At 58.2% G+C, this 115,343-nt stretch carries 93 protein-coding genes and 2 tRNA genes (1 of these 95 only partly in view); 48 read left to right on the top strand and 47 right to left on the bottom strand.

Annotated features, from left to right (window positions below):
- From AZH53_RS09960 to AZH53_RS09880, 17 genes are all read left to right on the top strand, one after another.
- On the top strand, positions 1 to 1,873 hold the 3' portion of the coding sequence (locus tag AZH53_RS09960) for an AAA family ATPase (protein WP_319643368.1). Its footprint begins 116 nt before the window's first position; the window shows 1,873 of its 1,989 coding nt (coding positions 117-1,989); its start codon lies off the left edge, out of view; it ends in the stop codon at positions 1,871 to 1,873.
- Positions 1,863 to 2,303: a hypothetical protein gene (locus AZH53_RS09955; RefSeq protein ID WP_319643367.1), complete on the top strand. Its 441-nt coding sequence runs from the start codon at positions 1,863 to 1,865 to the stop codon at positions 2,301 to 2,303. The genes AZH53_RS09960 and AZH53_RS09955 overlap by 11 nt, the downstream gene beginning before the upstream one ends.
- Positions 2,304 to 2,403: 100 nt before the next feature.
- Positions 2,404 to 4,206 (top strand): DUF262 domain-containing protein, encoded by a 1,803-nt coding sequence (locus AZH53_RS09950; protein WP_319643366.1) that lies wholly within the window; start codon positions 2,404 to 2,406, stop codon positions 4,204 to 4,206.
- Between the two features lie 141 nt (positions 4,207 to 4,347).
- Positions 4,348 to 5,745 carry a DNA phosphorothioation system sulfurtransferase DndC gene (gene dndC / locus AZH53_RS09945; RefSeq protein ID WP_319643365.1) on the top strand — a complete coding sequence of 466 codons (1,398 nt, stop codon included), beginning with the start codon at positions 4,348 to 4,350 and terminating at the stop codon, positions 5,743 to 5,745.
- A complete protein-coding gene (gene dndD / locus AZH53_RS09940; protein WP_319643364.1) occupies positions 5,742 to 7,736 on the top strand; it encodes a DNA sulfur modification protein DndD in 1,995 nt (664 codons plus the stop codon). The genes dndC and dndD overlap by 4 nt, the downstream gene beginning before the upstream one ends.
- Positions 7,737 to 8,156 (top strand): DndE family protein, encoded by a 420-nt coding sequence (locus tag AZH53_RS09935; protein ID WP_319643363.1) that lies wholly within the window; start codon positions 7,737 to 7,739, stop codon positions 8,154 to 8,156.
- Between the two features lie 211 nt (positions 8,157 to 8,367).
- Positions 8,368 to 9,006 carry a hypothetical protein gene (locus AZH53_RS09930; protein ID WP_319643362.1) on the top strand — a complete coding sequence of 213 codons (639 nt, stop codon included), beginning with the start codon at positions 8,368 to 8,370 and terminating at the stop codon, positions 9,004 to 9,006.
- A 45-nt stretch (positions 9,007 to 9,051) separates the two neighbouring features.
- Positions 9,052 to 11,019, top strand: a complete 1,968-nt coding sequence (locus AZH53_RS09925; protein WP_319643361.1) for a tetratricopeptide repeat protein — start codon at positions 9,052 to 9,054, stop codon at positions 11,017 to 11,019.
- 33 nt (positions 11,020 to 11,052) lie between these two features.
- A complete protein-coding gene (locus AZH53_RS09920; protein ID WP_319643360.1) occupies positions 11,053 to 12,189 on the top strand; it encodes a hypothetical protein in 1,137 nt (378 codons plus the stop codon).
- Positions 12,190 to 12,202: 13 nt separating this feature from the next.
- Positions 12,203 to 13,204: a DUF1848 domain-containing protein gene (locus tag AZH53_RS09915; RefSeq protein WP_319643359.1), complete on the top strand. Its 1,002-nt coding sequence runs from the start codon at positions 12,203 to 12,205 to the stop codon at positions 13,202 to 13,204.
- A gap of 88 nt (positions 13,205 to 13,292) precedes the next feature.
- Positions 13,293 to 13,859 carry a hypothetical protein gene (locus AZH53_RS09910; protein WP_319643358.1) on the top strand — a complete coding sequence of 189 codons (567 nt, stop codon included), beginning with the start codon at positions 13,293 to 13,295 and terminating at the stop codon, positions 13,857 to 13,859.
- 215 nt (positions 13,860 to 14,074) lie between these two features.
- Positions 14,075 to 14,503 carry a DUF6979 family protein gene (locus tag AZH53_RS09905; RefSeq protein ID WP_319643357.1) on the top strand — a complete coding sequence of 143 codons (429 nt, stop codon included), beginning with the start codon at positions 14,075 to 14,077 and terminating at the stop codon, positions 14,501 to 14,503.
- Positions 14,504 to 14,756: 253 nt separating this feature from the next.
- Positions 14,757 to 14,978 carry a type II toxin-antitoxin system HicB family antitoxin gene (locus AZH53_RS09900; RefSeq protein ID WP_319643356.1) on the top strand — a complete coding sequence of 74 codons (222 nt, stop codon included), beginning with the start codon at positions 14,757 to 14,759 and terminating at the stop codon, positions 14,976 to 14,978.
- Positions 14,975 to 15,199, top strand: a complete 225-nt coding sequence (locus AZH53_RS09895; RefSeq protein ID WP_319643355.1) for a type II toxin-antitoxin system HicA family toxin — start codon at positions 14,975 to 14,977, stop codon at positions 15,197 to 15,199. Before AZH53_RS09900 ends, AZH53_RS09895 begins: the two co-directional genes overlap by 4 nt.
- Before the next feature lie 311 nt (positions 15,200 to 15,510).
- A complete protein-coding gene (locus AZH53_RS09890; RefSeq protein WP_319643354.1) occupies positions 15,511 to 15,831 on the top strand; it encodes a nucleotidyltransferase family protein in 321 nt (106 codons plus the stop codon).
- Positions 15,821 to 15,994: a hypothetical protein gene (locus tag AZH53_RS09885; protein WP_319643353.1), complete on the top strand. Its 174-nt coding sequence runs from the start codon at positions 15,821 to 15,823 to the stop codon at positions 15,992 to 15,994. Before AZH53_RS09890 ends, AZH53_RS09885 begins: the two co-directional genes overlap by 11 nt.
- Positions 15,995 to 16,106: 112 nt before the next feature.
- The gene (locus tag AZH53_RS09880; protein ID WP_319643352.1) at positions 16,107 to 16,310 is read left to right on the top strand and encodes a type II toxin-antitoxin system HicB family antitoxin; all 204 of its coding nucleotides are present in this window, start codon (positions 16,107 to 16,109) and stop codon (positions 16,308 to 16,310) included.
- A gap of 105 nt (positions 16,311 to 16,415) precedes the next feature.
- Here AZH53_RS09880 and AZH53_RS09875 read toward each other — a convergent pair whose 3' ends face one another.
- The 7 genes from AZH53_RS09875 to AZH53_RS09845 form a co-directional block, all read right to left on the bottom strand.
- Positions 16,416 to 17,912, bottom strand: a complete 1,497-nt coding sequence (locus AZH53_RS09875; RefSeq protein WP_319643351.1) for an RNB domain-containing ribonuclease — start codon at positions 17,910 to 17,912, stop codon at positions 16,416 to 16,418.
- A 156-nt stretch (positions 17,913 to 18,068) separates the two neighbouring features.
- Positions 18,069 to 18,392: a hypothetical protein gene (locus AZH53_RS09870; RefSeq protein ID WP_319643350.1), complete on the bottom strand. Its 324-nt coding sequence runs from the start codon at positions 18,390 to 18,392 to the stop codon at positions 18,069 to 18,071.
- 43 nt (positions 18,393 to 18,435) lie between these two features.
- Positions 18,436 to 18,849 (bottom strand): hypothetical protein, encoded by a 414-nt coding sequence (locus tag AZH53_RS09865; RefSeq protein ID WP_319643349.1) that lies wholly within the window; start codon positions 18,847 to 18,849, stop codon positions 18,436 to 18,438.
- A gap of 214 nt (positions 18,850 to 19,063) precedes the next feature.
- Positions 19,064 to 19,792 carry an MBL fold metallo-hydrolase gene (locus AZH53_RS09860; RefSeq protein ID WP_319643348.1) on the bottom strand — a complete coding sequence of 243 codons (729 nt, stop codon included), beginning with the start codon at positions 19,790 to 19,792 and terminating at the stop codon, positions 19,064 to 19,066.
- A 28-nt stretch (positions 19,793 to 19,820) separates the two neighbouring features.
- Positions 19,821 to 21,101, bottom strand: coding sequence for an ATP-binding protein (locus AZH53_RS09855; RefSeq protein ID WP_319643347.1), 1,281 nt, complete (start codon positions 21,099 to 21,101; stop codon positions 19,821 to 19,823).
- Between the two features lie 49 nt (positions 21,102 to 21,150).
- Positions 21,151 to 22,032, bottom strand: coding sequence for a type II methionyl aminopeptidase (gene map / locus AZH53_RS09850; protein WP_319643346.1), 882 nt, complete (start codon positions 22,030 to 22,032; stop codon positions 21,151 to 21,153).
- Between the two features lie 10 nt (positions 22,033 to 22,042).
- The gene (locus AZH53_RS09845; protein ID WP_319643345.1) at positions 22,043 to 23,176 is read right to left on the bottom strand and encodes a Xaa-Pro peptidase family protein; all 1,134 of its coding nucleotides are present in this window, start codon (positions 23,174 to 23,176) and stop codon (positions 22,043 to 22,045) included.
- 59 nt (positions 23,177 to 23,235) lie between these two features.
- Here AZH53_RS09845 and AZH53_RS09840 point away from each other — a divergent pair, with 59 nt between their 5' ends.
- The 4 genes from AZH53_RS09840 (at position 23,236) to AZH53_RS09825 (ending at position 24,235) form a co-directional block, all read left to right on the top strand.
- Positions 23,236 to 23,562 carry a hypothetical protein gene (locus AZH53_RS09840; protein ID WP_319643344.1) on the top strand — a complete coding sequence of 109 codons (327 nt, stop codon included), beginning with the start codon at positions 23,236 to 23,238 and terminating at the stop codon, positions 23,560 to 23,562.
- A 9-nt stretch (positions 23,563 to 23,571) separates the two neighbouring features.
- Positions 23,572 to 23,865: a hypothetical protein gene (locus AZH53_RS09835; protein WP_319643343.1), complete on the top strand. Its 294-nt coding sequence runs from the start codon at positions 23,572 to 23,574 to the stop codon at positions 23,863 to 23,865.
- A 74-nt stretch (positions 23,866 to 23,939) separates the two neighbouring features.
- Positions 23,940 to 24,012 (top strand) — tRNA-Asn (locus tag AZH53_RS09830).
- Between the two features lie 61 nt (positions 24,013 to 24,073).
- On the top strand, positions 24,074 to 24,235 hold the full coding sequence (locus tag AZH53_RS09825) for a hypothetical protein (protein ID WP_319643342.1): 162 nt from the start codon (positions 24,074 to 24,076) through the stop codon (positions 24,233 to 24,235).
- Between the two features lie 17 nt (positions 24,236 to 24,252).
- On the opposite strand, the gene AZH53_RS09820 is transcribed toward AZH53_RS09825, so the two are convergent.
- Entirely contained in the window at positions 24,253 to 26,775 is a 2,523-nt protein-coding gene (locus AZH53_RS09820) for a cation-translocating P-type ATPase (protein ID WP_319643341.1), read from the bottom strand.
- A gap of 345 nt (positions 26,776 to 27,120) precedes the next feature.
- Between AZH53_RS09820 and AZH53_RS09815 the strand changes: the two genes are divergently transcribed.
- A complete protein-coding gene (locus AZH53_RS09815) occupies positions 27,121 to 27,801 on the top strand; it encodes a hypothetical protein (protein WP_319643340.1) in 681 nt (226 codons plus the stop codon).
- Here the strand turns inward: AZH53_RS09815 and AZH53_RS09810 are convergent.
- The 12 genes from AZH53_RS09810 to AZH53_RS09755 form a co-directional block, all read right to left on the bottom strand.
- Entirely contained in the window at positions 27,798 to 28,763 is a 966-nt protein-coding gene (locus tag AZH53_RS09810; protein ID WP_319643339.1) for a phosphotransferase family protein, read from the bottom strand. The genes AZH53_RS09815 and AZH53_RS09810 overlap by 4 nt on opposite strands.
- Before the next feature lie 158 nt (positions 28,764 to 28,921).
- Positions 28,922 to 29,149 (bottom strand): dodecin family protein, encoded by a 228-nt coding sequence (locus AZH53_RS09805; RefSeq protein WP_319643338.1) that lies wholly within the window; start codon positions 29,147 to 29,149, stop codon positions 28,922 to 28,924.
- A 135-nt stretch (positions 29,150 to 29,284) separates the two neighbouring features.
- The gene (locus tag AZH53_RS09800) at positions 29,285 to 35,119 is read right to left on the bottom strand and encodes a PKD domain-containing protein (protein ID WP_319643337.1); all 5,835 of its coding nucleotides are present in this window, start codon (positions 35,117 to 35,119) and stop codon (positions 29,285 to 29,287) included.
- A gap of 537 nt (positions 35,120 to 35,656) precedes the next feature.
- Positions 35,657 to 40,513, bottom strand: coding sequence for a molybdopterin-binding protein (locus tag AZH53_RS09795; protein ID WP_319643336.1), 4,857 nt, complete (start codon positions 40,511 to 40,513; stop codon positions 35,657 to 35,659).
- Positions 40,514 to 41,012: 499 nt separating this feature from the next.
- Positions 41,013 to 42,374, bottom strand: a complete 1,362-nt coding sequence (locus tag AZH53_RS09790; protein WP_319643335.1) for a hypothetical protein — start codon at positions 42,372 to 42,374, stop codon at positions 41,013 to 41,015.
- A 102-nt stretch (positions 42,375 to 42,476) separates the two neighbouring features.
- The gene (locus AZH53_RS09785) at positions 42,477 to 42,947 is read right to left on the bottom strand and encodes a hypothetical protein (RefSeq protein ID WP_319643334.1); all 471 of its coding nucleotides are present in this window, start codon (positions 42,945 to 42,947) and stop codon (positions 42,477 to 42,479) included.
- An 85-nt stretch (positions 42,948 to 43,032) separates the two neighbouring features.
- The gene (locus AZH53_RS09780; protein ID WP_319643333.1) at positions 43,033 to 43,227 is read right to left on the bottom strand and encodes a hypothetical protein; all 195 of its coding nucleotides are present in this window, start codon (positions 43,225 to 43,227) and stop codon (positions 43,033 to 43,035) included.
- 181 nt (positions 43,228 to 43,408) lie between these two features.
- Positions 43,409 to 44,050: a PKD domain-containing protein gene (locus AZH53_RS09775; RefSeq protein WP_319643332.1), complete on the bottom strand. Its 642-nt coding sequence runs from the start codon at positions 44,048 to 44,050 to the stop codon at positions 43,409 to 43,411.
- A gap of 4 nt (positions 44,051 to 44,054) precedes the next feature.
- The gene (locus tag AZH53_RS09770; RefSeq protein WP_319643331.1) at positions 44,055 to 46,913 is read right to left on the bottom strand and encodes a PKD domain-containing protein; all 2,859 of its coding nucleotides are present in this window, start codon (positions 46,911 to 46,913) and stop codon (positions 44,055 to 44,057) included.
- Positions 46,914 to 47,259: 346 nt separating this feature from the next.
- A complete protein-coding gene (locus AZH53_RS09765) occupies positions 47,260 to 48,867 on the bottom strand; it encodes a PKD domain-containing protein (RefSeq protein WP_319643330.1) in 1,608 nt (535 codons plus the stop codon).
- A 63-nt stretch (positions 48,868 to 48,930) separates the two neighbouring features.
- Positions 48,931 to 53,952 carry a PKD domain-containing protein gene (locus tag AZH53_RS09760; RefSeq protein ID WP_319643329.1) on the bottom strand — a complete coding sequence of 1,674 codons (5,022 nt, stop codon included), beginning with the start codon at positions 53,950 to 53,952 and terminating at the stop codon, positions 48,931 to 48,933.
- A gap of 309 nt (positions 53,953 to 54,261) precedes the next feature.
- The gene (locus tag AZH53_RS09755; RefSeq protein WP_319643328.1) at positions 54,262 to 60,009 is read right to left on the bottom strand and encodes an Ig-like domain-containing protein; all 5,748 of its coding nucleotides are present in this window, start codon (positions 60,007 to 60,009) and stop codon (positions 54,262 to 54,264) included.
- A gap of 361 nt (positions 60,010 to 60,370) precedes the next feature.
- Here AZH53_RS09755 and AZH53_RS09750 point away from each other — a divergent pair, with 361 nt between their 5' ends.
- Entirely contained in the window at positions 60,371 to 61,513 is a 1,143-nt protein-coding gene (locus AZH53_RS09750) for a TIM barrel protein (protein WP_319643327.1), read from the top strand.
- Between the two features lie 45 nt (positions 61,514 to 61,558).
- On the opposite strand, the gene AZH53_RS09745 is transcribed toward AZH53_RS09750, so the two are convergent.
- The 5 genes from AZH53_RS09745 to AZH53_RS09725 all read right to left on the bottom strand — a co-directional run bounded on the left by AZH53_RS09745 (position 61,559) and on the right by AZH53_RS09725 (position 67,619).
- Positions 61,559 to 62,596: an AAA family ATPase gene (locus AZH53_RS09745; protein ID WP_319643326.1), complete on the bottom strand. Its 1,038-nt coding sequence runs from the start codon at positions 62,594 to 62,596 to the stop codon at positions 61,559 to 61,561.
- Entirely contained in the window at positions 62,596 to 64,584 is a 1,989-nt protein-coding gene (locus AZH53_RS09740) for a hypothetical protein (protein ID WP_319643325.1), read from the bottom strand. The genes AZH53_RS09745 and AZH53_RS09740 overlap by 1 nt, the downstream gene beginning before the upstream one ends.
- 18 nt (positions 64,585 to 64,602) lie before the next feature.
- Positions 64,603 to 65,763: a hypothetical protein gene (locus tag AZH53_RS09735; protein WP_319643324.1), complete on the bottom strand. Its 1,161-nt coding sequence runs from the start codon at positions 65,761 to 65,763 to the stop codon at positions 64,603 to 64,605.
- Between the two features lie 4 nt (positions 65,764 to 65,767).
- Positions 65,768 to 65,902, bottom strand: a complete 135-nt coding sequence (locus AZH53_RS09730) for a hypothetical protein (RefSeq protein ID WP_319643323.1) — start codon at positions 65,900 to 65,902, stop codon at positions 65,768 to 65,770.
- Between the two features lie 199 nt (positions 65,903 to 66,101).
- Positions 66,102 to 67,619: a HEAT repeat domain-containing protein gene (locus AZH53_RS09725; RefSeq protein ID WP_319643322.1), complete on the bottom strand. Its 1,518-nt coding sequence runs from the start codon at positions 67,617 to 67,619 to the stop codon at positions 66,102 to 66,104.
- A 351-nt stretch (positions 67,620 to 67,970) separates the two neighbouring features.
- On the opposite strand from AZH53_RS09725, the gene AZH53_RS09720 reads away from it, so the two are divergent.
- A complete protein-coding gene (locus AZH53_RS09720; protein ID WP_319643321.1) occupies positions 67,971 to 70,241 on the top strand; it encodes an N-6 DNA methylase in 2,271 nt (756 codons plus the stop codon).
- 121 nt (positions 70,242 to 70,362) lie between these two features.
- Here the strand turns inward: AZH53_RS09720 and AZH53_RS09715 are convergent, their stop codons facing one another.
- Positions 70,363 to 70,722, bottom strand: a complete 360-nt coding sequence (locus AZH53_RS09715) for a winged helix-turn-helix transcriptional regulator (RefSeq protein WP_319643320.1) — start codon at positions 70,720 to 70,722, stop codon at positions 70,363 to 70,365.
- An 85-nt stretch (positions 70,723 to 70,807) separates the two neighbouring features.
- On the opposite strand from AZH53_RS09715, the gene hcp reads away from it, so the two are divergent.
- Positions 70,808 to 72,427, top strand: coding sequence for a hydroxylamine reductase (gene hcp, locus AZH53_RS09710; protein ID WP_319643319.1), 1,620 nt, complete (start codon positions 70,808 to 70,810; stop codon positions 72,425 to 72,427).
- A 97-nt stretch (positions 72,428 to 72,524) separates the two neighbouring features.
- Here the strand turns inward: hcp and AZH53_RS09705 are convergent, their stop codons facing one another.
- Positions 72,525 to 73,304, bottom strand: coding sequence for a winged helix-turn-helix transcriptional regulator (locus AZH53_RS09705; RefSeq protein ID WP_319643318.1), 780 nt, complete (start codon positions 73,302 to 73,304; stop codon positions 72,525 to 72,527).
- Between the two features lie 199 nt (positions 73,305 to 73,503).
- Between AZH53_RS09705 and AZH53_RS09700 the strand changes: the two genes are divergently transcribed.
- From AZH53_RS09700 to AZH53_RS09685, 4 genes are all read left to right on the top strand, one after another.
- Positions 73,504 to 75,537 carry a TolB-like translocation protein gene (locus tag AZH53_RS09700; protein ID WP_319643317.1) on the top strand — a complete coding sequence of 678 codons (2,034 nt, stop codon included), beginning with the start codon at positions 73,504 to 73,506 and terminating at the stop codon, positions 75,535 to 75,537.
- Positions 75,534 to 76,868, top strand: coding sequence for a TolB family protein (locus AZH53_RS09695; RefSeq protein ID WP_319643316.1), 1,335 nt, complete (start codon positions 75,534 to 75,536; stop codon positions 76,866 to 76,868). The genes AZH53_RS09700 and AZH53_RS09695 overlap by 4 nt, the downstream gene beginning before the upstream one ends.
- A 164-nt stretch (positions 76,869 to 77,032) precedes the next feature.
- On the top strand, positions 77,033 to 78,238 hold the full coding sequence (locus AZH53_RS09690; RefSeq protein WP_319643315.1) for a PQQ-binding-like beta-propeller repeat protein: 1,206 nt from the start codon (positions 77,033 to 77,035) through the stop codon (positions 78,236 to 78,238).
- Between the two features lie 157 nt (positions 78,239 to 78,395).
- Positions 78,396 to 79,268 (top strand): Mrp/NBP35 family ATP-binding protein, encoded by an 873-nt coding sequence (locus AZH53_RS09685; protein WP_319643314.1) that lies wholly within the window; start codon positions 78,396 to 78,398, stop codon positions 79,266 to 79,268.
- Positions 79,269 to 79,325: 57 nt separating this feature from the next.
- Here the strand turns inward: AZH53_RS09685 and AZH53_RS09680 are convergent, their stop codons facing one another.
- The 3 genes from AZH53_RS09680 to AZH53_RS09670 all read right to left on the bottom strand — a co-directional run bounded on the left by AZH53_RS09680 (position 79,326) and on the right by AZH53_RS09670 (position 81,165).
- Positions 79,326 to 79,997: a CAP domain-containing protein gene (locus AZH53_RS09680; protein WP_319643313.1), complete on the bottom strand. Its 672-nt coding sequence runs from the start codon at positions 79,995 to 79,997 to the stop codon at positions 79,326 to 79,328.
- A 155-nt stretch (positions 79,998 to 80,152) separates the two neighbouring features.
- The gene (locus AZH53_RS09675) at positions 80,153 to 80,956 is read right to left on the bottom strand and encodes a hypothetical protein (protein WP_319643312.1); all 804 of its coding nucleotides are present in this window, start codon (positions 80,954 to 80,956) and stop codon (positions 80,153 to 80,155) included.
- A 5-nt stretch (positions 80,957 to 80,961) separates the two neighbouring features.
- Positions 80,962 to 81,165 (bottom strand): hypothetical protein, encoded by a 204-nt coding sequence (locus tag AZH53_RS09670; protein WP_319643311.1) that lies wholly within the window; start codon positions 81,163 to 81,165, stop codon positions 80,962 to 80,964.
- Between AZH53_RS09670 and AZH53_RS09665 the strand changes: the two genes are divergently transcribed.
- Both AZH53_RS09665 and AZH53_RS09660 read left to right on the top strand, forming a co-directional pair.
- Positions 81,146 to 81,967: a pyrroline-5-carboxylate reductase family protein gene (locus AZH53_RS09665; RefSeq protein ID WP_319643310.1), complete on the top strand. Its 822-nt coding sequence runs from the start codon at positions 81,146 to 81,148 to the stop codon at positions 81,965 to 81,967. The genes AZH53_RS09670 and AZH53_RS09665 overlap by 20 nt on opposite strands.
- 58 nt (positions 81,968 to 82,025) lie before the next feature.
- Positions 82,026 to 82,649, top strand: coding sequence for a trimeric intracellular cation channel family protein (locus AZH53_RS09660; protein WP_319643309.1), 624 nt, complete (start codon positions 82,026 to 82,028; stop codon positions 82,647 to 82,649).
- A gap of 160 nt (positions 82,650 to 82,809) precedes the next feature.
- Here the strand turns inward: AZH53_RS09660 and AZH53_RS09655 are convergent, their stop codons facing one another.
- Both AZH53_RS09655 and AZH53_RS09650 read right to left on the bottom strand, forming a co-directional pair.
- Positions 82,810 to 83,175 carry a putative zinc-binding protein gene (locus AZH53_RS09655; protein ID WP_319643308.1) on the bottom strand — a complete coding sequence of 122 codons (366 nt, stop codon included), beginning with the start codon at positions 83,173 to 83,175 and terminating at the stop codon, positions 82,810 to 82,812.
- The gene (locus tag AZH53_RS09650; protein WP_319643307.1) at positions 83,172 to 83,552 is read right to left on the bottom strand and encodes an ArsR/SmtB family transcription factor; all 381 of its coding nucleotides are present in this window, start codon (positions 83,550 to 83,552) and stop codon (positions 83,172 to 83,174) included. The genes AZH53_RS09655 and AZH53_RS09650 overlap by 4 nt, the downstream gene beginning before the upstream one ends.
- Before the next feature lie 206 nt (positions 83,553 to 83,758).
- Here AZH53_RS09650 and AZH53_RS09645 point away from each other — a divergent pair, with 206 nt between their 5' ends.
- The 10 genes from AZH53_RS09645 to AZH53_RS09600 all read left to right on the top strand — a co-directional run bounded on the left by AZH53_RS09645 (position 83,759) and on the right by AZH53_RS09600 (position 89,048).
- Positions 83,759 to 84,832 carry a permease gene (locus AZH53_RS09645; RefSeq protein ID WP_319643306.1) on the top strand — a complete coding sequence of 358 codons (1,074 nt, stop codon included), beginning with the start codon at positions 83,759 to 83,761 and terminating at the stop codon, positions 84,830 to 84,832.
- An 8-nt stretch (positions 84,833 to 84,840) separates the two neighbouring features.
- A complete protein-coding gene (locus AZH53_RS09640; RefSeq protein ID WP_319643305.1) occupies positions 84,841 to 85,101 on the top strand; it encodes a hypothetical protein in 261 nt (86 codons plus the stop codon).
- Positions 85,098 to 85,337 (top strand): thioredoxin family protein, encoded by a 240-nt coding sequence (locus tag AZH53_RS09635; RefSeq protein WP_319643304.1) that lies wholly within the window; start codon positions 85,098 to 85,100, stop codon positions 85,335 to 85,337. Before AZH53_RS09640 ends, AZH53_RS09635 begins: the two co-directional genes overlap by 4 nt.
- A 2-nt stretch (positions 85,338 to 85,339) precedes the next feature.
- Positions 85,340 to 85,813, top strand: a complete 474-nt coding sequence (locus tag AZH53_RS09630) for a putative zinc-binding protein (RefSeq protein WP_319643303.1) — start codon at positions 85,340 to 85,342, stop codon at positions 85,811 to 85,813.
- A gap of 24 nt (positions 85,814 to 85,837) precedes the next feature.
- The gene (locus AZH53_RS09625; RefSeq protein ID WP_319643302.1) at positions 85,838 to 86,224 is read left to right on the top strand and encodes a DUF2703 domain-containing protein; all 387 of its coding nucleotides are present in this window, start codon (positions 85,838 to 85,840) and stop codon (positions 86,222 to 86,224) included.
- Positions 86,221 to 87,300 (top strand): ACR3 family arsenite efflux transporter, encoded by a 1,080-nt coding sequence (gene arsB / locus AZH53_RS09620; protein ID WP_319643301.1) that lies wholly within the window; start codon positions 86,221 to 86,223, stop codon positions 87,298 to 87,300. Before AZH53_RS09625 ends, arsB begins: the two co-directional genes overlap by 4 nt.
- Positions 87,297 to 87,470, top strand: a complete 174-nt coding sequence (locus AZH53_RS09615) for a hypothetical protein (protein WP_319643300.1) — start codon at positions 87,297 to 87,299, stop codon at positions 87,468 to 87,470. The genes arsB and AZH53_RS09615 overlap by 4 nt, the downstream gene beginning before the upstream one ends.
- Before the next feature lie 5 nt (positions 87,471 to 87,475).
- A complete protein-coding gene (locus tag AZH53_RS09610) occupies positions 87,476 to 87,637 on the top strand; it encodes a hypothetical protein (RefSeq protein WP_319643299.1) in 162 nt (53 codons plus the stop codon).
- 167 nt (positions 87,638 to 87,804) lie between these two features.
- A complete protein-coding gene (locus tag AZH53_RS09605) occupies positions 87,805 to 88,335 on the top strand; it encodes a nitrophenyl compound nitroreductase subunit ArsF family protein (protein ID WP_319643298.1) in 531 nt (176 codons plus the stop codon).
- Complete coding sequence (locus tag AZH53_RS09600; protein ID WP_319643297.1) at positions 88,332 to 89,048, top strand: aromatic aminobenezylarsenical efflux permease ArsG family transporter; 717 nt, start codon at positions 88,332 to 88,334, stop codon at positions 89,046 to 89,048. The genes AZH53_RS09605 and AZH53_RS09600 overlap by 4 nt, the downstream gene beginning before the upstream one ends.
- 75 nt (positions 89,049 to 89,123) lie before the next feature.
- Here the strand turns inward: AZH53_RS09600 and AZH53_RS09595 are convergent, their stop codons facing one another.
- Entirely contained in the window at positions 89,124 to 89,492 is a 369-nt protein-coding gene (locus AZH53_RS09595) for an ArsR/SmtB family transcription factor (RefSeq protein WP_319643296.1), read from the bottom strand.
- Positions 89,493 to 89,723: 231 nt separating this feature from the next.
- Between AZH53_RS09595 and AZH53_RS09590 the strand changes: the two genes are divergently transcribed.
- From AZH53_RS09590 to AZH53_RS09580, 3 genes are all read left to right on the top strand, one after another.
- On the top strand, positions 89,724 to 89,876 hold the full coding sequence (locus AZH53_RS09590; protein WP_319643673.1) for a hypothetical protein: 153 nt from the start codon (positions 89,724 to 89,726) through the stop codon (positions 89,874 to 89,876).
- Between the two features lie 173 nt (positions 89,877 to 90,049).
- The gene (locus AZH53_RS09585; protein ID WP_319643670.1) at positions 90,050 to 90,970 is read left to right on the top strand and encodes a permease; all 921 of its coding nucleotides are present in this window, start codon (positions 90,050 to 90,052) and stop codon (positions 90,968 to 90,970) included.
- 221 nt (positions 90,971 to 91,191) lie between these two features.
- Complete coding sequence (locus AZH53_RS09580) at positions 91,192 to 91,461, top strand: hypothetical protein (protein ID WP_319643295.1); 270 nt, start codon at positions 91,192 to 91,194, stop codon at positions 91,459 to 91,461.
- A gap of 69 nt (positions 91,462 to 91,530) precedes the next feature.
- Here the strand turns inward: AZH53_RS09580 and AZH53_RS09575 are convergent, their stop codons facing one another.
- From AZH53_RS09575 to AZH53_RS09540, 8 genes are all read right to left on the bottom strand, one after another.
- Positions 91,531 to 92,346, bottom strand: a complete 816-nt coding sequence (locus AZH53_RS09575; protein ID WP_319643294.1) for a PAS domain-containing protein — start codon at positions 92,344 to 92,346, stop codon at positions 91,531 to 91,533.
- A gap of 184 nt (positions 92,347 to 92,530) precedes the next feature.
- Positions 92,531 to 93,406: a CPBP family intramembrane glutamic endopeptidase gene (locus AZH53_RS09570; RefSeq protein ID WP_319643293.1), complete on the bottom strand. Its 876-nt coding sequence runs from the start codon at positions 93,404 to 93,406 to the stop codon at positions 92,531 to 92,533.
- A complete protein-coding gene (locus tag AZH53_RS09565) occupies positions 93,396 to 93,905 on the bottom strand; it encodes a MarR family transcriptional regulator (RefSeq protein ID WP_319643292.1) in 510 nt (169 codons plus the stop codon). The genes AZH53_RS09570 and AZH53_RS09565 overlap by 11 nt, the downstream gene beginning before the upstream one ends.
- A 257-nt stretch (positions 93,906 to 94,162) precedes the next feature.
- Complete coding sequence (locus AZH53_RS09560; protein ID WP_319643291.1) at positions 94,163 to 96,187, bottom strand: PGF-pre-PGF domain-containing protein; 2,025 nt, start codon at positions 96,185 to 96,187, stop codon at positions 94,163 to 94,165.
- Between the two features lie 232 nt (positions 96,188 to 96,419).
- Positions 96,420 to 96,824: a pyridoxamine 5'-phosphate oxidase family protein gene (locus tag AZH53_RS09555; RefSeq protein WP_319643290.1), complete on the bottom strand. Its 405-nt coding sequence runs from the start codon at positions 96,822 to 96,824 to the stop codon at positions 96,420 to 96,422.
- A 66-nt stretch (positions 96,825 to 96,890) separates the two neighbouring features.
- On the bottom strand, positions 96,891 to 101,384 hold the full coding sequence (locus AZH53_RS09550) for a PAS domain-containing protein (RefSeq protein ID WP_319643289.1): 4,494 nt from the start codon (positions 101,382 to 101,384) through the stop codon (positions 96,891 to 96,893).
- Positions 101,385 to 101,499: 115 nt separating this feature from the next.
- Entirely contained in the window at positions 101,500 to 101,880 is a 381-nt protein-coding gene (locus AZH53_RS09545; RefSeq protein WP_319643288.1) for a rubredoxin, read from the bottom strand.
- 256 nt (positions 101,881 to 102,136) lie between these two features.
- Positions 102,137 to 102,880, bottom strand: a complete 744-nt coding sequence (locus AZH53_RS09540; protein WP_319643287.1) for a hypothetical protein — start codon at positions 102,878 to 102,880, stop codon at positions 102,137 to 102,139.
- Here AZH53_RS09540 and AZH53_RS09535 point away from each other — a divergent pair.
- Together AZH53_RS09535 and AZH53_RS09530 are read left to right on the top strand one after the other, a co-directional pair.
- On the top strand, positions 102,879 to 103,010 hold the full coding sequence (locus tag AZH53_RS09535) for a hypothetical protein (protein WP_319643286.1): 132 nt from the start codon (positions 102,879 to 102,881) through the stop codon (positions 103,008 to 103,010). The genes AZH53_RS09540 and AZH53_RS09535 overlap by 2 nt on opposite strands.
- 113 nt (positions 103,011 to 103,123) lie before the next feature.
- A complete protein-coding gene (locus AZH53_RS09530; RefSeq protein WP_319643285.1) occupies positions 103,124 to 104,887 on the top strand; it encodes a histidine kinase N-terminal 7TM domain-containing protein in 1,764 nt (587 codons plus the stop codon).
- Between the two features lie 84 nt (positions 104,888 to 104,971).
- Here the strand turns inward: AZH53_RS09530 and AZH53_RS09525 are convergent, their stop codons facing one another.
- The 5 genes from AZH53_RS09525 to AZH53_RS09505 form a co-directional block, all read right to left on the bottom strand.
- Positions 104,972 to 107,863 carry a PAS domain S-box protein gene (locus tag AZH53_RS09525; RefSeq protein WP_319643284.1) on the bottom strand — a complete coding sequence of 964 codons (2,892 nt, stop codon included), beginning with the start codon at positions 107,861 to 107,863 and terminating at the stop codon, positions 104,972 to 104,974.
- Positions 107,864 to 108,070: 207 nt separating this feature from the next.
- Positions 108,071 to 108,736: a phosphate signaling complex protein PhoU gene (gene phoU, locus AZH53_RS09520; protein WP_319643283.1), complete on the bottom strand. Its 666-nt coding sequence runs from the start codon at positions 108,734 to 108,736 to the stop codon at positions 108,071 to 108,073.
- A 7-nt stretch (positions 108,737 to 108,743) separates the two neighbouring features.
- Positions 108,744 to 109,508, bottom strand: a complete 765-nt coding sequence (gene pstB, locus AZH53_RS09515; RefSeq protein ID WP_319643282.1) for a phosphate ABC transporter ATP-binding protein PstB — start codon at positions 109,506 to 109,508, stop codon at positions 108,744 to 108,746.
- 5 nt (positions 109,509 to 109,513) lie between these two features.
- Entirely contained in the window at positions 109,514 to 111,445 is a 1,932-nt protein-coding gene (pstA, locus tag AZH53_RS09510; protein WP_319643669.1) for a phosphate ABC transporter permease PstA, read from the bottom strand.
- A 214-nt stretch (positions 111,446 to 111,659) separates the two neighbouring features.
- On the bottom strand, positions 111,660 to 112,523 hold the full coding sequence (locus tag AZH53_RS09505; RefSeq protein ID WP_319643281.1) for a phosphate ABC transporter substrate-binding protein: 864 nt from the start codon (positions 112,521 to 112,523) through the stop codon (positions 111,660 to 111,662).
- 162 nt (positions 112,524 to 112,685) lie between these two features.
- On the opposite strand from AZH53_RS09505, the gene AZH53_RS09500 reads away from it, so the two are divergent.
- Together AZH53_RS09500 and AZH53_RS09495 are read left to right on the top strand one after the other, a co-directional pair.
- Positions 112,686 to 113,723, top strand: coding sequence for a phosphate uptake regulator PhoU (locus AZH53_RS09500; RefSeq protein ID WP_319643280.1), 1,038 nt, complete (start codon positions 112,686 to 112,688; stop codon positions 113,721 to 113,723).
- A 135-nt stretch (positions 113,724 to 113,858) separates the two neighbouring features.
- Positions 113,859 to 113,930, top strand: a tRNA-Ile gene (locus AZH53_RS09495).
- Between the two features lie 150 nt (positions 113,931 to 114,080).
- On the opposite strand, the gene AZH53_RS09490 is transcribed toward AZH53_RS09495, so the two are convergent.
- Positions 114,081 to 114,983, bottom strand: a complete 903-nt coding sequence (locus AZH53_RS09490) for a DMT family transporter (RefSeq protein WP_319643279.1) — start codon at positions 114,981 to 114,983, stop codon at positions 114,081 to 114,083.
- Positions 114,984 to 115,343 lie beyond the last annotated feature (360 nt).

Raw genomic sequence — 115,343 nt, 5'->3', positions numbered from 1 at the left:
TGGTGCAGGTAAGTCGAATTTTTTGAATGCAATTACCTGGTGTCTCTATGGCATAGAAGCTCACAAGCAAAATGACAAAGCCACACCCGACAGTATGCCATTAATCAATACTCGGGCACTTGAAGAATTAAGACCTGGACAGACTGTCGCAGCCGAAGTTACCATCCTCTTGTCAGCAGATGGAAGACCATGGAGTATCACACGCTCTCGTGAAATCGGAAAATCTGCCCTTGGTTTTATGGAAAAATCATATACCGATAAAATTCGGGTAATCTATGAGGAAAATGGACAGAATAAGGTGATTGATACACCCGATGCACAGGTATTAATCAATAATATTCTCCCAGAAGCGCTTCGGAGTTTCTTTTTTATTGATGGGGAGCAATTGAGAGAATTTTTTAAGGTGAGTTCTCCTCGAAAAATCGCAGCAGCGATAGACCAGGTATCTCAACTGGATATTCTGTACCGTGTTGCAGCAAGCCTGGATTTATCCGAAAAGAAACTGCGGAAAAGTGCAAGGAGTAACAATCCAAAAGTTCAGGAGTTAGAGAAGAGGCTTGAACTCATAGAAAATAATATTACAAAAAGTCAGACGGGGATTATTGACTTCGAACAAAAAAAGGACGATTTAGAGGGAGAAAAAATCCTTGTTGATGATTATCTTCAAAATTATAGCCATAAAAATATTTCACGTCTCGCACAGGAAAGAGACCTTGTAAAAAAAGATATATCTGCTTTGGATAATGACATCGCAGTAGATGTTGCCGATCGAAATGCGTTTCTCGTAGATAAAGCTCCATTCATTTATCTAAAAGATACAATCGAAGCAAGTTACGACATTATTCAATCCAAGGTTGAAAGGGGAGTACTCCCTCCACCCATCCGTGAAAATCTCATTGGTGAGTTACTTGAGAAGGGCGAGTGCATATGCGGGACTCAATTGAACGAAGAAACGCGACAAAATTTAACTGAATACGCAAAATCACTCCAATATTCTGAATATGCGGAAAAGGGAGTCGAAGGGAAATATGCCTTAACTACGATTCTTAACGATATTAAAAAATTCCCGGAAATGATTGATGAAAAAAATGCGAAAATTGATAAGTTGATGGAAAGACGGGAGGAAAAAATACGAAGAGAAATCCAGATAGGAGAAGAGATAGAAGGATATAATATTGATGAAATAAAATTAAAAGAACAAAGATTGAAGGAGTTAAACTCATCAATTTCGCATTATGGACTAAAGGTTCTCGGATTACAGGAAGAACTCAAACGACTTTTTGAAATGAAAGAAAAATTAAAGGAAGAATGGGAATCCGAAACCAGAAAAGAAAAGGAATTTGAGAAAATAAAAATCAAACTCAAATTTGTTCAGGATGCCAAAAAAATCCTATCCAACACGGAATCCATCATCAAGGGAAAAATCCGTACTCAGGTCGAAACGAATACGAAGAAGAATTTCATGACTCTGATTCGGAAGAAAAATGCTTTTTCAGATATTGATATCGACGATAGTTATCAGGTTCGAATCTCACATGTGAACGGCTATAATGCAATAAACGATCTATCCGCAGGAGAATACATGATCCTTGGTCTTTCATTCATGAGTTCGCTGATGACCATTTCCGGATTTCAGGCACCGGTAATTATTGACACCCCACTCGGCAAAATTGACGATGAGCACAGAGATTACATAACGAATGAACTTCCGAAATTCCTTCGTGGAACGCAACTTATGCTCCTCGTAACGCCCACTGAATACGACCAGCATGTTGAGCATAATCTTAACGCATTTCTCTTACCTTCAAACAATTACAAAATTGTTGAGGATGGAGAGAATACCCAATCGGAGTTGATATCCTATGGCAACTAAGACATTTGAGGTCCCCCGTAATGCATCGTATAGCAAAGACCATGCTGATTATTATCAGAATAAGGAGAATGGATGGTTGGGTAAAAATTCATCGACAATTTTCCAAGGAAAAAGGCAAAAAGACCTCTTTTTATTTGCGTATGCAATTGGAAAAAACAGAGGCTCGAAAAGCATTTTTAAACCGAATGAACGACGGTCCAATGTCTCTGTAGAAGCTATGACGAATGAAGAAAAATGGTGTATCGTTGCTTCGGGAATCGAGGAAACGGGAGATATCCTCTGTCTTGATGATCAAAAAAGCGTGTATGAAGATGCAGAAGAGTATGCCAAGGAAGGCATTGAGATCATTAAGTCACATATGGAAAGATATGGGCCGAATTACCCTAAACAGCTTGAATTAGAGTTAAAAGAAATTTTGGGCGCCCTGTAATAGAGACCACAAATAATAATAATTCCATTTTTTTAATTTTACATAACTTAAATATAAATAAATTCGGAATATTTTTACACATAAAATCAAACTTTAATATATGGCTGTCACTCCAAAAGATAAAACAATCAACCAGCTATTGGTGGAGGATAATTTCAAATTTTCAGTCCCAAAATATCAAAGGAACTATGTTTGGAAAAAAGAAAAATGGGAAGCCCTTTTTGAGGACTTAAAAAATAATCAGGGACATTTTTTAGGGACAATTGTCCTTCTGAAAAAAGGGAATGATTCAGAAGTTGTAAAGGAAAAATATGAAATTATCGATGGTCAACAGCGATTAACATCAATAACCATTCTATTACTAGCAATTCATAAAAAAATGCAAGAATTATATGTTACATATAAAGATGAAACTGATGAAGAAGATGAACTTGGAAATTATTTTGCTGCAAAAAAACAGATAAAAAAAGCCTTAATTATCGAATATGGCAAGAATTATGATACAAAAATCGATCTATCATTAATAAAAAATAATTATTCCGAATATCGATACTTGCTATTCAATTCCATGGTTAAGGATTATTCCCAAGAAGAACCCAAAAATATGCAGAGAAGACAGATATACAAATGTTTTGATTATTATTATTCTAGAATAAATGATAATAAAATGCAAGACTTGATCAATCTTACAGATAATATTTTTTCTTCAATCTCGGTCGCAATTATTCCAGATAATGATTCAAATGCATATCTAATATTTGAAACATTAAATAACCGAGGTCAAGCATTATCAGTGGTTGACATAATAAAAAATAAGTTATTCTCTAAATTGGACGAAAATAACGGGGATATCGATAAAATTGAAGAAGAATGGAGACAACATATTGAAACCCTTGGAACGAATACAGATAAAGAAAATTATTTCAGACATTTCTATTATGCTAACAAACATACTTATGAAACCAAAATATTCAAAGATAGCAAAAAACCAAAAATAGCCACAAAATCAAATATTATTGGGATTTATGAAGATATTATTAATTTTAATGTGGAAAAATTATGGAATGGTTTAAAAGAACAAGCTGATATTTATTCAACTTTAATTAACCCACAAATTTCTGTTGAACAATTCCCTGAAAATATTGATATATGTACCAAAAAATTACATGATTTGTCACATATTAGTGCAATACCTTCTTATTCACTCTTATTATTCCTTAAAATTAAGGAAATAAATGATGATGAATTAATAGAAGTAATTGATTTCTTAAAAATCTATTTTATACGTAGGCATATTTGCGATAAACCAAAGGTTAGAGATTTGGATAGCATCTTTACGGATGTTATTGAGAAGTGCTTAAATGCAACACTCATATCCAAAAATATCAAAGAAGAGATTCAAAAGGCTTCAGAAAATAAACTCGCTTCAGAAGACGAATTTAAAACTGCAATAGAAGGAGATATTTACTTAACCAATCCTAAAGCTACAAAATATTTACTTATACAAATAGAAGAAAATCAAAATGAAAATTTAAGAGAATTGAAACCTTTTTGGGATAAAAACGATAAAGGAAAGCCATACTGGACAGTTGAGCATATACTACCACAAGGCGGGACAGAATTGGACCAATGTTGGATTTCTGATTTAGATGCCAAAGAAAATAAAGAGGCGGTAGAAATTCGTAATAACATTACGCACAAATTTGGAAATTTGACATTGACAGCTTACAATTCGAATTTAGGACGAAAATGTTTTGCTGGAGAAAAAGGGAAAAAGACAAAATTAACATCTGCTCTTTCGATCAATAAAGAAATTCTATCAAAAGAAAAGTGGGGCCAAGATGAAATAAATGAAAGAACACAAAGTATTGTAGCCACCCTTTTAGAAATTAATAAAATATAAAGAAATATTTTATTTTCACTCTTCTTGGTTAATAGAGATATAAATCTACAATAAATTGAAAAATCAACCCAAACATACACTTCCGAACGCTTCTATATGATGAAAACCACAAATAATACACAACAAACTTTGAGTGACTAAATGAGAGAGAAAAAACAATCAGCCCTTGAAGAGATGGAAGAAATCTATCTTCAGGATGATCGTCCCTGGATCATCGGGCTATCCGGAGGAAAGGACTCCACAGCTATCACCCAGCTTGCATATGAGATGCTAAGGGATCTTCCCAAACACAAAAGGTTCAAAAAAATCTGGGTCATCTCATCGGACACTCTTGTTGACACCCCTATTGCAGATAAACGTCGCAAGGATATCTGCACAATGATCAATGAACAGGCAGAAATTGACGATCTGCCAATTCAGGCAGTCATAATCCGCCCTCAACTCGGGGACTCATTCTGGGTCAACCTCATTGGTCGCGGCTACCCCTCACCAAACAGATGGTTCAGATGGTGTACGGATCGTCTCAAAATTCGCCCAATGAACAAATTCGTGACCGAGAAAATTAAGGAAAGCGGAGAAGTCATCATTCTTCTCGGTATCCGGACAGCTGAAAGTCAAAACAGGGACAGGACGATTCAGAAATACAATATTGCCGGAACAAAACTCTCTCAACATAATGACATCAAAGGTGGCCTCATCTATGCCCCCATCACCGACTGGGCAGACGGAGAAGTATGGGATTATCTTATCAATACCCCGTCTCCGTGGGGCGATGACAAGGAATTCCTGATGAAATGCTACAGTAAGGATGAGGATGATGTACAATTCATTATTGATGCTAAGCAGGATGCAAGCGGCGCCTCAAGAATGGGATGCTGGGTTTGTACGGTTGTCCCAAAGGACCGCTCAATCATGGCCTATATTGAGGATGGAGAAACATGGCTGTTGCCACTCAAGGAATTGAGGGACTGGCTGTTTGTCATCCGGGACGATAAACAATACCGGGAAAAATGGAGAAAGGACGAGAAAAAGCATAAAGTCTACGCCGATATCCTTGGCCACGAATATGAAGGACTCGTCCGATTTGGCCACAAAGTCTATGGTCCGTTCACCCTTGATACCCGCCATGAAATATTCCGTCGGGTCATTGCTCTCCAAACACAGTCCGGGAACCTGAAGGAGAAGTTTGAGGAATTTGGGGTAAGCCTCATCTCTCCCGAAGAAGTCGAGGCGATTATTCGTCTCTGGATATATGAGGGAGATGATATTGAAGAGATTCACACGCTTCTCACAGAATGCGGAGCAGGCGAACGCTATATCGAACATCTCCTAAAAATGGAGGCAGGGGTCCATGCTGAAACCTTCCAAACGATATGTACGTCCCATGAGGTCCCCCCCGACCTCATCGATAAACTACTCATCATCGAAGATGACCTCTCCGGTTTATCAAGAAGACATGGGATATACAACCGACTTGAAGATGTCATTGAGACAGAGATTCTCAAGGAAATGAAGGAATCCACGGAGAGGATAACATGAAAATCCTCGAACTTCAGCTTTGTAATTTCAAGAATTACCGTGGACTTCATTCAATGGATTTCTCGACCAGGTCACCTTCCCACCCGATTATTCTGATTGGGGGAATGAACGGAGCCGGAAAAACAACCATCTTTGAAGCAGTCAAGCTTTGCCTGTTCGGCATCCAGTATCAGGGACAGGCACTTCCAAAAAAGCGGTATGACTCCTTTATTCGAGATGCAAGGAATAAATATTCAGTGTTAGAGAAGGATTCGAGATATTTTGTACAAGTCTCGCTTCTCTTGGAAGACGTATTTCCGACTTATTCAATAACTCTCAAGAGATCCTGGAGCCTTGATGAGCACGGAAGGGTCAATGAGTCATTTTCCATTATGCGGGATAATATCCCCCTCGAGATTGTCTCCCAGGAATACTGGCAGGACTATATTTCCTCGCTTGTTCCTCCCTATATTACCGATTACTTCTTCTTTGATGGGGAACGGCTTGCAGAATTAACCTCTGGAGATAATGCCGAAGAAATTCTCAGAGATGCTGCACGGGACCTCATTGGTCTCAAGCAATACGAGACACTGAAGGGCGACTTGGATACCCTCGAGAAAAAAATTAAGCGAAAATCAATAAAAAACAAGGCCACGGTCGAAAGGATCCAGGAACTTGACTCCAAAGTAAAACTGAACAATTCACTCATTCAGGAAAATATTAGAATCATAGCCGACCTCAGTGGAGAAATCAAGGATAAAGAACATAATATTGAAAATATTGAGGACGAACTTCAGAGAAAGGCAGGATCAATTGCAAAAGAACGACAGACTATCGGAGAGGAACTCGCTCTTGCAAAAGAACGGGTCAATAGTCTCACCGACGAGATTGCAGAAGTCTGTAATTACACTTCTTTTGTCCTTGCAAAACCTCTTGTCGAACGAACCATTGAGGCACTGAAAGCGGAGAAAGAAATTAAAGAGAATACCAATAGCAACCGCATTGTTGAACAGGCGGAAAGTAGAGTGTTCCAGCGTCTCGAATCCTTCAAACCAATTCTCAAAGATGATATGTATAACCGGGTTATCGAAGAGGTCCGTGCTGAATTTTCATCTCTGAAAGACGAACGGTTGAATTGTTCTAATGCCACTCTCATCCACGATGTTACAAATGAAACATTTCTAAAAATTGAAGAGATCTTTTCTCAGGTTGAAGAGAAGGGCAGAATTCAATTGAAAGACAAACTCATCGAACGTCAGAATCTCGACCTGGCAATGAAAAGATATCAGTCACAACTCAAGACAATACCTGACGACTCGATAGTAAAAGATGAATTACAGAAAATTCTGCAAATAAAAGACGACATCAGCAATAATAAGGTCGCCCTCTCGACACTTGAAAACGAGCAGTTCAGTCTTACCTCCGAGACAAAAATCATCAGGGAAGAGCTGGAAAAAATTGAGATCAGCGGCCTTAAAGCCGAAGAAGATTTCAGAAAAATTAGCCTTTGTGAGCGGATGCAGGAGACTCTGGACGAGTATATGGAGTACATGCTTGCATCACGGGTCCAGGAATTGGAACAGCTCGTCATGGAGATGCATTCACGGCTTGAAAACAAGAACGATTTGATTGCATCGTTGAAGATCAATCCAATAACGCTCGAAATTTTCCTTTTCGATAGGGATAGAAAAGAAGTAAAAAAAGAGCTCCTCTCAGCAGGGGAAAAGGAAATTCTCTCCTTGTCGATACTCTGGGCTCTTTCGCGAATAGGGAAAACGACGATGCCCATTATCGTAGATTCACTTCTTGCCCGCCTCGATGCCGACCATGTCGATAAGGTCGCAACGAGATTCCTGCCACAGGCCGGGTCACAGGTCATCATCCTCTCGCACGACAGAGAGGTCGATGAAGAACTGTACAGGAAACTTCTCCCCTGCATTTCACAGAGTTATCTGCTTTCATATTCCGAATCGAACAAAATTTCAAAAGGATACTTCTTTGGAGGTGCGTAAATGGGTTCTCATAAAATCCACATCTCAAAAACACGCTCCGATAAACTTGATTTATTAAAATCAAGATTAGGATTGCGCCCATATGTTATTTGCCGCCTTGCAATCGGCAAGTCGCTTTCAATTCCGGAATCCGTGTATTCATATCCGATTGAAGATTCAGCAGGAAGAGAATTCAACCGTTATACCCTCTCAGGAGATTTCGATTCACACTATCGGGCTCTCATCCTTCAGCATGAATTTGAGGCATCTCAAAAGAAGATCTCCGAACAATATTATTTCTCGGTATACTTCAGAAAGCATGTCGAACGAGGAATCGATCTGCTCTATGATGAATTTATTGTGATTAATTCTCCTGTCCGTTTTCTCCTTTCCCTTATTAGCGGAGATAATGGACGTCAGACAACTCTCGACATCGAATAATTCACACCCAATCACTTGAAATCCCAAAGGAACAATCCATCAATCTACTCACAGAATATCTCATCAATATGCAAATAGACAACATTATCACGAAAAAAACCCTAAATTTCGACACATTCAAAAATAACAAACAAATCGGCACCTTTTTCCAATTGAATTTATACTACTCATTAAGTAATTCCTTTCTTCTCAACGAAACGGCGATGAAACAATGAAAGAACCCACCGCACCAGAATTTTCAGAGATCAAACACCTCTTCCCCGACATCGACGACACCAAAACTGCGAGAACTCAAAATAGAATGAACTTTGAGGACTATCGTAGATCGTCAGTGATAACAGCAAATTTGGAAGAGCATCCAGAAGAAGCTCAAACTGACGAACCTGCCGAGGTACGTATCCTGAACATTCCCCAGAAAAGCACCAACATTCTGGAGCATATCTACCTTCTCAACACTGAACGGGAACAGCTGCAAGAACAGATCAGAAAAATAGATGAAGATGTCAAATACCTTTATCGGGCTGCATATGACCAGGGTGCCCGTAAAATAGGCAGCTACGAACTGAAGAGGAAAGAACGGTCCACAAGATCACTCAACGTAGATAAATTTAGGACCACATATCCAGAAATTTTTGAACAGCACAAGAAGGTCTCAGCATCTGCAATAGAGAAGGCCATCGGTAAGGAGGAATTTCAGAGACAAATGAAGGAGAGCCATCCTGAGGAATACGATGCTGTGGCAAAAGTGACAATAACAGATATACAAAAAGAACTGCCCAAAATGCTAATCGATGAGGTCTGCGATTGGAAAAAATCCGTCTCATTTGATATTACTCGAAACGGTCGTTGATTTAAAAAACAGTGACTTGCGACGCTCATATCCGAGGGATGTACAGTGAATACCGGCCCTTTCAACACTGCAAAATATTGGAACCTCGCAGGCAGGGACCTACTGGGGAAAAAGGAATACCCTGGGGCAATCGAGGCATTCAACAAGGCAATTGCAATCAACCCTGCCCACAAATTTGTCTGGAATAACCTCGGCACGGCCTTCGGAAAATGTGGCCGATACGAAGACGCAATATCCGCATACCAGACATCAATAGAATATTACCCTGATTATGTAACAAGCTGGTGCAATCTTGGAAAGGCCCATCTCCAGTGCAATAATTACCACGAGGCAATCGTGTGTTTCGACCAGGTCCTGGAAAGTGGTAACAGGTCCCTACTCAAAGCTGCAATGGCGCTTAGGGAAGAGGCCGAACAAAAAATACATCTACAGGGGCCTGTCCCTCCCATCAATTCACCACCAGGGCTCTCATATCCCCAAGCGCTCGACCAGATCAGCGAGTGTCTCTCGCAGATCGACGCCATGAGCGATGAGAACTGGATCATCCAAAATATCCCGAACGGCCCGCAATTGATCCGCGGGATCGCAGGATCGGGCAAAACCCTGACCCTTTGCCAGAAGGCGGCCTACATCCATGCCCAGCACCCGGACTGTAAAATTGCGGTTGTGTTCTTCTCCCAGTCACTGTACCGATACATCACCCGCCTGGTCCAGAAATATTGCCGGCTCAACGGCGTCCGGTGGAGCCCTGAAGACCAGGGAACCCTTGAGGTTCTCCATTCCTGGGGGGGACAGCGGAAAAAAGGGTTCTACTCGGAACTCTGCAATGCCCACGGCCTAACACCAAAAAAGGTGAATGATCTATCACCGGCGTCGCCGCCAGAAATGTTTGCAATGGCATGCCGGGACATGCTGAAGACGGTGACCATCCAACCGTCCTATGATGTCATTCTTCTGGATGAGGCACAGGACTTCGTGGTCGATGACCCGTCACTCCTTTATGAAAACCGACAGCCGGTCTTCTGGCTCTGCTATATGGCACTCCGGCCCTTTGACCCGGTAAGGCTTGAACTCCGTAGGCTCATTTGGGCCTTTGATGAATATCAGACCATCAACAGCCTGAAGGTTCCCACGGCGGCCGAGATATTTGGCAACAGCGAAAAATTCAGAAATATCATGAAGGGGAAGGGCCGCAGCTACATCATGGACCAGTGCTACCGCACCCCAAAAGAGATCCTGATGGCTGCCCATGCCCTCGGAATGGGCCTCTACTTCCGGGAAGGTATGCTCTCTGGGCCGACCACAAAAGATACATGGGAAGGCCTTGGATATGAGGTGACTGGTGCTTTTAAGTTCGGCAATACCATTGAACTCAGCCGAAACCGCCATACATCTCCGAACCCCATATCCTGGACCTGGAATGGCCCCCTCATGAATGTGCGGCTCTTTTCAAACAGAGAAGAGGAATATGCACGTCTTGCACAGTCCATACGGGAAAATATTGACCATAACGGCCTCTCCCCCGACGATATTCTGGTGGTCAGTCTTGTAAAAAACAACCAGTCCCTGATAGATTTGAGCAGTAAGTTGTGGGAATACGGCATCACAAATTATATCAGTGCTACAGCAGGTCTTGGAAAAAACAACATCTCAACTCAGTATTCTGACACATTCTCTCTTCCCAATGCCGTCACGGTAAGCGGCATTAATCGTGCAAAGGGAAACGAGGGGAACATGGTGTATATCGTTGGTCTGGATGCTGTCGGAGAGAAGGAAGGAAACATTCACGAAAGAAACCGTCTCTTCATCGCCATGACCCGTTCACGGGCATGGATACACCTGAGCGGTATCGGAGATTATGGCCTGTACCATGAGTTACGAGCGGTCATGGAAGATCTGGATGCGACGGGGAAACTGAAATTTGTCTACAAAAAACCACCCCAATGGTGCCTGGACAATCTCTACGACCCGGAGAGCACAGTTTCGTACCAGAGCACGTTAACAGCCTTTTGACGCGAGCATCGTGAAATAGGAGCTAATAGATAAATGGAGATTGCGGAGAATACAGAGACCCTTCAGGGGTGGATGAATGACGGGGCCTCATATCTTAGACTCGACAACTACGAGAAGGCGCTCAACGCATTCGATTCTGCCATTGAGATAGACCAGTTCTATCCCCTCGCCTATATCGAGAAAGAGAAATGCCTCAGGAAAATGGGTCGATTCAGTGAGGCCGATGAAGTCTGCGCCATTATTGCTGACCTCCAGAGTGAGACAGTTCTTGGATCTGATTTCCCTCCCCACGACCCTTACCACCACATAACACATCTCCTCTGTGAGAACGGCAATTTTTCGGACGTGAGCGAACTCATGGAGGCATACACCGCTCCCCTCAAAGACCTCATCTCGGGGTTCAATCAGAGTAGTCTCCAGATTAGCGGCCAATACAACGATGCACACCTACAACATGCATATTTGCTGTACTACTACCCCTATTACATCGAGACCATCTACCGTGAGATGCTCCTAATTTCCCCCAATTATCTCTCAAATTCATCTTCACATCACCTAGGCATCTGTTTTTATTGCTGTGGCCCAGCCCCTGAGTACATGGGGACGTTGAAATTCATATCAGAAAAACAGAAAAATTATCGTCACATCTCGGTATCCTTCTTCGAAAAGAGCCAATGGGACGAGACACGGGATGAATGTATCCGGTCTATAAGCCCGCACTACTATGGGAATGAAAGTCTCAATATTACCACCAATTCAAGACACCTGAATATTCTCACTCTCAGAAATGCAGGAATCATCGCAAAATATCCAGAGATCCGGACCTCAAACCTTCATATCTTTCAGAACTGCATGCGTGACCTCATCCAGTTCTCGGAGAAGACAGAGGATGTACTGGAGCTCTTAAAAAGCATATTTATGGCACTTCGCCCGGGCGGAATCCTCATTATCGTCGAGATGTATTACCCTCAAACAAAATTATTTCTCAACAAGTTCGAAGAATTTATCAGAGAATCAGGCACCGGTACAATTCTTCAACAGATATCCGAGAAGAAGACGTACCAGCCAAATTTTAAAAAACCAGATGAAATTCGTTTGTTCTTCACTGGAAAAATCAACAGGGACCGCCGGTATACCAACTATTTTTCGTTCATCGCAATGAGGACATAAGGACGGGTGACCAATGGTTTCATGGGAAAAAGTAAAAATCCAGACAGATGCTGGTGAGATCGTCGACGCCCTGGCCCCGGTGATCATCTCTGCAAGCAGGTCCACTGACATCCCTGCCTGCTACGCGGAATGGTTCGTCGAGCGGATGAAGAGTGGATACCTCGTATGGGTGAACCCCTTCAACCGACGTCCATCGTATATCTCATTTGATAAATGCCGTGCCATCGTCTTTTGGACGAAGAATGCCGGACCGCTCATACCATACCTGGGAGAGATCGATGAACGGGCGATCCACTACTATGTCCAATATACGATAAACGATTACGAAAACGAAGGTCTAGAACCGAACCTTCCTACATTAGATGAGAGGACCAATAATTTTGTGGCGTTGTCCAAAAAAATCGGAAAGGAACGGGTCATCTGGAGGTTTGACCCCATAATCCTTTCAGATAAACTCTCAATCGATGATATCCTGACCCGAATTGAGTGGATCGGGAACAGGGTCCATCCCTACACACAAAAACTCGTCTTTAGTTTCATCGACATTGCCGGGTATAAAAAAGTCCAAAAAAACCTTGGGATGACGAGCGTGCGTGAACCCTCAACCAGTGAAATGGAACTCTTCGCAGAGAAGATCGCCGAGATGAATTCGAAATGGGGCCTCGAATGTGCGACCTGCGGCGAAGAGGTCGACCTCGAACGGTTCGGGATCCGTCATAATAGTTGTATCGACGGAGACTTGTTACACCGGCTCTTTCCCAATGACGCACGCCTGGTCGGATTTCTGGGCAAGCATAACAAAAAGGACAAGGGTCAGCGTAAGGCCTGCAACTGCATATGGAGCAAGGATATTGGCCAATACAGTACCTGCACCAATATGTGCCTCTACTGTTACGCGAACAGGTCTCCTAAGGAAGCGCAGGACAATTACCAGCACCACCTGCAAAACCCGTTTTCAGAAACAATCACCGGCAAAAATATTTTTCAAGAAACAAATTCGGACAAATCCGAGTAATTCACAACCCATTTTTCCCTCACACCCAGCGGACATCCACACCCTTATTTTATTCAACACAATATTCTCATCATCAAAGGTGATCCCCATGCCAACCCCACGTCTCCCTCCGGACCATAAAATCCCAAATCTAGATGGTCACACCCTCGGCGACTTCTGGTCGTGGGCCTACTCCGAGGTCCTCACGAACACCACCCGCTCCATCTTTGCTGAATACCTCGTGGGGGCCGCCCTCGGGGTCGTGGACACCCCGCGGGTCGAGTGGGACCGGCAGGACTTCGAATACCGGGGAAGGGGTATCGAGGTGAAGTCCTCCGCGTATCTGCAGAGCTGGCACCAGAAACAGAACTCGAATATCAAATTTGATATTGCCTTGAAGAATCGCTGGGACCCTGCCACCAATTCGTTTAACCCCGACTACCCCTGCCGCTGCGCCGACTGCTACGTCTTCTGCCTCTTCGCCGCAACGGACGCGGAGGCGGCCGACGTCCTCGACATCTCCCAATGGGAGTTCTACGTCCTTTCGACCCCGACCATCGAGGAGCGGTTCGGCGAGCAGAAATCCGTCGCCCTCTCCCGCATCAAGGATATCTGCAAGCCGGTGCACCACACCAAGCTGAAACAGAGCATCGACGCGGCTCTTGGAATTGAATAACCAAATACAACCCTCAACTCGCGATGCTCAATCGGCTCAACAGATCACCCCCCTAACACACTGCCTCGATACCAGCGTTCCTCCTTGCATTCACAACAAGATTCAGCTGATGTTCACAATCCGGAAACAATTTGTTTCCAATCCGGAAACCCCTTTTTTCCCTATCCGGAACCACCCCCCAAACCTTTATCCCTCCCCCCGCCCACTCCCACCGCATGGGAGTCTATGGAGAGTCGGCCGTCAGGGCCGTGGAGCTCATCCGAACCGGCGAGTGTCCCGACCCTCCGGCTGCCTGGGACCGGGCGGCGGGGGAGACCTGCTGCTCGAAGAGTACAGCGGCAAAGACCGGGCCCCGGTGTGCGTTTCTGGGGCTCTGCGAGGAGGGCCTCGTGGAGGGCGTGCCTGCGGGGAACTACTGCATGTCCATTTTGAACAAGCAGTACGCCCTCGACGGGCTGATGTACCTGCGTGAGGCGGAGGAGAAGCGGCGGACGAGGGAGAAGGGGCGGGCGCCGGCGTCCTCGCCGGGCCACCGGTACGTCCCGACACCGATGGTCCTCTGGCGCCACGTGAACGCGGGCGTCGCCCACAGCGGCCAGATGGACGTCGTCGTCACCCTCTGGAAGGAAGGGTACATCGAGTAGAGAAAAAGCGGGATGACCATCGCAGACCACCCCCCGTCGTACCGCTTCGAACAACGAGGGGCCGGTTCATCATACCTGTGGTCGTTCCCCATCATCCACCTCTTTTCCTGCTGGACGGATGACCGCATCGGTCGCACTGGTGACTCACCAATACACCCGTTCATCACCCCGATGCATCATTTTCCTTTCAGCATACAATGAAATAGCATTACTCGATAAGAGATGAGTAATCAAACGGGGACCAAAAACGATCATGATCCGGTTTAAAATATTCCTTGAAAAAGACGAGGACGGATGGTTTACGGCAACCGTCCCCTCCCTTCCTGGATGTATCTCACAAGGGAGGACGGAAGAAGAAGCAAAGAAGAACATTGCCGAGGCGATCGAACTTCATCTCAAATCCCTTGCCGAAGAAGGGATCCCGTTACGGCCTGAAAATGGCATGACGGAGACCTTCGTGGCCGTGGATGTATGAGCCCGAAGCTTCCAGTCGTATCCGGAAATCAGCTGATAAAGACGCTGGCAAAAGACGGATACTACGTGCACGACCAGAAGGGAAGTCATATCCATCTTCGCCACCCGACAAAACGACCGTTAACGGTCCCCAATCACCACGAGATCTCACGTGGAACCCTGAAAGCAATACTCCGGGAAGCCGAACTGACCCCGGATGAATATGTGGAACTGCTGAAATAGCCAGGTCAACGCCAACCGGTGCCCCAATTCCTGTGCGAAAGACTCTCCTGATGAAATCCTACCGATGGAATCGGGACACTTCCTTTCGCATATATGACGGCAAATATTCCTCACCCGCCGACGGAGGACATGACTGTCCATTACTATTGGACACTTTTATCCAATACTAATGAAAGGATTTGTCCATTACTATTGGATAATCTCACCCCACGAAGGCCGACGATAATCGAACAACGAGGCAATATCCCGCATCCCCCACGGCACCGAGGGACATTTTTTATGCCGCCATCTCACAGATTGTATCGATAGCAGTGAGCACCATCATCCGTTCTGGCCGGGGAGGAGAGGCCCTCAGGCGCCTGGAGGATCATCTTAGCGTGATCAGGGAATCCTTCGGAGTCAAACGGATCGGCATCTTCGGCTCCGTCGCCCGCGGCGAGGAGACCCCTGCAAGCGATATCGATATCCTCGTCGAGTTTGACCGGGGACAGTCTACCTTCCGGAACTTCATGGACCTCACCCTCTACCTCGAAGACCTCTTCGGACGCAAGATGGACGTGGTCACCACCGGCGGCATCGACCCGTACGTTCGCCCGTACACCCTCAGAGAGGTGATCTGGTGTGAAGCGTGAAGGAGAAGAAGCAAAGAGGAATATCGCAGAAGCCATCAGCCTCCATCTCGAACCCTTAGATGCCAAGGAGTCTTCGGAAGACCGATCACGGACGAAGGGCCGCTTCCTGGAAGAGATGACCGCCATCGAGGCGGAGCGCGACTTCGTGGAATTTATCCCTTGATCTTTCGCTACTCTTTGTTTCCATGAGAACGGATGAGACGGCAATATCCCGACTCATCACTTTGATGTGTTCACCGCAACGAATCTAACCAATCAAACAGGAAAATAAGAGCATGAAACTACGTGTCGTTCTCGAACCCAGTGATGAGGGAGGATTTACCGTGTCTGTGCCGGGACTTCCCGGTTGCATCAGTGAAGGGGAGAGCCGGGATGCGGCACTCCACAATATCAGGGAGGCAATCACCCTCTACCTCGAACCAATCGAAGACGATGCAATGTACGGTGAACATGCCGAGCAGGTCGAAATTATCGTCTGAATTCCATCCTGCCCTGACCGATGACAATGAAAGAGTGAGAGTGAGCTCCTAGAGAAAAGAAATGCATCCCGCAGCGCAGTTCTGCGCCCGAATACTTCGGGATGCCTACCTTTCCCCCTCCTCCTTCACCCGCTCCACAAACGCAAAATCGATCCACGCCTTCTCGGGGTCCGTCGCGATGAGCCTAACTTTCACCCTCTGGCCGACGTGCAGCCCCTCGCCGCCCTCCATCACCCGTCCTTCGGCGGGCATCCCGGTGAGCCGCACGTACGTCCCCTTCTCCGAGGCGCCGGTCACGAGCCCCGTAAACTCCTCGCCGATTCTATCCTGCAGGAGCACCGCGGCCGCCGCCTTGTGGACGAAGCGCTCCACCTTCTTTGCCGTAAGATCCCGGTCGGTGAGCCACTCGGCGTGCTCGTCGAGCTCCCAGAGGGCATAGGGGACCTCCTCCCCCGCAAGCACCGCCTTGATGATCCTCTGGATGATCAAATCCACGTACCGCCGGTTCGGGGCGGTGGAGTGGGTGTAGTCGGTCACGGCAAGCGCAAAATGCCCCACCGGCGCCCGCCCGGGCCGAAGCGTCACGTACTCCCCGTACCCCATCATCTTCACCACCGCGAGCGACAAATCCGGGAAGCGCTCCGGGTCCGCCTCCCGCCGCCGCAACAGAAAGATCGCAAGGGCCTTTGCGTCCGGACGGGGCGGGAGATACTCCCCGTACTCCGCCGCCTTCGCGACGATCTCGTCCCAGTACTTCGGCACCCGGACGATGCGCTGGATCATCGGGACCTGCGCCTTCGTCAGGTAGTCGACCATCGTCTCGTTCGCCGCGACCATGAACTCCTCAATCAGGCAGTGGGCGGCGGTCTGCTCCTGCACCACGAGGTCGCGCACGATGCCCGCGTCCACCACCGGGCGGGCCTCCAGCGTCTGCAGCGCAAGCGCCCCCTGCCGTGCCCGCCGCTCCTTGAGCCGCTGCGTCGCCTCATACGAGAGGCGCAGCTGCGCCTCGAGCCCGTCGACCGCCGCCACCGACTCGGGCACCCCCGTCTCCCCCTCGAGCCAGGCGCCGATCACCTCGTAGACGAGCTTCGCCTTGTTGCGCACGAGCGCCCGGTACACCCCGCCCGGTTGTGTGCTCCCGTCGGGGAGCACCGTGTAGTCGAGCACAATCGCGAGCCGGTCGCCGCCGGGGAGAAGCGACGAGATGTCCTTCGAGAGGTGGTCGGGGAGCATCGGAAAGGTGAGGATGCCGGTGTAGACCGAGGTGCCGTTGTGGGCGGCGTAGCGGTCGGCGGCGGAGCCCTTCGGGACATAATAATCCACGTCCGCGATCGCGACGCGGATGCGGATCGCCCCGTCCTCCTTCCCCGCCTCGCAGACCTCGATCTGATCGAGGTCCTCCGAGTCAAAATTGTCGATGGAGGACCAGAGAAGCCCCCGCAGGTCGACGATGCCGGTCTTTCCGCCGTGGGGAAGGCCCCCGCCGGCAAGCGCCTCCACCTCACGGATGACGGAGCGGGGAAAGTGCGGGGCGAAGCCGTAGGTACGCATCGCCTCGTAGGCGATCGATTCCATGTTGACGGGGTGACGGGATGGCATGGGTTCTCTGATGAGAATCGGCAGGGGGCCACTAATAGGTTGCGGGAAAAAAGAGCGGCAGGGAACCCGCCCGCCAAAAGAGCCCACGCCGGCAGGGACGAAAAATGGATAAAAAAAAACGATGGTGATGGGGCCGCGGACGACCGCCAGACCCCTTCACTCGATCAGGCGGTCGTTTCGCTTCTTATACGTGTACCACTTGCCCGGCTTTCGCCCCTTCGGGGTGATCGTCGGTTCGTCCTTGATCGGCCCCGGCTGGTTCGTATGCCACCCCAGCTCGTCCCCGTGGATGTGGCTGTGGGGGTCGTGGTCCTCGGGAAACGGCGGTTTGGGCCACGCCGTGTGCGGGATACGGGGGTAACGCCGGTGGAAGGGGTGGTGTTTGTCGGTCTCCAGGTGGCGCTTCTCCGCCGGGCTCATGTTGGGCCTCCCCTGGGAGAGGTTCGGGTATTTGATCAGTTGCAGTCGTCGGCCTTTCATAATGGTCACTACTCCTCCTCACTCCTCATAATACCTTTCCTCGTCAGTACTCGTCCTGCGGCTTGGTGACGACCGCCTCCTCCACCTCGGGTTCGAGGAGCCAGAGCGCCTTTCGCACCGTCTCGCGGACCAGCGGGTCGTCGTGGTCCCGCATCGCGTCGAGGCAGGCGATCGCCCCCCCCGAAAGGACCGCCTCGTCCTCCCCCGCCGCTGCCGTCGCCATCAGGACCTGCACCGCCGATGCGACGATGTGCGGGTTCTCCTCCCCCAGAAGGTCCATGACGATCGCGACCCCGTTCTGGCGGACCAGTTCGTTCGGCCGCCAGTCCTCATCCTCCGTTACGACGGCGAGCGCCTCGATGGCGGCCTCCCGCACCTCCTCCTCGGGATTCATGGTCCGCCGGAGAAGGTCGGCCATCAGTTCCCGCTTGATTGTCAGTTCTCCAACCATCTTCATACCTCCACCCCCCCTCGGGGATACGGCGCCCCGGTTCCGGACCGGGCCGCAGAAGAGCACCTGCTCCCGACTGTTAGGTGACCATCATCGATTATCAATCTTTGTCCCAAATCGGGGGGGGTGTGAAAAAAATACCGTTCCCGGACGGGCCGGCAGGCACGGCCCCGTACCACAGGCAGCCCCGCCGCCCGCGGACAGAGAAAAAGCCTCCCTCTCACTCGCCGAGGACGAAGGTCTCGCCGTCGAGGCCGATGTGGGCCCAGTCCCAGCCGATGCGGTGCGACATGTGCACCACCCGGAAGTCCTTTGCCGCAAGCTCCCCTGCCATCGCGACGGCCTCGTCATAGTTCATGTGCTTGTGGTGGGAGACGTCCGGCGGGAAGAGACCGTCCAGAAAGAGGAGGTCGCACCCCGAGAGGAGCTCCTTCGTCCTCTCGGGGAGGTATTTGTTCGTATCCGCGGTGTAGCCGACCTTCACCCCGTCCGCCTCCCAGACGACCCCGCAGGTGTAGTCGTCCGGGTGCGTCACCACCCCGAGCGTAAACGTGATCCCCGCAAGCTCGAACGGCTCGTAGGGCGACTGCGGGTGGGCGTCGAGGCGGATGTAGTCATAGACCCCGCCGAGGTAGTCCAACACCGGCGGGGCGCCGTAGACGGGCGGAAACTTCTGGACGCGGTAGAAGTCGTTGAATCCTGAAAAATGGTCGTAGTGGCCGTGGGTCCAGATGACGGCGTCGATGTGCGGGGCCCCCGCCGCGATGAGCTGGGCCCTAAGATCCGGGGAGGTGTCGATGAGAATGTTCTCCTCCCCGCGGGTGATGAGAATCGAGGTGCGCAGGCGCTCCATGCCAACCTGTGCCGCTCGGGTGCAGACCGGGCAGGTGCACCCCACCTTCGGCGTTCCCGCCGTATCCCCGGTCCCCAACAGCCGCACCCGCATCATGGCCCCCCCACCGCCGCCCGCGGACGGCTCAAACGTTCTCCCGGATGAAGTGGCGGCCCTTGATGATCCGCATCCCGGTCTCGATGTCGTCGCTGTCGATGTGGTACTCGCCCTTCATGAGGGCGGAGATGATCGCCTCTTTCACCATCATCCGCAGGTCCGCCCCGGAAAAGCCCTCCGTCTGGGCCGCGATCGCATCAAAGTCGCAGTCGCACTCGATGAGGGAGGTGACCGCCTTTAAAATGTCGCGGCGCATCCCATGGTCGGGGAGCGGGAACTCCACCACGTCGTCGAACCGCCGCCATGCCGCCTCGTCGAGAAGCGCCGGGTGGTTCGTCGCACCGATGAGGAGCACGCCGTTTCGAACAAAGCTGACCATGTCGATGTTTTTGAGGAGCATGTTCACCGCCCGCTTCATCGCGGAGTTGTCCTCGGTCAGCCGTGATTTCGCGACGAAGTCGAACTCGTCGATGAAGAGGATGCAGGGCGCAAGACGCCGGGCAAGCTCGAAGATGCGGTCGATGTTCTTCGAGGTCTCGCCCAGGTACTGCGAGGTGATCATCGCAAGGCGGACCTCGAGAAGCGGCATGTGGAGCTTTCTGGACATCGCAAGCGCAAGGGAGGTCTTGCCGGTACCCGGCGGCCCGACGAAGAGGAGCTTGCCGAACTCGTAGACCTTCCGGTCCTTTAAAAAGTCCCGGTTCTTGAGCGCCACGTCGATCTTTCGTATCGTGTCCACCTGCGACTCGGTGCAGACGAGGTCGCCCAAAGAGAACTCGATCTCCTCGGGGGCATAGATGATGAGGAGGTCGCGGGCGTTTCTCATCTCCTCGTTCTCCTCAATGACGGGGGCGATGCGTGCCTCCATGTACGCAAGCGTGTCCTCGTACCGGGGGTTTGCCTCCCGTGCCGCCGCGTAGGAGAGGGTGTCTTTGCCCAGCACCTTCTCGGAGTAGTAGGCAAGAACGGGGTTTTTGGCTGCGCGCTCCTCCCCGCCCTTCTTCAGGAACCACGCAAAGGCCGCATCGACGGCCGTAATCGAGAGACGCTGCCCGAAATCATCGTATTCGACGAAGGGATTCTTCCGGAGGTGCGAGTAGGCATGCTCGATGCCCGCCACCCGGGCAAGGAGACCCTCGCTGATCGCAACCGGCCGTTTAAATTCCCCCTCCGACCCGGAGGCCCCTGCAATCGGGCGGAATGCCGGGGTCAGATCATTTATATCGAGATCCGGGTGCTCGTTGACCACCGTGGCGGTCAACAGGAGCTCCATGAGATCAAGAACCATTCCTTCGGTATCGCCTGACATGCGTAACATATACTGTCGCACTCAGGCACGAATAAGGTATTCGTGCCGGTTAAACGCTGCGGGTTGTCACGATACAGCCGTCATCTGTTACGATCACGGTGTGTTCCGCCTGCGAGACGAGCGAGCCGTCGACGTCCCGCAGGACGGGGTAGTCGCGGACAACCCCGTTCTTCTTCAGGGTCGCAAGGGCGAGATCCACCTTGTCACCGGTGATCCAGCGCCGGGAGAAGGGGAGGCTCCGGCGGTCGCGGATCTGGTTGAGGACGCGCTTGGCGGACGCAAGGCGCACGCCTTTCGCCGCTATCTGGCTGTAGATCACCGCCCGTGCCCGGTCGTGGACGAACCCGGTGCCGGTCGAGGCGAAGGGCTCAATCGCAAAGGCCATCCCCTCCTCGATGAGCGCTCCCCCGGCAATGCCGATGTTCGGGATGGTCGGGACGCCGTGGAGGTGGTACTGCGACAGCCCGTGGCCGGTAAGGTTTGCGACCGGCCGAAAGCCCCTCGACTCGATCTCGTGCTGGATGGCGGCCCCGAGGTCGCCCGCGGTGACGCCGGGCCGAACGAGGGCGATCGCCGCCTCGAGGGCCGCACGGGACGCCTCCACAAGGAGGGCGTTGTCGCCGAGGTCGACCGTCGTCGCCGTATCGGCGACATAGCCGTCGACGTGCACCCCGAGGTCCACCTTGACGACGTCGCCCTCGGCGAAGAGCAGGTCGTCCTCCGGCCCTGCGGTGTCATGGGCCGCGTCTTCATTGAGCGAGATGTTGAGCGGGAATGCAATCTCCGCTCCCGCATCAAGGATGCCCTGTTCGATCGTCTCCACAAGCTCGAGGCGGGATGCACCCACCACCACCATCGCTGCCGCGTCGTCGCGGAGGCGTGCGGCAATCCTGCCCGCCTCCATGTATTTCTCCAGTATGTCGTCGTTCATGGTATCACATTCACAGTATCAGTATTCGTTCGTAGTCGGTGAAGACCTCAAAGCCGTCTTTTGTCACAACACCCATATCCTCGAGCCGCACCCCGCCGATACCCGTGTAGTAGAGGCCCGGTTCGACCGTGACCACGTGGCCGGGGAGGAGCTCCGTATCCCCGCGGGGGGAGAGGTAGGGGTCTTCGTGTATCGCAAGGCCGACGCCGTGGCCGAGGCTGTGGATGAACCCCTCGGTCCCGGTCGCAAAGCCCCGCTCCGTGAAGAGGTCGACGACCGCCCCGTGCACCGCGGCGCCGGTGATGCCGGGGCGAATCATCCCCTCGGCGAGGGTCTGGCCGTCGCGGACCGCCTCGTAGAGACTGACGACCTCCTCGGTCGGTTCGCCCCGCACGAAGGTCCGGCTCATGTCCGCATAGTACCCCGTCGCCTCGTTTCGCGGGAAGACGTCGATGACGATGGGCTCGTGTTCACGGAGCGTCCCCGACCCGGTATTGTGCGGCTGGGCCGTCTCGGGCCCGCAGGAGATAATCGTATCATGCGCCGCATACCCCTGCCGAAGGAGCCGGCAGTGCATCTCCCGGCGCAGGGCCTCGGAGGTGAGGGGATCGCCGTCCCACATGAGTTCACCGCCGGGGGCGATGGCGGCATCCCTGATGATGCCCGCCGCAAATCCCATCACCTCGTTTGTGACCGCCTGCGCCGCCCGGATGGCGTCCAGCTCCCGCGGGGTCTTGACCGCCCGCATCGTATCGAGGATGCCGGACTCCGGCGTCACCGCCGCAAAGGCTTCGTACGCACGGGCGATGGCGAGCGGAAACGTCCCCGGGACGAGGATGCCCCCGCCCGCAAGCTCGTACACCATCCGGGCCGCGGCCCGCCGTGCGTCCTGCTCCTCCTCGAGGAACTCGAAGTAGCGGGCCTCGCCGCGGGTGATAATCTGGCAGTTCGCCTCACCCTTCGCCCGGCCCGCCTCCATCTGTGGGACGACGAGCGTCCCTGCCTCCCCCCGCTTTTTGATATAGAACATGGGGTCGCCGGTGACAAACCCCGTCAGGTACCTGAAATTCGGATCAGCGGAGTTGGCGTACATGACGAAGGCGGCCGCTCCTGCCGCCTCCATCGCCTCGTCAAGGGAAGGCATGCCTAAACATTGCCCATGAAACCACAAGTACTTTTATCCTGCCCACGCATGTATGGATAATGGACGACGCATCCCGGCAGACGCTGAAATTCAAGTTCGCAAAACTCACGATGGTCCTCAACGGGGTCTTCCTCTTCGCGGCCATCGCCATTCTCGCGATTGCGGGCATCATCCCCGTCTACCGCATCCCCGTCGCCGTCATCTTCGGCCTCGCCGCCATCGGCCTTGCGGTCTATTTTGTCTTCGCCTACCGCCGCGACAAGGCGTGGCTCGCCTCCGTTCCCGACGACAAACCGGCGGAGAACGCGGGAGCGGCGGCCGCAGGAGACGTTTCCAAGGCAGCGGATGCGAATGCGGATGCGGATGCCACAGAACCGGAGGAGTGAGGATACCCGATGCTCGAAAAACTCAGGTCAGAGGTCGAACTCGTCGCCCGCCATCTCGAGGTGGTGCGGGTGGTCGCCGAAAACCAGCCCATCGGCATCATGAAGCTCGCCGAGATGACCGGCGAGCCCTCCCACCGCATCCGCTATTCGCTCAAGGTCCTCGAGTCGCAGGGCTACATCCGGGCATCCCCCTCGGGGGCGGTGGTGACCGAGGCGGCCGATGAGATGCTTGCGCACTTCAACGAGGAGATCGATACCCTGATTGCGCTTCTCGAGGAGATGCGGGACGGAAAGGGCACATAATCCCGGCCGCCATCGGCCCAATCCATAATCTTTAATTATCACTCACGCCGACATTGTAAGGCACACAGGTGCATGCCTCCATAACTCAGTTGGTAGAGTGTCTGGCTGTTAACCAGAATGTCACAGGTTCGAGTCCTGTTGGGGGCGCTTTTTGCTTCAGAGACGATATCTCCGAACGATGTAACCCCACACATTTTTCGCAATTTTTATGAAGAGCGAACGCCGCATCCCATCCATGACCGGCGGGTCCGTGGACGCGTTGGTCCCCGACGGGGCGACGGAGGAACGCAGCGGGCCTTTTTTTTCCGTTTCCTCATCCGCTGAGCCGTCCCGCCTGCGCTTTGCGCCCCATCCGGCACTGTTCCCCTGAAGACCAGAGAACGCGGGTTAATCCGCGGGCTCTGCCGCCCGTTCGGTCAGATACTCCGCCCACTTGATCGTCTCCACCACGGCGAATGCCACAACGCAGAGGAGGGCGACGTAGGCCCAGTGCTCCGCTGCGAGGGGTACGGCATTGAACCAGGAGGGCACCGCATAGATCGCGGCCAGCTGCAATGCGAGCCCGATGAGAACGCTGAGGTAGATGAGCGGGTTGATCGTCAGGCTGCGCCGGATGTTCATGAAGAACGGTTCGTGCTCTTTCTGCGCCTGGATGCCGTTGCACCACTGGAACACCACGAACGCAGTGAAGATGATCGCATTGGCACTCTCGTAGGGGAGCCGGTCGACGAGGTGTTCGAATACCAGAAAACTTGCCACGCCCATCACGAGCCCGAAGATCAAAATCCGCGTGATCTGGCGGCGTTCGAAGAACTGCAGGGCGGGCGGTTTGGGCGGACGGTTCATGACGTCTCCCTCCTCCTTAATGAAGGGAAACGTCTTGTCCTGGACGCCGTCCGTGACCAGGTTGATCCAGAGGATCTGGATGGGGAGGAGCGGGAGGGGGAGCCCGGCAAAGATCGCGGTGCTGATGAGCACGATCTCGGAGATGGCGGTGGAGAGGAGGTAGTAGATCACCTTGCGCACGTTGTCGACGATCACCCGGCCGTTCCTGATGGCGTGGACGATCACCCGCAGGTTGTTGTCGAGGATCACCATCCTCGCGGCGCTCTTTGCCGCTTCGGTCCCCGACCCCATCGCAATCCCCAAGTCCGCCGCCTTCAGGGCAGGGACGTCGTTTACGCCATCCCCGCTCACCGCGACGATCTCGCCGCGGTCCTGCAGGACCCGCACCACCCGGTACTTATGCTCGGGGAGCACGCGGGCAAGAACCGTCGCCCTCTCCAATGCTGCCGCAAGCTCCTCGTCGTCCATGGACGCGATATCGCTCCCGGTCAGGACCGAATCCCCCTTCCTCCAGATAGCCACCTCCCCGGCGACCGACCGTGCCGTCAGGGGGTAATCGCCAGTGATCATCATCACGTGGATGCCCGCCCTGCGGGCGGTGAGCACCGATTCCCGGACGCCGTCCTTGGGGGGGTCCATGAAGCCGACGAGCCCGACGATGTCGTACCGCCACGCATCGGGATCTTCGCCCCGCCAGTCCCCCGCGCCGAACGCCAGCACCCGCAGCCCGCCGCCGGCCATGGCGTCAAGGCGGACCTTGAGGTCCTCAAGGTCGTCCCGGTTCCCGGCGTGCCGTGCCAGCTCCTCAAACGCCCCCTTGATGAAGAACCGGGTCGCCCCGTCCACCTCGTTCGCGGTCGCCATCAGCTTCATCGCGGTGTCGAAGGGGAACGTCCACGTGCGGGGATGCCGCTTGCGGACCCCGGCATACCCGTCCACCCACCGCGAGAGCGCGACGTCGATCGGGTCGCCCGACCCCTCGCCGGCATCGTTGCAGAGGGCGGCGGCGAGGGTGAGGGCCCGTTGGTCGACGGCATAGGAATCCTGCACGGCAAGCCGCCCTTCGGTGATCGTCCCGGTCTTGTCCGATGCAATCACCGTGGCGCTGCCGAGCGTCTCCACCGAGGGGAGGTGCCGGGTCAGGGTCTGTTTCCTGCTCAATGCCAGCGCACCGACCACCATCACCATCGTGACCACCAGCGGCAGCCCTTCCGGTACCGCGGAGACCAGCTCGGCCACCATGAGGTACGCGATCCCGATGAGATCCCTCCCCTGCAGGAAGGCGACCATGCCCACGAGCACGAGGAGGACGATGATCAGGACGGCGTAGCGCACCGAAAAGTGGCCGATTGCCCGGGTGAACGGGCTTTCCGAGGAGGTTTCCTGTGCCCTCTGCGCGATCTTGGCGAGATAGGTGTCGTGCCCCGTGCGCACGACAAATCCTTTCCCGGAGCCCCGGACGACGGTCGTCCCGGAGAGGAGGCTGTTGACGAGCTCGTAGGCCCGGGCATCGGGGTCGAGGACGGCCCCGTGGTCCTTGGAGACCGGGATGGACTCCCCGGTCATCGCAGACTCATCGGCAGCGAGGCCGACGCTCTCGAAGAGCCGGATATCCGCGGTGACGAGATCCCCTTCGGCGAGAAGCACGACGTCGCCGACCGCGATCTCAGAGGACGGAATTTCGACCGTCCGCCCGTCCCGGACCACCGATGCGGTGCTCTCGGTGAGCTTTTTTAAGGCGCGGATCGAGGTCTCCGCCTTCAGTTCCTGCCAGTAGCCGATGATGCCGTTGACCAGAATCAACGCGATGATGACGGCGAAATCCTTGACGTCCCCGGCGAAGAGCGAGATGACGGCAGCGGCGAAGAGGATGTAGATGAGAAAGTTGCGGAACTGCTGAAGAAAGATGCGAAACCGGCTGATCTCCTCCTCTTCGAGGACGTTTTTGCCATAGAGGTCCAGCCTCCGGCGTGCCTCCCCGTCGGAAAGCCCCTCATACGACGTGGCGAGGGATGCCTGTACCGACTCGATGTCCTGTGCATGCGGGGGGAGTTCACCGTCCATTGCCGTGATTACTCCTCTCATCGGTAACTGTACTTAAGTATTTGCGGAATGCCGGACGAGGGGTGCGGCATACGAAAGGATCGGACGTATATACCGAAGTCCACGGTTCACATACCGTTCATCTCCCTCCTCAATAGTATCCGCCGCGTTCCCACACGGCCGGTAGTGGTCGCAGATGAGATGTCCCGTCGTACCGTAATTTCAGAGAATATTTTTTTAAATCAACTCTCTTCTCACACTCCTTCCAGTAGACGCCCCCCACACATTCTGAAATTGGGGGGGCCGATTCTACCCGGGGAAACCGTTATCACCGCACAAACAGATCCCTCACAAGAAGCCATACCCATGCACTCCCGCACCATCTCTTCGCTTGCATCCGCCCTCCTCATCGTCACCTGCGCCGTCACCTGCGGCTGTGTCGCGCCGGAAGACGAGCCTGTGGCCGTCAATACCACCGTCCCCGTAGAACGCGGATGGAACCAGGCAGCGGTGGCACTCCTCGAAACCTACGTGCTGGGGGGAGCCGGACAGGAACCATACGAGAGGTTCAACGGGTCGGTGGTCTCCCCGGACCCCCTCATCCTGCCTGACTCCGACGGACATCCCCTCTATTACCGTTATTTTGTCCAAAAGGACGGTGAAATCTTTTATGCGGTGCAGGTGAGCGCGAACAAACTGCTGGGGAAAACGGTCACCCAAATCGGAGATTTTGGCTATCTCGGGAGAAATGCATCGACAAATCTCGTGAATGGGAGCGATCCCTCCGGCGGGAAATCCCCAACTGCCTACGGCACTCCGGTCCCCTCGTATGACGAGGAATATACGCACCTCATGCTGGACTGCTGGGACGTGGAAGATACCTATGCACAGAATGTGGTGAGGAATGCAGAGAATGCCGGCATTAATCTCTCGCGACCGCTTTCAGGTGACGATCAGGAACTCATCCGGGAAATCCTGTGGGAGAATATCAGGCTACGAGAAGAGCGAATGCGGGAAGTCGAGGACAAACACCACGTGGAACTTTAACGCGATGCAGTCGGCCGGTATTCCCTGTACCACCGCGGGATATCCTCCGTGAAGCCGTCATGGTCACGCCAGACCTGCTCCACCCGCTCCCACATGTAGTCGATCTGCTCGGGCGCATCCGCCGTCTCCGCGTACCAGTGTGACCAGACGATGTCCGGGATGACAGTCATGGCTGCGTAGAGGGCATATTTTTTCCAGAATACTTCGGGGACCTTCACGCCCGCATACCCGTCGATCTGCCCGGCGGCAAAGGGGATGCTCACCGCACGGGAGAAGTAGGCAAGCTTCACGAAGTCATGCACCGGGTCGCCCCAGTCATGCCGGTTGAAGTCGATGATGCCCGTAAGCCTGCCGTCTGCGACGATGAGATTTGCCGGGTGGTAGTCGTCGTGCAGGAACGACTGTTTCGGGCAGGTCAGGAACCGCTCATTGTCGGCGATCGAGGCGGCGAGGCGGTCCTTATCGACAGGTCCGCACGGGAGCTGCATCGCCTCGAAGACGGCGCACTTCCGGGCATACTTTGCAGCGAACCGTTCCCGCCAGGGACCGATGGTGGCGGGGGCCGCCATCCGGTGCACGTTTAAAAGCTCGCGGCCCGCATCGAGGCCCAGCCGGTACTGCTCGTCAGGGCTCATGGCGGGCAGCGCCTCCTCCCCGTCCACCCCCTCCATGTAATCAAGGAGCATATAGCAGAGGCGCTCGTCGCCGGATACCCCGAACTGGTACGCCCGTGGCACGAATGCGGAGTACCTGCCGACCTCTTCGATCAGGTGATACTCGTCTTCCTTGGCGGCCCGGTCCTCCCCCTCTGCGAGCGGCGTGATTCGAAGGAGATAGTCCCTCCCGTCTCCTCCATGGAGCCGGTACTTGTGATCGAACGAATAGCCCCGCTCGATCTTCGTCACCTGCGTGCACCCGGTCGACGCACACACCTGCTCTAAAATGGCCTCAAAGCGTTCCATCGTGCCCCCACTGTCACAGGTACATGAGGGCTACAGAATAGTAAAGATCTGCGACGGCCCACGAACCCCTCGCCGGGCCGGACCCTCCGGTGGAAGGGTCCCTGCCGTCAGGCGGCATGATTGACGGCACGAATGTTTCGGGTGCCGCAGAACCGCTTTTAGCTCCCCCGTTCCACGACGAAGGTCACCTTCACCACGGCACGGTACTCGACAATTGTGTCGCCGTCCACCTTCGCGGTGCACTCCTTCAGGTAGACGCCCTTGATGTCGTGGACGGATTTCGCCGCCTCCCGGACGGCATTGGCGGCGGCATCGTCCCATCCCTTCGGGGAGCTGCCGATCAGTTCCAGCACTTTGGCCACGTGGACCTCGCCTGCTTCATACATTTCTTCATTCCTCCAGGCACCCATAAGGCGCACCTCCTTCATGATGGTTTCGCCGGGAGAAGGAAACAGGGGAGGGACGAAGAACGGCCGGGCACCGTCCCGAACCGCGAATTTTAAAAAAAAAGGATGCCGGGATTATTTCTTCCCGTTTCCGTTGTTGCTCTTCTCTTTCGTCTGTCCTGAATGGTTGCCATTGTTCCCGGCATTGCCATTGTCGTTGTCGTTGTCGTTGTCGTCGTTCTCGCCCGCGTTGTCGTTGTTCGTGTCTGCATTCGAGTCGTTCGCCCCGGCGGTATCGTCGTTCCTGCCCGCATTTCCATTGTCGCTCTTGCCCTTGTCGTTGTTCGTCTCTGCATTCTCGTCGTTGGTTGCGGCGGTGTCGTCATTCGTTCCCGAACCGCTCTGGACGGCGGTGCCGGATGCAACGGTGTTCTGCTGCATGACGGTGAAGCCCATCGGGGCAGTTCCGTCCTCCATGAGCATCGCGATGATCTCGTTCGCCTCGCCGATCATGTACATCGCCGCATCATGCGGGATCTTCTTGCCGTCCTGCGCCTCCACATTGTTCACGAAGGCGCCGAGGATGTTCGCCGCGGTCTTCGGGTTCTTCTCCATCTGTTTCAGGGCTGCGTCGAGCTTTGCAAGGAGGGAGGTCTCCGTTCCCTGGTGGAGCTCCAGTGCGATGACGTACTCGCGAAGCGCCATCGTCCGGTCATAGGGGCTGGGTTCGGCAACCTCGATGGTATGGGACATCATGTCCTCCGCTCCCATGCTGTCGGTCACGGTGACATTGATCGTATAGACGCCGGCCGCCGCGTAGGCATGCGACCCGGTGACGGTGCCCGCCACATCACTGACGGTGTCGTTCATCCCGTCACCCCAGTCGATGACCGCCGCGTCCGTGTCATACGGGTCGGTGAAGAATGCGGTGAGCATCACGTCGTCGCCCGTCATCGCCGCTGTGGGCGCGTCGATGGCGGTGACGTTCGGCGCGTAATTCAGGACGATGGCGGCGACCGCCTTCACGTTGTCCCTCTTCGAGACGTTCTCACCGAGGAGCCGGAGCGGCCAGCTCGCATCATCCTCCGGGATGGCGTAGCCGTTCATCGTGTTGGCCACGAGGTAGCCGGTGCTCCGGATGGTGTCGCGGCTGTCGAAGGTCTTGGCGTAGCCATCGGACGCCGCGACGATGATGTCGTAGCCGGCCGCGGCAAGGGTCTCGTTGTACGCATGGTCGGAGTGCTGGTCCGCATCATCGACGAAGCCCTGCAGGAAGAAGAGCGGCATGCCGGCCCAGACGTTCTCGTCCGCGTCCGTGTACTCCGCATCATGGTTCGCACCGAACTGGCAGGCGAGCGCCGCCTCGAAGTAGGCCTTGTCGACGGTCGTGGTCATCCCGCCGATCCGGGTGCCGTCAAGTTCGAGGTCCCAGCCGGCCGCGGCGGTCGAATAGACGGCAATCTCGGTTACGTACTTCGCCGAGGTGCCCGCACAGGAGGGGTAGAAGATACCGGGGGCGTACTGCCCGTAGACCGGGTCGCTTGCGCTGTAGGACTGGAAATAGTAGTGCCAGTACCCCTCGGGCAGGCTCTCGTGCATGTCCCACTGGCCGTAGATGGTGTCCTCGGGCATGAAGAAGAGGCGCATGCCGTCCTTGTAGCCGGGCACGAACGCACCGTCGGCATACCACGCGATGATCGCATCGCCCTGGTGCTCGTAGATCTCCGCCGTCGGGTAGATGGAGGTGTAGGGCAGGACGGTTTCGTAGCCGTCACTCGCGATGAAGACGATATCGGTGCCTACACCCATGCCGCCCACGAGGCCGACGAGGTCGGCGACCCTTGTTCCCTTCACGGCATTGGAGATCTTGACGCCGCCCTTCGTGTCGTTGTCAACACCCCAGATATCCTCCGGGTCACCGGTGATGGCCTGGTAGGAGTGCAGGGTCTCACCGTCGCCGATGACATCGAACTGCACCATCATCTCCGTGTAGTCGATCCAGACCTCGTCCGCGACCGTCTGCCCGTCCGCACCGTACTTCACGATGTGGAGCTGCGGAATTTCGGTCGGTTCGCCAAACTCGGTCAGCTCGATCTCGGCGATATTGCCGACGGCCTTGCCGCCCAGGGCCCCGTCGGTGGCGACGCCGTCGCCCACGAGGCGCAGCGGCCACGACTCATCGAGCGGTGCGCCGTTCACCTTGTCCGCGACGATATACCCGTCATTCCATGCGACGTCGGCGCTCGCAAAGGCCTTGGAATAGCCGTCGCCGGCCTTCACGGTGATCGTGTACCCGGCCCCCGCGGCGGTCGCGTCGAACGCGTGCGGGATGCGGTCGTCGACCCATCCGCAGAGGAACCAGAGCGGCATCCCCGACCAGACGTTGCCGTCGATATCAGTCCAGGAAACGTTGTGCCCTGAACCGGGGCAGGCGAGACCCTCCTCGAACTCCGCCTGCGGGATCACATCGGTGATCTTCCCCGAGAGGTTCAGGTTCCAGCTGCCCGGCGCTGCGGCAGGCGTCTGGAGCTCGAGAATCTCGATTGCGGCGATGCTCCCCACCTTGTCCTTGCCGGAGGTGACGGCAGGCCCGATGAGCTTGAGCGGGTAGCCGCCCTCTGCGTCGAGTTCGGTGCCGTTCAGCATGTTCGCGACGATGTAGCCGTCGTTACGGGCAACGTCATCCGCGTAGAACGTCCGCGTGTACCCGTCCTCTGCGATCACGTTGATCGTGTAGTTGCCGGCGGCGACACCATCATTGAAGGTCCAGTGGTCATAAAGTTCGTAGTCATCGATGGCGCCAAGAAGCACCCAGAGGGGCACGCCAGACCAGGTGTCGTCCCCGTCGATATAGGTGACGAGGTGGCCGGAGCCGGGGCACGCGAGGCCCTCCTCGAACTCGGACTGGGTGATCGTATCGCCGACCTCCCCTGCCATCGCGAGTGTCCAGCCTTCGGCGGGTGCCGGCAGGCCGGTAAGCTCGATGCGGGCGATGTTGCCCACCTGCTGGCCGCCGAAGACCGCAGCGCCCTTCAGCTGAAGCGGCCAGAACGGCTTGCCGCCGTCGGTCAGGAGCGGGAGTTCGGTGCCGTTGAGGGTGTTTGCAACGATGTAGCCGTCATTGCGGGCGATGTCAACGCTGGAGAGCGTCGTCGACCACCCGTCGCCCGCGATCACTTCGACTTCGTAGTCCGTTGCGGCGATCGCGTCGTTGAAGTTGTAGTGCTCGGGACCGACATCGGGGTCGTCGTCGACCATCGAAACGAGCACCCAGAGCGGGATGCCGCCCCAGACGTTCATGTCGTCGTCGGTCCACTCGACATAGTGGCCGGAGGACGGGCAGGCAAGGCCCTCTTCAAAGAATGCCTTCGAGACGGTCTCGTCCATCGCGCCGGAGAGCTCGAGCGTCCAGTCGTCCGGCGTGACACCGGTCGATACGACGGTCAGGACCGCCGCGGTCGCCTTCGCCTGCACCTCGGCAAGGTCGGTTTTGTCCACGACATCTGCCGCGTAATAGAACTCGACGGTCTCGCCGCCGACAAGTTCGATCACGTTGAGGCCCGCGGGGTTGTTCTTGTAGCCGTCCTTAAAGACGCCGTCGACATAGGCATACCACTTGCCGGGGTCATTGTACAGGTACACATCCACGTTGTCGAGGAGGAGCACCTCATCAAATGTCCACCGGCTGTCGGTCACGTCATAGGTGAACCCGCCGGCCGATGCAGCCTTATCGAGCGCCCCGAGGGGCGTCGTCTCGTTTACGATGTAGGTCGCAGCGGAGTTGTAGGCGACGACATCAAAGGTCGCCTCCGGGTCGAGGACGACCGTGCCGTCGAAGAGGACATCATACGGCAGCGGCAGTTCGACATCGGTGAGTACCGCCGCGGTCGCCTTCGCCTTCACCTCGGCAAGGTCGGTTTTGTCCACGACATCTGCCGCGTAATAGAACTCGACGGTCTCGCCGCCGACAAGTTCGATCACGTTGAGGCCCGCGGGGGTGTTCTTGTAGCCGTCCTTAAAGACGCCGTCGACATAGGCATACCACTTGCCGGGGTCATTGTACAGGTACGTATCCACGTTGTCGAGGAGGAGCACCTCATCAAATGTCCACCGGCTGTCGGTCACGTCATAGGTGAACCCGCCGGCCGATGCAGCCTTATCGAGCGCCCCGAGGGGCGTCGTCTCGTTCACGATGTAGGACATCGCAAGGTTGTTGTACGGGACGACCTCGAAGGTCGCACCGGGCGCAAGCGTCACCGCACCGTCATAGAGGACGTCCATCGTCGGCGGCGCAGACGCGATCTCCGCGATTGTGAGCACCGCCGCCGTCGCCTTCCCCTGCACTTCGGCAAGGTCAGCCGGGTCGAGGACGGCGGCCGCGTAGTAGAACTCGACGGTGTCGCCCTCCACAAGTTCAAGGACGTTCAGGCCCGCGGGCGTGTTCATGTAGCCGTCCTTGTAGACGTCATTGACATAGGCATACCAGTACCCGGGGCTCTTCCGGAGATAGGTCTCCACGTTGTCGAGGAGGAGCACCGAATCATACGCGTAGCGCTTGTCGGTCACATCGTAGGCGAGGCCGGTCGCATCGAGCGCCCCGAGGGGCGTCGTCTCGTTCACCGTATACGTCTCGGAGGAGTCGTAGGCGACGACATCGAACGTCGCACCGGCGGCGAGCGTCACCGCACCGTCGTAGAGGACGTCCATCGCAGGCGGCGCCGTCACCGTGATGTAGTCCGTCTTGACCTCGTCATCGCTGCCGACGGCATTTGTCACGGTGAGGGTGACCGTGTATGTTCCGGGGGTGGCGTATTCAAAGACCGTATCCTGCAGGGTGGAATCCACCGTGCCGTCACTCTCGAAGTCCCATGCCCATGCGGTCGGGACACCCGTGGACTCGTCGGTGAACCGGACGGTCAGGGGAGCGACACCGCTCGTCACATCCGCCGTGAAGGCGGCAACGGGTGCCACCGGGGCCGCTGTCACCGTGATGTAGTCCGCCCGGACCTCGTCGTCACTCCCCCCGTCGTTCGTGACGGTGAGGGTGACGGTGTACGTGCCGGCGGCGGCATAGACATGGCCCGGGTTCTGCTGGGTGGAATCCACCGTCCCGTCGCTCTCGAAGTCCCACGCCCATGCCGCCGGGTCACCGATGGACAGGTCGGTGAACTGGACGGTCAGGGGGGCGACACCGCCCGTCACATCCGCCGTGAATGCGGCGGTCGGCAGTGCGGGGTCGTCGGAAAGGATCGTGATCTCGGCGACCCACTTCACCGAGAGCCCCGTGGTGGTGGGATACTTCTCGGTGGGTGAGGCATAGTAGTAGTACCAGTAGTCGTCATCCGCTGCAAGGTACCAGTCATAGTTCCCGAAGGCGTGGACGCCGAAGGGGTTTGTTGCGTTGTCAGCGAACCAGACGAGCCGCATGCCCTCCCAGTACCCCGTCTCGGAGGGATACGGGTCGGGATAGGTGGCAAGCCCGTCGCAGTACCACGTGACAACCATCGGGCCTTCGCGGGACGTGTAGTTGTACACGTTCTCCCACTCAAACGCCTTGGATAAGCCGTCTTCGGCCACGACGAGGACTTCCTCACCGTCGTTCATTCCGCCGACAAGGTCACAGAGGTCTTTCAGGTTCGTCCCCTTGACGGCCCCCATGTCCTTATCGAGGACGTTTGCATCCTCTTCCGGGTTCCACCGGAGCGCCTGTTCGATTGCATCATCAGAGTCGTCCTTGAAGACCGGCCCCTGGTGGTAGTAGTGCGTTATCCCATCGCCGTAGACGGGGAGGTTCGCCTCCATCCACGGGATGTCCACGGTCTGCTGCGCAAGGACGGTCGACCCGTCGCTCGCGAGCTTTGTGATGGTCAGTTCGGTGGTCGCGTTCGCCGCACTTGCGGGTGCAGCCACGAGCAGAGCCATCAAAATAATCAGTATCGTCAATACAGTTGTTCGTCGGAATTGTTTCATTCATTCACCTCTTCAATCACCTTCGGTATGGCAAGGGGTTCCGGCACCCCATATGCCGGAACCAGCACCCCCCGGATCAAATGCAGATGCCCGTCGGTACACCAACAGGACATGGCATTGGAATGGGCACCGCGGCATATAATGCCTCTGTTCACTCGTGTTGGTTAACCCGGTTTACCAAACTAGCATACTATAAAAAACATGTAGGATTTTGACTATCAGTTTTGATAACCATTAAATAGGAAAACGTGTCTGAAAACGAGTTTTCGGTGAACATTTTCCCCCCCATGCGGCAGTAGAAACGGAGGGAACGGGAGTGCACCACCGGCCCATCGCCCCACGGATGAGGAACAGCGGACTTCCGGGCGGACCATGGGGACAGACTATCTGATCGTGACCGACCGGATTACACGGAGAAACGGGAATCGGTAATTTGTTTGCAGGCGGTATCGTCGCTCTCCAACAACCGCTGCAATATCTCTCCAACCCGAACGAGGGGTGGATGGTATTCCACGTCCCCGGGTGAATTAAAAAAAGTTATCTGGGTGAGGGGAAGGTGTACCGCTGCGCATACATACGCAGGTTCTCGTATCCCTTCATCGGTCCGATGGTAAGACCCACATCAATGCCGTCATCATACGTGAACGCACTGAAGTCAGCCTTTTCCATGAACACATCCAGGGTGCCGTCAACCAGACTGATTTTCACCTGCACGAACGGGTCGGTGCCGGAGGGACTCTGATAGGTGTACACACCCTTCTTCTCGGTCCATTCGCCGACAGGTATCTCCACGAGGTATCCGTCGAGGTCGATTACGACGGCATCCGTTGTCAGATCTGCGGTCTTGCCCACAGGAAGAACGAATGCGGCATCCAGTGACAGGGCATCGCTGCCGGCGCTGCGGCCGTATTCGATCCATCCGTCGCTTACATCAAAGCTCTGGAAGATGTTGCTGATCAGCTCGATCTTCACGATCTCGCCGACCGACTGCCTCCTTGAGACATTCGCACCGACAAGCTTGAGCGGCCAGTCACCCTCCGGCAGCGTCAGGCCGCCCACCGAATTCGCGACGATGTAATCGGTGCTCCGGATGACGTCCTGGCTGTTGAGTGTGACCGAATAGCCGTCGGCTGCGGTAATCACGACATCATAGCCTTCGAGCGCCAGATCTTCGTTAAACGCCTGATCCGAGTGCATATCCGCATCATCGACGAATCCCATCAGGAACCAGAGCGGCATGCCTTCCCAGACATTGCCGTCGGCATCGGTGAAGGTTGCGTCGTGGTTTGCGCCGAACTGGCAGGCGAGCGCCGCCTCGAAGTACGCCTTGTTGATCGTGTACTCTATGCCGCCGACAGCGGTACCGTCAAGCTCGAGGTTCCAGTCGGGTTCGGGGACGGTATAGACATAGATCTCAGCCACAAACTTCGCCGAGGTGCCGGCGCAGGACGGGTAGAGGACGCCCGGAGCGTACTCCGCGTAGACCGGGTCGTTTTCACTGTACGGCTGGTAGTAGTAGTGCCAGTGTCCTGCAGGCATCGTCTCGTGCATATCCCACTGTCCGTAGAGGTGGTCTTCCGGCGTGAAGAAGAGACGCATGCCGTCACGGTAGCCGGGGACGTAGGAGCCGTCGGCATACCATGCGAGGATCGCATCGCCCTGGCGTTCCTGGATTTCAGGTGTCGTGTAGATGGAGGTGTACGGCAGGATGGTCTTGTAGCCGTCGTCTGCCATGAAGACGATGTCGGTGCCCTCGCCCATGCCGCCGACGAGGCCGACGAGGTCAATGACCTTCGTACCCTTCACGGCGTTGGCGATCTTGGTGCCGCCCTTCGTCTCGTCTGCAACACCCCACGGGTCTGCGGGGTCCATCGTGACGCCCTGGTAGTAATAGACGGTCTCGCCGTCACCGACGACCTCGAACTGCTGCATCATCTCGGTGTAGTCGATCCATACCTCGTCAACGATGGTCTGCCCGTCTTCACCGAACTTCACGATGTGGAGCTGCGGGATCTCGGTCGGTTCGTTAAATTCGGTCAGTTCGATCTCGGCGATCCCGCCGACGGCCATGCCGCCGAGGCTGCCGTCGTCATTGGCGACACTCTCGCCCACGAGGCGCAGCGGCCAGGAGTCCTCAAGCGGTACGCCATTGCACTGGTTTGCGATGATGAAGCCGTCGCTCCATGCGACGTCGGCGCTTGCAAAGGCCTTGGAGTAGCCGTCACCGGCCTTCACGGTGATCGTGTAGCCTGCCATGGCGGCGGTGGAGCTGAATTCGTGCGGGAGGCGGTCGTCGACCCATCCGCAGAGGAACCAGAGCGGGATGCCGGACCAGACGTTGCCTTCGCCATCGGTCCACTCGACACAGTGGCCGGAGTAGGGACAGGCAAGGGCCGCTTCAATCTCCGCCTGCGTGAGGACATCGGAGATGAGACCCTTCATGGCGAGGTTGTAGCTGCCGGGTTCGGCCGCGGCGGTCTGGAGGGACGGAAGCGTGATCGCGTCGATGCCGCCGACACTCATGCCGCCGAGGGAGCCGTCATCCTTCTCGACACCCGTTCCTACGAGGCGGAGCGGGTACTCGTCTGCGGGGAGCTCCTCCCCGTTCTTCAGGTTGGCAACAATGTAGGCGTCGCTGTAGGCGATACCTTCGCTGCTGAGGGTCTTTGCGTAGTCGGTGTCGACGTCGGCGATGACGATGTCATAGCCGGTTGCCATGAGGGCCTCGTCGATGGTCCAGTGGGATTCCACTTCATAGTCGTCGACAGCACCGACGACGTACCAGAGCGGCATGCCGGTCCAGGTGTCGCCGTTGATGTCGGTGTAGGTTGCGGGGTGGCCGCTGACGCCCCACTCGAACTCTGCCTGGGTGATGACGTCGTCGACTTCACCGTTGAGGGCAAGCGTCCATCCCGCAGGCGGCTCCGGAAGCCCGGAAAGCTCGATGCGGGCGATGTTGCCGACCTGCTGGCCGCCGAAGATCGCAGCTCCCTTGAGCTGGAGCGGCCAGAACGGCTTGCCGTCGGCGGTCAGGAGCGGGAGTTCCTCGCCGTTGAGGGTGTTTGCAATGATGTAGCCGTCATTGCGTGCGATGGCGGCACTGGAGAGCGTGGTCGACCAGCCGTCGCCGGCGATGACTTCGATCTCGTAGTCCTGTGCGGCAAGGTCGTCGTTAAAGTTGATGTGGTCGTCTCCCACGTCGGGGTTGTCGTCCACCATGGCGACGAGCACCCAGAGCGGGATGCCGCCCCAGACATTGCCGTCCTCGTCGGTCCACTCAGCAGAGTGGACGCAGGCGATGCCGGACTCAAAGTCGGCCTTGGTGACGGTTGCGTCCATCGCGCCGGCGAGGGCGAGCGTCCAGGTGTCTGGCGTGACACCGGTGGAGGCTGTCGTCAGCACGGCTGCGATCGTCTTGCTCTTGACTTCGGCAAGGTCGGCCGGAGCGGAGACATTTTCCGCGTAGTAGAACTCGACACGGTCGCCGTCGGCGAGCTCGATCAGGTTCAGGGCACCGGCTGCGTTGTTGTAGCCGTCCTTGTACTCGTCATTGACGTAGGCATACCAGTAGCCGGGGGTCTTGCGGAGATAGCTGTCCACGTTGTCCACCAGCAGTGCGCCGGAGGTGGCGTAGTTCTTGTCCGTGACATCGTAGGTGAGGCCAGTTGCCTTGAGGGCCCCGAGGGGCGTCGTCTCGCTCACGGTGTAGGTCGCACCGGAGTTGTAGGCGACGACGTCAAAGGTTGCGTCGGGGTCGAGGGACACCGTGCCGTCGTAGATCACGTCATACGCAAGCGGCAGGGCAACGACGGTCTTCACCGCGGCGGTGGCTGCGGCCTGCATGCCGGCGAGGTCGGCCGGGTCCGCGATGTCTGCTGCGTAGTAGTACTCGACGGTGTCGCCGTCGGCGAGCTCGATCACGTTCAGGCCCGCGGGCGTGTTCATGTACCCGTCCTTGTAGACGCCGTTCACGTAGGCATACCAGTAGCCGGGGGCCTTGCGGAGGTAGGTCTCCACGTTGTCGAGGAGGAGCACGTCATCATACGCATAGCGCTTGTCGCTCACATCGTAGGTGAGGCCGGTCGCCTGGAGAGCTCCGAGCGGCGTCGTCTCGCTTACGGTGTAGGTGATCCCTGTCGGATCGTTGACATACGAGGTCACATCGAAGGTCGCACCGGGCGTCAGCGTCACTTCACCGTCGTAGAGGACGTCCATGACAGGGCCCGTCTGGATGACCGCGACGGTCTTCACCGCGGCGGTGGCTGCGGCCTGCATGCCGGCGAGGTCGGTCGGGTCGGCGATGTCTGCTGCGTAGTAGTACTCAACGGTGTCACCGGTCACAAGCTCGATCACGTTGACGGCGTCGGGCTTGTTCATGTACCCGTCCTTGTAAACGTCGTTCACGTAGGCATACCAGTAGCCGGGCGTCTTGCGGAGGTAGGTGTCGATGTTGTCGACGAGGAGCACGCCGTCGTCATATACGTAGCGCTTGTCGCTCACATCGTAGGTGAGGCCCGTTGCCTGGAGAGCGCCCAAGGGCGTCGTCTCGCTCACGGTGTAGGTGATCCCGTTCGGGTCGTTGACATAGGAGGTCACATCGAAGGTCGCACCGGGCGTCAGCGTCACCGGGCCGTCGTAGAGGACGTCCATTCCCGGAGCGGGGTCGTCACTGAGGATCTGGATCTCCGCGACGACCTTCACCGAGAGACCGGTGGTCGTGGGGTACCTCTCGGTTGCCGAGCCATAGTAGTAGTAATAATACGCCTCATCGGCGGCGAGGTACCAGTCGTAGTTCCCGAAGGCGTGAATGCCCCAGGGATTCGTGGAGTCGTCAGCGAGCCAGACGAGCCGCATGCCCTCCCAGTAGCCGGTATCGGATGGATACGGAGCAGGATAGGCGTCAAGCCCGTCGCAGTACCAGGAGATGATCATCGGGCCTTCGCGAGACGAGTAATTGTACACGTTCTCGTAGGCAAAGGGCTTCGAGAAGCCGTCTTCGGCAACGACGAGCAGTTCTTCACCCTCGTTCATGCCGCCGACAAGATCACAGAGGTCCCTGACATTCGTGCCCTTCACGGCACCCATGTCCTTTTCTTTAACATTGAGATCCTCATCCGGATTCCAGCGGAGCATTTCCTCTATTGCCGGATCGTCAGGATAGTCGCTGAAGACCGGTCCCTGGTGGTAGTAGTGCGTTACCCCATCGCCGTAGACGGGCATGTTTGCCTCCATATACGCGATGTCCACCGTCTGCTGGTCAAGGACGGTGACACCGTCGTTTGCCAGTTTGGTGACGGTCAGCTCGGTGGTGTACGCACTTGCGGGTGCGGCCACGAGCATGACCAGCATGAGTAGTAGAAAAGTCGATACCGAAATTCTTGACAGATTGTTCATAGTTTCACCTTTTGCAATCACCTTGTCAGACCGCCCGACCTTTTGGGGATGAGGCCGGACGGCACCGTGGTCGAAATCAGATGCCCGTCAATACACACAAACAGACATGAAAATGAGGTCATCCGGGCCGGATATAAGAACTGTGTTTAAATAAAACGATTTATCAATTGAACACGGTTGACTGGGATATATATAACCCGCCGCCATTCGACTATCAAATCTGCCAACCATTAAGTAGGAGTTTTGGTTCGATTGCGACGTTGAAATTCGGTCAATTCTTTCATTTAATCTAAAATTATCCAATTAAAGAACTAAATAATAAAATATCAGAGTTATTTGAAAATTCGGATAATATTTTGCAAACCATGTTTCCTTTAAAAGGACAAGGCATGCGCTCTCTGAAATAAGCCACAAATGTTTATTAAACCAGATAAATTACGGCAAAATGCTCATATATCAGAAGGCAATTTGGAGAAAAAATGGGACGAGGAGATCCCCCTTACTCCCGCCGCACCTGTGTACCGCCAGCGGCACAGGCGAGGGCTGCCGCAATGGTGAGGACGACCACGAGGATGCCGGGGCCCGACTCGCCGGTCGGGGCGGCGGGGGCGGCGTCCGTTGCAACGACCGCCCAGGTGGAGAAGCGGTTCGTGGTTGCAGTGAGCGTTCCCCTGCCGGTGTCAACCTTGGTGGGCATGAGCGTCCATGCCCCTTCGCCGCGGTCCCAGCGGGCAAGGGCGAGGTGGGAGGCGCTGCCGCCCGCCGCCGCGAGGTCGCCTGCGGCGTAGGTGACGGTGACGGTCGCGTCCTTTGCAAGAAGGCCCGTCAGGCCGTCGACGGTGAACGCGGTCGTGCCGGCCGCGGCCCCGGCGGGCAGGGCCGGGAGGGCGCCTGCGTACGGGGCGACGGTGACGTCGGTCTCGGCGAATACCGCACCCTTCGGGAAGGAGATCGTAACCGTGCCCTCAGGGACGGCGAGGATGCCGCCCGCCTCGGGGGTGATGGTCAGGGTCGCCGCGGTGAAGGGCGGGATGTATTCCTCGGCGACGGTGAAGGTCGCGGTCGCCTCGTCGAGGACGGTGCCGTCCTCGAGCGTCATCGCCGAGGTGACCGTGTAGGTGCCGACGGGCAGGCCGGTGGCAAGCGGTGTTTCGAAGGCGACGGTCTGGCCGGGGATCACCGCCCGCGAGAAGGGATCGGACGTGGCGGTCGCAACGGTCGTGCCCGCAGCGTCGGTGACGGAAAGCGTGTTGACGGCGCCGTAGTAGTGATGGTTGCCGGTGTTCGTAAGGGCCGTGGTTACGACGATGGGCTTTCCGGCGACGACCTCGCCCACCGAGACGGTGCCGACGTCACCGGTCTCGATTGCACTCGTCCCGGCGATGGTGAGCATCACGGGCACCGCGACAGCGGTCGCAAAGGAGGCCTGCGCCCCGCCGGTCGTGGCAGGGTGGATGAGGATGATCGCGTAGCGCCCGCCGCTCCCGACGTTTGCGGGCACGTCGACGACCGCGTTGAAGGCGACCCGGTCGCCGGGTTCAAGATGGACGAGGGTCTCTTCGGTCGTAACAAACGACCGGGCGGAGTAGGGACTGTTGTCATCCGCGGCGGCGAGACCGGTGTACGACCCGCCGTCGAGCGACTGGCCGAAGCCGAGGACGTCGACGGCATAGTCGGCGGCGCCGTCGGTTTCCTTGATGGAGACGGCCATGGGGAAGAGGTACGTCGTGCCGGGCTCGACGTCGTACATGATCTTTGCCCCCTCCACCTTGACGGCGGTGCCGGGCGAGACAACGAGCGCCGCGAGGAGGAGCACCGCGGCGGCGGCACAGAGGATGCGGATGCGGTAACTATTGTTCATTGATTATTCTCCGATGTATGTAGGTTGGAGTTACAAGGAAAAAGAGTTGTGATACGCCCCGACAGGCATGGGGCGTATCGGTGTCATGGTTTAGGGAGATGTCTAGACTGCAGTTCCAATGAAAGTGACCGTAATATCATAATCACCATTCACATCTGCTGCGTCAACGATCTGCTCAAAATAAACAGTAGTCTCTGAGTTAACACAGGGTGCAGCGCCTTCGATAAGCGTCGGGCCAGTTGCCAGCGAGATGTACGAACCCTGAGTAAGGCTTATTCCGATTGGGTTGCTGAGCGTAACCAGATCGACATCGTTGTACATGAATCCACCATTACTACCCGATGCCACAATATCCCAATCGTCCGAGGATGTCGTTACTTTCACAGTTGTGCTACCAGTTCCGGCAGTTGTACGAGACATGGCAGAAAGATCAAAATCAGCACCTGCCGTTACTTCAATGTCAAGTCCAATATTACCTGAAACAACAACCGAATCTTCGGCCGCCATTGCCGCTCCCGGCAGGGCCAGGAGCACGATAAGGGCGAGTGCGCCCATGATAAACATTCTCTTCATTCGTTCATTCCTCCAGTAGGAATAATAAACGATGAACCCGGCCTTTTAATAATTATTTGTAATTTATAGATTTGAGTAAATTTAATTAAATTGACGGGGTGACCACTGCGGCAACCCCCGGCAGGAGGGTGCAGACGGGGGAGGGAGACGCCGCGGGCGGGGCCTTTTGTTCGCATCCGGCACCTCTGCAGCGGCGGTCGGGACATTTCGGGACGGAGGATGCTTCGATGGGCCTGAGGCACCGGGGGACGAGTTCCCGTCGGCCAGGAATGAATGCCATTATTGCATATCGCACCGCGCAGACAAGGATGTGGCCGGAGCCACAATATCCGTTAAGGTGCCCCGCCCACCGCATCATCGACCAATTTGATAGAAGAAATAAAAACGGATATCCAAACAAAAACACGTGCGAAGAACGAGCGGAAAAAGGAAATGAATTTTGGGTCGGAAACCGCCGATGATCAGGCGAGCAGGGCGATGATGTCCTGTGCCTCATGGATCAGCTCGACCCCGTCCTTCGAGGGAATGATCTTGCCGTTCAGGACGGCGACGGTGTTCTTGAAGAGCCGGACATACGTCGCACACTGCTCCATGTCGCCCGCCTCGTAGGCAGAGGAGGCCGCCTCGAGTTCGCCCACGAGGATCGTCTTCACCCATGACGGGATGGTATCGAGCCCCTCCACGTGCAGGATGAGGGCATCGATGCGGGCCCCTGCGGTGTCGCCCGTCACCACGATGTAGTTCTCCCGGATGAGCGTATCGCCGCCCGCCCCGTTGGCGACCGTGAGCGTCACCGTGTAGATGCCCGGCGACTCGTAGACGTGGACGGGATTCTGTTCCATGCTGTCGCAGATGCCGTCGCTCTCGAAGTCCCACGCGTAGGTCGTCTGGACGTTCTCCGAGCAGTCGGTGAACTGCACGGGAAGCGGCGCCGCTCCCGCCGTCGGATCGGCGGTGAAGTTTGCGACCGGCAGGGGGGCCGCGACCACCGTGCCGGTGACGGTCAGGGTATTGCCCGCAAGACCCGCCGGTACGAGAAGGGCCGCACAGAAGAAAATCGCCAGAACCGCCTGCCATCGCCGCATCGTCGTCATCGTCGTCATCGCCTCAGGTCACCGCCCCGGTGAAGGTGATCTCCGCACGGTAGACGCCCGACGCAAGCTGCTCATCGCCCGCCACCGTGGTCTGCTTCAGCCAGATGTCGTAGGTACCGGTACCGTCGCCGTTGTCGAGGATAACGCTGTTGCTGTTTGCTCCGACATAGGCATCGCTCTCCTTCGCCTTCACCTGCAACGGGTTATAGAGATAGGCGCCGTCCGTGACATACCCCGTGCCTTCAAGCCACGCCGCCATGTGGCCGGGGTGGGGGTTGGCTGAGGTGTCGCTCACCCGCACCTCCCACGTGGACGCTGTTGTGGAGACACTGAGGTCAATGGAGGTGCTGTCCACGGTGTCGGTCTCGGTACCAAGGTTCCAGCCCGTCAGGTCGCCCGTCGCCTCGACGGTGATAGAGGGAGTGGTGCTGCCGACGGTGATGTACCCGGTCTTCGTCATCGTGTCGCTGCCGGCGCTGTTCGTTGCCGTCAATGTGACCGTGTACGTCCCTTCGTTCTCGTACTCATGGACCGGGTGCTGGAGGGTGGACGACTCCCCATCCCCGAATGTCCAGCTCCAGCTCGTGGGATTGTTCGTCGAGGTATCGGTGAAGGAGACCGGAAGCGGTGCACTCCCGGTCGTCGGGTTGGCGGTGAAATCAGCGACCGGTGTCGTCACCGTACCGGAAACATTGACGAACGCCGTCTTTGTTACGGTCGTACTCCCACCCAAATTGGTTGCGGTGAGGCTCACCGTGTAGAGGCCGGGATAATTGTAGGTATAGACGGGATTTTGCAGGGTGCTGTCGACAACCCCGTTCGTATCGAAATCCCATGCCCATGAGGTAGGGTCGCCCGTCGAAGTGTCGGTGAACGAAACCTCGAAGGGCGGGCTGCCGGTAACGCCTGTGGAGGAGACAACGAGGGCGCTCACATCGTCCACATTCGCCGTGATTGTGTCCTTCTTGTTGGTGCCGGTGATCGCCTCGAACCGGAGGGTGTGCACTCCCGTATATGACGAAACGTCAAGGGTCTCCTGCGACCAGGGGAAGGTACTTGAAGAATAGGTGGCCTCCACGGTACTGTCGATGGAGACATCCAGACGCGAGACACCTCCCTCAGCGCTAACTTCATAGAAATAGGAGAGCTGATCAATACCCGTAAGGTTGAGGTCCTGTTCGAGATACGAGGGCGGCGTGCCCTTGGTGGACTGCAATTGTGCACTCTTGATGCCGGAGTGTTGGGAGGAGGTATCTGCAGTAACTCCTGCCGATGTCCATCCCGTCAGATCGTCCTCAAACCCGCCGTTCACCACCACATCGGCACTCGCCGAAAAGTCCGCCACCGGTGCCGGGGGAAGCACCTCGATGTAGCCGGTCTTCGTCTCCGTATCACTCCCGGCGGCGTTCGTCGCGGTGAGCGTCACCGTGTAGGTGCCGACGTCGGTGTAGGTGTGGAGCGGATGCTGCTCGGTCGAGGTGTTCCCGTCCCCGAAGTCCCAGGACCAGGACGCATAGGCGGAATCCTCCATCTTCGCAGAGAGGTCGGTGAAGAGAAGGTCCAGTGGCGCAGGTCCGGACGTGCAGAGGGCGAGATCTTCGATATCATCCAGATACACGGTATAGCCAGAATCATCCAGGTCGCTCACGGCCCTGAATGTCAGGGTATGAGTCCCGCTGAACCCTAAGGACGAGATGTCAATCATCTCTGTCTCGTAGTACTCTCCATCGCCTGATGAAAAGGTGCCAACGACGGTATCATCGACAAGAACCTGCATGTACACCTCCGGTTCCCCATAGTAGTACGTATAGAACCTGATGCTCTCCACATCCGTGAGATCCACCTCCTGCTCCAGGGAGGCACTTCCCAATGAAGGTGCCGAAAGTTTGGCACTGTATGTGCCGTGCGTTTTTGTCGAGGGGAGATAGGCCGTATAAATGCTCACTCCCGTCCCTGTCCAGGGCGAAACGATACCGGTCTCGAAATCACCGTTGGTTATCCGTCCGGTCTTCACGTTCGCGGCGAATGCGGCCTCGGGAGCAGGCACCGGGTCGTTGGAGGAGACATAGATCCGGTCGACATACTTCAATGTCCAGCCGCCGAGCGAAGGGTACTGGATACCGCCACTGTAATAATAATACCAGTACTCCTCGGACATGCCATCGAACATGTCCGCGAGTCCCGCTACATGGAACCCATCCACGTTCCGGGAGGTGTCGGCAAAGAAGGTGGCTCGCATGCCGTTGGTGTAATCCGGGCCGGTGTAGCCGCTTGTCATTCCCGATTCCCCGGCATCCATGGAATACCACGTCAGGACATACGGGCCGAGCTCCGACGTGTTCTCGTAGAGGACGCTATACGGGACGACCTTGTTCACGTTGTCGGCCGCGATCACCTTTGCGTCCTTTCCCTCGGGAAGACCCCCGACGAGGTCGCAGAGGTCCGCGATATTCGTGCCCTTCAGTTTCCCGAGGTTCTTCCCTTCCCAGTTCGTCCGCTCATTCTGTTCGTACGACTGGGTGGAGGCGTTCCAGATGCGGTCCCATTTCTCTTCGCTGTCATCCCATGACGGGGCCACACCGCCCGGCCAGTCGTCCCGGTAGTCCGGGAAGGAGACCCCGTACTCATTCTCCCATTCTCCCTCGAAGATCGGCCCCTGGAAGTAGTAGTACGTGTTTCCGTCGCCCCACACCTCGAGGTTCTCCTCCATCCATTCGTACGACACCGTCGTTTCATTGATGGGAGTCAGCCCGTCGATTGCGTATCTTCGAACCGTGACCTCGGTCGAGTAGGCGCTGCAGGAGAACGCGAGAACAGAGAGAAGACAGAGTATCAGTAGAATCCGGTACATGGCGCGTTGGTTCCTTTCCATAATCAATGCTTCTCCTCGGAATGCAGGCCTTCCCGACGCTGCTGCCCGACAGCGAGCGCCATGACTATGCCTGTAACCATTGTTGATGCCCGGCGATGGATATAATTTTTGATTTATTAAGTCCATTGAGTAAAGCTAATATAATTGATTCACTATCCTTCACGTACTCCTATGAAAGAGAGAGCTGCGGGGAGAATACCCCTGCCAGACCCAACGGATCCCGGCACAATGTATGGAATCGCCGGCGTTGCACAATGGGGGCCTGCCACGGATGGCGGGATGAGAGTCCCTCCTCCGGGCGGTTCCCGGTCGCCCGCGTCGCCATCGCACCAGCTCTTTCCCTTCATCATGAAACCGTCACGAAACCGACTTTCGTCTCCGTATCGCTTCCGCCGGCATTCGTCGCCGTGAGGGTGACATTGTAGACCCCTTCGGCGGTGTACAGGTGAGTCGGATTCTGTTCGTTCGACGTCCCGCCGTCCCCGAATGTCCATGCCCACATTGTCGGGGTATCGGTTGAAGCGTCCGTGAAGTGCACGGTCAGCGGAGCAGCGCCGCCGGCACCGTCGTCTGCATCGTACGGTGCGGTCGCGTCGTCGATGTATGCGGCAATCATGTTGTTATTCTTCGTGTTGGTCCACGCCAGGAAACGGACCGTCTGGATTCCCGAGTATCCGCTGATCGTATCGGTCGCCCACCCCGTCGTACTTTCATAGGTACGGACAGGCGAGCCGTTGAGGTACACAAACAGCTTCCCCTTGTTCAGCGAGGGAATGGCATAGGCAAATGTCAGTGAGCCCGCATCGGTGAAGTTCACCTGCTGCTCGATGTACGAATCGCTCCCCTCCAACGAATACAGGGAAGCACCGTATGAACCCACATACGCTGCTCCGGCAGCCACGGAGACGCCCGTTCCCGTCCAGCCGGTGAGGCTGCCCGTCTCGAATCCTCCGTTCGCCACCGCGTCCGCGGCTGCACTGAAGTCCGCCTCGAGCGCCTTCACGGTGATGAATCCTGCCTTCGTCTCCGTGCCATTCCCGAAGGCATTCGTCGCCGTCAGGTTCACCGTATACGTCCCGGCGGCCGTGAAGGTGTGGGAGGGATTTTGCAGCGTCGAGGCGTTCCCGTCACCGAAGTCCCATTCCCAGGAGGTCGGGGCGTACGTCGAGAGGTCGGTGAACTGCACGGTTACCGGCATGACCCCTGAGGACACGTTCGCCGAGAAGTCGGCGCCTGGGGGGAGGGGTACCGGGTCGGTGCTGAAGATCTGTATCCTGTTGATGTACTTGCCGGAAAGGCCGGTCGTTGTCGGGTAGAGCTCGGTCGGCCCCCCGTAATAGTAGTACCAGTACTGCTCATCGGCAGCCTCGTGCCAGTCCCAGTTTCCGAATGCATGAACGCCCCAGGGATTCGTCGAGTTGTCCGCAAACCAGACCATTCGCATCCCGTCATAGTAGCCATCCGAGACATTGCCCTGACCAGAGCGCCACCATGTCAGCACGACCGGCCCTTCGCGGTCGGAATATCCGTAGATATTCTCGTAGGCAAGGTACCTGTTCCAGTTGTCCGAAGAGATGAACTTCGCCTCCTCCCCTGCCTTCATCCCGCCGACAAGATCGCAGAGGTCCTTTGCGTTCGTCCCCTTCACCGCGCCCATATCCTTCGTAAGGACATTCGTATCCTCCGCGATATTCCAGCGCAGCAACATCTCTTCATCGGGATCCTCATCATCGACAAAAACCGGGCCCTGGTGATAGTAGTGCGTCACCCCGTCGCCGTAGACAGGGAGGTTCGCCTCCATCCAGGTATAGGTGACAGTCGTCTGGTTCAGGACATAGATCCCGTCGTTCGCGTAGCGTGTCACCTGGATCTCCGTCGTCGCCGCCGAGACCGAGCCCGGCAGCGCCAAAACCAGGATGAGGAAAATAGTAGCCAGAATCAACATTTTTTTCATTCTACATCCCTCCATTGGGATTATCGATCCATTTTCTTGAAAAAATGAGGTTTGGTCCGGACCTCACGCCAGCACAGTGATGTACTTGCTCATGCTCAGCGTGTCGGTGCCGAACTCGTTTGTTACGGTGAGGGTCACCGTGTACGAGCCCTTCTTCGTGTAGGTATACACGGGGTTCTGCTCCGTCGAGGTGCCCTTGTCGCCGAAGTTCCATTCCCACGACGTCGGTTCGCCCGACGACAGGTCGGTGAACGAGACCGCGAGCGGGATCGTACCGGTGAGCGGGTCGGCACTGAATGCCGCCGTCGGCGGCTCCGGCTGCACCGGCACTTCCGCCACCGTGACAAAGCCGCTCTTCGTGACCGTGGCGGTTCCTTCCGCATTCGAAGCGGTCAGGGTCACGGAGTACGTACCGGGCTGGTCATAGGTGTGGACCGGGTTTTTCACGGTGGCATCGATCGCACCGTTGCCGTCGAGGTCCCATGCCCACGACGTCGGTGCGCCGCTCGACAGATCCCTGAACGAGACCGTCAGCGGCGCGTACCCGAGGGCGCCCTCCGTCGAGGAGGCATAGGCAGAGACGTCATCGACATACGCCGTCAGGATATCCTTCCCCGTCGGTCCGCTCGTCACCTCGAAGGTGACGGTGTGTTCACCCGAATACCCTGCGACACTGATCGTGGGGCGGTACCAGGCGATGACGGAGGAATACTCGTCAACCTTCGTCCCGTCGATGAGAACCGCAAGCGACCCGGATGTCGCCTGATTGATCCTGAAACTGTACGTCAGCGTGTTCACTCCAGTCAGATCGATCACCTGCGACGCCGACGAGACGACGCCCTTCGTCGAGGCGAGCGAAACACTGTACGTGCCGGTGTTGGCAACGCCGCCGACGACCTCCGCGGAGGTCAGCGTCCAGCCCGTGGCATCCCCGCTCTCGAACCCGCCGTTTGCCACGATCTCCACTGCGCCTGCAAAGTCGGCGGTCAGGGCGGAAACGCTCACGACATCCGTCTCCGTTGCGGTGTCGGTGCCGTAGGCGTTTGTGACCGTCAGCGCCACGGTGTAGGTACCGGGGGCGGTGTAGGTCCATGCGGGATGCTGTTCTGTGCTGTCCACCGTACCGTCACCGTCGAAGTCCCACGCCCATCCGGTCGGCTCGTTGGACGAGAGATCGGTAAACTGCACTGTCAGCGGGGCTTCGCCGGAGAGGGGATCGGCTGCGAATGCCGCACCCGGCGGCCCGAGCACGAAGGTGTCATACACACTCCCTTCCGGATAGAGATAGGCGACCTCGCTGCCGTCGGGGGAGATCTCCGCGACCGGGACGACGTCCACGGTGGCGGTGCCCGCCTGCGGGTCGATGGTCACGCGGGCGTAGCCGAGGGTCAGCTCGAGGCTGTTCCGGTAGCCCTCGATCTTCTCCTCGTCGAGCAGCAGGTAGGACGGCCCGCCACCGGTGCCCATCACGGTGTACATGATGCCCGATTCGAAGTAGCGCTCATAGGCATGGACATCGCCGTTCATGACCATATCCACACCGCCCGCAGTCAGGATGTCCTCCCACTGTTCCCTGACATTGAGATAGCCGCCATAGTGCTTCAGGCTCGAGCTGTAGGGCGGCTGGTGGAACGCAACGAAGTTCCAGTCGGCCGGCCCGGCGAGATCGGCAGTGAGCCATGTCGTCTGTTCGCTCATCGCCGGCCAGGCCCATTCGTTGCTGTCCAGCACCGTGAAATGCGCCCCGCCGCAATCGAACGAATACCACTCCGGCATGCCGAAGATGTCGTAGTAGAGGGTGGCATTCTGCTCGTGGTTGCCGAGCGCAGGGAAGATGGTCAGATTGCCAAGCATCGGCCCGCCGGCCGCAAAGAAGCGGTCCCAGTCGGTAGTGAGCGTTGCATCGTTCACGAGGTCACCACTGTGGATCACGAAGGCGACGTCCTCCTCGTCTGCAATCCGGTCGGCGACAAGTTTGTGACGCTCCTCCTGCGAGAAGGTCGGGAGCTGGTCCTGTGAATCGCCATAGAAGATGAAGGTGAACGGGCCGCTCTCGGGCAGGGTCGAAAAGTGCAGGTCCGCAGTCGTCCCGCCGTCCCTGACGACGCGGTAGTGGTAGAGGGTGCCGGGGGAGAGATCCGCAAGGGCGACGTGGTGCAGCAGGGCACCGGTCTCGTCGGTTGCGCTCCGGTCGTAGCCGCCGGTTGCCGAGAAGTATGCGTCATCGGCGTACTCGACGCTCACGATCGCGGCTTCCGGGGTCTTCACGTTCACGGTGGTCCCGGTCGTGGTCGTTCCGGTGAGGTACGGTCCCCAGGCAAAGAGGACGGTCTCGGCGTATTCGGAGGGGAGGCCTGCGAGCGGGTAGCTGTCGGTGTAGACTCCCGACGTGAATACCGTCTCGCCCACGCCGTCGCCGTCGGCGTCGCTCCCGGCATAGGCGCTGTAGTAGTTGCCGAGGTAGCCGGTGTGGATGCCGCCGTCGTAGGTGTAGGTGAGCGGCTCGGGCGAGCGGGCGACATTTGCGGTCAGGATCTCCAGATCATCGCCAATCACGGCGTTGAGCCAGAGGACGTTGTCATGCGGCGTATCCTTGATGCAGATACCGGCATCAACGTTGTTTGAGACGGTGTTCCCGATGAGGTAATTCTCGTACGCGGTGTCCCGGATGCTGATCCCACGCTGGGTGTTGTCGTGGCAGTAGTTCTCCGCAACGGTGTTGTTCGTCCCCTCACCGCCGATGTGGATACCGTTGTAACAGCCGGCGCAGTCGTTTGCGATAATCAGGCAGTCGTCGAATCCGACGATCTCGATACCGGCGACGTGTTCATTCGTCGGCCCGCGGACAGAAAAGCCCTCGATGGTGACGCCGTCGGCATCGATGTCGAAGACCGGCAGCGCCGGCGATGCGGCGGTCACCGTCACGGCAGAGGCGCCGTTTCCGCTCCTGATGGTCAGCGCCTTGTCGACGAGCACATTTTCGGTGTACTCGCCGTCAGCGACCTCGATCACGTCTCCTGCAGAGGCGCCGTCGACGGCGTTCCGTATGGTCAGGTAGCCGGCGCCGGTGTTCAGGTTGTGGACCGGCATATCCGCATACACGCCGATATACCCGGTTTGCGTGACGGTGTCGGAACCTGCATCGTTGGATACGGTGAGCGAGACCGTGTAGGTTCCAACATCCGAATAATTGTATACGGGATTCCGGGTGGTTGCATCCACCACACCGTCCCCATCAAGGTCCCACGCCCAGGAGGTCGGGGATCCTTCGGATATGTCGGTGAAAAAGACGGTGAGCGGTGCTTCACCCGCGGTCACATCCGCGATGAAAGACGCGATTGGCGGGACCGTTCCTTCCGTAACCGCGATGTAGTCCGCCTTCACTTCGGAGTCAGTCCCCGCAGCGTTGGTGACGGTCAGGGTGACGGTGTAGGTGCCGGCGGTATCATACGTGTAGGTCGGGTGCTGTTCGGTGGAGTCCACCGTCCCGTCACTCTCAAAGTCCCATGCCCATGAGGTCGGCGAATCCGCCGAATAATCGGTGAACCGGACGGTGAGCGGTGCGGGCCCCTCCGTCACGTCTGCCGTGAAGGCCGCGGTCGGGCTGACGGGGGTATCGGTCACGGTGATGTACTTGGACATCTTCACGGTGTCGGTGCCGAGATCATTGGTCACGGTGAGCGTCACCGTGTAGGCACCCTTCTTCGTGTAGGTGTGCACCGGGTTCTGCTCGGTGGAGGTGCTCCGGTCCCCGAAGTTCCACTCCCACGAGGTCGGGAAGTTGGCCGACTGGTCAACGAACTGCACCTCAAACGGGATCATCCCGCTCCGGACCGGCGCCTCGAAGGCGGCGACGGGGGCAACTCCCGCCACCTGGATGTAGTCGGCCTTCACCGCGCTATCGGTGCCGTCGGCATTCGTTACCGTGAGTGCGACTGTGTAGGTGCCGGGGAAGTCGTAGGTATACGACGGGTTCTGGAGGGTTGAATCCACGATGGAGTCACCATTGAAGTCCCACGCCCAGGAGGTGGGATTCGCAGAGGAGAGATCGGTAAACTGCACGGTGAGGGGAATAGTCCCCGCCGTGACATCTGCCGCAAAATCCGCGATCGGGACTTCGGTGACGGTGATGTAGTCCGTCTTCGTCTCGGTTGCCGTTCCCGCATCGCCCGTCACGGTCAGCGTCACCGTGTAGGTGCCGCCGGAGGTGTAGGTCCAGGCGGGGTTCTGCCCGGTGGAGTCGACCGTGCCGTCGTTGTCGAAGTCCCACGCCCACCCAAGTGCATCCGTGGATGCATCGGTGAACTGCACCGTCAGCGGTGCATCGCCGGAGACCGGATCGGCGGAAAATTCGGCGGAGAAACCGGGATGGCTGTAGATGCTGATCCTGGAGATGACCTTGCCTGAAAGCCCGGTCGTGGTCGGATACTTTTCGGTGGGTGAGCCGTAGTAGTAGTACCAGTACTCCTCATCGGCGGCCTCGTGCCAGTCCCAGGCGCCGAAGGCGTGAACGCCCCAGGGATTGGTCGAGTCATCCGCGAACCAGACCAGCCGCATGCCGTCGTAGTACCCGGTGTCGGGATATGATTCTGATGGATATAATCCGAGGTCATCGACATACCAGGTGAGCACGACCGGACCCTCGCGGGATGAATACTCGTAGATATTTTCATACGCGAAATAGTCGTACCAGCCATCCGCGGCGTTGATTTTTACCTCATCGCCGTCGTCCATCCCCCCGACGAGGTCGCAGAGGTCTTTGACATTGGTACCCTTCAATGCACCCATGTCCTTTTCGCGGACATTCATGTCCTCGTCGGGATTCCAGCGCAGTGCCGCCTCAATTTCGGGGTCGGGATAGTCGATAAAGACCGGCCCCTGGTGGAAGTAGTGGGTCACGCCGTCTCCCATCACCGGGAGGTTCGCCTCCATCCAGTGGTAATCGACGGTTGTCTCGGCAAGGACAGTCGTCCCGTCCTCGTCGTACTTGATAATATGCACCTCGGTCGTCGCCGCCATCGCCGGTGCGGCAAATAACAGGATGCATAGCGTAAATCCCAATAAAACGATAAATTTGTCCTTCAATTCTATCACCTGCCGTACACTGAAAAGAGACGTCCCCCTCAGCACTTACAGTTAAGAAAACGGTCGGAAGCCGGATTCATAAAAGTTGTTATTATTAATATAATTGAATTAAATAAATTAATTTTATCCGTATTGGAGGGAACCCACCCATTCGATTTAAAATTAGGCGGTAATTTTGCATCAAAAAGAAAAAATTAATAAATAATTAGTCTGAACGGCAAATTGCCTTTCACAGTCCTACGAATTGAAAAATCGACGCCACCTGTAACTCCAAACCATCTCACCATGAGAAAAAGAGGATGAGAATTTTCAGCCATCGGCAAGCGCGTCAAGGATCTTCTGAGCCATCGTAATCAGGGAACCGGCATCTTCCTGAGGGATCTTCTTTCCTTCAAGTGCCTCGACCTGGTTGATGAATGCACTCAGGTGCGACCCTGCGAGGTTCACCGCCTCTTCTTCACTCATTCCCTTCATTGTTCCGGAATCCTCACTGCCTGTTTGGAATTCGAGGCATCCGATGGCGGCGTCAAGCTTCACGGTCAGCGCCTGTTCCGTCCCGTGGTGGAGACCGAGGCTGATAACATACTCTTTGAGCGCAATCGTTGCTTCCAGCGGGGTGTCGGTCGCAGGAACCGCGACCACTGCGCTGCCGGAGACGGCATTGTTCATGGCGGTGATGGTCGCAGAGCCGGGCGATGCGGCGGTGAAGAGGCCGGTGGGACTGATGGTGCCGACAGCGGCATCGGAGACCGACCAGGTGACAATGAGGTCCTCCATCACCGCGTCATACTGGTCATACGCGATGGCAGAGAACTGCTCCCTTGCTCCGATGGCAACGGTGGAGGTTGCGGGAAGGACCTCGATGCGGGTCAGTTCGGGAGCGGGGAGCGGAAGCGCTACAGTCGCCGTGGCATCGCCGGCGATGAGGCCGGAGGTCGCGGTGATCGTTGTCGTTCCGCCTGTGGCGGCACTGAAGAGACCATCGGATGTCACGGTTCCGACACCTTCATCGGAACTTGACCACGTGAACGTGGCACCCGCCATCGCATCGCCATACTGGTCATACCCGGTGGCCGTGAACTGCTGCGTCTCGCCGATCTCAACCGTTGCAGTGGACGGGGAGACCGCGATCGAGGTCAGGACAGGGGCGGGCAGTGGGACAGTGACGCTTACACTGTCGGAGATCAGACCGGAGCTTGCTGTTATTGTCGTCGAACCGGCTGCGGAAGCACTGAACAGACCGCCGGAGGTGATTGTCCCGACATCCTCATCGGAGCTCGACCACACGAAGGTGACACCCGCCATCGCATCGCCATACTGGTCATACCCGGTGGCCGTGAACTGCTGCGTCTCGCCGATCTCCACCGTCGCAGTGGACGGGGACACCGCGATCGAGGTCAGGACAGGGGCAGGGAGTGGGACGGTGACGCTTGCACTGTCGGAAATAAGACCGGAGCTCGCTGTAATTGTCGTCGAACCGGCTGCGGAAGCACTGAAGAGGCCATCGGAGGTTATGCTCCCAACGCCTTCATCAGAACTCGACCACACGAAGGTGGCACCCGCCATCACATCGCCATACTGGTCATACCCGGTCGCGGTAAACTGCTGCGTCTCACCTATCTCCACCGTTGCAGTGGACGGGGACACCGCGATCGAGGTCAGGACGGGAGCGGGCAGCGGGACAGTGACGCTTGCACTGTCGGAGATGAAACCGGAGCTTGCTGTTATTGTCGTCGAACCTGCTTCTGAAGCACTGAAGAGTCCATAGGATGTCACGGTACCGACCGATTCATCGGAGCTCGACCACGTGAACGTGGCACCCGCCATCACATCGCCATACTGGTCGTACCCGGTCGCGGTGAACTGCCGAGTCTCACCGATCTCCACCGTCGCCGTAAACGGGGAGACCACGATCGAGGTCAGGACTGGGGCGGGCAGCGGGACAGTGACGCTTGCACTGTCGGAAATAAGACCGGAGCTCGCTTTAATTGTCGTCGAACCAGCTGCGGAAGCACTGAACAGACCGCTCGAGGTGATCGAACCAACGCTCTCGTCGGAGCTCGACCATGTAAACACAATACCCGCCATCGCATCGTCATACTGGTCATACCCGGTTGCGGTGAACTGCTGCGTCTCGCCGATCTCAACCGTCACAGTGGACGGGGAGACGACGATGGAGGTCAGGACAGGGGCAGGGAGCGGAACGGTGACGCTTGCATCATCGGAGACGAGGCCGGAGGTAGCGGTTACTGTCGTCGTTCCACTTGTAGCGGCACTGAAGAGACCATCAGAGGTTATGCCCCCAACCGATTTGTCGGAGCTCGACCATACGAAAGTGACGCCTTCCATCACCGCATCATACTGGTCGTAGCCGATCGCGGCGAACTGCTGGGTCTCACCAATCGCAACCGTTGCAGTGGACGGGGACACCGCGATAGAGGTCAGGACAGGGGCGGGCAGCGGGACAGTGACGCTTGCAATGTCGGAGATCAGACCGGAGCTTGCTGTTATTGTCGTCGAACCGGCTGCGGAAGCACTGAACAGACCGCCGGAGGTGATCGAACCAACGCTCTCGTCGGAGCTCGACCAGATAAAGACGATGCCAGCCATTGGATCACCATACTGGTCATACCCGGTTGCAGTGAACTGCTGCGTCTCGCCGATCTCAACCGTTGCAGTGGACGGGGACACCGCGATAGAGGTCAGGACAGGGGCGGGCAGCGGGACAATGACGCTTCCACTGTCGGAGATGAAACCGGAGCTCGCTGTAATTGTCGTCGAACCAGCTGCGGAAGCACTGAAGAGGCCAGCAGAAGTTATGCTCCCTACGCCTTCATCAGAACTCGACCACACGAAGGTGGCACCCGCCATCACATCGCCATACTGGTCATACCCGGTCGCGGTGAACTGCTGCGTCTCGCCGATCTCAACCGTTGCAGTGGACGGGGACACCGCGATAGAGGTCAGGACAGGGGCGGGTAGCGGGACGGTGACGCTTGCAATGTCGGAGATGAAACCGGAGCTCGCTGTAATTGTCGTCGAACCAGCTGCGGAAGCACTGAAGAGGCCAGCAGAAGTTATGCTCCCAACGCCTTCATCAGAACTCGACCAAATGAACGTGACACCCGTCATCACATCGCCATACTGGTCATACCCGGTTGCGGTGAACTGCTGCGTCTCGCCGATCTCAACCGTTGCAGTGGACGGGGACACCGCGATAGAGGTCAGGACAGGGGCGGCCAGCGGGACGGTGACGCTTGCAATGTCGGAGATGAAACCGGAGCTCGCTGTAATTGTCGTCGAACCTGCTTCTGAAGCACTGAAGAGACCATCGGATGTCACGGTACCGACCGATTCATCGGAGCTCGACCACGTGAACGTGGCACCTGCCATCACATCGCCATACTGGTCATACCCGGTCGCGGTGAACTGTTGGGTTTCGCCGATACCGACCGTTGCACTGGACGGGGAGACCGCGATAGAGGTCAGGACAGGGGCGGGCAGCGGGACGGTGACGCTTGCACCATCAGAGATGAGGCCGGAGGTAGCGGTCACCGTCGTCGAACCGGCTGCGGAAGCACTGAACAGACCGCCGGAGGTGATCGAACCAACGCTCTCGTCGGAGCTCGACCACGTGAACGTGACACCCGTCATCACCGCACTATACTGGTCATAGCCGGTTGCGGTGAACTGCTGCGTCTCACCGATAGCAACTTCAGCAGAGGCAGGCGTGACCTCGATCGTCGTCAGTTCGGACGGTGGGAGCGGAACCGTCACGCCGGTCTGCCCGGTGATGCTGCCGGCGGTGGCGGTGATCGTCGCCGTTCCCGCGGCATCGGCGGAGAACAAGCCCTTCTTGTTGATGGTGCCGACGGCCGTATCAGAGCAGGCCCAAGAGACCGTGATATCCGGCATTGGCTCGCCGTACTGGTCATAGCCTGTTGCGCTGTACGACTGTGTTGCCCCGATCTCGACTGTGGCATCGGCCGGCAGAACCTCGATTGTCGCGAGCTCAGGCGGCGGAAGCGGCACCGTCACAACGGCAGTGCCGGAAACACTCCCGGAAGTAGCCGTGACCGTTGCCTCGCCCGCGGAGGCGGCACTGAAGAGGCCGCCTTCGGTGATGGTGCCCACCGTTTCATCCGAACTCGACCACGCAATCGTGATGCACGCCATCACGTCGCCATACTGGTCATATGCCGTCGCCGAGAACTGCTGCGTCGAACCGATCTCGACCGTCGCGGTGGACGGCGCAACCTCGATTGTTGCGAGCTCAGGCGGCGGAAGCGGCACCGTCACTACGGCAGTCCCGGAGATGCTTCCGGAAGAGGCCGTGATAGTCGCCTCACCCGCGGAGGCGGCACTGAAGAGGCCGGCGGACGTGATCGTCCCGACCCCTTCATCAGAACTCGACCAGCCAATCGTGATATCATCCATTACATCGCCATACTGGTCGTACGCTGTCGCCGAGAACTGCTGCGTCGAACCGATCTCGACCGTCGCGGTGGACGGCGTAACCTCGATGGTCGTGAGTTCAGGCGGCGGCAGGGGAACGGTCACCGCCGCGGTTGCAGAGATGCTCCCGGAGGAGGCGGTCACCACAGTGGTGCCGGGGACCGCAGCCGAGAACAACCCGTCCGCACCGACAGTACCCACCGTCTCGTTCGAGCTCGACCACGCGAAGACGACGTCCGGCAGGAGATCGCCGTACTGGTCATAGCCCGTCGCAGTGAACGACTGCGTCGAACCAATCTCGACCGTGGCAGTCTCCGGCATCAGGAGGATGGAGGCAAGCTCCGGTGGCGGGAGGGGGACGGTCACCGCGGCGGTCCCGCTGATGCCGCTCGCGGAGGCGGCGAGGGTCGTTTCACCAACGGCAAGCGCGGTGAAGAGACCGGCCGGGGTGATCGTCCCCACCGTCTCGTTCGAACTCGACCAGATGATATCGACGCCGGTCATCGTATCGCCGTACTGGTCATACGCCGTCGCCGTAAAGGTGGAGGTATCTCCCAGGGAGACGCTCGCCGTAGCGGGCGAAACGATAATCTCCGTCAGGACGGGCGGGGGCAGGGGGACGGTCACCAATGTGCTGCCGCTGATACCCCCGGAGGTTGCGGTGATGGTCGAGGACCCGGCCGCCGCAGCGGAGAAGAGGCCGTCCGTGCCGATGGGTCCCACCGACGGGTCCGAACTTGCCCATGTGAAGGTGAGGTCCTCCATTACATGGCCGGACTGGTCATAGCCCGTCGCCGCGTACTGCTGCGTCGAACCGATCTCGACGGTGGCATCCGCCGGCGTGACCGCGATCGAGGTCAGTTCGGGGACGGGATCATCGCTGTAAATCGTTATCTGATCGATATACTTCCCGGATAGACCAGTAGTGGTAGGATATGCCTCTACCGTCTGGGTTTGGGAGTCATACTGATAATAATAATACCAGTAATTTTCATCCGCCGCCTCGTGCCAGTCCCAGGCCCCAAAGATATGTACTCCCCACGGATTCGTCGAGGTGTCCGCGAACCACACCATCCGGATACCTTCGACATACGCTTCTGATACATACCCCAGATCCGGGCGCCACCATGCAAGCACTATTGGCCCCTCGCGATCTGAATATTGGTAGATGTTGTCATAGGAGAGAGTATCGCTCCATCCGTCCCTCGCTATGAATTTCGCTTCTTCGCCGGCATTCATTCCGCCCACGAGATTTAAAAGATCGACTGCATTCGTGCCTTTTACGGCGCCCATGTCCTTATCGAAATATCCGTAACAATTAATGTCCTCATCCGGGTTCCAGCGCAACGCCGCCTCAATCTCGGGGTCAGGATAGTCGATGAAGACCGGGCCCTGGTGGTAGTAGTGCGTCACCCCGTCGCCATAGACCGGGAGGTTCGCCTCCATCCAGATATAATCCACTGTCGTTTCATTGAGAACGGTAACCCCGTCATTTGCCAGTTTCGTGACGGTAATTTCCGTCGTTCCTGCAGCTGAGGCCGGAACCACCATCAGCAGGAGGATAAGCATACCGATCAGGCAGGCCTGAGATCTCCTCGTCAATCGTATCACATTCATTCCCTCGCAGATTGTTCAAATTTCTGTTTAAGAGGCCATTTCTGCGATATGTCCGTTTATAAGGGTTTTTCCAGTAGGGGCCCCTCTACACAGCTTATATAAGGAATATTATTTTTTTGTCAATAAAGGACGAAGATAATTTAATTTAGTGAACCTCTTCACCACACGGAAAAACACTATTGCCGGAGAGGGAATCCAAAGGAAAACCCGGAGCATCCCACCTCTTCCGGACAGGCACCACATGGTGTCCATTCGCGTTTCCTTAATCAGCCACCTCTTCCCACCATTCAAAAGAAAACCCTCATCCCCCGTCCCGTCGACCTCTTCTCATTCAAGGAGTCGTCCCGTGGACCGTTCGCCTATTCCATCCACCACCCCGGCACCCGTTGCCGCCGGAACCGCCCCCCACTCATACAGCGAGCTCATCAACCTCGCCGTCTACCCGTGGGACCGGGCCCGCTTCGGCGGGACATGGGAGGACGTCGCCCGCTTCTGCGCCGCCCACGGCTGTGCAGGCGTCGAGCTCTACACCGGCTACGAACCGATGCCTGAGGACCTCCCGCCCGGCCTCGTGAGGAGCGTCCACCTCCCCTTCCACTCCGCATGGCCGGAGATGATGGCGGCGGCACGGGAGGAAGAACAGGAGCAGGAGCTGGAGGAGGACGGGACGGCCCCGGCCGGAGATCCGAACAACGCCACGACTTCCAATGATCCCGGGAATGCCTCCGTCCCCGACCCCCTCGACCCCTCCTTCTTCCCGCACACCACCCACGCCTCGCTCTTGGCCGCCCTCCGCCTCCAGCTGGAACGGGCAGCCGAGGCCGGGGCGGCGTACGCGGTCTACCACGTCGGGTACTACCAGCCGGTCGAGATGTTTCTGCAGACCTACGCGATGGGCGATGCCGGGGTGCTCGACCGGGCTGCTGACTTCCTCAACGAGCTCGCCCGCGCCTTCCCGGAGGGCGAACCCCCCGTCCCCCTGATGTTCGAGAACCTCTGGTACCCCGGCCTCACCTACACCGACCCGGACGCCGTCCTCTCATTCATGGACCGGCTTGCCTTCAAGGGCTACGGATTCCTCCTCGACACCGGCCACCTGATGAATGCAGTTGCCCTCTCCGACGATGAAGACGACTGCATCGACGCCGTCTGCGACTGCATCCGGGCTCTGCCGCCGGCGATCGTCGAGAAGATCGGCGTCGTCCACCTCCACTGGAGCGGGTCGCACTCCCTCCGGCAGGAACGCCGCCGCCGGGGCGTCCCGAACGGCTTTTTCGAGATGGCCCGCCACGACCAGGAGACGCTCGCCTTCCAGCACGCGGTCCTCACGGACCAGCACCGGCCCTTCACCTCGGAGCGGTGCGGGGAGATCGTTGAGGCGGCGGCGCCGGAGTGGGTCGTACATGAGTTCATCGCGGGGACGGCTGAGGAGCACGGGGAGGCGCTTCGGGCGCAGCGGGAGGCGTTGGGGAGAAGGAGAAGAGTGTAGGATTTTGGGTATTCGGCAAATATCGCCCGTAAGCATCTAAGGTGCCTATTCCTTATCTGACTGTTGAATGTCAGAAATGATTTGTATTTGATATTTAATTTCCGAGGATTCTTCCTTTGATTTAAACTCAAAATTCTCCACAGCATATTTCATATTTTCAATATTGAGCTTACATTCCCCGGATTCAGAAGTGTTCATGAGAGCATGCATCTGGGCTTTATGGATTATTCCCAAAATCTCGGCAGGTGTTACCTCTGTTACCTCCTTTTCCTCTGTTACCTTCTTCTGCTCGGCAAATATCATTTCACCCACGCTTATGCATTCGGATTCACCTATGGTATGATGATCCTTACCAACTCTGTGTTTCAGAGTCTTTTCAATAATTTTTGAGATTTCTTCCGGGGAAGTCGCAGATTTGAATTCAAACTCCGAACCAAACCGTCCGGGACGCCTCAGGGCGGGATCAATTTTTGAAAGCCGGTTGGTTGAACCGATAACGATCACATGGCCTTCGGCATAATTTTCGGATTTGTGCTTGAAGCCGTCCATCCGTGTCAGAAGCTCCCCCACGATACGCGGTTCAAGGTCCCCACGTGTTTCTGCCCGGTTTGGTGCGAGGGAGTCCAGTTCATCGATATAGATAAGAGCGAGTCGCCCTTTCCCAGCCTTGGCAGCCTTTGTGGCCATTCGCTCCGCCTGCATAAAGGCAAGCCTCAGGTTCTCCTCACTCTTCCCGTAGTACTGGGAGTAGATTGCAGGTCCATGGATGACCACCATACGCTTGTTCACCTCCGCATCAGCTTTCTTTTTATCTTCTATCCCTTCGGCAAACATCTCCCGTGCAATAAGATTCATCAGGTGTGTCTTTCCTGTGCCTGGTTCGCCATAGAGAATAATACCCCTCGGAGGAGTCATCCCGGGATAACTGCCAGTATTGATGGCATCAAAAAGGTGTACCATCTTGTGTAGAACATTCTCTTCCCCGGATGATGGCTGCCAGAACTTCTTCTCAATATTAGTAATGCAGTCAGTCAGCCTCTCTGCCTTTTTATCATTCGTACTCGCAAATGTTGGATCTTCCATTAGTTTGCCTCCGCCTCATCTGTGCCATTCTTTTTCTTCGTATTCTTTTCAGGAATCGGTTCGATGGTCCAGCGGTAAAGTCCTGGTTCAGGTGGATTGAGAGTACAGAACTGAATTTCCTTGAAAATATTTTTCTCTAACTGATTTTTCCAGAATTTCTCGTGACGGAGAAGTTGTTCACGGAATAAAAGTCCCGCCTCTGGGGAAACGACGAGACGCAGAAGTGAATTTTCCAAACCTGAATCCGAACCTATATCCAGATATTTCTTCAGTGTGCCATCGATTGTCTTCATCGGATATACCGAATGGGTGAGAGATTCAAATTCGATTATATCTCCTAACTTCTCTTCTTCGGACTTGAGGTTGCGGAATATGCTAATGTCAGGAGTGATCTCGAATTTGTCTAATTTCTTCTCTGTTCTTACCGAAAATATCTCTCCGGCCAATTTTGATTCTTTAATATCAACAATTTTCAATAACTTCTCGAATAGTAGATCAGATTCGTCAGAATTCTCCTCCAATATCTTCTCCATCCAATTTTGCAGGGATTCGGTTTCCGCCCGAGAAAGTTGTTCGAAATTTTTATCGGTAAAGATGAATTGGTCGGTACACTCAAACAAGGCCGCAGCATAGCACGCCACCTTAAATGGATACTGGTATTCGTCCTGGTCACCCGGCCCAAGCTTGACAAAAGTGTCGAAGAGCCTGTTCGTCGCAGACAGGGCATCCTGTCGACGGTTCTGCATCGCATGAAATGTCTTCGTCTTCGTGGTAGTGGCATCGTACCCGGTCAACCGGCTTCTCAGATGTTCCTCGTCAACGCCGTTGCACGTAATGATTCTGCAGACGTCGGAGTACCCTGCGTTTGCCCAGCATTCTTCTATCATCCCCTTAACCTCCTCGGGTTCCTCGGTTGCAAAGATGCCAAATCCGAACTCCTGCATGGATGCACCCGCAAGCCGGTTTTGGATGGTGCCAAAGAGGATTTCCGCCTCTGCCGGCACTTTCCTGAGGTCTGCAAATTCAATCTTTTTCCCGAGCGTGTAGTTACTGAGGCTCTGCTCGCTGAACGAGTCCAGCTGATCGGTCGACCCGGACCACGATGAGCCAACATCAAACCTGAATTCGGATTTCCGGAAAGTGGTATCGAACCGTTCCTTTGAAAGAACAGTCGTAAGATACTTCACGGCAAAGAGGACCGGCACATGCTTGCAGGAATTCTCCGAATCCTCCTTTACGATCACCAGGAGCGGGCCGCGAAGCATGTCACTGTATGAGCGGGGAAAGGCTCCGTCGGCACCGAGAAGTTCTTCAAATTCCAGGAAAGGTTCCTTTGGGACCGAACCGCTGTGGTTAGCTTCATTTGTCTGTTCATTCTCAGATTTTTCCATAGAATCCTCCTCTGAATTGTTAACATTCGATAATTTTCCAAATTTTTCGTAGTCATATGCTATGCCAAGTGGCCGGGAACTCACCACTTTCAGTTCTGAGATTCCGGTCTCACCAACCTCTTTAAAGAGGGAAGATGCATCGAGACACAGGGTCTTTTCACTAGCAGCGAAAAAATTAACATCCGGCGTCTGGACACAAATCGTAACGGTGGAAAAACCCGTTTCTTCCGGAGGGCGAAAGGTAAGAAAAACGTCCGCCATTGACAGAGCATCACCGGACATTCCAAAGAAGTCATATTCGGGAATCTTGGTGAGGATGGGAAGAGTGCCAAGGCCCGTATTTTTGGGAGCGTGAAAGGAGATATTCACACCCATCAAAGACGCATTACAGTCTAATTTTTCGAAGAACGCGAAATCTGGCTCTTTCGGGGATATATTAAGTTTGGAGAAACCTGTTTCTTTGAGATTTCTGAAGATGAAAGTAAACCGATGAGAAGGTCTCACACCGGAGACAATTTTCTCTGCGTTGACTTGCTCCTCTGAAGATGTCTGTGACTCCTTCTGTATTGAACGGAATTTATTTCGATTTTCCGACATCACGATCACCAGTATCGGTTAGTAAAATGTCAATTCAGTGCCTGAATTACACTTTAATTCCAGTAGCCCCGTGATCACGGCAGGAAAGAGCTTATCCATAATTTCTTCAATACCTTTTTTTTTCTGAATTGTCGGATATTGAGGGATAATTTCTCTAATATAATCTGAATAGTCCCCTTGGACAGAGATAAAACCAGATTCGTCAATTAACAGTGTCCTTTCCGGATTTTCTTTACGGTTATCACTTGTATAGGACCTTTTCGAAAAATAATCTTCAAATTCCGTAATTGATGCATTGAACCCATCTTCTTTTAATGCAGCAATATAGGATCTGCTGGATGAACCAATCGATATTGGTAAATACCCAAATTTTACAGCTAATGCGTCAAGAAGTACCCATATCTGCCAGTTCATCTTTGCAACGGATTCCGCAAATCCACCTTCCTGATGCCGATAAAGGGTATAGGCATCCCTGTCATCATCTTCAACATGGCATGGGAAATCCCAAGGTTCAATCCCAATTAATAAGAAAACCTGGTCCCGGATCGTTCCATTCCCCAACCGCGGGTAATACTCCTCTAATCCTTTTAGATGAGCATAATTCAGCCCTTTAATGAAAAATATCTTCGAATTATGATTGATCGTCGCCTTCTGGAGGTGACAAAGGAAATCATTAAGGAATTCCTGTAATTTCTCAGGATGTTGCCTTAAATCATATTTACAGCACCCTCCATGAATACCGAATCTCTCCATAATTTTATTGCAAGTGTTTGATAATTCGAGTAGATTTTTAGAATGGGAGAGCCCAAACAGATCTTCACCTTTAAAAAATTCCAAGGTCGCAGATCTGCTGAACTTCGCCCCCTGAGGATCAAATTTGAACTCGAGAATATTGCGATATATCCCACAAACCGGGTATTCTCCATCTGGAGGTTGTTCCAAATCATCCGTTAAGCCACCAAATAGGATTGTCTTGAGCGATTCATTCTTGTCCAGATCGTCTTTTGTGATTATCCCCTTCTCACCGGCAATCTCCTTCATCCATTCCCTCAACTCACAAAGAGCCTGAACATCCTGGTACACCGGCACCACGGTTTCCTCAACAAATGTTCTCCATTCCTCTTCGTCGGTGTAATCGAATCCGACAAGTTCGTCGAAGTTTGCAGTAATTTTGTTCATTCGTTCACTTCTCCTCAAATTCAATCTTCATCAGGGCCGTTGTGGTCCTGCCCCGTTCTTTCATTTCCCCCACCTTTGCAGGAAGTTCGCTCAGGGAAGTTCCCTCCAAAATGGCGGAATACCCTGATCCAAAGTACACTATTGGCAAATACATCAAGATAATTTAAATATTTTTTTAATGAATATTTTTCACATATATCTCTGATTTGGTCGGATATTTTGTATTCAAATATTCATTGAATCCATTCATTCCATATAGAAGCATTTCGCCGCAAATTTCGAAAAAATATATTATATTCCGACTTTTATTCCGCAGATCTTTTCGGCGGACCATACCCCTACACCACATCGCAATCCCCTCCGAGTTCAAAACGAAGGTTTGCCATCTGCAGCTGGTGCACCTTACGCATGAAAAGGAACTGCTCATCAATGTCAGTCCCATGCACCTTCTCCGCACCATACAGAAAATACTCCACAGTTTCCTTACGCTTGGCCGGGTCCGGTGAGAACAACCCGGACATAACCCTATCGAGGATGTGTTTGTTCAGCTTGGTTGCAAACTCCAGGTCGCAAAGGGTAAACGTGCCCTCATCCCTCCGGGGCAAGGTGATGAATTTCTGCAGGATCTCCCGAATATCACCCTTGAAAAGACATTTTCTCGCCTGTTCACGGATATCCTTGTTCTCTGACTCAAGCGCAATCTTCAGGAGTGAAAACAACCCCTCTTCGTCCTCGCTCAGCGCCATTGCAATAATGACAAGAGAGGGCATCTCGCTTTCATGGAGCAGTTCATACGCACACACCTTTCCCCTTGGGCCGAGGGAGGAGAGGGTCCGAACCCCCTCGTATGCCGGAAAATCACTGATGTAGCTGAATGGCTGATTTCGTAACGAGAGAAACGCGTCTGCCTCCTTCAGGTATTCGCGCACCAGAAAGGACAGGCAATCGGCATATGAATCCCCGCATACCTTCGCGATCCTGAGGAGGTGCTGGTGGACCCTGAAGTAGTCATCCCTCATCGACGGAGCGCCCTCCTGTGCAAAGATCTCACTAATTGCAGGGTCGGGATGGAGGATCTGACTGAATTCATCACAATAGGCAGGTGTCATACAGGCTTTAAGGGCGTCAAGGAAGGGTTTTAGCCTCCGTTCACGGATGAGACTTCCATACGATCCACGGAATTGATCATCCCTGCACTGTTCAAACTCCGTGCGGATCATATCAAGAAGGTATGGCGTCACCTCAGGATTCTTCATAATGCTCACATCTTCGAGGATTTTCATCCGATGAAAAGATGATGCGACACCTGCAGCACACTGGACCATGGGAATTGCCGCATCCGAATGGCAGAGCAGAACAAACGCATGTGAGGCCGCACATTTGACCTCATCGCTCTCATCCTCCAGAAGCCCATAGAGTTTCAGGATTGCGGCAACGCTCGGCTGGCCGAGGAAACCAAGCGCCTCTGCCGCGGCACAGCGGATGCCCGCATCCTCATGGCCTGTCATCTCCAGAATCAGGTCCGTATCAGATTCCCGCCGCATCATGCCCAGCGCGACAAGTGCCGGAGGGGTCGATTCCGGGGAGTTCTCATGAATTTTGCCGAGAAGATGCTCGGTGGCGCTCTCACCGTAGGCGAGGAGCACTTTGCCCGCCTCAAGGCGAATGGCGTCATTGCCTTTCTGGACGATTTCCATGATCAGCGGAATATCCTCATGATTCCTCTCTGCAGCAACCGCCCAGAGCGTCTGCATCAGAAAATCTCCGGCACTTGCCTGTTTTCCCTGTTCGATGGCTGCCCGAATGACGGTTCGCCGCCATTCTTCGACCTCTTTGCGCACTTTTTTCTCATCCATTCATATCAGCTCCCTGCACCCTGAAGGAAGGATTCACAGCAGTGTGATCATTTTTATCGGTGACGAGGACCATGATCATTCATAGCCATCCCATCCGGTTGGCAAGCACTGCCGGGCTGTTCCCGTTCTGCAACGTTCCCCCGTACCGGTCGTCGGGGCTTACGCCACCATGCCAACCCGGAAGGCGCACTCAGATACCTATGCATGCATGGTTAATATACGCTAGGTAATGCAATATTTTGAAATAATGTTTTTTTATTACATTACTAAAGTAATATTATTGCAGATGATGAACCAATTCTCCATTGCACACCGATCAGGTGATCGATTACCCAACACCGAGGGATGCTGATGAAAACATGGATAAAAAGGCGGTCTGAACTACTCGAAAAGCACTTCGGCACAAGACAATTTACGACTGATGATGCCCTGAAATTCCTTCGCGAATATCCCAAATCTGACGGCAAGCCGCTCGCCGACAATAAAAATCAGGTGATTGGGATCATTTCAACGTTGGTGAAGAACAATAAGGTCATAAAGTGGCAAAATCTCCAAGACAGAAGGAAAAAGTTCTACCGTTTCATCCCTGCCGACGGCCAGGAGAATTGTCAGGATAACGCAGAGGATGGATTTTCCGGAGAGGATGCGCTGGAGATCCTGAAACTCACATTCATTTCCACATTCTTTAAAAACGCAAAGGAACAACAGCCCGAAATAGCATTGAACAGTCTCTTTGGTTCGAAGACTATCGACTTTTCACTGTATTCTGAACTATTGTTCCAATCCAGCGCGGTCACCGTCACCGATCCTGAGACCCGGAAGAAGATCCTGAACACCCTTGGTTCATCGGATTATTTCACTCTCAGTCCCAATTGGGAGGAACAGTTCAAAGAAGATTTTAACGACCCATCTTTGAAAAATCTCAGTCCTCGCTTTATCGCCGATTTATTCAATTTCGAATCGTTGCCATCATCCATAAACGAGGATGTACCCGAAGATGAAGACCAGAAACTCAATCTGCGCCCACTCGGTATCCGCCCCCATCTTGCCCTCTCGATGTCCGGTGACCTGGAAGAGAAAGACCGCGTATCGGTTCACTTCGATGATGAGAAGGAATTTCTCTCACTCCTCCCCTGCATAAAGCAGGTATATCCTGAAAACTATGATCTCACCTTCGATCTAACCGTTGACAAGGATGACCGCACGACGGCAGAACTGTTTATGGCCCTCTACACGATGGCATTGGGCAATATCACCCTCTCAATAAAAAATTCCCTTCAATCCGTAACGCCATCAGAGCAGTACGATTTTTTTTATGTCGCCCCTGCATCAACCAGACGTACCAGTGATTTGGACCCTTCCGCAATGGAAAAAGAGCAGTTCAGGTTCCAGGATGGGATGCCAAAATTCACCGGATGGCTCTGGGTCCAGAAAGTGTATGGTTCACTTACCAAGGGCGGGCGTGGTGCAGTGGTTCTCGATCGAAGTGCCCTCTCCCGCGGCGGTGAAGAGCAGAAGATCCGAGAGCGTATCATCGAAAGAGGAATCCTGGAGAGCATAATTCTCTTTCCGAAGGCGGTGGGAAAGAAGGCCATCAAACAGGACTGTATGCTGATACTCCGTGACGGAAGGCCGAAAGCAGAGCAGGATTATGTGCTGATCATCAATGCTGAAGATATTCCGGAGGATTGGGAAGATTTTGTGGAATATATCAGCGAACTTGATGGAGATCGTGTTGGTATAGCGCGTGCGGTCCCTGTTGATGAGGTACGGGACAGAGAATATGACTTGGACCCATGGTTGTATGTCGTTCCCTCCGTCGGTGATCTGAGAGAAACACCCGACCCTAGTGCGAGTCGGGAAGAATTTGGAAAGAAAACGAATGAAATATCAGAGTGGTTAGACAGATTCCAGGATAATCACAAGGGCGACATCCCTCCTGAAGAAGCAAAAATGACTCCAATCGGGTATATATCTTCAAATGAAGACCGGGTTCAGGAGATTCATCTCAGAGATATCAGCAAAATCATAGATGGCGTAGAAATGAAATCCATTGCTGACAGCATGGAGAAAAAGCCCGATATGATTTGTGGGCGGGATTTCGATGCCAGTGGACAGTTTAACGGGGCATCCGGAATTGCGGCTCACGGTTCGAAGCAAAGTATCCGGAAAGGGGACATCCTGTTCAGAATACCACAACCAGATAGCTGCCCAAGACCGTCGGATACGCCCCTGTGGATTATTTGTACTGAACAGATGAAAGACCGATATTTCTCAAAGGACTTCCTCCTCATCCGTGCTAATTCTAAAAAAGTGGTGCCTGAATACCTCCATCACTATCTCTGCGATTCCCCCGCAGGAAAAAAAGTTGCAGAAGACCTAGACTATCTCCCCTGTGTTGATACTATCAGCCATTCACCACGCAGGTTTAAAAAATATATTGGCAACATCACAGTCCCATTGATGACGTCCCTTGAAGATCAGCAAATGGTTCTGGAAAAAATAAAAGAATTAAAGGAATTCCTGAATCTCTGGAGGGATGGACAGTCTGAAGCCCAGAAGTTTATTGACAATTTAATGGTCGGCATGTTCATGGGCGATTTTACGGCAAATATCAATTAATTAGTCTTGTGGTTTCATACTCAGGATGAACGAAGAGGCATTCTGAGGATGAATTGTTCTCAATTAGTGTATCAGCCAATATTGATGAAAATTCATCCGTGGGGCAATCCACCTTTAGCCCCTACAGCACACAATCCCGGCAGTCCTGGCTCCCGCAGGCGATGTTGTCGACTTTCCACTTCAGCGCCCACCGCTTGATGTCTTTTATCACGTCGATGATCTCGAGGCCCGATTCCGTCAGCCGGTACTCCGCCTTCACGGGAAAGCTCGAGGCATCGACCGTCTTCGTGATCAGTCCCTCGTCCTCGAGCTCGCGGAGGCGGGCCGAGAGGATCTTCGGGGTGATGTCCCCAAGGGCGTCTCTCAGCTCCGAGAACCGCCGGTTGTAGTCCTCGCCCTTGTAGAGCTCGAGGAGAATGAGGAGCGTCCACTTCTTCGCCAGATACTTCACGGTCAGGTTGACCGTGCACCCTTCCTGCATGGTATACTCATGGAAACTCTTCCCTACTTATATCTTAGTATCAATTTACTATTTGGTATCATAAAGATACAAAGGAGACACCACGATGTTCTGTTACCAGTGCGAAGAAGCAGCAAACAACACCGGATGCACCAAACGGGGCGTCTGCGGCAAGGACGAGACGACGGCGGCCTACCAGGATGTGCTCATCCACCTCTGCAAGGGGCTTTCCGTCCGAAACCTCGCGGCCATGGAGACGGGACAGGAGAACCCCGATGCGGGCCTCTTTATCGCAGAATCCCTCTTTGCAACGCTCACGAACGTGAACTTCGATGTCGCCCGGCTCGGGGCGATGATCGACCGCGCCGTCCGGATGCGTGACGCCCTGCCCCCCGCAGGCGACGGCGAACCGGACGCCTGCACCTGGACCCCCGCGGGAGAGGCATCCATCCTCGCAAAGGCGGCGACGGTCGGCGTCCTTGCAACGGCAAACGAGGACGTCCGCTCGCTCCGCGAGCTCCTCGTCTACGGCCTCAAGGGCCTCGGCGCCTACTACACCCACGCCGAGGTGCTCGGCTCGACCGACCCCGCAATCCTCGCCTTCATGCAGCGGGCGCTCGCCTCCACCCTCGAGGACCTCCCCGTCGATACGATGGTCGGCCTCGTCCTCGAGTGCGGGAAGGTGGGCGTCGACATGCTCGCCCTCCTCGATGCGGCGAACACCGGCGCCTACGGGACGCCCGCGATCACCCCCGTCGCCACCCTCCCCGGCACCCGGCCCGGGATCCTGATCACCGGCCACGACCTCAAGGACCTCGCCGGGCTCCTCGACCAGTCGATGGACGCAGGGATTGACGTCTACACCCACGGCGAGATGCTCCCGGCCCACGCCTACCCCGGCCTGAACACGTACCCCCACCTCGTGGGGAACTACGGCGGCTCGTGGCCCCACCAGCGAACGGAGTTCGAGCGCTTCAACGGCCCCATCGTCGTCACGACGAACTGCCTCGTTCCCCCGAAGGAGACCTACGCGGGCCGCGTCTTTACGACCGGCGTCACCGGCTTCCCCGGCCTCGCCCACATCCCCGCACAGACGGACGGGACGAAGGACTTTGCCACGGTCATCGCGATGGCGAAGACCTGCCCGGCACCCGAGCCCCTCCCCGAAGCCGGCCGCGAGCTCCTCACCGGCGCCGGCCATGACGCCGTCCTCTCCCTTGCGGACACGGTGGTGGGCGCGGTGAAGGCCGGCGACATCCGCCGCTTCGTCGTGATGGCCGGCTGCGACGGCCGCCACCCCGAACGCGACTACTACACCCGGTTCGCGGAGGCGCTCCCGCACGACACCGTCATCCTCACGGCGGGGTGCGCGAAGTACCGCTACAACCGCCTCGACCTCGGTGACATCGGCGGCATCCCCCGCGTCCTCGACGCGGGGCAGTGCAACGACTGCTACTCCCTCGTCGTCATCGCCCTCGCGCTTGCAGACGCCTTCGGCGTCGGGGTGAACGACCTGCCCATCTCGTACAACATCGCATGGTACGAACAGAAGGCGGTCCTCGTCCTCCTCTCCCTCCTCCACCTCGGCGTCACCAATATTACCCTCGGACCCCGCCTCCCCGCCTTCGTCTCCCCCGGCGTCCTGAACGTTCTCGTAGAGAATTTCGGCATCCGCGGCATCACCACCGTGGAAAAGGACATGGCCCTCCTCGTCCCCGAGGCGTGAACACCCTCTCATCTTTTTTCCGGGCCGCCACCGTCACCTCTGCGAGCGGAGGGTGATCATGCGTCGATCCCATGTGTCGAACAGATACCACGAAATCTCAGTTCGAGGCTTCGGCCCGGCAACAGTGAGCACGTTCCTGCATGTACGTATCGAGGAGAGCCGCAGCGTCGGGCGTCAGGCGGTACCTGGTCTTCCCGCCCGCCCGTTCGGCGACGATGACGCCGCTGCCGTTCAGGCGGGACAGGTGCCAGGACACCGACGTCGGGGCCACCCCCATCCGGTGGGCAATCTCCAAGCGCGTCGCCCCACGGCACATGGCAAGAAACCTGCAGATTTCACCTGCAGGGCCCTCCCGGATGTGGGAGAGGATCCGTTTTTCCTCCAGCGAATACGTGCCGTTGTTTTCAAAATAGGTCGTAGTGCCACCATCCCTTAGTTCCGAAATCTTGCCCTCCCGCAGAAGGATATGGAGATGGTAGTGCAGGGTACCGCGGTTGATGGCGGTCTGCCTGACAATAGTCGAAAACGATGTTCCAGGGTGCTCCCGGATATATCCGTACACCTTTGCACGGAGCGGGTGGGACAATACCCCCTCGAGTGCCACCCGTCGAAATCCGAGGCCGAACCATCCCCCCAGTGCGTAGAGAAGATATGCCGGTTGGCCTGCCAGCGGACAGACCGCACACAATCCATAGAGGGCGAGGGCCATTGGAGCAACCTCCCACCACGATACGGCAGAGGATGTCATGACGTCCCCTCCGGGGGAAAGGGCGTCCCACGGCTCCACGGAATACAGACCGGCCGCCGCGGCCGGGGCGGCGCTGCCGAGAACGAGAACCACTGCCACCATTGCGGTCCGGAGCGTACCAGCCGTCACCTCTGCCACCTGAGTGAGAGTATGGAACCGGACCACTAAAAATGATCTGTGACAATCTTCGTCCCTTTCGCGGCTTTTCGAGCGGCACCGTGCCCGGCCTGCGGCCGCCCTCCCTGTTGAGTCGGCGATTCTCACAGAAAGCGTATAAGCACGCAATAGAGATGAAACAGATATGCCTGCAAAGTTGAACCGGCATAAGATGCCGGTACGGAAGAACGCCCGCTCCTATGGTGCATGCTGCGCATTGGTCGCACTGTGCCTCTGTGCGGCAGTTATCCCCGCTGCCGCACTGACCGCACAGGTGTCCCAGCCCATCCTTCCCAAGGGAGTCCCCCTCTCGATCACCGGGCAGACGGACTTTCCCGGAGTCGCCGTATGGATCATCGGCAAGAACTATTACGAACGCCAGGCCTTCACCACAAAAAACGACGCCTTTACGGAAGAATTACTCTCGGCGGAAACAACGCGCGAGCTTGCAAGCGGCCAGTATTTCCTGATCATAGAGGATACCGGCCCCGACGCGAAATTTGCCCTCGATACCGCCGAAGATGGCGATCAAACGATGGTCTGGTACCAGGGTATGCCCCTTTTTGCCCTCGACGATCCCGACACCATCTACTCGGACACCGCAATGGCGCTCTCCGAAGCGCTGGACCGTCCCGAGATCGACGATGCGTCGATGAAGATGGTGTTTCTCGTGGAAGAGCCGTGGATAAGGATTGATCAAACTCCCACCGGCCACCCGGGCGACCTCCTGCGGTTCTCGGGGTCCACCAACCTGCCGGCGGGCCGCGTGATCCCCTTTTCCATCTACCTCGCTTCTGCCAATCCCCCCGGGGACGATGACGTCGCGGCATCGGGAACCATCGAGGTCGTGAAGGGCGGGTCCCACAACTACTGGTATGTCGATGTCGATACGGGCGACCTCGACAGCGAGACGTACGTCCTGACCCTCGATGCCGGCTCCGGCTTCTGCACTGCCACCACGACGTTTCTTCTCTGCGACAACCGGTTTACCCTGCCGCCGACCCCCGGAATCACCGTCGTCCCACTCCAGGAGGGGCCGGAGGAGGTATCCAGCCAGCCGGCCGAACCGGAGCCGGTTCCCGCCAAAACCACGACGTATGCAACGATTCCCACCACCGACGACCTCATCTATACGACCGACGACGCGGTGATATGGTGTTCGGCCATCGACGGCGAGTATGTCACCTGGGCCGAGAAAACTGAGGACGACGAGACGAACATCTACCTGTATCACATTCCGACCGGGACCACCCGTACGATCATCGAGGGCGCCCGGTACCACACCTTCACGATGGACATCTCGGGCGATCATATCGCGTGGAGAATTCTTCGGACCGACGAGCGCACGGTGTCCGATGGGATCGGGCTCTACACCATCTCGAACGGCCGTGTCGAGGAGATCCCCTTCAAGTACCACATCGGCGGGATTGCCATGGACGGGGACCTGATCGCCTTTTCTGGGGTGGACTGGTCGGCCGCCGATGGCGATGACAGCCGGATATTCAGGAGCATATTCCTCCATTCCATCTCGACGGGGACGACAGAGGTGCTCTACCGGCAATCCGGCCACCAGATCGAACCGGCGATAGGGGGCGGATATGTCGCGTGGCGAACGACGGAGGACGGGGCCCACGATACGATCACCATATACTCGCTCGCGGATGCCACCCATATCACCCTCACGCCCCCCGACGGTGCGCACTACGCGGCACCCGCGGTGGGCGGGGGACGGGCGGTGGCGCTCCTCCATTACCTGAACTTTGAAACACCCGGGCCCTACAAGACGGAGGTCGTGACAACGACCCTTCCCGGCATGGAGACGACGACCCTCCCTCTCCCGGAGACGCCCGAACGTGCACGCCCGCAGACGGGCGGCGCATGGATCGTCTGGGAGGAAGGCGATGGGAACTCTTCCGGCCGGATCATGGTCTACGATATACAACAGGGCACGCTACTCGGACAAATCACGCCATCCGGCTGGAATCTGGACCTCGACGACAATCACCTCATCTTCACCAACGGCGATGAATTACGGGGCATCAGCAGTCTCTGGCTCACCACATTCACCGGAGAACAGCCCTCGCCCGGTGAAACGGCGGCACAGAGCGGAACGAATGTCCTCGCCGACGCCCTCCTGATCGGATTCGGCGTCGTGATCGCGGGCATTGCGGCGGCGGCGGTGCTCTGGAAGAGGGAGAGCAGGTGAAGCGGGAACGTTTCTTCGCGCTCGTCGCAGCCGTCTCGGTCGTCCTTGCAGGAACCGGGGCGGCGATGCCCTTTGCAGACGAGGGGCCGTTCCTCGTCGCACAGCCGGATGCCATCGTGGGCACGCCGGCGGCGGGTGGGGACCGCATCCTGTGGATCGAACTTGCCACCGTACCCGAGTTTGCACTTTTTGGCGATCGCGCCATCCATGCCTACAACACCACCTCGGGGACCGCGACCCTCATCCGATCCCGTGCGGCCAATGCCCGTTCCCCCGATATCGACGGGGACCTCGCGGTATGGGAGGAGGAGCGGGGGACCACGACCGATATCGTCCTCTACAACTTCCGCACGGGAACGGTCTCGGCACTCCACACCGCCGCCCTCCAGCACAATCCCCGAGTAAGCGGAAGCCGCATCGTCTGGGAGGAGGGGTTCGACGGCGAACGCGGCATCCGGATGTATGATATGACGACGGGCAGCCTGTATGGCCTTTCCACCGGGAAGAACGACTGTTTTGCCCCCGATATCGACGGGACCACCGTTGTCTGGGTCGAACAATCCGATCGTGATGCCTACGCGATCGTCTCGGCGGACCTGGTGTCCGGACGGCGGGATGTCCTCGGCGTACCCTCCGTCCCGGTCTCTCCCCGCATCGATGGAGGAAGGACGGTATGGGAGGATGAGGGGTTGATCCAGCTCGCATCGACCGAAGACGGGGTGACCACCCTCACCAGGGAACCGGCACCGCGTTCCGGCGCGATCATCGGGGAAGCTATCGTTGCATGGTCGGAGGAAGGCAGGATTATATGCCACGATCTCTCGGACGGGCAGACGACCCGGACCGGAAAACGGCAGGCCTCGACGAAACCGGCGATCCTGGACGACGGGATCGCATGGGTGGATGAGGGCAACGGCGGAGTGCTCTCCATCCGGTATCAGCCGTTTGCATCCCCGCATCCGGGCGGGCTGCAGGTGGAACCTGCCGCGGTGGTCACGCCGGTGTCGATGGGAACACAGGGCGGCCGGATACGGGAGGGAGAGTGCGCATGGTACGCCCTTGACGTCTCCCCCGGCACCACCGGCATCTCATTGGACTTTTCGTGGGAGATTGTGGATGAATCGCTCTCGTGCACGCTGATCGGTCCCGGTGGAGCGGTGTTCCGGTTCACCGACAGCGACGACGAGGCAATGGACGCAAGGATACGGGTCTCCGTCACATCTCCAGCAGGAATCATCCCCGGCAGGTGGTACTGCGCCGTATCCGGCGAGTCGGTCAGGGAGGATGTCTCCTATGCCATCGTATGGTACGAATCCGCGACCGGACGGTAACCCTACCGCGGTGATCTGCCGGCGATCGCTTGAGCGATTGGATTCATGCGGGAGGATTCCATCCCCATATTTCTTACAACCGGATACGCCGGAAGAGGTGAGTATCCACGACTATACTCCAAAATAAGATATTTTTATATTTATACAAATGAGAGTGAAATATTATGCCAGCCCATCAGTCCCATCTCACGCCGTCGCCGAAGACCGCGGCATACGCAGTCATCATCGTCCTTCTCGTATTCACCCTGCTCTTCACCGCCGGGTGTTCCGATGTGGGGCATAAACCGCTCACCTTTACGATCTGGGTCCTGAAGATCGATGCAGACGGGAACGAGCAGTGGACCGCGACGATTGACGGCGACCCGAACGGGCAGGGAAATGATATGATCCAGACCGTGGACGGCGGGTACGCCATCGTGGGGAGCGGGACGGGGCCGGCGAGACCGCCGGGCACCATGACCACGGCCGACGGCGGGCACGTCGTCGTGGGGGGGAACTATGGACTCATCCGCATCGTCACACTTGGCGCGGGGGGAGAAGCGGGATTGGATCTCAAAACCAACACCTCCCCGGACTCCGGGTATACCCTTGTCGAGGCGCCGGGCGGGGGATATGTCGTCACCACGCGGTTGGGATGCCTGAAGCGGATTGATGAGAGCGGAACCGTCCTCTGGAGCACGGACCTCGGCGAAGAGAGCGACGAGTGGGCGTGGAGAGTGGTCAGGGCACCGGACGGCGGGTACGCCGCAGCGGGGACCAACCGGTCCGTCGGGCTTGACGACGAGGGAACAGTCCTCTGGGAGACGTCATATGCACCGGACCGGAGCGCCGATACGATCATCGCGGCACCCGCGGGAGGCTTTGTCACCGCCGGGACCTGCGATGGAGGCGTGTGGGTCTCCCGGCTCGATGCCGACGGAGACGAGGTATGGGACCGGACGGTGGCGACCGCACAGCCCGCCCGCCTCTATATCATCCGCCTCTCCCCCGACGGCACGTACGACCTGATCTATGGCACCACGCAGGAAATTGAGGTGAATTACCGGGAGTACGAGTGGATCACGGAGACGACCGAAGTCTCCCTCTCCGCGGACGGCGACGTCACCGGGGAACGGCCGGTGGAGGTCTCCACGATCATCACCACGACCGGGGACGGCGGGTATGTCTATTGCGGGTACGCCAACCCCCAGTACAACGATCTCCGTTCACATGAGTATCCCGGCTCTCCCCTCAGGGTCGTCAGGCTCGACAGCGCCGGGGCGGTCGTCTGGGACACCACATTCAAGATCGGGGAGCACCGGCCCGTCACCTCGATCATCCGGACGGCCGACGGCGGGTTCGCGCTCTTCGGGGCGGACCTTGACTTCTGAATGCGTCGTGGCACGGTCGCACCACCCATACGCTGAAGGGCCGGGCCCTCCAATCGCCACCTGATTCCACCCCCCTTGGTGCAGGGGGGACGGAGAATCCCCTTCCCTTTTTTTTATCGCCCAAATCTTTATCCTCTCCACCCCCGAGGAAGGGCATATGCCCGAAACTACTCCCGCATCCGCCCCCGCACCCCACGCACCGCAGCACGCCCCACCCGACCGGGTCGACATCCCCGTCCGGCACGTCGTCCTCGTCCTCTCCGGCAAGGGGGGCGTCGGCAAGACGACCGTCGCTGCAAACCTCGCCTTCGCATTCGCGAACCACGGCTTTGCCACCGGCCTCCTCGACCTCGACATTCACGGCCCGGACATCCCGGAGATCCTCGGCCTCGAGGGGCGCCACATGACCTCGTACGACGAGCGCCACATCCAGCCGGTGGCGGTGACCGGCAACCTCGCGGTCGTCTCGATCGCCTTTCTCCTCCCGGAGGAGTCGAGCGCCGTCATCTGGCGGGGGCCGATGAAGGCGGCCGTGATCCGGCAGTTTCTCGAGGACGTCGAGTGGGGCGAGCTCGACTACCTCGTCGTCGACCTCCCGCCGGGGACCGGGGACGAGGCGCTCACCGTCGCCCAGCTCGCCCCGAACATCGCCGGGGCTGTGATCGTCACCACCCCGCAGGACGTCGCCGTCCTCGACATCAAAAAGGCGATCACCTTCGCCCGGACGATCGACCTCCCCGTGATCGGCATCGTCGAGAACATGAGCGGCATGGTCTGCCCCCACTGCGGGGGGGCGATCGATCTCTTCGGCTCCGGCGGGGGAAAACGGGCTGCAGCGGAGATGGGCGTCCCCTTCCTCGGCGCCATTCCCGTCGACCCCGAAATCCGCAAGGCGGCCGACGAGGGGCGCCCCTACCTCATCCGCGGCCCCGGCACCGACCCGGACGACCCGACACGGAAAACGGTCGAAGCGGTGATGGAGGAGATCCTCCGGGTGATCAAGGCGAGCGAGGCACCGGGAAAAGAATAGAGGGAGGCCCCCCCTTTGGCACCTCCCGGGAACAATCCACAAAAATCCTGTTTTCGCCTACCAGAAGTTCTGCGTCGCGATGTACGACGTCCCGTCATACGCGACCCCGACGCCGATGCGGTCGTAGCCGGGTGCGAGGATGTTCTCGCGGTGGCCGGGACTTGCCATCCACATCGCAACCATCGCCTCTGCAACGGCCTTTGCGTCCTCGTCCACGAAGCCGACGTCCGCGACGTTGCCCGTCGGCATCATCCCGATGTTTTCCGCGATGCCGGTCGCAATCCGGCCCCCGCCGAGGTGCTTGATCACCGGGTACTCCAGCCGGACTGCACGGGCCGTCGGGTCCTCCCCCTGAAGATTGATGTGGCTGAAGTAGCCGTGTGCCGCCATGTCCCCGCTGTGCGACCGGGCGACGGCGGCGAGCTCCGCGTCCCACTGGAGGGGGGCGAGGCCTGCGTCCGCCCGCTCCACGTTCGTTGCGAGGACGATGTACTGCTCGACGGCGGCAGTCGACACCGGCGGTGCCCCCGGTCCCGTACCGATGGAGGGCGTGACGGACGGGACAGGCTCCCCGGAGGACGGCCCGCCCGGGAGGAACCCATCCATATGTCCTGTCAAAAGAAGAACCCCGCCGGCGATACAGAGAAGAAGAATGAGGATGAGAAGCACCGCCCAGCCGGGAACGGGGCCCTTTTCCATCATCCGCCGCCTTCCCTTCATCTTCGTCATGTGTCGCACCCCCCTCGTTTCGATCGGCACCGGCCACGGTGAACCCCGTCGTTGTTCGATGATACTCCGGCGTCCGTCATCTAATACTTATGGCACCATGCAGGAGGTGTGCACGGCGGAAAGATGCGGCGGGAGGGGGGAGAACAGGCCATCCCTCACCGGTTGCCGAACGCGATCAGCGGCCGCAGACGGTCTGCACACGCCGCAATCTCGCCTGCGAGCGTCTCCTCATCCATCCGGATGACCGCACCGAGGGGGATCACATAATAGAACCGCAGCGCGAGAAACGCGTCCGGGTCGGGGGCCATCTGCGCCGCCGGCCCCTCGTAGAAGGAGCGGTAGTACTCGGTCCCGTCCGTCCCGTACCGGGGGTCGATCTCCATCGTCACAAGCCCCTTTCGAATCGCCTTGGCAAAGCCCGACCGGAACCGTTCGATCTGTCCGGTGAGGGCCGCGGCCGTCGTCTGTTCCCGCACGTACTTGACGACCAGCTGGAAGAAGTACTCGTCCCACCCGTACGGGTGCAGCGGGATCTTCGTATAGAGCCGGGAGGTGAACCGGACATCGGGGGGAAGGGCGGCGATGCAGGCGTCGAACCCCGCCGGGTCTGCGGCCATGTTGCGCTCGAACCGGGCCACGGAGGTCGGGTACTCGGTGTTTGCGAGGATATGGATGCCGTGCCTGCCGATGAAGATGTTCAGAAAGGTGGCAAGCTCCTCCTCCGGGGCATCGAAGAAGGCAAGGTGGACGTACTCGAAGTCGCGCCGGTCATATCCCACCCGTGATGTGCGGGAGCCGAGGGTGTCCTTCAGGGTCCGGTGGAGGGGGCGGACCTTCTCCGCGATGAAGTCCTCGAAGTGCTGCTCATACTGGTCCCGCTCCCTCGGGTGCCGGACGACGAAGTGGGTAAACCAGTCGAAGTCGTCGAGCGTGAAGTATCCTCCCTCCTGTCCCGTCATATTCCTCAGATTTCGGCATGCCAGTACATGTAGGTATGCCTGAAGGAATCTGCCATGTCCCCCGACATGCCCGCCGCCTCCCGCCCCGGTCGTCCCGGCTTCGGCCCGTCTTCCGGGATCCTGCACCCGGAAGGGCCATATGATTTTTCTGCCTCTCCGTCAATGGATATCCACTTACTGGAGACGGCAATGACAAGGATTGGCATCATCGGCACCGGGAGCATGGGACGCATGCTCGCCCACACGTTCATCGACCGGGGCGTCGCCACGCCCGCAGACATCATCGCATCGAGCCGGAGCGAGGGGCCCCTCGCGGCCCTTGCGGCGGCAACCGGCATCACGGCGGCGGCGGACAACCGGGAGGCGGCACGGGGGGCGGACGTCCTCTTCCTCTGCGTCAAACCCCTTCAGGTCCGCGATGTCATGGCGGAGATCGCCCCCGTCTGCACCCCGGCACAGCTCGTCGTCTCGGTTGCGGCCGATGTCTCCCTCGCATGCCTTGCCGCATGGACGCCCGCACGGGTCGCCCGGGCGATTCCCACCATCACCTCGTGGTGCGGCCGCGGCATCACCCTCCTCGCCTTCGGGGATACGGCGACGGAGGCGGACCGGGAACGTCTGACGGGACTGTTTGGGGCGATCAGCCGGCCGTATGTCACGACGGAGGAGCGGACGGGCGCCCTCACCGACCTCACCAGCTGCGGCCCGGCCTTCATTGCCGCCGTCGCGGAGGAGTGGGCGGCCGCCGCATCGCGGAGGACGGGTATCGACCGGAAGGCAGCGGAGGAGATGGTCCGCGAGACCCTCATCGGCACCGCGCTCGCCCTCGATCGCGAGGGGATGACCTGCGCCGCCCTCATCCATGAGGTGGCGACGCCCGCGGGCATCACGCGGGAAGGGGTCGACGTCCTTGCAGAGGAGATGCCGGATGTCTGGGACGCCGTCCATGCCGCGACCGGCGCCCGCCACCGCACCCTCCGAAACGAGGTCGAACGGAGGCATCCACCCTGAATTTCCGGCGCCCCCCGCCGATCCTCTTTTGAGTCCGCGCGCCCACTTCAGATACAACATGATCGAAATCCCCGCCCTTGCGATGATCATCGGCGTCGCCGCCTTTGCGATCACCGGCGTCATTGCCGGTGCCCGGCAGGACGCAAATATCTTCACCGTCGTCATCCTCGGTGTCGTCACGGCAGTGGGCGGCGGGACGGTCCGGGACGTGCTCCTCGAGGTGCCGATCTTCTGGACGGAGGCGTTCACCCTCATCTGGGTCGCCATCGCAGCCTCATGCATCGCGTTTTTCTTTGCGAAGCATGTGATCACCCGGCTTGCACGGACGTTTCTCTACGCCGATGCGATAGGAGTCGCCTTCTTTACCATCGCCGCCATCGACAAGACCCTCCTCCTTGGCCACACAGCGACGGTCGCGGTGACGATGGGTTTTGTCACCGCCTGCATGGGCGGTGTCGTCCGTGACCTTTTAACCGGCACCCCCCCGCTCATCATCGCCTCCGAGGACCTCTTCGTCACGCCTGCCGTCGTGGGCGGCGTCCTCTACGCCGTCCTCCTGAAGACGATGCCCGCCTATGTCGACATATGGGCGATCGTCGCCATCGGCTTCATCATCGCCTTTCGGATCTATGCCATCCGGACGAGCCTCCAGTACCCGTCGAAGCTGCGGATGCACTTCTAGGGGCCGCAGGGTTCCGCAGCGCCACCCGCATGACACCGGGGCGGCTGCCGGAGTGGATGCCCCCTTCCCGGGGAGAGGAGGGAATATGCCCCATATCGTACGTACGGAGGGGAAAAACAGAATATTGCAGGATATCGGGGACACCGGACCTTGAGGGTATCTATTCCCGCAGCAGCCGGGCCATCTCACGGGCCAGCCGGTCGATATCGGCAAAGGACGGTTCGTCCATTCCCGCCTTTACGATGCCGCAGTCGGTTGCGATGAGGTGGATATCGATATCGAGGCCGTGCAGGGTGACTTTATTGGCGGCACAGCAGTCGCCGCAGCCGTCGACAACGAACACCCGGCACCCCTGAGAGCGGCGGGCGACAGCCGGGGAGAACCCCTCCGGTGAGAGGGCGGGGATATGCTCCTCGACCTCGCCCGGCTTTCTCTGGCAAAGGAGCGCCGCCGCCCGCGTCGTGCACTTCCCCGTGTTCGAGATGCCCGAGCAGGTGACGAGGACGACCGGGTCGTCCCCCGTCATCGGCTCCTCCCGTATGCGCCGGCCTTCCGGGTAAGGTCGAGACAGAACCGCCCGTAGTCGGTCAGCTCGTAGACGATGAAGGTGCCCTTTGCCGTACCCGCGATCATCCCGCCCTCCTGCAGCAGCCGCAGGTGGTACGAGAGCTTCGACTTGGCGACGCCGAGCACTTCGCGGATGATACAGGCGCACAGCGGCCGGATGCCGAGCATCGCGAGGATGCGCAGGCGGTATTCATCGGCGCAGAGACGATGGAAGTCCCGCTGGAGAGCGGTCGTCTCCTCATCCGGCAGGAGGGCGACGAGGCCCTCCACTCCACCGATATCGAGAATGTCCGCCAGCGCCTCCGGCGGTATGTCAGAACAGCATGCAGGTTTCATAGGCATAAGACGGCGGGGCTACGCCGACTGTCGGGAAGGAGATGCCCGCCCGGCGCTGCCACCGTATTGTTCAAGAAAATTTGAATTAATATTATATAGGTATACCGCCCATTGTTGTTCAACAAAATTTGAACAATGAATGCCGCAGGCATTCCCGGGGACCATCACATGCATTTCACCTGCCAACACACCATGGAGAACCAGTCATGATCGACCTTCTTATCGGATCGCTCCTGATGGGCTGGGAGACCCTCGCGGGCTACCTCGCCGAACACGTCCTCACCTGCCTGGTACCGGCGTTCTTCATCGCGGGCGCCATTGCGGCGTTTATAAAAAAGGACGCAATCCTGAAGTACTTCAGTCCGGACGCAAAGAAGAGCGTCGCCTACGGCCTCGCCTCGGTCTCGGGGACGGTGCTCGCCGTCTGCTCCTGCACGATCCTGCCGATGTTCGCCGGGCTCTTCAAGCGGGGCAGCGGCATCGGGCCTGCCACGACCTTCCTGTACGCCGGCCCCGCGATCAACATCCTTGCGATCGTCTACACCGCAAAGGTGCTCGGCTTCGACCTCGGCCTCGCACGGGCCCTCTTCGCGATCGTCCTTGCGATCGTCATCGGCCTTATCATGGCGGCCCTCTTCCGGTCGCACGACACCGACACGCAGAAGAAGATGGCCGCGATGCCGCAGGTGCCCGCCGGCGGCGGGACGGAACGCCCCCGCTGGGTCGTCCCGGCCTTCTTCGTCATGCTCATAGGCATCCTGATCGCGGGCACCGCACAGGCCGACTGGCTGATCAAGTTCCCCGTCATCTACGCCCTCACCCTCGGGACGGCGTACCTCCTCATCTACTTCTTCGAGCGGGATGAGGTGACCGAGTGGGGCTGGGAGACCTGGGATCTCACGAAGAAGATCTTCCCCATCCTGATCGTGGGAACCTTCCTCCTCGGCATGCTCGCCTACTTCCTCCCGCCGGAGACCTTCGCCCCCTACTTCGGGACGAACTCGCTTGCATCGACCCTGCTCGCCTCGCTCGTCGGGACGATCCTGTACATGCCGACACTCCTCGAGGTGCCGGTGATAGGGACGACGTTCGGCTACACCTCCGGCGTGATGGCCGGCGGGCCGGCGCTCGCCCTCCTCCTCTCGGGCCCCTCGGTGAGCCTGCCCTCGCTCCTCGTCATATCGAGGGTCATGGGGCCGAAGAAGACCATCGTCTATGCACTGCTCGTAGTCGTCTTCTCGGGCCTCGCGGGATTTGCCTACGGCATGATCATCGGGTGAGACAGAGTATGACAGAACGACCACAACCGTGCTGCGCCGCCGAGGCGATGCGGCGGATCACAAAGATCGAGGTGGGCGGCGGCGTCGTCGGCCTCGCCATGCTGGATGACGCCATCGACGAGGTGCGGGAGATGCACCTTGCCGGCGCCGACCGTATAGCGGGCGAAATCCTCAAAATCGTAAAAATCCACAACTATGTCCCGGGCCCGGCCGAAGCGGCATACCGAACGGCACTGCTCCGGGAATACGAGAACAAGGTGACACCATGAAGATAGAAGTACTTGGAACCGGATGCATGAAATGCAAACGCCTGGCAAAGAACGTCGACGTCGCGGTCGCAGAACTCGGCATATCCGCAGAGGTCGAGAAGGTGGAGGATATCACCGCCATCATGGACCGCGGCGTGATGCTCACCCCGGCGCTGATGGTCGACGGGGAACTGAAGGTCTCCGGCCGCGTGGCGGACGTAAAGGAGATCAAGGAGATCCTGCAGGGGGCGAACTGAAGGTGGCGGACCAACCGGTCTGCACCTGCACCTGCGGGCGAAGCGAGGAGCGGCGGATCATCTTCCCGTGTGCCGGGCAGGCGAACACCGGCCAGATCACGAACCTCGCGGCGATTCAGCTGACCGAAGAGGGGTTCGGGAGCATCGCCTGCGTCGCCCTCCTTGCGACCGGGGCCGAAGGGATTCTCGCCAATGCAACGAATGCCGATGAGGTCGTCGTCCTCGACGGCTGCCCGATGCTCTGCGCAAAAAAGATCGCAGAGGCGCAGGGCGTCCCGGTGGGGCAGCACCTCGTCGTTACCGACCTCGGCATCGCCAAAGGGTCCTCGCGGTCTTACACCGACGATGATGTGGAGGCGGTCGTTGCGGCAGTCTGGGAAGGGAAGGGGAAAGTCGAAACGAAGACTCCCCCCGAAGGGAACAAGCAGGGGAAGAGCGGCACCGGCTGTGGCTGCGGCTGCGGCGGGGGCTGCTGAACGGAGGAGGAGGAGGAGAAGAAGGTGTCCGGCACCCTTGTCGTTGAATGGCGGCACATCGGCGAGAGCGTCGATGGGACGTGCGTGCGGTGTGCGGCGACCGGTCGCACCCTTGCAGAGGTCGTCGACGCCATCCGCCCGGCGCTCTCGGCCCGTCGTGTCCGGGTGCGGGTGGTGGAGACGGTGCTCCCGGACGAGCGGATTGCTGAATCGAACATGATCCTCTTCAACGGCGTGCCGCTCGAAGACCTCATCGACGAGGCGCGGGTGGAGATGACCCCGTGTGCCTCCTGCTCCTGCATCACCGGGACCGACGCCATCTGCCGGGCGATCGTCTGCGGGGGGGAGACCCATGAGGAAATACCCGCGGATCTCATCCTGAAGGCCGCCCTGAAGGTCGTGGAGCCATGACCGAACGCCGCCTCTCCACCTTCGAGAAATATCTCACCGTGTGGGTGGCGCTCTGCATCGTTGCGGGCATCGCGCTCGGGCGGGCCGCCCCCGGCCTCGCGGTCGCCCTTGACTCGCTCTCTGTCTATCAGGTCTCGATCCCGATCGCGATCGCCCTCTTCTTCATGATGTACCCCATCATGGTAAAGATCGATTTTGCCGAGGTGCTGCGGGCGGCCCGCACCCCGAAACCGGTCGCCCTCACCCTCTTCATCAACTGGGCCGTCAAGCCCTTCACGATGTACATCCTCGCGACCGTCTTCCTCGGGTACGTCTTCGTCGGCTTCATCCCGGGCACCGAGGTGCTCGCCGACGGGAGCACCGTCGAACTCTGGCGAAGCTACGTTTCCGGGTGCATCCTTCTGGGCATCGCCCCCTGCACCGCGATGGTCCTGATGTGGAGTTATCTCGCGAAGGGCAACGACGGCCTCACGCTCATCATGGTGGCGGTCAACTCCCTCCTCATGCTCGTCCTCTACGCCCCGCTGGGGAGCTTCCTTCTTGGGGTGAACGCGATGCCGATTCCCTGGCAGACGATCCTCCTCTCAGTCGCCGTGTATGTCGCCCTCCCGCTCGCCGCCGGGTACGTCACCCGGAGATGGATCATCGCCCGGAAGGGCCGGGCATGGTTCGAGACCCGGTTTTTGAACGTTCTTACACCGGTCTCGATCACAGCGCTCCTCGGCACCCTCGTCCTCCTCTTCACCTTCAAGGGGGATGTCATCGTCGAAAACCCCCTCACCATCCTCTGGATAGCAATTCCGCTCTTTCTCCAGACGGTGCTCATCTTCACCCTCGGGTATTTCGTTCTCGCCCGCCGGCTCGGGCTGCCGTACCGTGACGCGGCCCCTGCAGGAATGATCGGGGCCTCGAACCACTTCGAGGTGGCGATCGCCACCGCGACCATCCTCTTCGGGCTGGGGTCGGGGGCGGCGCTGGCGACGGTCGTGGGCGTCCTCATCGAGGTGCCGGTGATGCTGATGCTGGTCAAAATCTGCCTGCGAACGCAGGGTATGTTTCGGAGTGAACCGGTATGAAGATGCAATCAATGCTTGTCCCGCTGGAGATCCATGGTGCGGCGGCTGCAATGGCGCCTGCCGTGGAGGAGATCGCCCGCCTTGATGTCGATGAGGCCGACCTTCTGTACGTGATCAATATCCGTGATACCGCCGCGTATCCCGGTGTCCGTGCCCATGACAGGGAGTGATGGATATGGGGCGAAGATGCCCCGGGAACTGTGGGAGTGCGGTGGTGCGGGTGCGGCTATCGCCCGTAATTTCCGGAATGGTGGCACTCCCGGTCCAGCCGATGCGGGGATGGAAGGGGGCCGACCCGGGCCAGCGGCGCATCCTGTCCTGTACTTCTGCCGAATGAACAGAATCCCTGAAACCAACGAAGCCGGGGTACCGGGCGTAAAAAAGACAATGACCGATATTTCCTGTAAGGTGTGGGGGGTATCCGGAGAAAGGTATATATCCGGCCCCTCTCCATGTTCATCATTTCAAATCAAATCGTAATAGTCATGCGATAGAGGTGCCCCGATGAAAACAGAAGACCCATACCTGCATACGGCTTCCCGCAAGCGGCGGTGGGCGGCCTGCATCATACCCCGACGAACTATCCTGCCGTTCATTGCACTGTCAGTGGTCCTGGCCTGCGCTGCCGTCTTTGCCGGATGTGTCGCGGCACCCTCCGGGGAGGATGTTACGACGGCAACAAGCAATGTCACCACGGTCGAGGTCATCCACTTCACCACACCGAACCAGTGCTACTCCTGCGTCGTGCTCGGCGACTATGCCGAAGAGACCGTCAGGACACACTTTGCCGACGAAATAGCCTCCGGAAAGATGAGCTTCGAGCACGTCAGCATCGCCGATCCGGCACAGCAGGATATCGTCGAGCGCTATGGCGCGACCGGGTCGTCCCTCTGGATTGGCGTCTATGACGACGAGGGGCGGTTCTTCCCGGAGGAGGATCTCCGGGTGTGGTACAAACTGAACGACAAACCCGGATTCTCGGCATACCTGAAGACGCTCCTTGAGATGCGCCTCCGGGGAGACCTCACGCGATGAGCCTGATGGGGTTCATGGAGACGATGGGGACGAGCAGCATCCCCCTCGTCGCCGCATTCTTCATCGGGCTGATGATGGGGCTCTCCCCCTGCCCTCTCGCAACGAACATGGCCGCGATCGGTTACCTCTCCCGCCGGCTCGGAAACCCCGTACAGACGCTCATCGCCGGGTCGCTCTATTGCGCTGGGAGGATGGTCGTCTACGTCGGGCTTGCGGCCCTGATCGTCGTGTTCGGGTTGAACATTCAGGCGGTCGCGCTCTTCCTGCAGACATGGGGCGAGGTGCTGATCGGCCCGCTGCTGATTGTGGTCGGCATCGTGATGATCGATCTTGTCCCCCTGAGCTTTGGATACGGCGGCAGCAGCAGGCTTGCCGCCATCAAGGAACGGCTCGCCGAACAGGGCATGGCGGGGAGTTTTTTTCTCGGCGTGCTCTTCGCGCTGAGCTTCTGCCCGTTCTCGGCGGTCCTCTTCTTTGCGATGCTCGTCCCGCTGGCTCTCCGGAGCGGCGATCCACTGGGTGTCCCGACGGTCTTTGCCATGGCAACAGCCCTGCCGGTGATTGCGTTCTCGCTGATCATTGTGACGGGAGTAGCGAAGGTTGGAACCGCGATGAAGTCGGCGGAGACATTCGAGTACTGGATGCGCCGGATCGTCGGCGTGCTCTTCATCGGGATCGGAATCCAACTCCTCGTGGCACTGGTGGCCGGATGAGGTTTGCCTGAGCCTGAACCCGTCGTCCTCCCCACTGCACCGTGCAGCGACACATTTGATCCCCTCCACGTCAGGTCAGGTGCGGGGCGCCGCCCACCGCTCGCCCTCATCCGTAAGATGATAGATGATCCAGTTCCCCTGCTGCTCCCCCCGGATCAGCCCTGCCTTCTTCAGCACCGACAGGTGGTAGGAAAGTTTTGAGTCAGCGATCCCGAGCACCTCCTTGATGACGCAGACGCAGAGGGGCTGGACGGCAAGCATGGAGATGGTCTTCATCCGAAGGGGGTCCGCAAGCGCCCGGTGGACGCTGCACTCCGCCTCCAGCCCGGCATCGTCGGGCAGACGGGAAGTCAGTCCCTCGATCCCGCCGCATTGGGTAAGCGACGCCTCGATCTGCTCGGGGAGTGCCATGTATTCATCCCTGCACATATCGTTCTCTTCCATCGGATCGCCCCATTCCGGTTCAACATAATATGAAATACCCACCCATATATAAGGGCGGGAACCACCACGGCCTGCACCCGGAAACTTATGGTTGTATTCTGGGATTGTTGCCTCCTGCATAACGTAGGCCTCCTCATCTATTTCAAAATTAGATGAAATAGCAATCTATATGCTACAGTGTCGCCAACAAGAATTTCAAAAATATTTGAAACATCAACGGTAGTGATGAGATTGGCAGAAAAAGACACAGAAGAGAAAAAAGGCGGCTTTCTCTCCAGGCTGCGTTCGATGGGCAAACAGGACTGCGGGTGCGGCTGCTGCGGTGGCATGAAGATCGTCCCGAAAGAGAAGAGCCCGGACGATGAGGATTCCGAACAGAAATGAACACCGAAACTTCCGGGACCGGGAAGAGCGGCACCCCGGAGGGGGAGAGGAAGGCAATCTTCCCCTGCATCTGCCCCGATGAGATCAGGGAAGGGGGATGATCCTGATGTCCCGGCCGATGAGAAAAGAGGGATGCGGCTGCCGCGGAAAGGGACGGGGGGAGACCAACGGCAATCTCTGAAGCACTTCTTACTGCCGGGCAGTTCTTCGTCATCATCGCCGGAGAACTGATACTGCTCTTCATCGGCATATCATTCCTGGTGGGCCTGCTCCAGTCCTATATCCCGGAGGAGAGGATCCGGCGGACCCTCGCAGGCCGCGGCGAGGGGACAGCCACCGCTCTCGGCGGCATCTTCGGGGCACTCACCCCCTTCTGCTCATGCTCCACGATCCCGATCCTGGTGGGCCTTCTGAACGCCGGAATCCCGTTTTCCGCCTGTATGGCATTCCTCCTCTCCTCGCCCCTCCTCAACCCGGTGATCCTCTCCCTCCTCGCCGCCCTCATCGGCCTGGTGCCGACGGTGGTGTACGCCATCATCACCTTCTGTGCCGCTCTCGTCCTTGCAACCCTCCTCGGGCGGTTCGGGTTTGCGCGATACGTGAAGGAAGTAACCGTCGAGGGGATGGCGCAGGCGCCGGCATGCGGGTGCGAGGCGGGCACCTTTGCACAGCGACACGGCCCGCGGTTCTCCGCCGCCCTGCACTTCGCCGTCTCGCTCTTCCGCCAGGTGCTTCCCTATCTCATCCTCGGTGCTGGCATCGGGGCCTTCATCTACGGGTTCGTCCCTGCAGACCTCATCGTCTCGCTGGCAGGGCAGGACAACCCCCTCGCGATCCCCGTGGCGGCGTTGATCGGTGTGCCGATGTACATCAGGGCAGAAACCATCATTCCTATCAGCGCCGTCCTGCTCCAGAAGGGGATGGGGGCCGGGGCGGTGATGGCTCTTATCATCGGGGGTGCGGGGGCGAGCATCCCTGAAGTGACCCTCCTTGCGGCAATATTCGAGCGGCGGCTCGTGGCAGCCTTCGTCGTCACCGTCCTCGGGATCGCCGTCCTTGCCGGGGTCGCCTTCCAAATCCTTGTGGCCGTATGACAGGAATAGTGTTCAGCCCACCGGCGGCCACACACAATACCCATCATGACAGAATCCCGCACCGGAACGGTTCTTCCGAAGCGAAAAACCCCGCCTGGTGACCTCGCCGGGGAGCGGATTAGTGCCGGACCACGTCGCACGCCCACCATCAGCGCAGTCTCCGGTATTATCTCCTCAGCAATCGCAGGAGTATTATACGGAAAATCAGTTCGGGTGAGAAATTGAAGCACACCATTCCATGCTTCAGGGCAGATGTGTTGCGATGGCTCCGCCATCTCGACACCGCCGGTCTGGACGGGGGCCTTCCCATGGCCGAGTCCGTCTTTGCCGGCATCACCGATGAGACCATCACGGATGAACAGACGCTGCGGGCGGCGCTCGCCTCCCGGGCGAAGCAATATAATCATGCCTCAAACGCAGCACCGGACATTTCCCCGGGGCACCATCCGCAAAGTCCGGGGGACGAGACGGTGAACGCTGGTAACCATTGAAGTTCCCGGAACGGGCTGCATGAAGTGCAGGCGGCAGCTCAAAAACGTACGCCGGATCCTGATGTCTTACTAGGGCTCGTCCCCCGGCACGGCGCACCACTCCCCCGCGTCCTTTTTTTCCACCCCTCTCTGCCCTGACGATCTCTCGTGAAAGGTCCCGAGAATCCCTGCGATCTCTCCCGGGGCGTCCTCACAGGCCACCTGCGTGACGGTCACGAGCCGGACGGTGCCGTCTGCGAGGGTGACCGGCTCCTCGAACTGCTGGACCCCGCCCGTTTCAAGGAGCTGTTCGTCCATCTCCCGGAGGCGGGCAGAAAAGGGGGGCGGGACGAGATCCGCCGCCGGCATGCCGGGGAGCGCCTCGGCGGCCACGCCCGTGAACGTCTCGAAGGCGCCGTTCGCCCACGTGAGCCGCCCCTGCCGGTCCTTGCGATAGACCGGCACGGAGAGGGCGGCGAGAAAGCGCTCCATGCATGCCGACCGCCCCTCCTCTGCCGGGCCCGCGGGCTCGCAGGCGGCGGGGACGAAGAGGGCCATACTCCCGACGGGACGGCCCATCCGGGTGAGGCAGAGCGAGGTCCCCCGGACCCGGAGCTCCTCGCCCCCGCTCGTCAGGAGAACCGCATCGACCGCATCCGCCCCACAGCCCGGCACCGGCTCCCCGAAGAGGGTCCGGCACATCCCCTCACAGGACGGGTCGATGACATCCGCAGGGGTAAGCCGCATCGCCTCCTCCGCCGTATATCCGAGGGCCTCCCGCCACGCCCGGTTCACATGGACAAAATGCCCGTCCGGGCCGGTACTCTGGAACATCACCGGGGCATGCTCCATGAGCGCATACCAGTCGTCCTCCCCCCGGGCGAGGAACATCCTCTCATCCTGCATGGCTGATCATGCATTGATTGCCCGTCTGCTATATGTAATGAGTGGTGATGGAGGAGGCGGTGGCGGCCTGCCCACCGGGACGAGACAATCCGGGAATGAAGAGGAGGTGATCGGGATGACTTAAAAATAAGGCGGGGAGAAGAGATCCTCAACCGGAGGGCTGCAGGGATGAGACCCCGGACCCTCAGAGCTCTTCTGCGGGGTAAAGGGCCCACGCCCCCGTCCCCTCGGTCATCTTCAAATGGAGGATCGCGGCGATGCCCAGAACCGCCCACGGGATGACGAAGAGGAGGTACTTCACCAGCGGTTCCGCATCGAAGACCGGCAGGTAGATGAGGGGGCCTGCGGTGCTGTTGAACGATGCGTGGGCGAGCACCGCCGGCCAGAAGCTTCCCGACCGAAGCGTCAACCACGCAAAGACACCGCTGGTGCCGAGGGTGAAGAGCGGCATGAGGACGAGGCTCCCGAGGAGCGGGTAGCCGGGGAAGTTGTAGCCTGCGTAGATGATGGGGGCGTGCCAGATGCCCCAGAATATCCCGAGGAAGACGAGGCCCGCAACGACCCCGTACCGTGCCACGAGACGGTTCTGGAAGACGCCCCTCCACCCGAACTCCTCGCCGAAGGTGGCGATCGAGGTGACCGCGATGCCCACGACCATGGTGACGAGGAACTGGAGGAGGAACACCCCGACGGAGATCTGCTCTCCGTCCACGCCGGGGAGGGTTACCATCCCGGTCGTCCCGTCGTAGAGCGTCTGCGTCATCACGCCCGCGGCGACGGCGCCCCCTATGACGAGCACGGTAAGGGCGACCGGAAAGAGGGCGGCAGCGAGGAGGTAGCGCTTCTTCCCGACCTGCGTGAGGATCGGTCGTGCGCTCCTCCCCGTCCGGCGCAGGTACGCGAATCCCGCGATCGTGGGGAAGAACATCAGCGCCGTTGCCATGAGGGTGAAGTACGGGCCGGCGACGCCGCCTGCGAGGAGGATGAGTCCTTCCCAGACGAACGAGACGAAAAGGAGGCCGCCCAGCACGAGGAGAAGGGTGCGGTGGTTACTGTCCATCCCGGTCCCCCCCCTCGGCGGCGAGGCGCTCCAGCATGCCCCGGATACAATCGTCGATCGTCATCATGTCATCGTACATTCCCTGGAGAAGGGCAATCCTCTCCGCCATCTCCGGCGGCATATCATCGCTCCGGTACCGCTCGATCATCGGCGGAATCTCCTTTTTGACGACCATGGTCTGGGTGTGCCGGATCTGCTCAAGCTGTCGCATGAAGGTGCCGATGAGATCCTTGTGGGCATATACATAGACCTTTCGCGTCCCCGGACGGGTCCGCTTGACGATGCACCCGGCACGCTCCAGCACCCGGCACTTGTTGCTGACCGAGGCGAGCGAGTACCCCGCCTCCTCGGCGAGCGCCGCCATCGCCATCTCGCCCGGTTCGATGTACAGCCGGGCGAGGAGCCATGATGAGAGGGCGTCGAGCCCGTTTGCCCCCCCTATCCCTGTCTGAAACATCCGGATGAAGTCATCCTCGAGGTGTCCTGTCGTGTCCCCCATATCTTTCACCACTTTTACAATTTATTAAAAATAATAATCGGTGATCCTTCAAATAGGTTGCGGCCATGCACCGGCCCGGCATACCCCGGCGCCGGGGAGGGCACGAATCAGAACGCGGTCATGCCACCGGCGGGCAGTTCCGATGATGGATGTGCTGAAACGAACCCGGAGAATCCCGGTTCCGGCCAATCTTCTGCCGGGATAAAAAAAAGAAATATTTCGGTATTTCAGGAAAACCGGGTATTTTCCTTCGTTACTCAGCGCTTCTTCCCCAGCACCAGCAGGGCACCGAGGGCTGCCACCGGTGCAAAGACGAAGAGCGGGGACTGGGGGGTGTCCGTCGGCTCGGGAGCGGCCGTCTCCTCCGCGGCAGGGGTCTCCTCTTCCGTACCGGTCGTGACAGCCGTGGGGGAGACGGTCGTATCAGTCGCCGTCATCTCCGCGGTCGGCTCTTCGGTGGGAACAGGAATCTCCTCCTCCTCGTCCACGGCGATGGTCACCGGTTCATCAACGGCGACGATCGCAAAGAGCGAGAAGCCGGGGCTCGTCGCGGTGAAGGAGGCCTTTCCGCCCTCTTCCTTCACGAACGTCGTGGGGAGCTGCTGCCACTCACCGTCGTGCCAGCGGGAGAGGATGATATTCGCCGGAGCGTATCCGTTCGCCTCCAGCCATGTGAGCGGCACCGTGAACATCATTTCCGTGTGATCGATCTGATCATCGGTCGTCTTGGCAAGCGTCACCTCGATGAACTGGTAGACGATGCCGTCCGGGGCGGGGATGCCGCTTCCCGGCGACCCGGTGGTGCGGGCCGTGACGAGGAGGGTTTCGACCGTGCCCTTCACCGTCACCTGTATCTGATAGATCGGGGACAGGGAGGGATCGAGACTGAACGTGGCATTCCCGCCGCCGGCAAGCCCTTTCGCCACTGCGATGGCCGTATCGTCCATCGGGTCGTCACCATCGCCGGTGTCGGGGGTGGGGGTGGGGACGGGAGTGGTCGGTGTCTGGACGGGTGCAAGGGTGAAGGCGACGTCCGTGGTCTCGTCAAAGATGACCTCCACCGTGTTATTGACGCCGGGGAAATACCCGGCGTGCGTTACCGTGACATTGTGGGTGCCTGTCGCAACATCCGCAAGGGTTGCGGGGGTCGTGAACCCGGTATCAACGCCGTCGAGCCAGACCGCCGCCCCTGTTGGAGTCGAGGTGACGGTGACGTTGCCGGCCGGCGTGCCGGTGGCGTACTTCAGGTCCTGGTTGGCAGGATCGCCATCGTAGTAGCTGATGGCAGGGCAACTTCCGTTGAACGCAAGCGAGGAGTACGTACCTACTTCTTCTGCGTCGTCGACGATGCCGATGTGCCAGTCATCATTCCCGTCCTTCCAGGCAAACTTCAGGTTCCGGTTGCCAAAGCTCCCATCAAAGTAGCTGATGGCAGGGGTGTTGCCACTGAATGCAAGTGAGGTGTCCGAAGCAGTTGCCTCAGAATCGACGGTTTCGTTGTGCCAGCCGTCACCATCCTGCCATGCATACTTCAGGTGGTTGTCACCTTTGTAACTGATCGCCGGGTAGCCTCCGTTGAATGCAAGCGAGGTGTCCATGCCGACATTTCCAGCGGTATCGACGGTTTCGTTGTGCCAGCCGTCGCCGTCCTGCCACGCATACTTCAGGTCGTAGTTGGAAATATAGTCGTAGTAGCTGATTGCAGGGTAGCCTGCGTTGAACGCAAGCGAGGTGTCCGAACCGACCTGTCCTGAGGAATCGACGACGGTGGTATGCCAGCCGCCGGCATCCTGCCACGCATACTTCAGGGTGTCATTTACCGCGTCGTGGTAGCTGATTGCCGGGTAGTCTCCATTGAATGCAAGGGAGTTGTACGAGCCAACCTCCCCGACGGCATCGACGGTGGTGATCTGCCAGACGCCGCCGTCCTGCCATGCATACTTCAGGTCCCTGTTGCCAACAGCAAAATCGTAGTAGCTGATTGCAGGGTTGCCGTCACCATCAAACGCAAGCGAGGTGCACTGGCCAACGGAGTCATTGGAATCGACGGTCTCGTTGTGCCAGCCGTCGGCATCCTTCCACGCATACTTCAGGTGGCGGGTATCCCAGTCGAGGTAGCTGATTGCAGGATAGCTCCCGTTGAACGCAAGCGAGGAATACTCGCCGACATGTCCTGAGGAATCGACAGTGACATTCTCCCAGACATACCCCGCCGATGCGGGCAGGACGAGGAGAAAGAGGAGAACAATCGTAAGGGCTGATAAAATTGGTAATGGTTTCACGGTATCACTCACTTCTTATGAGTAAAAAAATCCACAGGGCAATAAATATTCGGATTTCCGGCGTCTCCGGGACAAAATAATTAAAATATCCATATTTCGGCCTTTTGGGCGAACACGGGGATTTCAGCGGCCGGGTCCGGGAAACCAGGATGATGAAACAACGGCGGGTCCGTTTGCAGCGGTCGTAGCGATGCTGTCCGCCACCCGGGCGAAGAGAACGAACAAAAAAGGATTAGAGAATCCTGTCCCCGGCATTCGGGCCGGCGGCGCAGTTGAAGACATCCGTTACGGTGATCTTCAGCATTCCCACCGCGGGCACATGCGGAAGGCGTGCCGTCACATCCGCCCTGAACGCCTCGAACTGCTCGCCCGACTCGACGTACTCGACGTCGCCTTTGATCTGGTAGCATCCCTTGACGCCGTCGCCCCAGAGGTACACGGCCGCCTTCGGGTTCTCCTTCACGTTGGCAAGGGTCTTTTGCATGAAGTTGTTCATGATGAGAATCGTCTCCGGGTCCGCCACCGCCTTTGCGCCCATCGGGGCCACATTCGGTACACCATTCCTGTCGGCGGTCGCGAGGGGGACGACCTTGAGGGCATTGAATGCCGCAATCAGTTCTTCGGTCAGTTGAACCATGGTATCACCTGTGAACTATGGAATGGAGAGATAAAAAAGGTGGTGCGGCATCCGGCAGAGTGGGGCCTATATCCCGTGCCCCGTCTCCCGGTCCGGTATCCGGATGACCCACGATGTCCCGCCATCCCGCTGGAGTTCGATCGTCCCTCCCAGCTGGTGCATCACCACGTTTCTGACGATGTTCATGCCAAGAGACGTGGATGCGCCCGGCCGGTAATCCTCCGACACCCCGATGCCGTCATCCCCGACGGTGAGCACCTTCCCATTCTCGCCGCATTCCATCACCACGCTGATCGTGCCGCGGTTTCTGCCTGCAAAGGCGTACTTGATGGCATTGGTGACGAGCTCATTGACGATGAGGGAATAGAGGATGCCCTCCTCCAGCGTGAGCTGGCAGCCGCCGCCGTCGACATGCGCCGTGATCACGGTGAAGGGGGCAAAGGTGCTGATAAGCTCCATCACAAGGGAATGGAAGTGATCCCCGGCATTGATGTGGGCGATCGTGTCCGACCGGTAGATGGACTCGTGGACAAGCGCCATCGAGAGGATGCGGTTCGAGGTCTCCCGCAGGACCGCCTTTGCCTCCTCGTCCTCCATCGAGCGCATCTGCATCTGGAGCATCGAGGTGATGAGGGCAAGGTTGTTCTTGACCCGGTGGTGGACCTCGTTGAGGAGCGTCGTCTTCTCCGCAAGGGAGGCCTGCAGCATCGCCTCGGACGCCTTGCGCTCGGAGATGTCGAGCAGCGTGCCGATAATAAGGGGGTGCTCGTCGTCGAGCTGCGCCCCCGACCCGAAGATCTCAATCTCGAACGTGCTCCCGTCCTTGCGGACGCCCACGGTCTCGAAATGCGCGGTCTCCATCCTCCCCGCAACCAGGTCGTGCACATGGTCGACCACCATCCCGACATCGGCGGGGCTGATCAGTTCGAGGTTCGGTTTGTTGCGAAGCTCCCCGACCGTATACCCGAACATCTCCGCCATCGTTTCGTTCACATAGATGAACCGTTCCCCGCTGATGATGTAGATGCCGACGATGGAGTTCTCGGCCAGCAGACGGAACTTCTGTTCGCTCTCCCTGAGTGCCGCTTCCGCCCGCTTGAGGTCGGTGATGTCGATGAGCGTGCCGAGGGACGAGTGGTAGTTTCCGCCGTCATCATACGTATGGTGGCAGCGTTCGTGCACGTGCCGGATCTCTCCTGACGGCCAGATGATCCGGTAGGTATGCTCGTAATCCTCCCGTCCCCTGATGGAGTCGAAGAACTCCCGGACCACCGTTTCGCGCTCCGACGGGTGGAGGATGCCGAGGAACCGCTGCGCGGAGACGAGACGGTCCTCTGTCGGCGGGATCCCGAAGATCTCGAACGTCCTATCCGACCAGTGCTGGGAGGTTCCGTACTCTCCATAGTCCCAGTACCCGAGGCCGGCGATCGTCTGGGCTTCGCGCAGTTCCGCTTCGCTCTGCTCAAGGAGCATCCCCTCCTCCTTCAGGGGAGTGATATCCAGATTGGTGCCGATGACCCGCCCCGGCGTGCCGTCCGGCTGCCGCTCGAGGATGACCGCGTGGGACCGGATCCACCGCACCGTTCCGTCCTTTGCGTACATCCTGTACTCGATGGTTCCGGCGTCGTCGGCGGTTTCAAGGCTCTGGTAGATGTCCGCGATCACGTGCGCATCCCCGGGGGCGAACAACGACCGTATCTCATCGATCCTGAGCGGGATCTCCTCCGGACGGTACCCGAGGATCTCCGCACACCGGTGATCATAGAGGATCTCGCCGGCGGCCACATTCCAGTCCCACACCCCGAGGCGGGCCCCCTCCACCGCAAGGGAGAAGCGCTTCTCGCTCTCCCGCAGCGCTTCGGCGATACGGCGGCGCGGGGTGATGTCCCGGACGAATGCGCAGCCGAACTCGTGGTCGGCGGTGCGGATATACTCCCACGTGCTCTCCACCGGATGGTCCGTGCCGTCGCGATGACGGTACACTGTCTCGAAGGTGCTGACATGCTGGTTCTTCAGGAGACGCCAGTGCTCGTCCCACACATCCTCGTCGATCTCCGAATTGATATCGAAGATGGAAAGCCCCGTCACCTCCCCCCCCTTGCCGTATGACCGGGCGGCGGTCTCATTCCCGTAGAAGATCGTCCCGTCGACATTGACGAAGAAGATTGCCTCGGGGGAATGGTCCACCACGTGCTGCGTGCGGACGAGCTGGTCGCGGGCCTCCTGGATGTCGCTGATGTCCTGGACCGTCCCGATGAGCCGGACCACTGTCCCGTCCTCATCCAGCACGGAATCGCCGATGAGATGGATCCACTTCACCTCGCCTCCCGCCAGCCGGATGCGGCAGGTATCGTCAAAGGTCCCCCCATTTTTGAGGAGCTCTGCAAACCGGGTATGTATTTGGACCCGGTCATTCGAATGAATCATCGAAAGGAAATCCGCAAAGCCCGACTTCTCATCGGCATACACGTCCCCGAAGATGTGATCAGCCATCACATCGGAATCAATGACATCCTCCGCCGGATCATACTCGAAATACCCGATTCTCGCGATACTCTGCGCCTTTTTCAGACGGAGGGCCGATTCGTGCTCCTTCTCCTGTGCCTCCTTCCACGGGGTGATATCCGTGTGGACGCCCACCATCCTGAGAGGATGCCCGTGGTCATCCCTCTCGATCACCCGGCCGCGTGCCTTGATCCAGGCCCACGAACCGTCCTTTCTCAGCATCCGGTACTCGTTGAAGTAGACATTGCCCGCCCGGAGGGTTCTTTCGAGATTGCCGGTGACGGTATCGCGTTCGTCGGGGTGCAGGAGCGCGACCCATGTCTCGTACGCCTCCGGCATCTCATAGGGCTCATACCCAAGAAGCTGATACCATTCGGGGGAGAACTTGAAACGCTGGCGCGGGACATCATAATCGAAGAGCCCGAACCGGATCGCCTCGACGACCAGACGGTAGAGTCCTTCTGCCTCGGCACGCGCCTCTTGTTCGGCTTTAATCTCCGTTATATCATGGGAAAGAAGCCCGATCGCGTACACGGCACCCTCCTTGTCGACAACGGGATAGTAGATATGGGTGAAGGATCGTCCCCGGTGCTCATCGCTGAACAATACCGATTCGCACCGGCTGGCGACCTCTTCCATCTTTCCTCTCCGCAGATCCAGCGTCGCCGGGGAATCCGCGTACAGCCGGAAGATGGAGGTCCCTGCGAGTTCCTCCTTGGACAGCCGGTACCGCCGGGCAAGGGCGGCATTCGCCTCGATGATGACGCCGTCGGTCCCGACGAGGACCTGCACCTCGTCCATCGAATCGACGAGGGCACGCAGGGATTCCTCGTTCCTCCGCAATGCCTCCTCCGCCCGGAGCCGCCCGATGGCAACACCCGCCTGCGCCGCGATGGACTCGATGTGCGGCCGGATGAGCGGCAGGATCTCGTCCTCGTCCATCGAGGCGAGGGTGATGAGGCCGACCAGCGTATCGGCAGCAATCACCGGCAGGACAGCAGTTCCCCGGAAGGGGAGCGACGATGCCCGGACGGCACCAAAGGTGTGGAGATCGCCAAAGAGGCAGTAGAGGGCTGTTCCCTTGCGAAGACCGGCAAGAGCGGGTGATTCCAGGGAAAAGACCGCATTCTCTTTCCGGAAGCCGGGGGGGACCCCCTCGGAGTACAGGAGCCGCATCTCCCCGGTCTCCTCGTCGCGGAGATAGAATCCCGACGCGGGGACCAGGGCGAGCTTCCGGACGCCCGCCGAGGATTCCCACCCCACCTCATCCACGGAGACCGCACGGTTCAGGGCGAATGCAACGTCCCGCTGTACCTGCAGTGCCCGATCACGCCGTTTGCGCTCGGTCTGGTCCGAGGCAACCGAGAGAACCACCATCCCCCGGTTCGGGGAATTGTAGCAGTGGAGTTTCACCTCGACGGGAATACGGGTCCCGTCCTTGCAGATGTGGGCCGACTCGAGGGTGAGATAGGTGGCCTTCACGGTCTCGCTCAGGGACTCTTGCACGGCATCCCGATACTCGGGAGCGATGATGACCGAAAGCTCCATGCCGATCAGCTCCTCTCTGGTATACCCGAGGTGCCGCGACATCATGTCATTGGCCTCGAAGATCCTGCCCGGATTTCCATCGGGCCGAAGTTCGAAGAGGTACGCCGATTCCGCGAGATTGTCGAAGAGGCTGAAATACTCGTGCCGGGAGAAGGAGAACTGTTTTGAATAGTAGGAGACGGAGATGGCAACGAGGAAGAAGACGAAACACCGGGCGGCGGCATACCAGAAGGAGGGGAAGAGGGGGACGATGAAGAGGGCATAGAGACAGAGATAGACGATGCTGGTCCCCGCGGCAAAGGATAACGCCCGTTTGGGATATCTTCCGGCAACAAGGACGATAGGGATGTCGAGGGCATGGGGATAGACGCTCGTCAGCCCCATGGAGAGGGACCATACCAGAAGCATGAGGGCCCCCGCGATGGAGAGGACGATGTACCCGTCGTCATTCTCCACTCTGTAGTTCCTGACGAACTCTTTCAGGTCGTCGGCATACCCCCTCCGCATGAATATCCTGCCCGTTCGGCCGGATGCGACGGCTCACCGGGTGATGGCATCGCATACGACCGCTTTGAAAAACCATTGGTGAACGGCACTTAATATAGGTGCCGCCGGAGACGGTTCAGAGATCGAGCGGTTCGAACTGCTGTTTTCTCACGTCTCCGTAAAATTCGGTGATCTTCGGGTCGCCGAGGCAGACCGGGCACCGGTAATCCGCCGGGAGATCCTCGAACCGCGTTCCCGCCGGGATCCCATGCTGCGGTTCCCCGCGGGCATTGTCATAGATATACCCGCATATCCGGCACCGCCACTTCGTCGGCACGACCGGGACAAAACCCCATTTGCCTATCCTTCCCTTCCCCGTCGCCCCGCAGACGGGGCAGCTGTAGTCTTCGGGGAGGTTCTCGAATTTCGTTCCTTCGGGAATTCCGTTTCTCGGCTCCCCGCGAAGTGGCGAGTATATATAGCCACATACTTTGCACCGGTATCGCTGCACTTCCATGGTCAAACCCCGGTTCCGGCCCCCCCAAACGGGGGCACCGCGAGATAGTTTCTGAATGATGACCAAGTATTAATATTCTCCGAATTTGTACTGGGAAATTCCCGGCACATATCCGATTTAATCGCAAAACGCAGCTCTTTATTACAATTGCCGCAATCCGCGGATGTATCGCACCAACAAGGGATTTTTTCGCATTCAGGCAGGCGAAATGCAGGGAGGGCAATCGGAAAAAAAGTGCGCCCGGCGGCATGGATGCCTACTCCAGCACCATCACCGGCGCCGCTTCGTCGAACGGATTCGTCCGCATCGCAAGCGAGAAGAGATACGGGTAGTTCTTCTTCAGGTAGCGCATGTAGCGGATCCAGTCCCTGATGAGCATCCCGTAGACCCGGTTGATGTCCCCTTCGAGGTGGGTCATGTCGGGAGGGGGGCAGACGGCGAAGTCCGTGCGGTGGCCGAGTTCCTCCGTCATGTGAAACGTCGCCTGGAGGAGGCCGGTGAACTCCTCGTGCTCGAGGAGGACGGGGTTCTCCAGGAGCCGCACGAGAAAGTCCTCCTGTTTCCCGAGGAACGCCCGGAGCCGTTCGAGGTCGATGTCGCAGATGTTCACCCGGTACTCGTAGCGCCCGAGGTCGCGGAGCGCTTCGCCGAACCGTTCGTCCGTCCACGCATCGGAGAGGAGCACATCATCCAACACCTTTCCGATGTTCGGATCGGCGCGGGAGAAGCAGCGGATGAGCGTGCGCCCGACCCGCGAGTAGAAGGTCCCGATGACCATGTTCATCTTCTCGAGCCGGTTCCTTCTCTCGCGGTACTCGAGCAGGCGGTGGAGAATGAGGGTGACGATCAGGACTTCGAGGGGAAGGAACGCGAGTTCATGGAGGAAGAAGACCCCGATGTGATGCGGGTCGTGAAAGATCTCGAGATGCAGGGCATAGAGGAGTCCCGAGGCGAAGATCAGGGAGAGGGCAAAGGCAATGATCCAGTGTCGGTCTTTCATGGTAGTTTATCAGGCGGGCCCCATCATCAGGGTATCCCCCGTACCGGACGGCGGGGCGGGAGAGGGGAGGTGCCTGATGTCGCGGACCACGGGGCGGCCCCCGGCGGACACGCAGGGAAAGCCGCCGTGAAAACCTCCCGATACACTCGTTTCGGTGTTTTTTTATGCATCCGCCCCAAAAATCATTATGGTTTATCCGATCGCCACGGTCGGTCGTACCAGTTCTGTTATCCGGGGGATTTGATGACATGGCCGGCGTATGAGGCAGCGGTACCGCTCATAATAGCACTCTTTCTCAATACGGGTATCGCTCTTCTTCTCGCGATGGAGGGATACCGGCACCGTTCCGCCGTCCTCGCCCGGATCTTCATCGTCATCATGGGCGGCGTTGCCCTCTGGTCATTCATGTATGCCATACGGCTGGGCGTCGATGACGTCCTTCTCCAGTTCCGCATCATGCAGATCGTCTATATCGGGGTCCAGATGGTCACCCTCGGTGCCTTCTTCTTTGCCGTCAAATACACCGGGCACGATGAATGGCTCTCCCGGCGCGCCATCGCAGCATTCAGCGCAATTCCCCTCCTCATCATCGTCGCCATCCTGACAAATGATCTCCACCACCTCTACTATGCGGGCATCACGATGGCAGATACCGGAGCGTTCCCCCATCTCTCTGCCACCCACGGCCCCCTCTACCCGGTCCAGATCGCCTATGCCTATGTCCTGACCGTCACGGGCATCGTTATGCTGGCGAAGTACTACCTGCGTTCAAACCGCGAGTACCGCCGCCAGACGCTCCTCATCCTCGTGGCATATCTCATCCCTCTTGCAGGGAACATCATCGGCATCTCCGGCATCGGTACATACCGCCTTCACTTTGATCCGACGCCGTTCTGCTTCCTCATCTCAGGCGTCATCCTCTTCTATATCATCGTGATGCACGAGTTTCTTGCCATCGTCCCGATAGCACGGGACCATGCCATCGAGGACCTCAGGGAAGGGTACCTCGTTCTCGATGAGAACCGCAGGGTCATCGATATCAACCGGGCGGCGCTTGCCATCTTCGATGCCTCGCGAGAGCGCAGTCTCGGTTCGCATGCCCTGCTCCTCTGGAAGGGGTTCGAGGGCGACATCCCACGGGAGGGATCGCTCGAAGTGGCGGGGGATGCCATCCACCGCCGTCTTTCAGGGCGCCACTACGACCTCTCGTTCACTCCTCTCACCGGCCGGGTCGCCGGGCAGGAAGGGTCGATCATCTTCATCCACGACATCACCGAGAACCGGCGATACCGGGACGCTCTCACGGAAGCAAACCGGAAGATCAACCTGATGGCCGACATCACCCGGCACGACATTCTCAACCAGGTGCAGGGGATCAGCATGGTTCTCGAACTGATACGGCTGGAGGAGTGCGCCTGTGCCGGAACACCGCTCGAACGGTATCTCGGCATGATCGAAACCGGCGCAGCGAATATCGAGGACCAGATCTCCTTTACCCGCACCTACCAGGACCTCGGGGTGGAGTCCCCGGTCTGGCAGGCCGTCGGCGGCGTTACCGAACATGCCGCATCACTCCTCTCCGGCAGAGAGCTCGCCGTTTCGGTGGAGGCGGACGGCTACGATGTCTATGCCGACCCGCTCCTCGTCAAGGTATTCTACAATCTCTTTGAAAATGCAGCCCGCCACGGGGGCGACGGGGTTTCCCGGTCCGTCGTGACCGCCCGTCCGGTGGCAGGCGGGGGCGGCGCCCTCCAGATCACTGTCCGAGACGACGGAGAGGGCGTCGCCGCCGGACTGAAGGAGCGGATATTCGACCGTTCGTTCGGGAAGAACACGGGGTTCGGCCTCTTTTTGACCCGTGAGATCCTCTCGATCACCGGGATGGAGATTCACGAGACCGGGACGGAAGGCGACGGGGCGTGCTTCGTGATCACCGTCCCCGCGGGCGGCTGGCGGCGGAGGTCGCCCGTCACGCCCGAAGATGCCGGCGGCGTCGATCACCTTTGAAGATAGCATCCCTCCACCGTACGGCCATGCAGGAGAGAGCGGTTAAAATAGAAGTGGTGGAGTTCGCTTTCGGCCGTTCGGGCCTTATTCACTTTCCATGCGGTACACGGTCTTCGGGAACGCCACCTCGAAGACCGCCCCCTTTCCTTCGGTCCCCGTCTCGGTGATGGAGATCCCGGTTACCCCGGCGATCTCCTGCGCGAGGAAGAGGGAATTGTTCCCCGTGGACGGGGAGTGGGTGAAGATCCTTGCCTTCTGTCCGGCGGGAATGCCGCACCCGTCGTCGGCGATCGTGAGGACGCCCGATCCCTCCCGTTCTGCAAACGAGACGGTAACCTCCGTCGCCCCCTCTGCATGGGTCCTGATGTTTTCAAAGATCGCCCGGAGCGCCTCGGCAAAGAGCTTGTCCGCGTAAACCCCGACCGGGGGGACGGTGATGGTGCAGGGCATGCCGGGAGGAAGTTCCCCCTTCGTCTCCGTGATGATGGTCGAAAGGTTCTGCCATTCGGGCGGCTCGGCCCCGAGGTTGTCGTAATTCCGGGTGAAGCTGATCTGGCGGTTGATCGTCTCCGAGGCGGCGAGGATCTTCTCCGCCATCATCGTCTTCTCCTCGTCGGTGTAGTCGCCGTGGATGATCTCCTCCGAATAGAAGAGGAGGCCCTGAATCTGGTTGAGGATATCATGGCGGGTGATGCCGGAGAGGACGCTGAGCTTCTTGTTCGCCTCACGCAGCGCCTGCTCCGCCTGTTTCTCGCCGGTGATGTCCCGCATGATGCCGACCACCCGCCGGGTGGCCCCGTCATCACCGAACTCGGCCGCGGAGCCCTCGAGGGCGAACCACAGATATCGGCCGTCGGCCGCCCGCATCCGTACCTCCGTCTGCTCCTTCGCCGTCCCGCCCGCCGCAAAGGCCTGCATGCCCTGCTCCCACACCTCCCGGTCGTCCGGGTGGGTGAGGGTGCTCACCGTGTCGATGGCCACCCATTCCGCGGTATAGGGGTAGCCGAGGACGTCGAACATGTCCGGGCTGACCGCAATCATCTCCTCGCCCGGCCGCCAGTCCCACGTCCCGAGGTTTGCGCTGTCGATGACGAGGCGCAGGTACTCCTCGTTGCGGGTCAGGGCATCGAGGATGGCCTTCTGGCGGGTGACATCCCGGACGATGCAGAGCGTGCTCGTCCCCTCCGCCCGCTGCACGAAGGAGACGGTCATCTCGCATTCCTTCTCCGCGCCCCGGCGGGTCAGGAGGCGCAGGTCGGCACGGTTTCGCCCCCCGCCCTCCGGCGCATCCCCCGGGGTGAGGAGGTGCCGGATATCCTCCCCGAAGAGACGCCCGTCCTCACCGAAGACGGGGCACTCGCCGAAGGGTCGTCCGGCCATCTCGTCCCCGGCATAGCCCGTGATCCGTTCCGCGCCGCGGTTCCATATCTGCACCGTCTGATGCTCGTCCAAAAGGATGAACCCGTCGTGGGCGCTCCGGAAGATCTCGTCCAGCAGCTGCTGGCGTTCCCGGATGGAGGCGACCATGGCACGGTTTTTCCTCATGTCCTGAAGGGTGACGATATAGCGGCCCGCCCCCGGAATCGGGGAGACCGAGAGGATGCACGGGACCCGCCCGCCGGACCCGTTGAGACACTCGGTCTCATAGTTGCGAATCCGGAACTCCTCGAATCCTTCCCGTCCCATATCGACGTCCACAAACCTGAGGAGCAGGGGATCGTCCACGAACTCCGTCCAGACCCTGCCGGCAAGACCCGCGGGCCCCGGGTCGAGGATGGCCACCGCTTCGGCGTTTCCAAGGATGATCTCATCCGAGCGGTCGAGGATGATGATGCCCGCACCGGAGTTTGCGAAGATGGCCCGGTACATCTCCTCCGAGAGATGGAGCTTTTCCTCGAGTTCACGCCTGCGGGAGATGTCGCGGGCGATGGAGAGAACCGCGGTGGCTCCCTCGTAGGGGATCGTCCGGCTGAGGATCTCCACCTTGCGCACGGTCCTGTCCGCCGCCCTCATGGCGGCGAGGTAGATGAGCGACCCCGCCTCGAGAATGGTCTCGAAGGTCCGGTCCATGGAGGCATCGTCGCCTGCAAGGAGGGCCTCGAGGGGCATGCCTGCGAACCGGTCCTTGGAGTAGCCCAGCATATGGGCCATCCGGTCGTTGACCCGGGAGATGATGCCCCTCGTATCCGTGATGAAGATCGCATCCCCGGCCGACTCGAAGAGCACCCGGTACTTCTCCTCCGACTCTTCGAACGCCTGCCGTGTCCGCTCCTCCTCGCGCCGGGAGGTGATGTCGCGGGAGACGGACATGATGGCGGGAACGCCGTGATATATGATCGCCCTCGTACTCACTTCGACGGGGATCACCTGTCCCCTCCGGGTGATATGCTCGTTTGCGAAGAATGCGGACTTTCGGGCAAAGAGCCCGGCGTGGAGGCGTGCCGGCGTGTTCGCCGACGTGGGGGAGACGATGGCGTCGATGGTGAGGTCGCCGAACTCCTCCGGCGTGTAGCCATAGCGGAGGCACGCGGCTTCGTTGACATAGAGTATACGGTGATCGCGGTCTGCGATGATGACGGCCTCGTTGATGGCGTTGAGAAGGGAGTGGGCGATGGTCCCGTCGGCGGGCACCCCCCCCACCGTAAGGGTGACGATGAAGAGGCGCGTCCCGCCGGGGGCGGCAACCCATCCGCCCCGGGCAGCGGCCGGTTCCCATTTCCCATCGGCACGACGGATGCGGACCGGCCACTCCTGTCCGTCCCCTTCCGGATACGGGCGGGGGGGCCATGCCATCCTGCCGCCCGCCCCCTCACCCGGCCCGCCGAGAACTGCGGCCGGGTCCGGGACGGTGCCTGCCTCCTCCCCGACCAGCAGCAGAAGGGCGGGGTTGGCAAAGGCACACCTGCCGTCTTCATACAGCCCGATGACCGGGAACGGGTGCGCCTCGAAGAGGCGGGCGATATCCTCCACACTCATATTAAAAATTCCTGAACGCTGACCCTGATTCACGAAAATGCTTAAAAAACAATGCGAAAAGGGATCAGATATACTTTCTCATGCAGGCCGCCGTGATTTTTCAGGCCATTCCAACTTTTAAAAATAATATGATGCCAGATTATGCGAGTTTACCTTCTCCGGAAAAAATTACGGACAGGCAGGTCCCGGCCGGGACCACACCACGGTTCAGCGGATCTCGATACGCTCGCCCTCGGCCATGAAGTAGATCTTCTCGGCCATCAGGCAGGCATGATCGCCGCTGCGTTCGAGGTGACGGGTGATGCCGATCGCCTCGATGCCGGAGCGGATGTTCTTCGGGTCCTCGAGCATGTAGGTGAGGTACTCGCGAAAGAGGGTCACCCGCATCGCGTCCACCTTGTCGTCCTGCCGGCCGAGGTTCTCGAGATTGACGGCCGAACCCGTCCGGAAAGCCTCGAGCACCTCCCGGTGCATCGCGAAGACGATGTCGGCCATCACGAAGAGGCTCTCGAAGGAGACGGTCTCCGCCGTCTCACCGGCTTCGCTTCGCATCGCAAGGACCGCCTTTGCGATGTCCTTGCCGATGCGGCCCACCCGGTAGTACGAGTAGTTCATCACGTTGATGCAGGTGATCGTCCGCAGGTCCGCCGCCACCGGCTGGTAGAGCAGCAGGAGCCGCATCGTCCGGTCTTCGATGTTCGAATGGAGGACGGAGAGTTGCTCCTTCCGGTCCATCACGTCGCCGGCGATCGCCGTGTCGAGACCGCGGAGGGAGGCCATCCCGTCCGTGAGCATCCCAAGGGCATATTCGCCGTATTCGACAAGATCAATCTGTATCTGTTCCAGTTCCTCATGAAATCTCTTCAGGCTCATTGCTGCATCACCCAAACCGTCCGGTGATATAATTGCTCGTCAGTTCCTCGTCCGGTGCCTCAAATATCTTTTCGGTCTCCCCGAACTCGATGAGTTCGCCAAGGTACATGAACCCGGTGTAGTCGCTCACCCGTGCCGCCTGCTGCATCGAGTGCGTCACGATGATGACGGTATAGCTCTCCCGGAGCTCCTCTATCAGGGTCTCGATCTTTGCAGTCGCGATGGGGTCGAGGGCCGAGCACGGCTCGTCCATCAGGATCACCTCGGGGCCGACGGCAAGCGTCCTCGCGATGCAGAGGCGCTGCTGCTGGCCGCCGGAGAGCCCCATCGCGGGGGCCCCGACCCGGTCCTTCACCTCGTCCCAGAGGGCGGCCTTTCGCAGGCTCTCCTCGACGATGGCGTCGAGTTCCGCCGTGCCCCTCACCCCATGGATCCGTGGCCCGTAGGCCACATTGTCGTAGATGGACTTCGGGAAGGGGTTCGGCCGCTGGAAGACCATGCCGATGAGTTTTCGCAGGTGCACGACGTCCACGCCCGGGGCATGGATGTCCTGCCCGCGGTAGGTCAGTGCACCCGTCACCCGGCAGGAGGGGATGAGGTCGTTCATCCGGTTGAAGCACCGCAGCAGCGTCGACTTCCCGCACCCTGAGGGGCCGATGAGCGCCGTGACCCGGTTCTCGCGGATGTCGATGTCGATGGTTTTGAGGGCCTGTGCCTCCCCGTAGAAGAGGTCAAGGCCCCGCGTGGTTATGATTGGTTCTGTCTCTGGCACGGGTATCACCACGTGATCTTGTTCTGGTAGTGTGTTCGGATGGCGATCGCAACGAGGTAGATGCCCACCACGAGCGCGATGAGGACGAGCGCCGTCCCGTACTGGTTCTCCGTCGCCCCCGGCACGTTCGTCGAGAGGATGAAGAGGTGGTAGGGGAGCGCCATCACCGGCTCGAAGAGCGAATCGGGGAGGAACCGGCTCGAGAATATCGTGGCGGTGAAGAGGATCGGCGCCGTCTCGCCGGCGGCCCGCCCGATGGAGAGGATGGCGCCGGTGATGACACCGGGGATCGCCGGTGGAAGGACGACCCTCGATATCGTCTGCCACTGCGTCGCCCCGAGGGCGAGGCTCCCCTCACGCAGGCTCGCAGGCACGCTCCTCAAGGCCTCCTCGGTGGTGCGGATGATCGTGGGGAGGATCATGAGCGCAAGGGTGACCTGCCCCGCGAAAAGCGATACCCCGAACCCGAGCGAGAGGACGAGAAACGAGAACCCGAAGAGGCCGAAGACGATGGAGGGGGTGCCGTTTAACAGGTCGACCCCGCTTCGGATGATCTTCGTCGCCGTTCCCTCGCGGGTGTACTCGGTGAGGTAGATGGCGGCCCCCATCCCGATGGGAAGGGCAATCGCAATTGCGCCTGCGACGAGATAGAGGGTGCCGACGATCGCCGGAAAGATGCCGCCCTCGCGCCCGAGGTTCCGGGGCGATTCGGTGAGAAACTCCCATGATATCGCCGGCAGCCCCTTGATGAGGATGTCACCGAGGATCACCGCGACCGCGAGGACGACGAGGGCAATCGCCGCGTACATGAGCGCAAAGGCGGCCCGCTGGGCGTGGGCGGCGGGGATGCGGGCGGCGGCGTACCATCCCCCGAGGGCGAGGGCGCCGAGGAGGACGGCCGCAAGCGGCCCTGCGGCGAGGCCGACCACGACGAGGAGGAGGAGTGCCGCCGCGCTGCGGAGCTCCCTGCCATGGGCCTGCAGGAGAAGGGAGAGCCGCCCCGGCCCGTTCCCGCCGGCCTGGGTGCGGCGGATATGCCCCATGATCCCCATCGCCGCAAGGTTGACCACGAGCGTGATGAGGAGGAGGAGAAGCGCCACGCCGAAGAGGGCATGATAGTGCGTCGAGCCGATCGCGACCTCACCCATCTCGATACCCAGCGTCCCGGTGAGGGTCCGGACCGGCGAGAGGACGTCGTATATCGGGTCGGGGATGACGGCGGCGTTTCCGGTCACCATGAGGACGGCCATCGTCTCGCCGACGGCCCGGCCCATCCCGAGGATGAGGGCGGCGGTGATGCCGGAGAGGGCCGACGGGACGACGACCTTTGCAATCGTCTGCCAGTGATTGGCGCCGAGGCCCATGGATCCCTCCCTGTACTCCCGCGGGACGGCGGCGATGGCATCCTCCGCGACGCTGATGATCGTGGGCAGCGCCATCACCGCAAGGAGGATGGAGCCCGCAAGCCAGGTCTCACCCGACGGAATGTCAAACCGGACTCGAATGACATCGGTCAGCACGATGAGACCGAAGAAGCCGTAGACGACCGACGGGATACCGGCGAGGAGTTCGACGACGGGCTTGACGATAGTTCTCATCTTCGGGGTCGCAAGCTCGGCGATGAAGATGGCGCTCGCGATACCGAGGGGGGTTGCGATCACCATCGCTCCGAAGGTGACGAGAAGGGTGCCGACCCAGAGGGGGACCGTCCCGTACGAGGGGTCGGCGCCGGTCGGGTTCCACGTCTCGCCGAAGAGAAACTCGATGGGGCTGACGCTCGCAAAGAGCGGAAGGCCGTCTTTGAGGAGAAAGACGAGGATGAAGAAGACGGTGAGGACCCCGAATATCGCGGTGAGAAACCAGATACTCCGGATGATCCGCTCCTTTGCGGCCCCGCGGTGCCCTGCGGTCAGGAGGGCGAGGTCATCATCCGGCATGGGTGTGCCGGGTGTTGGAGATGTGCGCAACAGGTTCATAGTACATCAGAATTGACCATCACGGTCCGGGCGGAATTGGTATGGCAGCCTGCATTGCCCGCAGGTAAGAGATGGCGGCGGATATGGTGGTGAGGGAAAAGGGAGGGGCCGGAGGGCCCGTCACCTCTTCCGGGGTGCAGTAATTTTTCGTCCGGGGCCGATGGTCGGGGTCTCTTCAGGCGACAGGGACGAAGCCCTCATCTGCCGCGATCTGCTGGCCCTCGTCACTCATCACGAAGGCGAGGTAGTCGGCGGCAAGACCCTCCGGTTCGCCGTTCGTGAACATGTTCAGGTCACGGGCGACCGGGTAGGTGCCGGCGAGGACATTGCCAACGGAAGGTTCGACGGCGACGCCGCCGACGTCGAGGGCGACCGCGCCGACGGTCTCATCGAGGTACCCGAGGCCGACGTAGCCGATGGCGCCCGGCGTCTGCCGGACGGTCTGCTTCACCGCGCCGTTCGAATTCTTCTCGAGCTGGCCTGCGTAGAAGTCCTCTTCATCCATCACTTCCTCGTAGAAGTATTCGCGGGTACCGGAGGCGCTGTCACGACCGATGACCACGATTGCCATGTCGTCGCCGCCAACATCCTTCCAGTTGCGGATGTCGCCCTTGTAGATTGCCTTCACCTGTTCAAGGGAAAGCGTGGTGACGGGGTTGTCCTGATAGACGATGATGGCGATGCCGTCCTTTGCAACAACGTGCTGGACAAGACCGGGGTAGGCGGTCTTCTCTGCGTCCTTGAGGCCGCGGGATGCCATGCCGATGTCATGGGTGCCAACGCCTACGGCCTTTACCCCGACGGACGAGCCGCCGCCGGAGACCTGGATGTCGGCATTTGCATGGGCGTCCATGTATGCCTCGGCCGTCAGCTGGGCGAGGGGGAGGACGGTTGTTGAACCGGTGATGGTGAGCGTTTCAACCGGGCCGGTGGTCGGGGTCACGTCCCCGCCGGTGTCGGTGCAGCCGCAGACCATCGCCGTGATAAGGAGGATGCCTGCGATTGCAAGGGTTGCAGTAGATTTTGAGAACCACTTCATGGCGGAATTCACCGTAGATGAAGTATATAAAAATTACATATAGAGATGTCCGAATGAGATCATATCCGGACTATTCATGAATATTCAAGTAAGTACTGAATAGAGATACTGTACCGAAGTCAGGACGGGTTCTATATATTCCCGCAGACAATACTGGAATGAATGTCCGATATGGAGATCCGGAAGGTGCAGCGGAGCGGGGGATCGTCCTTCATCGTCTCCCTGCCGAAGAAGTGGGTGGATGCGACAAGAATCGAGAAGAACGACCCCGTGGGGCTGATCATCCAGCCCGACGGGACACTCCTCATCACGCCGAATACGAGCGGCGTGCAGCTCCGGAAGCGAAAGGAGTTCGTGGTCGATATGGCGACCGACCGCACCCTTCTCCTCCGGGAGCTCATCGGCGCCTACATCTCCGGGTACACGGAGATCAAGGTGAAGTCGAAGGTACGCCTGCCGGCCGACATCATCGAACAGGTCCGCCACTTCACCGCCCTTTCCATCGGCCAGGAGGTCGTCGAGGAGACCGACAAGGAGATACTCGTCAAGGATCTCCTGAACCCCGCCGAGATGCCGCTCGCGGGTACGATTCGCCGTATGGGAGTGATCGTCACCAAGATGAATGAGGACGCCGTCGCCGCCCTGAAGACGAGCGACGTCGACCTTGCCCACAATGTGATCGAGCGCGACGGGGACGTCGACCGTCTCCAGTGGCTCATCGCCCGGCAGGCGAATTTGATCTATGCAGATGTCAACCTCTCCCGGAAGATGGACCTCCCCGTCGGCACCGCCTCCGTCTACGTCCAGATCGCAAAGATCATCGAGCGGATCGCCGATCACGCGGCCAAGATCGCCCATAATGCGGCCGAGCTTTCGGATGTGCCCATCGACGACGACTATCTTGCCTTCATCGAACGGACGGGAACCGAGGCGCTTGCCGTCTTCCAGGCGGCCCTTGGCGCCTTCTTTTCCTCCGACATCGAGCGGGCGAACGACACGATCGGCAAACGCAATGCCCTTGAACGCCACTGCCGGGAGATCAGCAAAACGGCGCTCTCCTTCGACGCCGTCTCCGCCATCCACTTCGTCTACATCTCCGACTCCCTGCGCCGGGTGGGGGACTACTCGACGGACATCTGCGAGCACGTGATCAACCATATCATCAGCACCGAAGAGCCGGCACGCGGAAAGAACCGGTAAGGAAGGGAGACGTCATGCGGGGGTGGCCAGTCTTCCGATACCCCGCGCCCCCGTTTCCGAATCCGCCCCGATGATACTTTTTTTACCGATTCGCGCCATACAGAGTATGCACATTTCCCGTGCACGCTCATCTGCGGGCCTGTAGCTTAGTGGTGGAGCGTCCGGCTCATAACCGGACGGTCATGCGTTCGAATCGCATCAGGCCCATTCTTCTTTTCCTGTCGTCCAGGGGGGTAGCGATGCATGGGTGCGCCCGTACCCCCCATCTCTCTTCTGCCTCATCATCCGTCTCCCGCCCAGGCGAACCCCTCCTCCTTCCCGGAGAACGACCGTCCCTGAGGACCGACCGGCAGGGATCTACCGCGCCGCCGGGTCGGCGACGTAGTTGGCCAGCACCACCCCGGCGACGATGAGGGCGCTTGCAACGGCGTGGATGAAGAGGAACGTCTCCTGCAAAACAAACACCCCCGCGACCACCGCGACCACGACCGAGAGGTTCTGGATGATCCCCAGCCGCGCCGCCTCGAGGTTTTTCAGGCTGTACATCGCGAGAAACGAGGTCCCGACCGAGGTGAAGAGGGCGAGGTACGCGATCTCGATGAGAAATGCCGTGTTGCCGAGAAGACCGGCCGCGACCCCGAGGTCGAGTCCTTCGACCCCGACCGCCGCGGCGAGGAAGACCACGCACCCCGCAAGCATCATGAGAACGGTGAGGCTTGCGGGGTCGATGGTGCCGGAGAGGCGCCGACCCATCACGATATAGAGGGAAGTTGCCATCATCGAGAGAACGGTCAGGACGAGACCCATGGTGTCGGCCCCGCCGGCCCCCGCCCCTTCCATCAGGAAGAGGAAGACGACCCCTGCGATCGCGACAAAGAAGCAGATGAACTGCTTTGCATTGACCCGCTCCCCGATGAGCATGATCCCGAGGATGCCGACGCAGACGGGGGTGAAGGCTGAGATGATCCCGGCCTCCGATGATGAGATGGAGATGAGCCCGTAGGCCTGCAGGGAGAAGAAGAGGACCGGCTGGGCAAGAAGGAGGATGAGGAGATCCCTGTACCCGGCCCTGGGGAGGCGCACCCGGACAGCGCCGACGGCGACGACGGGCAGCAGCACCAGAAACGCAAGCGTGAACCGAAACGCAAGCGTCGTCAGTGGTGCGGCGGCATCAAGGGACTCCTTGACGAAGAGAAAACTCAGGCCGATAAAGACGGCATTCAGGACGGCTGCCAGGTACGCGGACGTGCGGTGATCCATTGACCCTGTACTGTTCGGGAACTGGCGACATACCTGTTTTGAAAGATGACGGATGCCATGTCGGGAGCGGGCACCCACCGGGTTATTTGACCGGATGAGAACGCATGGTTTCCGTTGTTTTCGCCAGGTTGTTCGTCCTTTGCATGAGAACGCATGATATGCGGGTGGCGAAGTGGGCGAGATCCCATAAACCATATGTTGATATTGGCCCTTGTGAGGGTGTGGGGACTGTCTTTTGGCTCCTGTTCTTTTGTTTTGTATCGTGAGGGAGAGGAGTATGTGGATGGAACCCGTCTCCCGCCCGCCAGAAGGGCGGGCTTGCGCCTCCCCCCTGCAAAGGAGGCAGTCAGTATGAGAGCC

The sequence above is a fragment of the Methanovulcanius yangii genome, from assembly GCF_018687785.1.
Classification (GTDB): domain Archaea; phylum Halobacteriota; class Methanomicrobia; order Methanomicrobiales; family Methanomicrobiaceae; genus Methanovulcanius; species Methanovulcanius yangii.
The sequence above is the reverse complement of the archived record's forward strand: the minus strand, read 5'-3'. Positions and strand labels throughout refer to the sequence as shown.

Bases quoted from the DNA above. Each gene is read 5' to 3' on its own strand.
- AZH53_RS09955 (WP_319643367.1), top strand. From the start codon at position 1,863: ATGGCAACTAAGACATTTGAGGTCCCCCGTAATGCATCGTATAGCAAA.
- AZH53_RS09950 (WP_319643366.1), top strand. From the start codon at position 2,404: ATGGCTGTCACTCCAAAAGATAAAACAATCAACCAGCTATTGGTGGAG.
- dndC (WP_319643365.1), top strand. From the start codon at position 4,348: ATGAGAGAGAAAAAACAATCAGCCCTTGAAGAGATGGAAGAAATCTAT.
- dndD (WP_319643364.1), top strand. From the start codon at position 5,742: ATGAAAATCCTCGAACTTCAGCTTTGTAATTTCAAGAATTACCGTGGA.
- AZH53_RS09935 (WP_319643363.1), top strand. From the start codon at position 7,737: ATGGGTTCTCATAAAATCCACATCTCAAAAACACGCTCCGATAAACTT.
- AZH53_RS09930 (WP_319643362.1), top strand. From the start codon at position 8,368: ATGAAAGAACCCACCGCACCAGAATTTTCAGAGATCAAACACCTCTTC.
- AZH53_RS09920 (WP_319643360.1), top strand. From the start codon at position 11,053: ATGGAGATTGCGGAGAATACAGAGACCCTTCAGGGGTGGATGAATGAC.
- AZH53_RS09915 (WP_319643359.1), top strand. From the start codon at position 12,203: ATGGTTTCATGGGAAAAAGTAAAAATCCAGACAGATGCTGGTGAGATC.
- AZH53_RS09910 (WP_319643358.1), top strand. From the start codon at position 13,293: ATGCCAACCCCACGTCTCCCTCCGGACCATAAAATCCCAAATCTAGAT.
- AZH53_RS09905 (WP_319643357.1), top strand. From the start codon at position 14,075: ATGGGAGTCTATGGAGAGTCGGCCGTCAGGGCCGTGGAGCTCATCCGA.
- AZH53_RS09900 (WP_319643356.1), top strand. From the start codon at position 14,757: ATGATCCGGTTTAAAATATTCCTTGAAAAAGACGAGGACGGATGGTTT.
- AZH53_RS09895 (WP_319643355.1), top strand. From the start codon at position 14,975: ATGAGCCCGAAGCTTCCAGTCGTATCCGGAAATCAGCTGATAAAGACG.
- AZH53_RS09880 (WP_319643352.1), top strand. From the start codon at position 16,107: ATGAAACTACGTGTCGTTCTCGAACCCAGTGATGAGGGAGGATTTACC.
- AZH53_RS09875 (WP_319643351.1), bottom strand. From the start codon at position 17,912: ATGCCATCCCGTCACCCCGTCAACATGGAATCGATCGCCTACGAGGCG.
- AZH53_RS09870 (WP_319643350.1), bottom strand. From the start codon at position 18,392: ATGAAAGGCCGACGACTGCAACTGATCAAATACCCGAACCTCTCCCAG.
- AZH53_RS09865 (WP_319643349.1), bottom strand. From the start codon at position 18,849: ATGAAGATGGTTGGAGAACTGACAATCAAGCGGGAACTGATGGCCGAC.
- AZH53_RS09860 (WP_319643348.1), bottom strand. From the start codon at position 19,792: ATGATGCGGGTGCGGCTGTTGGGGACCGGGGATACGGCGGGAACGCCG.
- AZH53_RS09855 (WP_319643347.1), bottom strand. From the start codon at position 21,101: ATGTCAGGCGATACCGAAGGAATGGTTCTTGATCTCATGGAGCTCCTG.
- map (WP_319643346.1), bottom strand. From the start codon at position 22,032: ATGAACGACGACATACTGGAGAAATACATGGAGGCGGGCAGGATTGCC.
- AZH53_RS09845 (WP_319643345.1), bottom strand. From the start codon at position 23,176: ATGCCTTCCCTTGACGAGGCGATGGAGGCGGCAGGAGCGGCCGCCTTC.
- AZH53_RS09840 (WP_319643344.1), top strand. From the start codon at position 23,236: ATGGACGACGCATCCCGGCAGACGCTGAAATTCAAGTTCGCAAAACTC.
- AZH53_RS09835 (WP_319643343.1), top strand. From the start codon at position 23,572: ATGCTCGAAAAACTCAGGTCAGAGGTCGAACTCGTCGCCCGCCATCTC.
- AZH53_RS09825 (WP_319643342.1), top strand. From the start codon at position 24,074: ATGAAGAGCGAACGCCGCATCCCATCCATGACCGGCGGGTCCGTGGAC.
- AZH53_RS09820 (WP_319643341.1), bottom strand. From the start codon at position 26,775: ATGGACGGTGAACTCCCCCCGCATGCACAGGACATCGAGTCGGTACAG.
- AZH53_RS09815 (WP_319643340.1), top strand. From the start codon at position 27,121: ATGCACTCCCGCACCATCTCTTCGCTTGCATCCGCCCTCCTCATCGTC.
- AZH53_RS09810 (WP_319643339.1), bottom strand. From the start codon at position 28,763: ATGGAACGCTTTGAGGCCATTTTAGAGCAGGTGTGTGCGTCGACCGGG.
- AZH53_RS09805 (WP_319643338.1), bottom strand. From the start codon at position 29,149: ATGTATGAAGCAGGCGAGGTCCACGTGGCCAAAGTGCTGGAACTGATC.
- AZH53_RS09800 (WP_319643337.1), bottom strand. From the start codon at position 35,119: ATGAAACAATTCCGACGAACAACTGTATTGACGATACTGATTATTTTG.
- AZH53_RS09795 (WP_319643336.1), bottom strand. From the start codon at position 40,513: ATGAACAATCTGTCAAGAATTTCGGTATCGACTTTTCTACTACTCATG.
- AZH53_RS09790 (WP_319643335.1), bottom strand. From the start codon at position 42,374: ATGAACAATAGTTACCGCATCCGCATCCTCTGTGCCGCCGCCGCGGTG.
- AZH53_RS09785 (WP_319643334.1), bottom strand. From the start codon at position 42,947: ATGAAGAGAATGTTTATCATGGGCGCACTCGCCCTTATCGTGCTCCTG.
- AZH53_RS09780 (WP_319643333.1), bottom strand. From the start codon at position 43,227: ATGGCATTCATTCCTGGCCGACGGGAACTCGTCCCCCGGTGCCTCAGG.
- AZH53_RS09775 (WP_319643332.1), bottom strand. From the start codon at position 44,050: ATGACGACGATGACGACGATGCGGCGATGGCAGGCGGTTCTGGCGATT.
- AZH53_RS09770 (WP_319643331.1), bottom strand. From the start codon at position 46,913: ATGGAAAGGAACCAACGCGCCATGTACCGGATTCTACTGATACTCTGT.
- AZH53_RS09765 (WP_319643330.1), bottom strand. From the start codon at position 48,867: ATGAAAAAAATGTTGATTCTGGCTACTATTTTCCTCATCCTGGTTTTG.
- AZH53_RS09745 (WP_319643326.1), bottom strand. From the start codon at position 62,596: ATGGAAGATCCAACATTTGCGAGTACGAATGATAAAAAGGCAGAGAGG.
- AZH53_RS09740 (WP_319643325.1), bottom strand. From the start codon at position 64,584: ATGTCGGAAAATCGAAATAAATTCCGTTCAATACAGAAGGAGTCACAG.
- AZH53_RS09735 (WP_319643324.1), bottom strand. From the start codon at position 65,763: ATGAACAAAATTACTGCAAACTTCGACGAACTTGTCGGATTCGATTAC.
- AZH53_RS09725 (WP_319643322.1), bottom strand. From the start codon at position 67,619: ATGGATGAGAAAAAAGTGCGCAAAGAGGTCGAAGAATGGCGGCGAACC.
- AZH53_RS09720 (WP_319643321.1), top strand. From the start codon at position 67,971: ATGAAAACATGGATAAAAAGGCGGTCTGAACTACTCGAAAAGCACTTC.
- AZH53_RS09715 (WP_319643320.1), bottom strand. From the start codon at position 70,722: ATGCAGGAAGGGTGCACGGTCAACCTGACCGTGAAGTATCTGGCGAAG.
- hcp (WP_319643319.1), top strand. From the start codon at position 70,808: ATGTTCTGTTACCAGTGCGAAGAAGCAGCAAACAACACCGGATGCACC.
- AZH53_RS09700 (WP_319643317.1), top strand. From the start codon at position 73,504: ATGCCGGTACGGAAGAACGCCCGCTCCTATGGTGCATGCTGCGCATTG.
- AZH53_RS09690 (WP_319643315.1), top strand. From the start codon at position 77,033: ATGCCAGCCCATCAGTCCCATCTCACGCCGTCGCCGAAGACCGCGGCA.
- AZH53_RS09685 (WP_319643314.1), top strand. From the start codon at position 78,396: ATGCCCGAAACTACTCCCGCATCCGCCCCCGCACCCCACGCACCGCAG.
- AZH53_RS09680 (WP_319643313.1), bottom strand. From the start codon at position 79,997: ATGACGAAGATGAAGGGAAGGCGGCGGATGATGGAAAAGGGCCCCGTT.
- AZH53_RS09675 (WP_319643312.1), bottom strand. From the start codon at position 80,956: ATGACGGGACAGGAGGGAGGATACTTCACGCTCGACGACTTCGACTGG.
- AZH53_RS09665 (WP_319643310.1), top strand. From the start codon at position 81,146: ATGACAAGGATTGGCATCATCGGCACCGGGAGCATGGGACGCATGCTC.
- AZH53_RS09670 (WP_319643311.1), bottom strand. From the start codon at position 81,165: ATGATGCCAATCCTTGTCATTGCCGTCTCCAGTAAGTGGATATCCATT.
- AZH53_RS09660 (WP_319643309.1), top strand. From the start codon at position 82,026: ATGATCGAAATCCCCGCCCTTGCGATGATCATCGGCGTCGCCGCCTTT.
- AZH53_RS09655 (WP_319643308.1), bottom strand. From the start codon at position 83,175: ATGACGGGGGACGACCCGGTCGTCCTCGTCACCTGCTCGGGCATCTCG.
- AZH53_RS09650 (WP_319643307.1), bottom strand. From the start codon at position 83,552: ATGAAACCTGCATGCTGTTCTGACATACCGCCGGAGGCGCTGGCGGAC.
- AZH53_RS09645 (WP_319643306.1), top strand. From the start codon at position 83,759: ATGATCGACCTTCTTATCGGATCGCTCCTGATGGGCTGGGAGACCCTC.
- AZH53_RS09640 (WP_319643305.1), top strand. From the start codon at position 84,841: ATGACAGAACGACCACAACCGTGCTGCGCCGCCGAGGCGATGCGGCGG.
- AZH53_RS09635 (WP_319643304.1), top strand. From the start codon at position 85,098: ATGAAGATAGAAGTACTTGGAACCGGATGCATGAAATGCAAACGCCTG.
- arsB (WP_319643301.1), top strand. From the start codon at position 86,221: ATGACCGAACGCCGCCTCTCCACCTTCGAGAAATATCTCACCGTGTGG.
- AZH53_RS09615 (WP_319643300.1), top strand. From the start codon at position 87,297: ATGAAGATGCAATCAATGCTTGTCCCGCTGGAGATCCATGGTGCGGCG.
- AZH53_RS09610 (WP_319643299.1), top strand. From the start codon at position 87,476: ATGGGGCGAAGATGCCCCGGGAACTGTGGGAGTGCGGTGGTGCGGGTG.
- AZH53_RS09605 (WP_319643298.1), top strand. From the start codon at position 87,805: ATGAAAACAGAAGACCCATACCTGCATACGGCTTCCCGCAAGCGGCGG.
- AZH53_RS09600 (WP_319643297.1), top strand. From the start codon at position 88,332: ATGAGCCTGATGGGGTTCATGGAGACGATGGGGACGAGCAGCATCCCC.
- AZH53_RS09595 (WP_319643296.1), bottom strand. From the start codon at position 89,492: ATGGAAGAGAACGATATGTGCAGGGATGAATACATGGCACTCCCCGAG.
- AZH53_RS09575 (WP_319643294.1), bottom strand. From the start codon at position 92,346: ATGCAGGATGAGAGGATGTTCCTCGCCCGGGGGGAGGACGACTGGTAT.
- AZH53_RS09570 (WP_319643293.1), bottom strand. From the start codon at position 93,406: ATGGACAGTAACCACCGCACCCTTCTCCTCGTGCTGGGCGGCCTCCTT.
- AZH53_RS09565 (WP_319643292.1), bottom strand. From the start codon at position 93,905: ATGGGGGACACGACAGGACACCTCGAGGATGACTTCATCCGGATGTTT.
- AZH53_RS09555 (WP_319643290.1), bottom strand. From the start codon at position 96,824: ATGGTTCAACTGACCGAAGAACTGATTGCGGCATTCAATGCCCTCAAG.
- AZH53_RS09550 (WP_319643289.1), bottom strand. From the start codon at position 101,384: ATGCGGAGGGGGTATGCCGACGACCTGAAAGAGTTCGTCAGGAACTAC.
- AZH53_RS09545 (WP_319643288.1), bottom strand. From the start codon at position 101,880: ATGGAAGTGCAGCGATACCGGTGCAAAGTATGTGGCTATATATACTCG.
- AZH53_RS09535 (WP_319643286.1), top strand. From the start codon at position 102,879: ATGGTAGTTTATCAGGCGGGCCCCATCATCAGGGTATCCCCCGTACCG.
- AZH53_RS09540 (WP_319643287.1), bottom strand. From the start codon at position 102,880: ATGAAAGACCGACACTGGATCATTGCCTTTGCCCTCTCCCTGATCTTC.
- AZH53_RS09530 (WP_319643285.1), top strand. From the start codon at position 103,124: ATGACATGGCCGGCGTATGAGGCAGCGGTACCGCTCATAATAGCACTC.
- AZH53_RS09525 (WP_319643284.1), bottom strand. From the start codon at position 107,863: ATGAGTGTGGAGGATATCGCCCGCCTCTTCGAGGCGCACCCGTTCCCG.
- phoU (WP_319643283.1), bottom strand. From the start codon at position 108,736: ATGAGCCTGAAGAGATTTCATGAGGAACTGGAACAGATACAGATTGAT.
- pstA (WP_319643669.1), bottom strand. From the start codon at position 111,445: ATGCCGGATGATGACCTCGCCCTCCTGACCGCAGGGCACCGCGGGGCC.
- AZH53_RS09505 (WP_319643281.1), bottom strand. From the start codon at position 112,523: ATGAAGTGGTTCTCAAAATCTACTGCAACCCTTGCAATCGCAGGCATC.
- AZH53_RS09500 (WP_319643280.1), top strand. From the start codon at position 112,686: ATGTCCGATATGGAGATCCGGAAGGTGCAGCGGAGCGGGGGATCGTCC.
- AZH53_RS09490 (WP_319643279.1), bottom strand. From the start codon at position 114,983: ATGGATCACCGCACGTCCGCGTACCTGGCAGCCGTCCTGAATGCCGTC.